This is a genomic window from Sphingomonas dokdonensis (genome assembly GCF_002197685.1).
Lineage (GTDB): Bacteria > Pseudomonadota > Alphaproteobacteria > Sphingomonadales > Sphingomonadaceae > Sphingomonas > Sphingomonas dokdonensis.
This window is the reverse complement of record NZ_NBBI01000005.1, coordinates 114,534-204,567: the sequence shown is the minus strand read 5'-3', so window position 1 is coordinate 204,567 and position 90,034 is coordinate 114,534. Positions and strand designations below refer to the sequence as shown.

Annotated in this window: 94 protein-coding genes, 1 tRNA gene and 1 pseudogene (1 of these 96 running past the window's edge); 61 read left to right on the top strand and 35 right to left on the bottom strand. The window is 67.0% G+C overall.

The annotated features are described in order from the left end of the window. The coding region (locus SPDO_RS13650; RefSeq protein ID WP_088368046.1) for an N-acyl-D-amino-acid deacylase family protein at positions 1–1,832 on the bottom strand (1,832 nt) is incomplete at its 3' end. A gap of 92 nt (positions 1,833–1,924) precedes the next feature. Between SPDO_RS13650 and SPDO_RS13645 the strand changes: the two genes are divergently transcribed. The 11 genes from SPDO_RS13645 (at position 1,925) to SPDO_RS13600 (ending at position 11,919) form a co-directional block, all read left to right on the top strand. Then, on the top strand, positions 1,925–2,626 hold the full coding sequence (locus SPDO_RS13645) for a nitroreductase family protein (protein WP_211280088.1): 702 nt from the start codon (positions 1,925–1,927) through the stop codon (positions 2,624–2,626). A 437-nt stretch (positions 2,627–3,063) separates the two neighbouring features. Next, positions 3,064–3,963 (top strand): heme o synthase, encoded by a 900-nt coding sequence (locus SPDO_RS13640; RefSeq protein ID WP_088368044.1) that lies wholly within the window; start codon positions 3,064–3,066, stop codon positions 3,961–3,963. Further along, positions 3,960–4,100 carry a hypothetical protein gene (locus tag SPDO_RS16975; RefSeq protein WP_169716267.1) on the top strand — a complete coding sequence of 47 codons (141 nt, stop codon included), beginning with the start codon at positions 3,960–3,962 and terminating at the stop codon, positions 4,098–4,100. Before SPDO_RS13640 ends, SPDO_RS16975 begins: the two co-directional genes overlap by 4 nt. Then, positions 4,097–4,642 carry a cytochrome c oxidase assembly protein gene (locus tag SPDO_RS13635; protein WP_088368043.1) on the top strand — a complete coding sequence of 182 codons (546 nt, stop codon included), beginning with the start codon at positions 4,097–4,099 and terminating at the stop codon, positions 4,640–4,642. The genes SPDO_RS16975 and SPDO_RS13635 overlap by 4 nt, the downstream gene beginning before the upstream one ends. Before the next feature lie 37 nt (positions 4,643–4,679). After that, entirely contained in the window at positions 4,680–5,603 is a 924-nt protein-coding gene (locus SPDO_RS13630) for a cytochrome c oxidase subunit 3 (protein WP_088368042.1), read from the top strand. A gap of 7 nt (positions 5,604–5,610) precedes the next feature. Further along, positions 5,611–6,000: a DUF983 domain-containing protein gene (locus SPDO_RS13625; RefSeq protein ID WP_088368041.1), complete on the top strand. Its 390-nt coding sequence runs from the start codon at positions 5,611–5,613 to the stop codon at positions 5,998–6,000. Continuing rightward, positions 5,997–6,599, top strand: a complete 603-nt coding sequence (locus tag SPDO_RS13620) for an SURF1 family cytochrome oxidase biogenesis protein (protein WP_088368040.1) — start codon at positions 5,997–5,999, stop codon at positions 6,597–6,599. The genes SPDO_RS13625 and SPDO_RS13620 overlap by 4 nt, the downstream gene beginning before the upstream one ends. Positions 6,600–7,277: 678 nt before the next feature. After that, a complete protein-coding gene (thrC, locus tag SPDO_RS13615; RefSeq protein ID WP_088368039.1) occupies positions 7,278–8,675 on the top strand; it encodes a threonine synthase in 1,398 nt (465 codons plus the stop codon). Positions 8,676–8,799: 124 nt separating this feature from the next. Continuing rightward, positions 8,800–10,326 carry a peptide chain release factor 3 gene (locus tag SPDO_RS13610; RefSeq protein WP_088368038.1) on the top strand — a complete coding sequence of 509 codons (1,527 nt, stop codon included), beginning with the start codon at positions 8,800–8,802 and terminating at the stop codon, positions 10,324–10,326. Between the two features lie 235 nt (positions 10,327–10,561). Further along, on the top strand, positions 10,562–10,741 hold the full coding sequence (locus SPDO_RS13605; protein ID WP_088368037.1) for a hypothetical protein: 180 nt from the start codon (positions 10,562–10,564) through the stop codon (positions 10,739–10,741). 8 nt (positions 10,742–10,749) lie between these two features. Beyond that, entirely contained in the window at positions 10,750–11,919 is a 1,170-nt protein-coding gene (locus SPDO_RS13600; protein WP_088368036.1) for a BaiN/RdsA family NAD(P)/FAD-dependent oxidoreductase, read from the top strand. Positions 11,920–12,002: 83 nt separating this feature from the next. On the opposite strand, the gene SPDO_RS13595 is transcribed toward SPDO_RS13600, so the two are convergent. Both SPDO_RS13595 and SPDO_RS13590 read right to left on the bottom strand, forming a co-directional pair. Then, complete coding sequence (locus SPDO_RS13595) at positions 12,003–12,299, bottom strand: hypothetical protein (RefSeq protein WP_088368035.1); 297 nt, start codon at positions 12,297–12,299, stop codon at positions 12,003–12,005. 374 nt (positions 12,300–12,673) lie between these two features. Beyond that, entirely contained in the window at positions 12,674–14,125 is a 1,452-nt protein-coding gene (locus tag SPDO_RS13590) for a M23 family metallopeptidase (RefSeq protein WP_342746681.1), read from the bottom strand. Positions 14,126–14,343: 218 nt separating this feature from the next. Here SPDO_RS13590 and SPDO_RS13585 point away from each other — a divergent pair, with 218 nt between their 5' ends. The 7 genes from SPDO_RS13585 (at position 14,344) to SPDO_RS13555 (ending at position 20,751) form a co-directional block, all read left to right on the top strand. After that, positions 14,344–16,818, top strand: a complete 2,475-nt coding sequence (locus SPDO_RS13585) for a helicase-related protein (RefSeq protein WP_088368072.1) — start codon at positions 14,344–14,346, stop codon at positions 16,816–16,818. 7 nt (positions 16,819–16,825) lie between these two features. Continuing rightward, positions 16,826–17,119, top strand: a complete 294-nt coding sequence (locus SPDO_RS13580; protein WP_088368033.1) for an RNA-binding S4 domain-containing protein — start codon at positions 16,826–16,828, stop codon at positions 17,117–17,119. Between the two features lie 63 nt (positions 17,120–17,182). After that, the gene (fdxA, locus tag SPDO_RS13575) at positions 17,183–17,524 is read left to right on the top strand and encodes a ferredoxin FdxA (protein WP_088368032.1); all 342 of its coding nucleotides are present in this window, start codon (positions 17,183–17,185) and stop codon (positions 17,522–17,524) included. Positions 17,525–17,805: 281 nt separating this feature from the next. Beyond that, on the top strand, positions 17,806–18,339 hold the full coding sequence (locus tag SPDO_RS13570) for a CarD family transcriptional regulator (protein ID WP_088368071.1): 534 nt from the start codon (positions 17,806–17,808) through the stop codon (positions 18,337–18,339). A 156-nt stretch (positions 18,340–18,495) separates the two neighbouring features. After that, complete coding sequence (locus tag SPDO_RS13565; RefSeq protein ID WP_088368031.1) at positions 18,496–19,227, top strand: head GIN domain-containing protein; 732 nt, start codon at positions 18,496–18,498, stop codon at positions 19,225–19,227. Between the two features lie 62 nt (positions 19,228–19,289). Next, positions 19,290–20,009, top strand: coding sequence for a GIN domain-containing protein (locus tag SPDO_RS13560; RefSeq protein ID WP_088368070.1), 720 nt, complete (start codon positions 19,290–19,292; stop codon positions 20,007–20,009). A gap of 40 nt (positions 20,010–20,049) precedes the next feature. Further along, complete coding sequence (locus SPDO_RS13555; protein ID WP_088368030.1) at positions 20,050–20,751, top strand: GIN domain-containing protein; 702 nt, start codon at positions 20,050–20,052, stop codon at positions 20,749–20,751. A 135-nt stretch (positions 20,752–20,886) separates the two neighbouring features. Here SPDO_RS13555 and rpmG read toward each other — a convergent pair whose 3' ends face one another. Next, positions 20,887–21,054 carry a 50S ribosomal protein L33 gene (rpmG, locus tag SPDO_RS13550; RefSeq protein ID WP_017977469.1) on the bottom strand — a complete coding sequence of 56 codons (168 nt, stop codon included), beginning with the start codon at positions 21,052–21,054 and terminating at the stop codon, positions 20,887–20,889. Between the two features lie 175 nt (positions 21,055–21,229). Between rpmG and SPDO_RS13545 the strand changes: the two genes are divergently transcribed. Next, positions 21,230–21,796 (top strand): TMEM165/GDT1 family protein, encoded by a 567-nt coding sequence (locus SPDO_RS13545; RefSeq protein WP_088368029.1) that lies wholly within the window; start codon positions 21,230–21,232, stop codon positions 21,794–21,796. A 104-nt stretch (positions 21,797–21,900) separates the two neighbouring features. Beyond that, a complete protein-coding gene (locus tag SPDO_RS13540) occupies positions 21,901–22,398 on the top strand; it encodes a Dps family protein (protein WP_088368028.1) in 498 nt (165 codons plus the stop codon). Between the two features lie 16 nt (positions 22,399–22,414). Here the strand turns inward: SPDO_RS13540 and SPDO_RS13535 are convergent, their stop codons facing one another. Beyond that, positions 22,415–23,281, bottom strand: coding sequence for a metallophosphoesterase (locus SPDO_RS13535; protein WP_211280087.1), 867 nt, complete (start codon positions 23,279–23,281; stop codon positions 22,415–22,417). A 50-nt stretch (positions 23,282–23,331) separates the two neighbouring features. Here SPDO_RS13535 and SPDO_RS13530 point away from each other — a divergent pair, with 50 nt between their 5' ends. Continuing rightward, positions 23,332–24,924 (top strand): cisplatin damage response ATP-dependent DNA ligase, encoded by a 1,593-nt coding sequence (locus tag SPDO_RS13530; protein WP_088368027.1) that lies wholly within the window; start codon positions 23,332–23,334, stop codon positions 24,922–24,924. Positions 24,925–24,928: 4 nt separating this feature from the next. On the opposite strand, the gene SPDO_RS13525 is transcribed toward SPDO_RS13530, so the two are convergent. The 3 genes from SPDO_RS13525 to recQ all read right to left on the bottom strand — a co-directional run bounded on the left by SPDO_RS13525 (position 24,929) and on the right by recQ (position 27,712). After that, the gene (locus tag SPDO_RS13525; protein ID WP_088368026.1) at positions 24,929–25,345 is read right to left on the bottom strand and encodes a hypothetical protein; all 417 of its coding nucleotides are present in this window, start codon (positions 25,343–25,345) and stop codon (positions 24,929–24,931) included. Further along, positions 25,342–25,776, bottom strand: a complete 435-nt coding sequence (locus SPDO_RS13520) for a protein tyrosine phosphatase family protein (RefSeq protein WP_088368025.1) — start codon at positions 25,774–25,776, stop codon at positions 25,342–25,344. Before SPDO_RS13520 ends, SPDO_RS13525 begins: the two co-directional genes overlap by 4 nt. 172 nt (positions 25,777–25,948) lie before the next feature. Next, positions 25,949–27,712 carry a DNA helicase RecQ gene (gene recQ, locus SPDO_RS13515; protein WP_088368024.1) on the bottom strand — a complete coding sequence of 588 codons (1,764 nt, stop codon included), beginning with the start codon at positions 27,710–27,712 and terminating at the stop codon, positions 25,949–25,951. 86 nt (positions 27,713–27,798) lie between these two features. Between recQ and SPDO_RS13510 the strand changes: the two genes are divergently transcribed. Beyond that, entirely contained in the window at positions 27,799–28,071 is a 273-nt protein-coding gene (locus tag SPDO_RS13510) for a GNAT family N-acetyltransferase (protein WP_088368023.1), read from the top strand. A gap of 22 nt (positions 28,072–28,093) precedes the next feature. Here the strand turns inward: SPDO_RS13510 and SPDO_RS13505 are convergent, their stop codons facing one another. After that, entirely contained in the window at positions 28,094–29,911 is a 1,818-nt protein-coding gene (locus SPDO_RS13505; protein ID WP_088368022.1) for an ABCB family ABC transporter ATP-binding protein/permease, read from the bottom strand. Between the two features lie 110 nt (positions 29,912–30,021). After that, a complete protein-coding gene (locus SPDO_RS13500) occupies positions 30,022–32,058 on the bottom strand; it encodes a S9 family peptidase (protein WP_088368021.1) in 2,037 nt (678 codons plus the stop codon). 116 nt (positions 32,059–32,174) lie between these two features. Here SPDO_RS13500 and SPDO_RS13495 point away from each other — a divergent pair, with 116 nt between their 5' ends. Continuing rightward, positions 32,175–32,405, top strand: a complete 231-nt coding sequence (locus tag SPDO_RS13495) for a hypothetical protein (protein ID WP_088368020.1) — start codon at positions 32,175–32,177, stop codon at positions 32,403–32,405. Between the two features lie 361 nt (positions 32,406–32,766). On the opposite strand, the gene clpA is transcribed toward SPDO_RS13495, so the two are convergent. Together clpA and SPDO_RS13485 are read right to left on the bottom strand one after the other, a co-directional pair. Beyond that, entirely contained in the window at positions 32,767–35,088 is a 2,322-nt protein-coding gene (clpA, locus tag SPDO_RS13490; protein ID WP_088368019.1) for an ATP-dependent Clp protease ATP-binding subunit ClpA, read from the bottom strand. A 161-nt stretch (positions 35,089–35,249) separates the two neighbouring features. Further along, complete coding sequence (locus tag SPDO_RS13485) at positions 35,250–35,447, bottom strand: DUF1192 domain-containing protein (protein WP_088368018.1); 198 nt, start codon at positions 35,445–35,447, stop codon at positions 35,250–35,252. An 84-nt stretch (positions 35,448–35,531) separates the two neighbouring features. Between SPDO_RS13485 and SPDO_RS13480 the strand changes: the two genes are divergently transcribed. After that, complete coding sequence (locus SPDO_RS13480; RefSeq protein ID WP_211280086.1) at positions 35,532–36,533, top strand: NAD(P)H-quinone oxidoreductase; 1,002 nt, start codon at positions 35,532–35,534, stop codon at positions 36,531–36,533. A 99-nt stretch (positions 36,534–36,632) separates the two neighbouring features. On the opposite strand, the gene SPDO_RS13475 is transcribed toward SPDO_RS13480, so the two are convergent. Then, positions 36,633–38,144: an ABC transporter permease/substrate-binding protein gene (locus tag SPDO_RS13475; protein ID WP_088368017.1), complete on the bottom strand. Its 1,512-nt coding sequence runs from the start codon at positions 38,142–38,144 to the stop codon at positions 36,633–36,635. Next, a complete protein-coding gene (locus SPDO_RS13470) occupies positions 38,141–38,917 on the bottom strand; it encodes an ATP-binding cassette domain-containing protein (protein WP_088368016.1) in 777 nt (258 codons plus the stop codon). Before SPDO_RS13470 ends, SPDO_RS13475 begins: the two co-directional genes overlap by 4 nt. Before the next feature lie 51 nt (positions 38,918–38,968). Here SPDO_RS13470 and SPDO_RS13465 point away from each other — a divergent pair, with 51 nt between their 5' ends. Next, entirely contained in the window at positions 38,969–39,748 is a 780-nt protein-coding gene (locus SPDO_RS13465; protein WP_088368015.1) for an SDR family oxidoreductase, read from the top strand. A gap of 37 nt (positions 39,749–39,785) precedes the next feature. On the opposite strand, the gene SPDO_RS13460 is transcribed toward SPDO_RS13465, so the two are convergent. From SPDO_RS13460 to SPDO_RS13450, 3 genes are all read right to left on the bottom strand, one after another. Next, positions 39,786–39,992, bottom strand: a complete 207-nt coding sequence (locus SPDO_RS13460) for a hypothetical protein (protein WP_088368014.1) — start codon at positions 39,990–39,992, stop codon at positions 39,786–39,788. 60 nt (positions 39,993–40,052) lie between these two features. Continuing rightward, complete coding sequence (locus SPDO_RS13455; protein WP_088368013.1) at positions 40,053–40,265, bottom strand: cold-shock protein; 213 nt, start codon at positions 40,263–40,265, stop codon at positions 40,053–40,055. 300 nt (positions 40,266–40,565) lie between these two features. After that, a complete protein-coding gene (locus SPDO_RS13450) occupies positions 40,566–41,903 on the bottom strand; it encodes a NupC/NupG family nucleoside CNT transporter (protein ID WP_245829503.1) in 1,338 nt (445 codons plus the stop codon). 175 nt (positions 41,904–42,078) lie between these two features. Between SPDO_RS13450 and SPDO_RS13445 the strand changes: the two genes are divergently transcribed. The 9 genes from SPDO_RS13445 (at position 42,079) to SPDO_RS13405 (ending at position 48,902) form a co-directional block, all read left to right on the top strand. Then, on the top strand, positions 42,079–42,717 hold the full coding sequence (locus tag SPDO_RS13445) for a queuosine precursor transporter (RefSeq protein ID WP_088368067.1): 639 nt from the start codon (positions 42,079–42,081) through the stop codon (positions 42,715–42,717). Positions 42,718–42,764: 47 nt separating this feature from the next. Then, positions 42,765–43,667 (top strand): acetylglutamate kinase, encoded by a 903-nt coding sequence (argB, locus tag SPDO_RS13440; RefSeq protein ID WP_088368011.1) that lies wholly within the window; start codon positions 42,765–42,767, stop codon positions 43,665–43,667. Between the two features lie 88 nt (positions 43,668–43,755). Further along, positions 43,756–44,055, top strand: coding sequence for a YggT family protein (locus SPDO_RS13435; protein WP_211280092.1), 300 nt, complete (start codon positions 43,756–43,758; stop codon positions 44,053–44,055). After that, positions 44,052–44,354: a DUF167 domain-containing protein gene (locus tag SPDO_RS13430; RefSeq protein ID WP_088368066.1), complete on the top strand. Its 303-nt coding sequence runs from the start codon at positions 44,052–44,054 to the stop codon at positions 44,352–44,354. Before SPDO_RS13435 ends, SPDO_RS13430 begins: the two co-directional genes overlap by 4 nt. Beyond that, positions 44,351–45,220, top strand: a complete 870-nt coding sequence (gene folD / locus SPDO_RS13425) for a bifunctional methylenetetrahydrofolate dehydrogenase/methenyltetrahydrofolate cyclohydrolase FolD (protein WP_088368009.1) — start codon at positions 44,351–44,353, stop codon at positions 45,218–45,220. Before SPDO_RS13430 ends, folD begins: the two co-directional genes overlap by 4 nt. A 2-nt stretch (positions 45,221–45,222) precedes the next feature. After that, the gene (locus tag SPDO_RS13420; protein ID WP_088368008.1) at positions 45,223–45,819 is read left to right on the top strand and encodes a hypothetical protein; all 597 of its coding nucleotides are present in this window, start codon (positions 45,223–45,225) and stop codon (positions 45,817–45,819) included. Next, positions 45,816–46,433 carry a MarC family protein gene (locus tag SPDO_RS13415; protein ID WP_088368007.1) on the top strand — a complete coding sequence of 206 codons (618 nt, stop codon included), beginning with the start codon at positions 45,816–45,818 and terminating at the stop codon, positions 46,431–46,433. The genes SPDO_RS13420 and SPDO_RS13415 overlap by 4 nt, the downstream gene beginning before the upstream one ends. 75 nt (positions 46,434–46,508) lie before the next feature. Beyond that, positions 46,509–48,446, top strand: a complete 1,938-nt coding sequence (gene acs / locus SPDO_RS13410) for an acetate--CoA ligase (protein ID WP_088368006.1) — start codon at positions 46,509–46,511, stop codon at positions 48,444–48,446. Between the two features lie 234 nt (positions 48,447–48,680). Continuing rightward, complete coding sequence (locus SPDO_RS13405; RefSeq protein ID WP_088368005.1) at positions 48,681–48,902, top strand: hypothetical protein; 222 nt, start codon at positions 48,681–48,683, stop codon at positions 48,900–48,902. 380 nt (positions 48,903–49,282) lie between these two features. Here the strand turns inward: SPDO_RS13405 and SPDO_RS13400 are convergent, their stop codons facing one another. After that, on the bottom strand, positions 49,283–51,016 hold the full coding sequence (locus SPDO_RS13400; protein ID WP_088368004.1) for a fatty acyl-AMP ligase: 1,734 nt from the start codon (positions 51,014–51,016) through the stop codon (positions 49,283–49,285). Positions 51,017–51,151: 135 nt separating this feature from the next. Here SPDO_RS13400 and SPDO_RS13395 point away from each other — a divergent pair, with 135 nt between their 5' ends. From SPDO_RS13395 to SPDO_RS13385, 3 genes are all read left to right on the top strand, one after another. Further along, a complete protein-coding gene (locus SPDO_RS13395; protein WP_088368003.1) occupies positions 51,152–51,676 on the top strand; it encodes a regulatory protein RecX in 525 nt (174 codons plus the stop codon). A 74-nt stretch (positions 51,677–51,750) separates the two neighbouring features. Beyond that, entirely contained in the window at positions 51,751–52,308 is a 558-nt protein-coding gene (locus tag SPDO_RS13390) for a cold shock domain-containing protein (RefSeq protein WP_245829501.1), read from the top strand. Position 52,309: 1 nt separating this feature from the next. Further along, complete coding sequence (locus tag SPDO_RS13385) at positions 52,310–52,795, top strand: DUF192 domain-containing protein (protein ID WP_088368002.1); 486 nt, start codon at positions 52,310–52,312, stop codon at positions 52,793–52,795. Here the strand turns inward: SPDO_RS13385 and SPDO_RS13380 are convergent. Then, positions 52,779–54,092, bottom strand: coding sequence for an APC family permease (locus tag SPDO_RS13380; protein ID WP_158212198.1), 1,314 nt, complete (start codon positions 54,090–54,092; stop codon positions 52,779–52,781). The genes SPDO_RS13385 and SPDO_RS13380 overlap by 17 nt on opposite strands. Positions 54,093–54,243: 151 nt before the next feature. Between SPDO_RS13380 and SPDO_RS13375 the strand changes: the two genes are divergently transcribed. Both SPDO_RS13375 and SPDO_RS17325 read left to right on the top strand, forming a co-directional pair. Then, positions 54,244–54,636 (top strand): NADH:ubiquinone oxidoreductase subunit NDUFA12, encoded by a 393-nt coding sequence (locus tag SPDO_RS13375; RefSeq protein ID WP_088368000.1) that lies wholly within the window; start codon positions 54,244–54,246, stop codon positions 54,634–54,636. Between the two features lie 206 nt (positions 54,637–54,842). After that, positions 54,843–55,076: pseudogene (locus SPDO_RS17325) on the top strand (DUF2155 domain-containing protein); the annotation flags it as partial. A 35-nt stretch (positions 55,077–55,111) separates the two neighbouring features. On the opposite strand, the gene aat reads toward SPDO_RS17325, so the two are convergent. Both aat and SPDO_RS13360 read right to left on the bottom strand, forming a co-directional pair. After that, entirely contained in the window at positions 55,112–55,849 is a 738-nt protein-coding gene (gene aat, locus SPDO_RS13365; protein ID WP_088367999.1) for a leucyl/phenylalanyl-tRNA--protein transferase, read from the bottom strand. Positions 55,850–55,910: 61 nt separating this feature from the next. Then, positions 55,911–56,291 (bottom strand): hypothetical protein, encoded by a 381-nt coding sequence (locus SPDO_RS13360; protein ID WP_088367998.1) that lies wholly within the window; start codon positions 56,289–56,291, stop codon positions 55,911–55,913. Between the two features lie 285 nt (positions 56,292–56,576). On the opposite strand from SPDO_RS13360, the gene radA reads away from it, so the two are divergent. The 5 genes from radA to SPDO_RS13335 all read left to right on the top strand — a co-directional run bounded on the left by radA (position 56,577) and on the right by SPDO_RS13335 (position 61,114). Further along, a complete protein-coding gene (gene radA / locus SPDO_RS13355; protein WP_088367997.1) occupies positions 56,577–57,950 on the top strand; it encodes a DNA repair protein RadA in 1,374 nt (457 codons plus the stop codon). 101 nt (positions 57,951–58,051) lie between these two features. After that, complete coding sequence (locus SPDO_RS13350; RefSeq protein WP_088367996.1) at positions 58,052–58,597, top strand: CvpA family protein; 546 nt, start codon at positions 58,052–58,054, stop codon at positions 58,595–58,597. Beyond that, positions 58,594–59,031 (top strand): iron-sulfur cluster assembly scaffold protein, encoded by a 438-nt coding sequence (locus SPDO_RS13345; RefSeq protein WP_088367995.1) that lies wholly within the window; start codon positions 58,594–58,596, stop codon positions 59,029–59,031. The genes SPDO_RS13350 and SPDO_RS13345 overlap by 4 nt, the downstream gene beginning before the upstream one ends. Then, entirely contained in the window at positions 59,031–60,785 is a 1,755-nt protein-coding gene (locus SPDO_RS13340) for a cation:proton antiporter domain-containing protein (RefSeq protein ID WP_088367994.1), read from the top strand. The genes SPDO_RS13345 and SPDO_RS13340 overlap by 1 nt, the downstream gene beginning before the upstream one ends. Beyond that, on the top strand, positions 60,782–61,114 hold the full coding sequence (locus SPDO_RS13335) for a DUF423 domain-containing protein (RefSeq protein ID WP_169716266.1): 333 nt from the start codon (positions 60,782–60,784) through the stop codon (positions 61,112–61,114). The genes SPDO_RS13340 and SPDO_RS13335 overlap by 4 nt, the downstream gene beginning before the upstream one ends. A 2-nt stretch (positions 61,115–61,116) precedes the next feature. On the opposite strand, the gene SPDO_RS13330 is transcribed toward SPDO_RS13335, so the two are convergent. The 3 genes from SPDO_RS13330 to SPDO_RS13320 are packed head-to-tail and all read right to left on the bottom strand — an operon-like array spanning position 61,117 to position 62,917. After that, the gene (locus SPDO_RS13330; protein WP_088367993.1) at positions 61,117–61,257 is read right to left on the bottom strand and encodes a DUF2256 domain-containing protein; all 141 of its coding nucleotides are present in this window, start codon (positions 61,255–61,257) and stop codon (positions 61,117–61,119) included. After that, complete coding sequence (gene aroB, locus SPDO_RS13325) at positions 61,257–62,357, bottom strand: 3-dehydroquinate synthase (RefSeq protein WP_088367992.1); 1,101 nt, start codon at positions 62,355–62,357, stop codon at positions 61,257–61,259. The genes SPDO_RS13330 and aroB overlap by 1 nt, the downstream gene beginning before the upstream one ends. Further along, positions 62,354–62,917 (bottom strand): shikimate kinase, encoded by a 564-nt coding sequence (locus tag SPDO_RS13320; protein ID WP_088367991.1) that lies wholly within the window; start codon positions 62,915–62,917, stop codon positions 62,354–62,356. Before SPDO_RS13320 ends, aroB begins: the two co-directional genes overlap by 4 nt. 100 nt (positions 62,918–63,017) lie before the next feature. Here SPDO_RS13320 and SPDO_RS16970 point away from each other — a divergent pair, with 100 nt between their 5' ends. From SPDO_RS16970 to SPDO_RS13305, 4 genes are read left to right on the top strand one after another with little or no spacing between them, the layout of a single operon-like run. Then, positions 63,018–63,155: a hypothetical protein gene (locus SPDO_RS16970; RefSeq protein ID WP_169716265.1), complete on the top strand. Its 138-nt coding sequence runs from the start codon at positions 63,018–63,020 to the stop codon at positions 63,153–63,155. Further along, positions 63,136–64,899: a hypothetical protein gene (locus SPDO_RS13315; protein ID WP_088367990.1), complete on the top strand. Its 1,764-nt coding sequence runs from the start codon at positions 63,136–63,138 to the stop codon at positions 64,897–64,899. Before SPDO_RS16970 ends, SPDO_RS13315 begins: the two co-directional genes overlap by 20 nt. A 2-nt stretch (positions 64,900–64,901) precedes the next feature. Further along, complete coding sequence (locus tag SPDO_RS13310) at positions 64,902–65,801, top strand: tyrosine-type recombinase/integrase (protein WP_088367989.1); 900 nt, start codon at positions 64,902–64,904, stop codon at positions 65,799–65,801. Positions 65,802–65,810: 9 nt separating this feature from the next. Beyond that, on the top strand, positions 65,811–66,764 hold the full coding sequence (locus SPDO_RS13305) for an acetyl-CoA carboxylase carboxyltransferase subunit alpha (RefSeq protein ID WP_088367988.1): 954 nt from the start codon (positions 65,811–65,813) through the stop codon (positions 66,762–66,764). A 76-nt stretch (positions 66,765–66,840) separates the two neighbouring features. On the opposite strand, the gene SPDO_RS13300 is transcribed toward SPDO_RS13305, so the two are convergent. Both SPDO_RS13300 and SPDO_RS13295 read right to left on the bottom strand, forming a co-directional pair. Then, positions 66,841–67,014 (bottom strand): Flp family type IVb pilin, encoded by a 174-nt coding sequence (locus SPDO_RS13300; RefSeq protein WP_088367987.1) that lies wholly within the window; start codon positions 67,012–67,014, stop codon positions 66,841–66,843. A gap of 118 nt (positions 67,015–67,132) precedes the next feature. Then, a complete protein-coding gene (locus SPDO_RS13295) occupies positions 67,133–67,336 on the bottom strand; it encodes a Flp family type IVb pilin (RefSeq protein ID WP_088367986.1) in 204 nt (67 codons plus the stop codon). A gap of 40 nt (positions 67,337–67,376) precedes the next feature. Here SPDO_RS13295 and SPDO_RS13290 point away from each other — a divergent pair, with 40 nt between their 5' ends. Next, positions 67,377–67,817, top strand: coding sequence for a (deoxy)nucleoside triphosphate pyrophosphohydrolase (locus SPDO_RS13290; RefSeq protein ID WP_088367985.1), 441 nt, complete (start codon positions 67,377–67,379; stop codon positions 67,815–67,817). A 59-nt stretch (positions 67,818–67,876) separates the two neighbouring features. On the opposite strand, the gene SPDO_RS13285 is transcribed toward SPDO_RS13290, so the two are convergent. Next, a tRNA-Cys gene (locus SPDO_RS13285) sits at positions 67,877–67,950 on the bottom strand. A 144-nt stretch (positions 67,951–68,094) separates the two neighbouring features. On the opposite strand from SPDO_RS13285, the gene SPDO_RS13280 reads away from it, so the two are divergent. From SPDO_RS13280 to SPDO_RS13265, 4 genes are all read left to right on the top strand, one after another. After that, the gene (locus SPDO_RS13280; RefSeq protein ID WP_088367984.1) at positions 68,095–68,763 is read left to right on the top strand and encodes a protein-L-isoaspartate O-methyltransferase family protein; all 669 of its coding nucleotides are present in this window, start codon (positions 68,095–68,097) and stop codon (positions 68,761–68,763) included. A gap of 14 nt (positions 68,764–68,777) precedes the next feature. After that, positions 68,778–70,286: a TolC family outer membrane protein gene (locus SPDO_RS13275; RefSeq protein WP_211280085.1), complete on the top strand. Its 1,509-nt coding sequence runs from the start codon at positions 68,778–68,780 to the stop codon at positions 70,284–70,286. 63 nt (positions 70,287–70,349) lie between these two features. Then, positions 70,350–70,856 carry a DUF2497 domain-containing protein gene (locus SPDO_RS13270; protein WP_088368062.1) on the top strand — a complete coding sequence of 169 codons (507 nt, stop codon included), beginning with the start codon at positions 70,350–70,352 and terminating at the stop codon, positions 70,854–70,856. Positions 70,857–70,963: 107 nt separating this feature from the next. Then, complete coding sequence (locus tag SPDO_RS13265; protein ID WP_088367983.1) at positions 70,964–72,991, top strand: S9 family peptidase; 2,028 nt, start codon at positions 70,964–70,966, stop codon at positions 72,989–72,991. Between the two features lie 28 nt (positions 72,992–73,019). On the opposite strand, the gene SPDO_RS13260 is transcribed toward SPDO_RS13265, so the two are convergent. Together SPDO_RS13260 and SPDO_RS13255 are read right to left on the bottom strand one after the other, a co-directional pair. After that, a complete protein-coding gene (locus tag SPDO_RS13260; RefSeq protein ID WP_088367982.1) occupies positions 73,020–73,964 on the bottom strand; it encodes an MliC family protein in 945 nt (314 codons plus the stop codon). Next, positions 73,942–74,286, bottom strand: a complete 345-nt coding sequence (locus SPDO_RS13255; protein ID WP_088367981.1) for a DNA primase — start codon at positions 74,284–74,286, stop codon at positions 73,942–73,944. Before SPDO_RS13255 ends, SPDO_RS13260 begins: the two co-directional genes overlap by 23 nt. A gap of 150 nt (positions 74,287–74,436) precedes the next feature. Between SPDO_RS13255 and SPDO_RS13250 the strand changes: the two genes are divergently transcribed. Next, positions 74,437–75,393 (top strand): isopenicillin N synthase family dioxygenase, encoded by a 957-nt coding sequence (locus tag SPDO_RS13250; protein ID WP_088367980.1) that lies wholly within the window; start codon positions 74,437–74,439, stop codon positions 75,391–75,393. Between the two features lie 65 nt (positions 75,394–75,458). On the opposite strand, the gene SPDO_RS13245 is transcribed toward SPDO_RS13250, so the two are convergent. Further along, complete coding sequence (locus SPDO_RS13245; RefSeq protein WP_425441958.1) at positions 75,459–76,091, bottom strand: L,D-transpeptidase family protein; 633 nt, start codon at positions 76,089–76,091, stop codon at positions 75,459–75,461. 208 nt (positions 76,092–76,299) lie between these two features. Between SPDO_RS13245 and SPDO_RS13240 the strand changes: the two genes are divergently transcribed. Beyond that, positions 76,300–77,004: a murein L,D-transpeptidase catalytic domain family protein gene (locus SPDO_RS13240; protein WP_088367979.1), complete on the top strand. Its 705-nt coding sequence runs from the start codon at positions 76,300–76,302 to the stop codon at positions 77,002–77,004. Here SPDO_RS13240 and SPDO_RS13235 read toward each other — a convergent pair. The 3 genes from SPDO_RS13235 to SPDO_RS13225 all read right to left on the bottom strand — a co-directional run bounded on the left by SPDO_RS13235 (position 76,986) and on the right by SPDO_RS13225 (position 80,872). Further along, a complete protein-coding gene (locus SPDO_RS13235) occupies positions 76,986–78,050 on the bottom strand; it encodes a glycosyltransferase family 2 protein (RefSeq protein ID WP_245829500.1) in 1,065 nt (354 codons plus the stop codon). The genes SPDO_RS13240 and SPDO_RS13235 overlap by 19 nt on opposite strands. Continuing rightward, on the bottom strand, positions 78,047–80,470 hold the full coding sequence (locus SPDO_RS13230) for a DegT/DnrJ/EryC1/StrS family aminotransferase (RefSeq protein ID WP_342746679.1): 2,424 nt from the start codon (positions 80,468–80,470) through the stop codon (positions 78,047–78,049). Before SPDO_RS13230 ends, SPDO_RS13235 begins: the two co-directional genes overlap by 4 nt. 90 nt (positions 80,471–80,560) lie before the next feature. Further along, positions 80,561–80,872, bottom strand: a complete 312-nt coding sequence (locus tag SPDO_RS13225; RefSeq protein ID WP_088367977.1) for a chorismate mutase — start codon at positions 80,870–80,872, stop codon at positions 80,561–80,563. 176 nt (positions 80,873–81,048) lie between these two features. Between SPDO_RS13225 and rpsD the strand changes: the two genes are divergently transcribed. Beyond that, the gene (gene rpsD / locus SPDO_RS13220) at positions 81,049–81,663 is read left to right on the top strand and encodes a 30S ribosomal protein S4 (RefSeq protein WP_088367976.1); all 615 of its coding nucleotides are present in this window, start codon (positions 81,049–81,051) and stop codon (positions 81,661–81,663) included. An 87-nt stretch (positions 81,664–81,750) separates the two neighbouring features. Here rpsD and SPDO_RS13215 read toward each other — a convergent pair whose 3' ends face one another. Beyond that, entirely contained in the window at positions 81,751–83,718 is a 1,968-nt protein-coding gene (locus tag SPDO_RS13215) for an alpha/beta hydrolase family protein (protein WP_245829498.1), read from the bottom strand. Between the two features lie 147 nt (positions 83,719–83,865). Here SPDO_RS13215 and SPDO_RS13210 point away from each other — a divergent pair, with 147 nt between their 5' ends. After that, positions 83,866–85,509 carry a M28 family metallopeptidase gene (locus SPDO_RS13210; RefSeq protein ID WP_088367974.1) on the top strand — a complete coding sequence of 548 codons (1,644 nt, stop codon included), beginning with the start codon at positions 83,866–83,868 and terminating at the stop codon, positions 85,507–85,509. Next, entirely contained in the window at positions 85,506–86,471 is a 966-nt protein-coding gene (locus SPDO_RS13205) for an agmatine deiminase family protein (RefSeq protein WP_088367973.1), read from the top strand. The genes SPDO_RS13210 and SPDO_RS13205 overlap by 4 nt, the downstream gene beginning before the upstream one ends. 74 nt (positions 86,472–86,545) lie before the next feature. On the opposite strand, the gene purB is transcribed toward SPDO_RS13205, so the two are convergent. After that, entirely contained in the window at positions 86,546–87,856 is a 1,311-nt protein-coding gene (gene purB / locus SPDO_RS13200; protein ID WP_088367972.1) for an adenylosuccinate lyase, read from the bottom strand. Positions 87,857–88,072: 216 nt separating this feature from the next. Here purB and SPDO_RS13195 point away from each other — a divergent pair, with 216 nt between their 5' ends. The 3 genes from SPDO_RS13195 to SPDO_RS13185 all read left to right on the top strand — a co-directional run. Then, the gene (locus SPDO_RS13195; RefSeq protein WP_143559658.1) at positions 88,073–88,498 is read left to right on the top strand and encodes an EF-hand domain-containing protein; all 426 of its coding nucleotides are present in this window, start codon (positions 88,073–88,075) and stop codon (positions 88,496–88,498) included. A 102-nt stretch (positions 88,499–88,600) separates the two neighbouring features. Further along, a complete protein-coding gene (locus SPDO_RS13190; RefSeq protein ID WP_088367970.1) occupies positions 88,601–89,551 on the top strand; it encodes a polysaccharide deacetylase family protein in 951 nt (316 codons plus the stop codon). Further along, positions 89,548–90,034, top strand: the 5' portion of a protein-coding gene (locus SPDO_RS13185; protein WP_245829496.1) for a GNAT family N-acetyltransferase. It continues 404 nt past the right edge of the window; only the first 487 of its 891 coding nucleotides appear in the window; it begins with the start codon at positions 89,548–89,550; its stop codon lies off the right edge, out of view. Before SPDO_RS13190 ends, SPDO_RS13185 begins: the two co-directional genes overlap by 4 nt.

Here is a 90,034-nt window from a genome sequence, read left to right as displayed (position 1 = left end):
GAGCCAGGCGATGTCGCGATAGGTGGTGGCGTAGAGGATTGAGGCGCTGGGGAGGCCATCGGGGCCGTGCGTGCCGAGGTTGACCGAGCCGGGATCGAACGCGCCCATGCGGACGCCGGCGCGGGCGCGGGTTGGCGGCCGCGGATGAGTTTGCCGGGGAGGGCGTTGGTGGGTTCGCCTCCCTGGTAGATCACCTGGCCCGACTTGATCGTGGCGACATAGCCCTTGGCCTTTTGCATCAGGCGGCGGGCGCCGGTGGGGAGGTCGTAGATCATGTAGGGCTTGCCGAGTTCGAGCTGGTCGAAATCGATGACGTTGACGTCGGCGAGGTAACCGGGGGCGAGCAGGCCGCGGTCCGCGAGCCCGACGGCGAGCGCGGTGTCGCGGGTCTGCTGCTTCACCGTGTCGGCGAGATCGAGCAGGGGGCCACGGGTGCGGTCGCGGCACCAGTGGGTGAGCATGAAGGTCGGCAGGCTGACGTCGCAGATCGCGCCGACATGTGCGCCGCCATCCGACAGGCCGGATAGCGTGTTCGGGTTGGTGATCATCGCATGGACGTTGTCGAGATTGCCCTCGACGTAATTGTGCATCGGGAAGAACAGAAAGGCGCGACCCTCGTCCTCGAGCAGCGCGTCATAGACAAGTTCGTCGGGGTGGATGCCCTGGCGTTCGGCCTCGGCGGCGAGGCTGGTCGAAGGATCGGGCTCGTAATCGACGCGGTCGGTGATGCGGAACATCTTGTGCTGCGCGCCGGCGACCGAGTTGACGAAGGGGTGATCCTTTTCCGGCATTTCGGCGATCAGGCGGGCGCGGAATGCGGGATCGCGCATCCGGGCGACCTTCTGGTCGAGCGGCAGGTCGGCGATCTCGCGATAGCTGGGCCGGCTGATGAAAGGGTGGACCGAGCCTTGCAGTCCGAGCATCAGCCCGACCGGGCGGCCGGCGATCTGCGCCTTCAGTGGATAGCCCTCGGCGACCGAGGCATCGAGCCGATCGGTGAGCTGGCGCCATTGATTGGGCACGACATCGGCCTGGACCATCGAGAAGCTCAGCGGCTGGCCCGAGATCCTGGTCAGGTCGCGCACAAGGCTGAACTCCTCGTCCATGTCCTGGAAATCGGACACCCATTGCAGCACGCCGGTGCCGGCATCGGCGATGCCGCGGGCGATCGCCTCCATCTCCTCGCGCGCGGCGCGCACGGTGGGGGTGAGATCGCCATCGGCGGTGCGGTGGACCATCGTGCGGGTGGTCGAGAAGCCGAGCGCGCCGTCGCGCAGCGCCTCTGCGGTGAGGCGGCGCATTTCCTCATTCTCTTCCGGCGTGGCGGGATCGCGATCGGCGCCGCGCTGTCCCATCACATAGACGCGCAGCGCGCCGTGCGGCACCTGGACGGCGACGTCGATGTCGTGCGGCAGCTTGTCGATCGCGTCCATATATTCGCCGAAGCTTTCCCATTGCCACGACAGCCCTTCGTGCAGCGCGGCGCCGGGGATGTCCTCGACCCCCTCCATCAGGCGAATCAGCGTGTCGTGATCCTGCGGGCGGACGGGCGCGAAGCCGACGCCGCAATTGCCGACGACGACGGTGGTGGCGCCCAGCGTGGAGGACGGGTCCATCCGGGAGGCCCAGGTGATCTGGCCGTCATAATGGGTGTGGATATCGACCCAGCCGGGGGTGACGAGCTTGCCGGTCGCGTCGATTTCGCGTTTGCCGGTGCCGCTGACCGTGCCGATCGCGGCGATCCGATCGCCGTTGATCGCGACATCGCCGCGAAAGGGCGCACCGCCCGAGCCATCGACGATCGTGCCGCCCCTGATCACCAGGTCGTACATCGTGCCTCTCCATTTTTCGTCTTTGGCCGCAATGGTGACTTCCGCGCGGGGCTGAGGCAAGGAGATTCGAACAAGTGACTTAGGAGCGAGCGATGGCGACGGCAGCGGCAGCGGGGGCAGTTGAGCAAGTGAACGAGAGCGACGTGCTGGAGGACCTGCTGCGCGAGCGGCGCTCGGTGCGCGGGTTCAAGAAGGACCCGGTGCCTGCCGACCTGCTAGAGCGCGTGATGGAGATGGCGCAGCTCGCGCCCTCCAACTGCAACGTGCAGCCGTGGACCGCGCATGTCGTGTCGGGCGATTCGGCCGAGCGCATGCGCACGGTGCTGCACGAGGCGGCGAAGAGCGGGACGAAGATGACGCCCGACTTTCCGCTGACCGGCGCCTATCCTGGCCATTATCGCGGGCGGCAGATCGATGCGGCGAAGTCGCTGTTCGCGGCGACCAACGTGGCGCGCGAAGACGTGGCGGCGCGAACCGAATCGTTCCTGCGCAATTTCCGCTTCTTCGACGCGCCGCATGCCATGTTCCTGTTCATCCCGGCCTGGGCGGGGATGCGCGAGGCGGCGGATTGCGGCATGTATGCGCAGTCGTTCATGCTGGCGCTGACGGCGAATGGCCTGGCGTCGTGCGCGCAAGGGGCGCTGAGCCACCATGCCGAGATCGTGCATCGCGAACTGGGCGTGGGGGACGATCACAAGCTGCTGTTCGGCATCGCCTTTGGCTATGAGGATGCGGCGCATCCGGCGAACAGCGCGCGGACGGTGCGTGACCGGGACCATGTGATGCATGGGTGAGGGGTGCAGGGCAGGCTCTAGCCGCTGAGCCCGGCTTTCCTCGTGAGACCTGCGCGTGTTGATCCCCGCCTGAGCAGGGGATGACGTGCGAAGGGGAGGAGTAGGTAGCGAGTCGCGACCGTCATGCCGGCCTTGTGCCGACATCCAGCCCTCCGCGAACGCCGCTGGTGTTGAATGTGCGGGTGATGTTGGATGTGCGGGACGGTGGATGCCGGGACATGCCCGGCATGACGTGTTGGGGTGGCGTTGGGTGGTCCGACCGCATCATCCCGGACTTGATCCGGAATCCATTTTTCCGAGGGCGGTGTCGTCTGCCCCTCTGGCACCATCGCTTGCGGCGCCTTGGATCCCGGCGCTTCGGCCGAGATGACGTGGGCACACGCCGATGGTTCCCCTTTCCCCCGCTATCGCAAGCGACTATGGCCCCCTGTTAACCGATGACACCTGCAACGCCCCTTTTGCCGCCGGCCGACTGGCGGGACTTTCTTGCGCTCACCAAGCCGCGCGTGCTGTCGCTGGTGGTGTTCACGGGGCTGTGCGGGATGCTGGCGGCGCCGGTGGCGATCCATCCGGTGCTGGGGTTCACCGCGATCCTGTGCATCGCGATGGGTGCGGGCGCGGCGGGGACGCTCAACCAATGGTATGAGGCCGATCTCGACGCGATGATGAAGCGCACCGCCGGGCGGCCGCTTCCCGCGGGGCGAATGGAGCGGCAATCCGCGCTGCATTTCGGCGTGGGGCTGGGCGCGTTCTCGGTCATCCTGATGGGGCTGGCGCTGAACCTTGCCGCCGCGGCGATCCTGCTCGTCTCCATCCTGTTCTACGTCCTGATCTATACCGTCTGGCTGAAGCGCCGCACGCCGCAGAACATCGTGATCGGCGGCGCGGCGGGCGCGTTTCCGCCGCTGATCGGCTGGGCCGCGGCGACGGGGCAGGTGGCGCTGCTGCCGCTGCTCATGTTCATGCTCGTCTTCCTGTGGACGCCGCCGCATTTCTGGGCGCTCGCGCTGTTCGTGAAGACCGATTACGCCAATGCCGGCGTGCCGATGCTGCCGGTGGTGGCGGGCGAAAAGGTGACGCGGCGGCAGATCGGGCTTTACACGATCCCGATGGCGTTCGCCGCGGTGCTGCCGTGGCCGCTGGAGCTGACGGGCGCGATCTACGGCCTGTCCTCGCTCGCGCTGACGGGCTGGTTCGCGCTGCTGGCGCTGAAGGTGGCGGCGCGCACGACGGGTGCGGATGATGCGATGCTGCCCGAAAAGGCACTGTTCAAATATTCGATCCTGTATCTTTTCGTGATTTTTGCGGCCCTGGTGGTCGATCGGTGGATGGCATGAGACAGGACGACGAGGATCTGGTGCGCGCACGGCAGAAGAGCCGCTCGATCGTGATGGCGGTGCTGCTGGGCCTGTTCGTGATCCTGGTGTTCGCGATCTCGCTGGTGAAGATCCAGCAGGGGATCGACGCGCGATGATCCGGGTATTTTCCAGCAAGGGGCGCACCGCCGCCTTCGCGGTGTTCAGCATCTGCTTCATGACCGGCCTCGCCTTCGCCAGCGTGCCGCTTTACCGCCTGTTCTGCCAGGTGACGGGCTATGCCGGCACCACGCAGCGCGGCAACGAAGCGCCGGGCGCGACGTCGGCGCAGATGAAGATCGATTTCGACGCCAACACCAACACCCGCCTGCCCTGGCGCTTCACGGCCGAGCAATCGAGCCAGACGGTGGCGGTGGGCGCGCGCAACATGGCGTTCTTCAACGCGACGAATCGCGCCGCGACCGAGGTGACCGGCACCGCGACGTTCAACGTCACGCCGGAGCAGGCGGGCAAATATTTCACCAAGATCGAATGTTTCTGCTTCACCCAGCAGACGCTGAAGGCGGGCGAGAGCATGCGCATGCCGGTGATCTATTTCGTTGATCCGAAAATCCTTGAGGATCCCGACACGCGCGATATCGAGACCATCACGCTCAGCTACACGTTTTACCCGGTAGATTCGGACAAGGCGTCGAGCTAAGCGGTCGAAAATTCGAGTATCTAAGGGGAAGAGCCCGATGGCCGGCGCCAAGAACCACCAATACCATATTCTGCCTCCCGATCCCTGGCCGATGATCAGCTCGTTCTCCGCGCTGGCGATGGCGGCCGGCGGCATCATGTGGATGCACGGTGGGCACGTCGGCAAGCCGAACGGCGGGGGGCTGTTGTTCTTCGCGGGCCTGGCCGCGGTGCTGTTTTCCATGTTCTCCTGGTGGCGCAACGTCATCAAGGAAGCGCATGCGGGCGATCACACGCCGGTGGTGCAGCTGCATTTCCGCTACGGCATGATCCTGTTCATCGCCTCCGAGGTGATGTTCTTCGTGGGCTGGTTCTGGGCCTATTTCGATTTCGCGCTGTTCCCCGACGCGATCGGCTTCATCGACGGCGCGGTGGAGCGGTCGAGCGAGGCGCTGGCGATCGCCGCGCAATGGCCGCCCAAGGGGCTGGAGGTCATCAACGCGTTCGAGCTGCCGCTGCTCAACACGATCATTCTGCTGCTGTCGGGCACCACGGTGACCTGGGCGCACCATGCGCTGATCCACAACCAGCGCGGCGGCGAGAAGACCGGCGTGTGGGGCATGATCGGCGTCGGCGAGAACGACGGCGTGCTCAAGGGCCTGTGGCTGACGATCGTGCTGGGCCTGATCTTCAGCAGCATCCAGGCGTATGAGTACATCCACGCGCCGTTCCCGTTCAAGGGGATCAACTATGGCGCGGCCTTCTACATGGCGACCGGTTTCCACGGTTTCCACGTGATCGTCGGCACGATCTTCCTGATCGTCTGCCTGATCCGCGCGTACAAGGGCGACTTCACGCCCAAGCAGCATTTCGGCTTCGAGGCGGCGGCCTGGTACTGGCACTTCGTCGACGTGGTGTGGCTGTTCCTGTTCGTCTCGATCTACATCTGGGGTGGCTGGGGCGCGCCGGTCCACGGCGGCTGATCCTCCGATGACGGACGACAAGGGCGCGGCTCCCCACGGTGGTGAGCCGCGCCCTTTCGATTGTGGGGTAAAGGGGCTGTGCCCGCGTTGCGGCGCCCCCGACCTGTTCGCCGGATGGATCCGGTTTGCCGATCGCTGCCGTGCCTGCGGACTCGACATTTCGGCGTTCAACGTCGGCGACGGGCCGGCGGCTTTCCTGACACTCATCCTGGGCACGCTGGTGACGGTGGGCGCGATCGCGCTGGAGCTGAGCGTCTCCCCGCCCTGGTGGGTGCATGTGCTGATCTGGATACCGGTGACGCTGGCGGGCGTGCTGGGCAGCCTGCGCATCGCCAAGGGCTGGCTGCTCGCGCTGGAATATCGCAACCGCGCGGCCGAAGGGCGGGTGCGGCGATGAAGCGCATCCCGATCGTGCCGACGATCCTGGTGGTCGTGGCGGTCGCAATCATGATCACTTTGGGCTTGTGGCAGGGACTGGTGCGCCTGCCCGAGAAAGAGGCGCAACTGGCGCAGCTGGCCGACAATCCGTCGCGCCCACCGGTCGCCTTTCCGCATGGACCCGACGACAGCCTGCTGTTTCGCCGCACCGCCGCCGATTGCCGGGAGGTGCTCGGCATCACGCGCGCGGGGGCAGGGAGCGCGGGCTATCGTCTGATCGCCGAATGCCGGACGGCGGCGGGCGTGCCGTCGATCAAGGTGCAGCTGGGCACCACGCGCGAGCCGTTCCGCGAGGTGACCTGGGGTGGCGGGCTGGTGCGCGGCTGGATCAGTCATGCGCCCGATGCCACGCCGATGATCGCGCGGCTGTTCAACCACGTGCCGCAGGAGATGCTGCTGGTGGCCGACACGCCGGCGGCGGGGCTGAACGCGAATACGCGGCCCGACGTGGGGATCGTGCCGAACAATCACCTCGCCTATGCGGGGCAGTGGCTGTTCTTTGCGGCGTTGGCGGCGGTGATCTACGTGCTGGCGCTCAGGCGGCGGATGCGGCGCTGAGGGCGGTTTCACGCCGCTCATGTATCGCCGTGATTCCAAGAGGGGTGAGCCGCGCAAACGCTTTTCGCGTCCGCGCCTGGATCAGCCCAGCGCAAACAGCCCTGCGCAGCGCAAACGCTTTTCTTTCGCCGACGTTCGCGGCCAAGGCGCGACACGTTGCCGCACTCACGACGTCATGCCGGGGCTGTCGCAGCATCCGGGGTGCCGCAGATATTCGGCTGTCACGTTTGCGGATGGGTGGACCCCGGCATCCGGCCGGGGTGACGAGTGGGGGATCGTTCTGGCTGCCGTGATCGGTGGGGGCGGTGTTGGGGCGCGTAGGGGCGCGGTGCCAGGCGCTTCGGTGCGGCGCTTGATGGGACCGAACGGCAGGGTTTTCGATCGAAAGCACGAGTGACAGTGCGTGCGGAGGGTTGGACCCCGGCGCAGGGCCGGGGTGACGCGCTGGATATGGCGCGCGCCCGGAATGTCGGATGAGGCGCGGATGGGCGCTGGCTGGCGTGGCGGACGGCGCTGTTGTTTCCCAATTGAGCCCCGGCGTTCGGCGAGGAGGGGGCTTGGTGCGGGCGGAGTTCGGGCTTTGGTTGCGGATGGTGACGACGCGGGCAAGGCGGGCTTTGCGGGGTGATAGCTCGGCGTAGTTGTCTCGCGCCGCCGGCACGGCTAACCGGCACGTCCATGCGCTACATCAGCACCCGTGGAGCCGCCCCGACCCTCGACTTTCGCGGCGCGACGCTCGCCGGGCTTGCCTCGGACGGCGGGCTTTATGTGCCGGAGGCGTGGCCGACGCTGTCGCGGGACGAGATCGCGGGGCTGGCGAACCTCTCCTATGTCGATACCGCGGTGGCGGTGATGGCGCCGTTCGTCGGCGACACGCTGACCCGCGACGAGCTGCGCGGGCTGTGCGAGCAAGCCTATGGCCGCTTCGCGCATGCGGCCGTCACGCCGCTGAAGCAGCTGGATCATGACCAATGGCTGTTGGAGCTGTTCCATGGGCCAACGCTGGCGTTCAAGGACGTGGCGTTGCAGCTGCTTGGCCTTCTGTTCGAACGGTTCCTGACCGGCGACAATGAGGGATCGCTGACGATCGTCGGGGCGACCAGCGGCGACACCGGATCGGCGGCGATCGACGCGGTGGCGGGACGCGCGGGTATCGACATCTTCATGCTGCATCCGGCGGGCCGCGTCAGCGAGGTGCAGCGGCGGCAGATGACGACGGTGCGCGCGCCCAACGTGCATAACATCGCGATCCGCGGCGATTTCGACACGGCGCAGGCGCTGGTGAAGGCGATGTTCAACGACGCCGGCTTCTCGCGTCGCTTCCGGCTGAGCGCGGTGAATTCGATCAACTGGGCGCGGCTGATGGCGCAGGTGGTCTATTATTTCTACGCCGCCGTGCGGCTGGGTGCGCCCGAGCGTGAGGTTGCGTTCAGCGTGCCGACGGGCAATTTCGGCGACGTGTTCGCCGGCTATGTCGCGGCCAAGATGGGGCTGCCGGTGGCGCGGCTGGTGGTGGCGACCAACGTCAACGACATCCTGCACCGCGCGCTGTCGGCCGGGGATTATTCCTCGGCCACGGTGGTGCCGACCGCGACCCCGTCGATGGACATTCAGGTGTCCTCCAATTTCGAGCGGCTGTTGTTTGACCTCGGCGGACGCGACGGCGTGGCGCTGGCGGGGCAGATGGGCGGCTTCGAGGCGTCAAGGGCAATGCGGCTGACCAATGCGCAGCATGAGGGCGCGGCGACGCACCTGACCAGCGCGAGCGTCGATGCCGACGGCATGGCGATGGCGATGCGCTGGGCGCAGGAACATGCCAATGAGGTGATCGACCCGCATACCGCGATCGCGCTGGCGGCGGCACGGCGGCAGACGCTGAACGTGCCGACCGTGACGCTGGCGACGGCGCACCCGGCCAAGTTCCCCGAGGCGGTGGAGCGGGCGACGGGGATGAGCGCCCGATTGCCCAAGCGCGTCGGCGACCTGTTCGAGCGCGAGGAAGCGTTCGACACATTGGACGCTACCTTTGCCGCGGTAAGTGACTATATCGCGGCGCGCGCAACCCCGCGTTCTTAACGTCCGTTCGCCCTGAGCTTGTCGAAGGGCGTGTCACATGTGGCACCTTTCGGGGCACGTGCTTCGACAAGCTCAGCACGAACGAGCTGAGGTCGGCGCGCGCCTCTGATTCCAGGATTCTGCAATGCCTTCTCCCCGCCGTACCTTCGCGATCATCTCGCACCCCGACGCCGGCAAGACCACGCTGACCGAAAAGCTGCTGTATGTCGGCGGCGCAATCCATCTCGCCGGCGAGGTGAAGGCACGGGGCCAGAATCGGCGCGCGCGATCGGACTGGATGAAGATCGAGCAGCAGCGCGGCATCTCGGTGACGTCGAGCGTCATGACGTTCGAGAAGGATGGCGTGTTCTTCAACCTGCTCGATACGCCGGGGCACGAGGATTTCAGCGAGGACACCTATCGCACGCTGACCGCGGTCGATTCGGCGGTGATGGTGATCGACGCGGCGCGCGGCATCGAGGCGCAGACGCGCAAGCTGTTCGAGGTGTGCCGCCTCCGGAACGTGCCGATCATCACCTTCGTCAACAAGGTGGATCGCGAGGGGCGGCCGGTGTTCGAGCTGCTTGACGAGATCGCCGACGTGCTGGCGCTGGACGTGTGCCCGATGAGCTGGCCGGTCGGCATGGGCGGCACGTTCGAGGGCGTGCTGGACCTCAAGACCAATCGCATCAGCCGGCCCGATGGCGACAGCCGCAATTTCCAGGGGCGCGTTGAGGAGGCGCCCGAACTGCCCGTCGACGTGGCCGAGGAGATCGAGCTGGCGCAGGCCGGCTATGCCGCGTTCGATGCCGAGGCCTATCGCGCGGGCGACCTGACGCCGGTGTATTTCGGATCGGCGCTGAAGGATTTCGGCCCGGCCGAGCTGATCGCCGCGCTCGCCGATTTCGCGCCGCCGCCGCGCCCGCAGCCGGCCGAGCCCGCGCCGGTGCAGCCCGACGAGAAGGACGTCACCGGCTTCGTCTTCAAGGTGCAGGCCAACATGGACCCGCAGCACCGCGACCGGATCGCGTTCATGCGGCTGTGCTCGGGCACGTTCAAGCGCGGCATGAAGCTGACGCCGACGGGGCACGGCAAGCCGATCGCGGTGCATTCGCCGATCCTGTTCTTCGCGCAGGATCGCGAGATCGCGGACGAGGCGTTTCCGGGCGACATCATCGGTATTCCCAACCACGGCACGCTGCGGGTGGGCGATACGCTGAGCGAAAAGCCGGGAGTGCGGATCACTGGGCTGCCGAACTTCGCGCCGGAGATCCTGCGCCGTGTGGCGCTGAAGGACCCGACCAAGACCAAGCAGTTGCGCAAGGCTTTGGACGATCTGTCCGAAGAGGGCGTGATCCAGGTGTTCTATCCCGAGATCGGATCGAACTGGATCATCGGCGTCGTCGGGCAGCTGCAGCTCGACGTGCTGCTGTCGCGGCTGGAGGCGGAGTATAAGGTCGGGGCGAACCTCGAGGCGTCGCCTTACGATACCGCGCGGTGGATCACGGCGGCGGATCCGACGGCGCTGAAGGACTTCATGGATCTGAACCGCGGCGCGCTGGCGAAGGATCGTGATGGCAATCCGGTGTTCCTGGCGAAGAGCGCGTGGGAAGTGGGCTATATCGCCGATCGGTATTCGAAGGTGACGTTCGCGGCGACGCGGGAGCGCTAGCTCACCCTAGCCGAGTCACAAGCGCGCATCCTGAAAGCGCCGTCATCCCGGCCTTGCGCCGGGATCCAACTATCGGCGCGCGCTGTGCTTCACTATGTCACGCAGCGCTCGTTGCGCCATGGATCCCGGCTCAAGGCCGGGATGACGAGGGTGATAAGGCGATAACGGCGCTAGCCTACCTTCGCGTCAGCCAATTTTCCTTTCAGCCGGTCCGCGGCATCACTACATCACCTCCATGGCCGAACGCTTCGAACGACACCGCCAGCCGTGGCGCCCCGACGAGATCCAGAAGCTGCATACACTCGCCAAGAAGGGCATGGCGGTGAAGGCGATCGCCAAGGCGCTGACCCGCAGCGAGGAATCGGTGAAGGATCAGGCGAAGAAGGACGGCCTGTCGATCGCCAAGCTTCACTGACGCGAACCATGACCGAGTATGACGCGATCGTGCTGGGGGCCGGCGCGGCGGGGCTGATGTGCGCCGCCATCGCGGGGCAGCGCGGACGGCGCGTGCTGGTGATCGATCATGCGAAGAAGGCGGGGAAGAAGATCCTGATCTCGGGCGGTGGGCGGTGCAATTTCACCAACATCGGCACCGCGCCCGATCGCTTCCTGTCGGCCAACCCGCATTTCGCGCGATCGGCGCTGGCGCGGTACACGCCGTTGGACTTTCTGGCGCTGGTCGAGCGCTATGGCATCGCGTGGCATGAGAAGACGCTGGGGCAGCTGTTTTGCGACGGATCGGCGCGGCAGATCGTGGCGATGCTGCTCGACGAATGCGACAAGGGGCGGGTCGATATCGCGCTGGGGCAGGCGATCGGCAGCGTCGACCATGGTGATGCGCGCTACCGCGTGCGCTACGGCAGCCGCGAAGCGAGCGCGCCGGCGCTGGTGATCGCGACCGGCGGGCCGTCGATCCCCAAGATGGGCGCGACCGGCCTTGCCTATGATCTGGCGCGGCAATTCGGGCTGAAGGTGGTGGAGCCGCGGCCGGCGCTGGTGCCGCTGACGCTGGGCGGCGAGGATCCCTTCCGCGCGCTGGCGGGGGTCGCGACCGAGGTGGTGGCGCGCAGCGGCAAGGCGGCGTTCCGCGAAGCGATGCTGTTCACGCATCGCGGGCTGTCGGGGCCGGCGGTGCTGCAGGTGTCGTCCTATTGGCGGCACGGCGCGCCGATCACGGTGGATTTGCTGCCGGGGCATGACGAGGGATGGCTACGCGCGGCCAAGCGCGAAACGCCGCGCGCCGGCGTGGCGAAGCTGCTGGCGGCTGCGATGCCGCAGCGGCTCGCCGACGCGCTGGCGCAGCAGCTGGGCATCGCGGGCGAGCTGGCGAACCTCCCCGATGCGAAGCTCGCCGCGGCCGAGCAGCGGCTGGCGGCGTGGCAATTCGATCCCAACGGCAGCGAGGGCTTTGCCAAGGCGGAGGTGACGGTGGGGGGCGTGTCGACGGCGGACCTTTCGTCGCAGACGATGGAGGCGCGGCGCGTGCCGGGGCTGCACGTGATCGGCGAGGCGGTGGACGTGACCGGCTGGCTGGGCGGGTATAATTTCCAATGGGCCTGGGCGAGCGGCTGGGCGGCCGGGCAGGCGGTGTAGGTTTGCTTTCCGGGAGCGAATGCTGATCGCGGAATACCGCAACTGGGAGGTTAGCTGCCGTTTTCGTATGAGCCGAGCGCGCTTCATCGTCCTTTAAGGCCGATGTAATCCGCATAGATATTCAGCGCCGCAAAGCTAAACACTCCGACCCAGAACAAAATTGGCACCGGCATTTGCGTGGCTAAGCTCGCGCCTACCATAGCGGATGCTAAAACAAGCGCCACCATCCGCCAATGAGGCAGGTGATGGTATCTCACCTCGTCCTTGTCACCATACGGGCCGAAGGTGATCTTAACACGCTCGAAAACTGCCCAGTCCAACGCTGCCCCGACCCGGATTGCTCCGACGATGTGCAGAATTGAAGAGTATGGCACCGTCATCCACGGATCATATCGCGAAGACCGACGTCCGAAAGTGGGCGGAAGCAGACCGGCTCCTATTTGGTGCTTACCTTCCGAACGCTTGGCCAATTTCGCATGAGCAGTAGTTGTGCAGCGGCGTTGGCGAGTAGCACCATCCAGCCGTATCGCCGCACAGCCTCCCACCCGGCCCGCATGCCGATTGTAAAGAGGAGCAGGATCACAACGGTCGCGCCGCATGTAAGCCTCTCCGCCCGACTTGGAGAGCGTTGGTGCCAACGGTAGCGTGTTGTCATTCGTCGAGCATAACCAAACACACAACGTCCGCAAATGGGCGAGGTTGGACGCTTCCGTTCAGGGCGGCGCGGCGCGGGCCAGCCGACCGCGCGCCCCGATCAGTTCGCCGCCTGTACCGCCAGCAGGTTTGCCACCCTTGCCTTGAACGCGCGCAGCTTTTCGCCCGAGAGGGTGGCGACGCTGGATAGCGAGATGGAGCGAGGGTTCACATTCTTGCCGTTCTTCCACACTTCCCAATGGAGGTGGGGGCCGGTGGACAGGCCGGTGGAGCCGACATAGCCGATCACCTGGCCGCGCGAAATGCGCTGGCCGGACGAGACGGCGAAGCGGCTCATGTGGCCATAGCCGCTGGAAATGCCGCTGCCGTGATCGAGCTTGATGAAATTGCCGTAGCCGCGATTGCGGCCGGCCATGACAACGCGGCCGTCGATGGGAGCGTAGATCGGCGTGCCCGACGGGGCGGCGAGATCGAGCCCCTTGTGCATGCGCAGGAAGCCGAGCAGCGGGTGGCGGCGCATGCCGAAGGTGGATGATACGCGGCCGGTGACCGGCATGCCCATGAAGCCGCGGCGTTCGGACTGGCCGTTCGCATCCCAGAACTGGCCGCCCTTGCCGTCGCCATCCTCCCAACGGACGAGACGCAGCTTCTTGCGGCCCTGATCGAGCCCGGCATATTGCAGCTGGCCGACCTGCACCTCGCCGGTTGCGGCGCGCGCGTGATCGGCGATGATGTCGAACCGGTCGTCGGCACCGATCGCGCCGATCGAGGTGCGGCTGGCGATGGTGCGGATATACGCCTCGACCAGCTTGGCCGGCGCGCCTGCGGCGCGGGCCGAGCGATAGAGGCTGGAGCCGACCAGGCCCTGGATACGCAGCGGCGTGTTGTCGATCGCGATCGGGCGGCGTTCGAGCGTCAGCCCGTCGCCTTGGCGATGCACGGCGAGGTTCAGATCGAAGCGGGCGCGAAAGGCGATCTTTTGCAGCGGGCGCGCGGTGCGGCGATCGTGGCGGCGGCCGAGCGTGAGATCGAGCACGGTGCCGGGCTTCAGATCATTGAGCGCAACCTCGCCCGCGACCAGATCGGCGACGCGCGCGGCATCGGCGCGCCCGACGCCAGCGCGTTGCAGCGCGGCGCCGAACGTATCGCCGCTGCCCAATGTGGCGCTGAGTTCGATGATCGGGCGCTCGGGCGTTTCGGCGAGCGGGCGAACGAGATCGTTGGCAGCCATGCGGCGGCCGGTCGAGGCGCCAAGGCCGAGCGGCGCGATCGAGAGCGTGCGCGCTTCCTCGCGCTCGGCCGATGTCAGCCCGGTGGTGATGAAGCCGGGGATCGGCTGGACGCCCGGCGCGGTCAGGACGGCGGCGGCGATCAGCCCGGTGCAGGTGGCAAGCCCGCGCCACCAGGTGCCGCTGCCGATGCGCGAGCCGAGGTCGGGGACCCATTCGGTGTCGTGCAGCCGCGCGCGCAGGTGATCGCGCCACGTGAGCTGCGGGACGGGCACCACCGCACGGCCGAAGCCGCGCGCACCGGCGCCGCCGGCCAATTCCAACCCAGGCTGCTCGCGCAAGAACACAGCGAGTAAGAGCGCCCCCAAACGCTAGACATCGCCGATCCACCCCCGGCGCAGGCAGGAGCGTTGTGGGGGCGAGTTCCTAAAGTCAAATTAACCCGGCGGCTTAGCGGGCTCCGTTGCGCCGAACCGTTCGGCTGGTGCGCCGGAAGGGAATGGTTGATTCGTGCGCCCAGTCGCCCGATGTTGGCGGCACCATGGCTCGCCACGACAATGCCCGCGTCACAGCGGTTCTGGGGCCGACCAACACCGGCAAGACCCACCTCGCCGTTGAGCGGATGGTGGCGCATTCGTCGGGCATGATCGGCTTTCCCCTCCGGCTGCTGGCGCGCGAGGTGTATGACCGCGTGGTCGCGATGAAGGGGCGGGAGCGTGTCGCGCTGATCACCGGCGAGGAACGCATCGTTCCCAAGGACGCGCGCTGGTTTCTGTGTACCGCGGAATCGATGCCGGTGGACCGCGATGTCGCCTTTGTCGGGATCGACGAGGCGCAGCTGGGGGCGGATGCCGAGCGCGGGCATGTGTTCACCGACCGGCTGCTCCATGCGCGTGGGCGCGAGGAGACGATGATCCTGGGCTCCGCCGCGCTGAAGCCGGTGGTGCGCGCTTTGGTGCCGGGGGTGGAGATCGTCGAGCGGCCGCGCTTTTCCGACCTGAGCTATGCGGGCGCGAAGAAGATCAGCCGCCTGCCGCGCCGCTCCGCGATCGTCGCGTTCAGCGCGGAGGAAGTCTACGCAGTTGCCGAGATGCTGCGCCGGCTGAGGGGCGGGGCGGCGGTGGTGATGGGGGCGCTATCCCCGCGCACGCGCAACGCGCAGGTCGCGATGTTTCAGGCGGGCGAGGTGGATTATCTGGTCGCCACCGACGCGATCGGCATGGGGCTGAACATGGATGTGGCGCATGTCGCGTTCGCGGGGCTGCACAAGTTCGACGGCAAGCGCCGGCGGCGGCTGACCACGGCGGAAATGGCGCAGATCGCCGGGCGCGCCGGGCGGCACCAGCGCGACGGGACGTTCGGCGGGGTTTCCGAAGAGGGGCCGGATGCGTTCCTGCCCGAGGAAGTGCTGGCGATCGAGGCCCACCGCTTTCCGACGCTCGACTGGCTGTTCTGGCGCGAGGGCCGCCCCGATCTGTCGAGCGTCGACGCGCTGCTCGCGTCGCTCAGCGCGCCGCCGCAGCATGACGCGCTGCGCGCCGCGCCCGAGTCGGTCGATCTTGCCGTGTTGCGGCGACTGGCGGAGGATCCGGCGATCCGGGCGCGGGCACGCGGGCGGGTGGAGCGGCTGTGGGCGGTGTGCGGAATTCCCGATTTCCAGAAATCGGGGGTGGAGCCGCATGCGCGCTTCGTCACGCGGGTCTTCGGCTATCTGTGCGAAGGCTATCTGCCGCACCAATGGTTTGCCGACGAGGTCGCGCGGCTCGACCGGGTGGATGGCGATGTCGAGACGATCGCGGGGCGCGTCGCGGCGATCCGCACCTGGGCGTATATCGCGCAGCGCAAGGACTGGCTGGCGGACCCGGCACATTGGGCGGCGCGCACCGCAGCCGTGGAGGAGCGGCTGTCCGACGCGCTCCATACCAGCCTGACGCAGCGCTTCGTCGACAAGCGGACCAGCGTGCTGATGAAGCAGATCGGCGCGGGGGCCGGCGCGCTGCCAGTGGAGATCGGCGCGGAAGGCGAGGTGACGATCGACACGCATGCAATCGGGCGACTGCAGGGCTTCCGTTTCGAAGTGGCGCCCGATGCGCGCGCGGCGGACAAGCGCCTGCTGCTGGCGACGGCAGAAAAGCAGCTCGGCAAGGAGCGGGCGGCGCGCGGGCAGGCGCTGAGCGAGGCGGCGAACGACGCCTTTGCGCTGACGCCGGGCGGCGTGGTGACGTGGCAGGGCCACCCTGTCGCGCGGCTGGTGCGCGGGCGGTCGCTGGGGCGACCGGGGGTGGAGCTCGACGCGACGCTCGATTGCCTCGACCCGGCGCTGCGCCGCGCGGTGGCGACGCGGGTGCAGGCATGGGTGGACGATGCAATGCGCGCGCAGCTGCCAGTGCTGGCGAAGCTGGCCGAGATGGCGCGCGATCCGGCGGCGACTCCCGCGCTGCGCAGCGTGGCGGCGGCGATCGAGGCGGGCGGCGGGCTGGCGCAGCGGCTCCCGGTGCGTGCGGCGGTGGAGGCGCTGACCCCGCCCGATCGCCAGCGGCTGCGCAAGGCAGGGGTCACGATCGGCGCGATGGACCTGTTCGATGCGCGGCTGCTGAAGGGGCGGGCGCGGCCGTGGCGCGAGGCGGTGCTGGCGGCGTCGGGCGCGCCGGTGCCGGTGGCGCCGCGCGAGGGCGCCACAGTGCTGCCGCGCGGCGCACCGGGCGCGACGCTGGCGGCGGGGTTTCGCCCGATCGGCGCGCAGGCGGTGCGGGTGGATCTGGTGGAGCGGATCGCGCGCGCCGCGCATGATGCGCGGCCGAAAGGTGGTGGGGCGCGCGCGCCGTTCCTGCCCGATCCCGCGCTTGCCACGTCGATCGGGCTGGAGCCCGGCACGATCACGCGGCTGATGGTGGAGCTGGGCTTCCGCCCCGCCGCCGAGGGGCGCTGGGCGTGGCGCGGGCGACCGCCGGCGAAAGCGGCGCGGCCGCGATCGGACAACGCCTTTGCCGCGCTGGCGGGGCTGGCCTTTGACTGAGGCGAGCATGCGGCTGGATCGCTTCTTGTGGTTCACGCGGCTCGCCAAGACACGCGACGTGGCGCAGGCGATGGCGGCGGACGGGCATCTGCGGATCAACGGAAGGCGCGTCGACCGCGCACACACGCCGGTGCGAATCGGCAATGTTCTTACCTTCTTCAAAGCGGGCGCGGTGCATGTCGTGCGGGTGGAGGCGCTGCCGACGCGGCGCGGCCCGGCCCCCGAAGCGCGGCTATGCTATCGCGATCTGGAGGCCGGCGATCCGGCCACAAATGGAACAGACACGAGCGACGGCGATTGACGATGGCGGAAGGCGCGCATAGCAGCGGCGCCCAGTCTGCCGTTCGAAGGAGTTTTGCCGGCCATGACCTATGTCGTCACCGACGCGTGCATCCGTTGCAAGTACATGGATTGCGTCGAGGTGTGCCCGGTTGACTGCTTCTATGAGGGCGAGAACATGCTCGTCATCAATCCAAGCGAGTGCATCGACTGCGGCGTGTGCGAGCCGGAATGCCCGGCCGAAGCGATCCTGCCCGACACGGAAAACGGCCTGGAGCGCTGGCTGGAGCTGAACGCCACCTTCTCGGGCCAGTGGCCCAATGTGACGCGCAAGCTGGACCAGACCCCGCCCGACGCCGACGAGCACAAGGGCGAAGAGGGCAAGTACGACAAGTATTTCTCGCCCGAGCCCGGCACCGGCGACTGAACCGGTCGCGGCGGGCGAACATCGACCCGCCTGTCTGCCTCGCGTTGATCGCCGCCTGACCCGCAGTGGTACGGCGGCTTGTCGCACTTGTGCCAGCAATGCTGACTGATCGGCGCTGGTAATAATCTTGCAATGCTGCTATATAAGCCCGTGACGGACGCATTGCTCTTGCGCGTCCGCTGGAGACGCTAACCTTTCACGCCGCCATGGACAATCGCTCGCGGACCAATGGTTCGCAAGATGTTGCCGGTGACGTGTTCAACCCAGAGGATCGGGTTCCTATGGCTGCCAAGGCGCTGCATTTCGACGTCGGTGATTATGTTGTTTACCCGAAGCACGGCGTAGGCCGTGTGATCGAGCTGCAGAAACAGGAAATCGCCGGCATGCAGCTCGAGCTTTACGTGCTGCGCTTCGAAAAGGAAAAGATGACGCTGCGCGTGCCGACCAACAAGGCCGAGAGCGTGGGCATGCGCAAGCTGTCGTCGGACAAGACGATGCGCGAAGCGATGGAAACGCTGAAGGGCAAGCCCAAGGTGAAGCGCACCATGTGGTCGCGCCGCGCGCAGGAATATGAAGCAAAGATCAACTCGGGCGACCTGGTGTCGATCGCCGAGGTGGTCCGCGACCTGTTCCGTGCCGACGACCAGCCCGAGCAGAGCTATTCCGAGCGGCAGATCTTCGAAGGCGCGACCAGCCGCCTGGCGCGCGAGCTTGCCGCGATGGAGCAGATCGACGAGCCGGCGGCGCAGGAGAAGATCCTGGAGATCCTTCGCGCAGCGGCAGCGATTTACAACAAGGACAAGGTGCCGGCCTGAGGCCGGGGAGGGGCGATCGTGCCCCGCGCTGAACACCTGTAGATGAAGAGGGGCGGCGCCAGCGGGCGACCGCCCCTTTTCTTTGTGCGGCAACAAGGGTGTTTACAGCTGTAATTCCTAGGCGTATTGCTGAAGTAACACACCTGGGAGACGGCCATGCGACAGATCGCTTTTGTATCCGCCATTGCACTTGCCATCGCGCTGCCCGGTGCGGCCGTGGCGGAGGGGCAGGAGGTCGCGGCGCAGCGCGACGGCGAGGCGCTCGTCTATCGCACCGGAGACTTCAGCAGCGTGGCGCTCGGCACGCCGGCGACGGTCGAGGTGCACGTCGGCGACGCGTGGTCGGTACGCGCGACGGGGCCGGCGGCGGCGCTGGCGCGTATCCGGGTCGAGCGTGACGGCAGCGCGCTGCGGATCCGCTCGCGCGAGCGGTGGAATGTGGGTCGCAAGGACGGCGACCAGCAGGTTCGCGTGAGCATCACCATGCCGCGCCTCGAAGGCGCGAGCATCGGTGGATCGGGGCGGATGATCGTTGATCGCGTGAGCGGGGACAGCCTGCGTGCGAGCATCGGCGGATCGGGCAGCCTGACGTTCAGGAGCGTGGCGGTGACCGATCTGTCGCTCTCGATCGGCGGTTCGGGCAGCATCTCGGTGGCGGGTAGCACCGATCGGCTGACGGTGCGTAGCAGCGGGTCGGGCGGGGTGATCGCGCCCGGGCTGCGCGCCGCCTCCGCCAAGGTCTCCACCGCAGGTTCGGGCCGCGTCCGCGCGATGGTGAATGGCCCGGCGACCGTTTCGATGGCCGGCAGCGGCTCGGTCGACCTGGGCGATGGCGCACGTTGTACGGTGAGCCGCGCCGGTAGCGGACGCGCGATCTGCGGCGGGTGACGCTTGCTGCCGACGCATATGTGTATTAGTGTAGCAATACACAGGAGGACATCATGCGCTACATGGCTTTGGCTCTCTTGATCCCGCTGGCGGCATGCGGCGGCTGGTCGAGCGATGACGACGTGCCCGGCGTTGCGGGATCGGGCAGCGGCAACGAACGGCGCTACGCGGTGGCGGACTTCACCGGCGTGGATCAGCGCGGGCCCGACGACGTCGACATTCGGGTGGGCAGCGGCTTTTCGGTGCGCGCGGAGGGGGATGAGAAGGTGCTGGGGCGCCTGAAGATCGCCAAGGATGGCGATCGCCTGCTGATCACGCGCGAAGGCAGCATGATGCGCTGGGGCTCGACCTCGGGTGCGGCGAAGATTTTCGTCACCATGCCGCGCGTCGAGCGGGTGCGGTCGGCGGGATCGGGCGATGTAGCGATCGACCGGATCGAAGGCGCTGGGTTCGACGGCAGCATCGCGGGATCGGGCTCAATGGCGCTGGGCCGCGTCGCGCTCGACAAGCTTGAGCTGTCGATCGCCGGCTCGGGCAGCGTGACCGCCGCGGGCGAGGCGCAGGCGCTGAACGTGAACATCGCCGGATCGGGCGATGTGGACGCCGCCGCGCTGCGGGCCGCGCGCGCCGATGTGAACATCGCGGGCGCCGGCGATATCCGCGCCACGGTGAACGGTCCGGCAAAGGTGGCGATCATGGGCGCGGGGAACGTCGACCTCGGGCCGCAGGCGACATGCGACGTGACCAAGATGGGCGCGGGAAGCGTGCGCTGCGGCGGCTGACCCCTTGCGCGCGGCACGGCGGAGGTGCGACGGCAAGGCCATGACCAAATGGCTTGCTCCGCTCCTTGCCGTGATCGCGGCGTCTCCGGCCTGGGCGGCCGAGCGCACGGTTACGCTGGGCAGTTTCGAAAAGGTGCGCGTCGACGGACCGTTCGAGGTGCGGATCGTGACGGGCGCGTCGCCGGGCGTGAAGCTGTCAGGTGATCGCGAGCTGATCGAGCGGGTGGCGGTGCAGGCCAATGGCGCGTCGCTGACGATTCGTCTGGGGAATGGCGGCTGGGGCGAACGCTTCGCCAGCGCCGACAATGCACCGCCGGTGATCACGATATCGACGCCGCGGCTGACCAATCTGGCGATTGCCGCGGGCGCGCGGGCGACGGCGAATCGCCTGAAGGGGCAGCAAGTGGTGGTGTCGGTGCATGGTGCCGGCAGCCTGGTGATCGACCGGGTCGAGGCGGATCAGTTCAGCGCGTCGCTGCTCGGCGCCGGGGCGTTGACCGTCAGTGGCGAGGCGAACCGCGCGCGACTGGTGAGCGACGGAACGCCGACGATCGACGCGAGCAAGCTGATCGTGAAGGATCTGGACGTGCAGCTAAGCGGGCTGGGCGAAACCAGCGCCTTTGCGCGCCAGACGGCCAGCGTGACCAGCAATGGGCTAGGCAAGGTCACGGTGCGCGGCCCAGCGACCTGCACGGTCCGTGCGGCCGCTGGCGGCCCGGTGGTCTGCGGATCGGGTAAATAGCCGGCCGCGCGTACGCGGCGCCGTTAGCCGTCTCGCCACGCACGACGAAAAGCCCGGCAGCGCCGAAGCCCTGTCGCGCGTCATCGTATCAGGTGTGGCGAACCGCGCAGTCGCGCGTCCGCCGACCACACCGGATTACTTGATCTTGGCTTCCTTGAACTCGACATGCTTGCGCACGACGGGATCGTACTTGCTGAAGCTCAGCTTCTCCGTCTTCGTACGGGGGTTCTTCTTGGTGACGTAGAAGAAGCCGGTATCAGCCGTGCTGACGAGCTTGATCTTGACGGTGGTCGGCTTTGCCATGACCCGCGAATCCTGTTCTTGAAGCGAAACAAAAAAGAGCGGCGAGCGTGAGCGCGCCGCTTTCAATGGTGGGCGCATGAAGGATCGGGGTGGCAAAGTCAAGCGAGACGCGGCTTAACGGCCCCTTCATGCCGCGCCGTCAGAGCGGGGTGACGGACGGGAGGTAACGGCTGACATGGACGCATTGATGGCCGCATTGGTGCTCGGTGCGATCTGCCAGGCGGGCGACAAGACGCCGTGGCTGGCCGCGATCCTTGCTGATCGCTTTCGCGCGCCGCTGGTGGTGATCCTTGCCACCGCAATCGGGCTGGCAGCCAATTACGCGCTGGGCGTGGTGGGCGGGATCATCCTTGCGCCCATGCTGTCCACCGAGGCGCGGCAGTTGTTGTTTGCGCTGGCGCTGGTGCTTGCAGCGCTGAGCACGACGCTTCGATCGCGATCGCCCGACCGGCTGGAGGGGTGGCGGCTGGGCGCGCCGGCGACGAGCACGCTGGGACTGGCGATCATGATCTTCGGCGACCGGATGCAATTCGTGGTGCTGGCGCTGGCCGCGCGAAGCGAGCTGCCGTGGCTGGCGGCGGTGGGCGGCACGATCGGCGCGCTGGCGGTCACCATTCCGGCGACGCTCATGGGGGAGCGGCAATGGCTGGCGCTGCCGCAGCGCGCGATTCGCGGCGGCTCGGCCGCGCTGCTGGCGATCACGGGGCTGTTCATCGGCTTGTCCGCTGTGCGGCTGATCTGAGCTTTTGTTCGGCCCGCGCCCGATCGGCGGGAGCGAATCTTTGGTCGATCCGTTTACGCAACGAACCCCGTTTCGCGGGAAACTCGTATCTGGAGCGACAAACCGTGGCTGACATTGCCCCCGACCTGAAGACCCCGACCGACCTGCCGCGCAACGATACGCGCTCGGTTGCCGATGCGCTGAATTCGGCACTGGCAGACTGCTATGCGCTGTACCTCAAGACCAAGAACTTCCACTGGCACGTGTCGGGCCCGCACTTTCGCGATTACCACCTGCTGCTCGACGATCAGGCCGCGCAGATCCTGGGCGTGACCGATGCGATTGCCGAGCGGGTGCGCAAGACCGGCAACGTCACGTTGCGCTCGATCGGCGACATCTCGCGCCGCCAGACGATCAAGGACAATGATCGCGAGTTCGTCGCCGCAGAGGACATGCTAAGCGAGCTGCGCGACGACAATCTGAAGCTGGTCGAAAGCTTCCGCGTGGTGAAGGACGCGGCCGATGCGGCAAAGGACAATGCCACCAGCGGCATCGTCGACGAATGGACCGATCAGGCGGAGGAGCGCGCCTGGTTCCTTTTCGAGGCGAGCCGCAAGGGCTGATCCGCGCAAGACGGAGTCAGCGGCCGGCGTTCGTCGCCGGCCGCGATGCGCCGCGTAGCGTCAGCAGCCAGATGTCGGGCGGCGCGCCGAGGCGTAGTGGCAGGAGGCTGGTGCCCAGGCCTGCGCCGACGACGATGGTGTGGGTGCCTTCCTTTATGACCCCGCAGCGGTAGCGATCGCCGTAGCGCGACGGGATCCACAAAGCGCCGAGCAGCGGCAGCACGATCTGCCCGCAATGCGTGTGGCCGGCGAGGAGCAATGGTGTGTCGCGCGGCAACGCCGGCGCGATGTCGGGCGCGTGGGTGACGAGCAGCCGCGCGCCAGGCTGTCGGCGCAGCTGCCGCAGCGTGTCGCCGAGCCGATCGTGGCGGCTATAGGCGTCGGCCACGCCGCCGATCGCCAGTGGACCGGCCCGCATTGCCGCATTCTCCAGCACCACCGCACCGGCGTCACGCAGCGCGGCGGCAACGCGCGAGGGGTCGCTATCCTGATCGTGGTTGCCGAGCACCGCGACCGTGCCGAGCGGCGGGCGCAGACGGCGCAGGGCGCGGGTGAGCAGCGGCGCGGCGGCGCGGGCAGTGCTGGCCTCGTGACCATCGATGAAGTCGCCGGCAAAAATCACGAGGTCGGGGCGTTCGGTCGCGATCTGATCGACCAGCCGCGTCAGCCGTGCGGGCGACATGGCACCGCCGCCGACATGCACGTCGCTGGCGAGCGCGAGGGTGATCGGCGGTGCGCCTGCCGGCCAGTCCGCCAGCGTGATAGCGGCACGTCGCACCACCGCGTCGGCATGCGCCTGTCGCCAGGCGAGCGCGACCAACGCGGCGGCGCAAACCGCCAATGCGGCGAGGATCAGGATCATTGTGCGGCGCGCCGGGATCATCGAACTGCGGTAGCCGGAGCGCAACGGCCACGCCAAGCGTTGTGGCGCGCATGCACGCCTTTGCGCAGCTTCTCGACTCGCTCATCTACACGCGCTCGCGCAACGCGAAGCTGAAGCTCATCGGGGATTATCTCCGCACCACACCCGATCCCGACCGCGGCTGGGCAATGGCGGCGCTGACCGGGGATCTCGACATTGCGGGGGTGAAGCCGGCGGTGATCCGCGGGCTGATCGAGGAGCGCGTCGATCCGGTGCTTTATCGCATGAGCCGGGACTTCGTGGGCGATTCGGCGGAAACGGTGGCATTGCTCTGGCCCGCGCCCGAACTGCCGGAGGCGCCCGAGCCGCTGTCGGTCGCCACGGTGATCGACCGGCTGATGCACCTGTCGCGCAGCGAGGCGCCCGCCGCGCTGGCGCAGATGCTCGACGTGCTGGACGCCGAGGAGCGCTTTGCGCTGCTGAAGATGGCGACGGGCGCGCTACGCGTCGGCGTGTCGGCGCGGCTTGCCAAGCAGGCGCTGGCGGACGCGTTCGGGATCGACGTGGATGCGGTGGAGGAGGTGTGGCACGGGATCGAGCCGCCCTACGCCAGCCTGTTCGCCTGGGCGGAGGGGCGCGGCGCGCAGCCGACGGCGGAGAATGTGCCGGTGTTCCGCCCCTTCATGTTGGCGCACCCGCTGGAGGACCTGCGCGTCGATCTGGCCGATTACGCGGCCGAGTGGAAGTGGGACGGCATCCGCGTCCAGATCGTCCACATTGCCGGCGAGACCCGCCTCTACAGCCGCACCGGCGATGATGTGACGCGCGCCTTCCCCGATGTCGCCGTCGCCTTTGCCGAACATGGCGCGGTGGATGGCGAGCTGCTGGTGCGCGGCGAGGCGCAGGGCGGCACATTGGAGGAGGGCGGCGGGGCGGCGAGCTTCAACGCGCTGCAACAGCGGCTGGGGCGCAAGGTGGTGTCGGCCAAGATGCTGGAAGAGGCGCCCGCCTTTGTCCGGCTGTATGACATACTTTTCGACGGCGCGGAGGACCTGCGCGCGCTGCCGTGGCATGAACGGCGCGCGCGGCTGGAGCGCTTTGCCGAGCGGCTCGACCCCGATCGCTTCGATGTCAGCGCCCTAATCGAGGCGGCGGACTTTACCGAGCTGGAGGGTATCCGCGCCGGCGCGCGCGATGCCGCGATCGAGGGCGTGATGCTGAAACGGCGCGATGCGCCCTATGTGCCTGGGCGCCGCGCGGGGCTGTGGTACAAATGGAAGCGCGATCCGCTGACCGCCGATTGCGTGATGATGTATGCGCAGCGCGGCAGCGGTCGGCGATCATCCTATTACAGCGATTACACCTTCGGCTGCTGGACCGAGCAGGGCGAGCTGCTGCCGGTGGGCAAAGCCTATTCGGGCATCACCGACGAGGAGCTGCGCCAGCTCGACAAGTTCGTGCGGACGCATACGCTCAACCGCTTCGGCCCGGTGCGCGAGGTGGAAAAGACGCTGGTGCTGGAAGTGGCGTTCGACTCGATCCATGCGTCGAAGCGGCACAAGTCGGGCGTGGCGATGCGCTTTCCGCGGATCGCGCGTATCCGCACCGACAAGCCGGCGGCGGAGGCGGACACGCTGGCGGCGTTGCAGCGGCTGGTGACGTAAGTGTCTAGGCGGCGCGCGGCTTGTCGATGCCGCGGGTCAGTTGCGGTGCGAGGCGGCGCACGTCGAGATTGTCGAGCCCCGCGATCAGCACCGTGCCCAGCCGCCAGTCGCGCGTCGCGACCAGCAGCCCCTCGCGCGTGGCGCGCGTGTCGCTCCAGGTGATGTCGCGCGCGGCGGCCTGACGCGGGCGTGCCTTGACTAGTGCCACCCGCAGGCCCTCGCCGAAGACGAGCGCGGCCTTTCCGTCGAAGCCGATCGCCGCGGACAGCGCGACAAAGCCGGCCAGCGCCTGTTCGGCCGCGAGCATCGCGTCTTCCGGGCTGTCGAGGCGGCTCCCGCCGCTGCGCCGGACCAGCCAAAAGGCTGCGGCGGCGAGCGCGATCACCGTGGCGAGCGCGGCGCCCGCCAGGAGCCAGATCATTGTTGCGGCGCCACCGCATCCATTAGCGGGCGTAGCCCGGAAATGTCGTAGCCGGCGCCGCCTGCCTGCGTCGTCAGCGCGTCGGGATCGGCGCCGAGCCCGGCCTGCGACAGCGCCCACAGGTTGCACGAGCGCGTGCCCGAACGGCAATAGGCCAGCACCGGGCCGCCCGCCGCACCGAGCGCGTCGATCATCGCGGTCACCTGCGGCATGGAGAAGCCGGCGTGCGTCACGGGAATGGCGGTGTAGGCCAGGCCATGGTCCTCCGCCGCGGCGCGGATCGCGTCGCCGCTCGGCTGGCCGTCTTCCTCACCGTCAGGGCGATTGTTGACGATGGCGACGAAGCCCGCCGCCTTGATCGCGGGCAGGTCCGCCGGGTCGATCTGCGGGGCGACGGCGATGCGATCATCAATGCGGCGAATGTCGAGCATGCATTGGCCCTAGCGCAGCTTGAGGCCGGGGAAAACGGGGTGTTGCGCAACTTTGCTTTGCGTGGCGGGCAGGGTGTGGTGACGGGAGCGCGGACCGACGTCGTTCGGCGCTCGCGGCACCTTGGATCCCGGATCAAGTCCGGGATGACGGTGGGGAGCTTGGTGCGCGTGGCTAGTTCTCTCGGATCACCTTGAGAAACGGCTCGCCATAGGCATCGAGCTTGCGCTGGCCCACGCCGGTGAGGCGGCCGAGTGCGTGGAGCGACGTGGGGCGGGTGGCCGCCATCTCGCGCAGCACCGAATCGTGGAAGATCACGTAGGGCGGCACGCCGGCCTCCTGCGCCAGTTCGCGGCGGCGGGTGCGCAGCGCCTCGAACAAGGGATCGTTGACCGGATTGGCGACCTGATCGCCGCGGCGGCGGCGCGCGCGCTTGGGCGGCATGACCAGTTTCAGATTGTCCTCGCCCTTGATGAGCCCGCGCGCCGCCGGGCCGAATTCCAGCCCGCCGTGATGGTTGGTGCGCAGCGCATCGCGCAACAGCAGCGCGCGGCCGACCGGCTTCAGCATCGCCGTCTCGTCGCCAGCCACGATGTTCCAGACAGACAGCGCCTCATGCCCGTTCATTAGGCTGCGCTCGCTCGACTTGCCGGTGAGCACTTCCTCGACATAGGTCGCGCCATAGCTCTGGCCGGTACGGAACACGGCGGACAGATATTTGCGCGCCGTTTCGGTCGCGTCGATCGCGTCGGGGGGCGAGAGGCAATTGTCGCAATTGCCGCACGATTGCGGGGGGTGCTCGCCGAAATGGGCGAGCAGGATGCGGCGGCGGCAGCCGGCGGTCTCGGCCAGCGCGCCGAGCGCGTTCAGCCGCTGGCGCTCGCCGGGCTGGCGGGCGGGCTCGACCTCGCCGATGCGCTGGCGCGCGCGGGCGAAATCCTCCGCGCCCCAGAACAGATGCGCGACCGCCGGATCGCCGTCGCGCCCGGCGCGGCCGGTTTCCTGGTAATAGGCCTCGATCGATTTCGGCAGGCCGGCATGCGCGACGAAGCGCACGTCGGGCTTGTCGATGCCCATGCCGAACGCGACGGTGGCGCAGATCACCATGTCCTCGCTGGCGACGAAATCGGCTTGGTTGCGGCGGCGCACCTCCGGATCGAGCCCGGCATGGTAGGCGCGGACGGGGCGGCCGGTGGCGGTGCGCAAGCTGTCCGCCATCCGCTCCGTGCCGGCGCGCGACTGGACGTAGACGATACCGGCGCCGGGCGTGTCGCGGATCAGGTCGGCGATCTGGCGCGTCGTATTGTCCTTGGGGCTGATCGCATAGCGGATGTTGGGGCGATCGAACCCGGCGACGATCATGCCGTCCTCGGGAATGCCGAGCTGGTCGAGGATGTCGGCGCGGGTGTGCGCATCGGCGGTGGCGGTCAGCGCGAGGCGCGGCACGTCCGGATAGCGATCGAGCAGCGGGCGCAGCAGGCGGTAATCGGGGCGGAAATCATGCCCCCACTCGCTGACGCAATGCGCCTCGTCGATCGCGAAAAGCGCGACGCGGCCGCGCTCCAGCAGGTCGCGGAAATCGGCGGTGGAGGCGCGTTCGGGCGCGATGTAGAGGAGGTCCAGCTCGCCATCGAGGAACCGGCCGCGCGTCTCGGCCTTGTTCTCATCGACGCTGGTGAGTGTGGCGGCGCGGATGCCGACCGCCTCGGCCGCGCGCAGCTGATCGTGCATCAGCGCGATCAGCGGCGACACGACGATCGCGGTGCCGTCCAGCATGGTGGCGGGCAGCTGATAGGTGAGCGACTTGCCCGCGCCCGTCGGCATCACCGCGAGCGTCGACTGTCCGGCAAGGACGCGGTCGACCACCTGGCGCTGCACACCGCGGAAATCGGGAAAGCCCCACAGCTTCTGGAGGACGGAAACGGGATCGGCGGCCATTCGCGCTGGCTCTACGCGTGCTGGGCGGGGGCGGCAACCGGGGCGGGTCCGGTGCATTGTACGGCAGGATCAGATAGGGCGACGCGATGAACAAGGTCCACGACAATCGCGCCGAGCAGGAATTCGAGCTTGATCTGGATGGCCACCGCGCCGTTGCCGCCTATCAGCGCGAGGGCGACCGGATCGTCTTCACGCACACATTGGTGCCGCCCGAGATCGAAGGACGCGGCGTCGGATCGAAGCTGATCCGCGCGGCGCTGGACAGCGCGCGCGACCAGGGGCTGAAGGTGATCGCGCAATGCCGCTTCGTCGCGGCCTATATCGACAAGCACCCGGAATATCGCGACTTGCTGGCGTGAACCGCCGGCAGGCGGCGCGGGCCTAGTCGATCGCTTCCGCCTCCTGCTGCTCGCTCGCCTGCCGCGCCCACAGCTCGGCATAGGTGCCGCCGGCGCGCAGCAGCTCGTCGTGCGTGCCCTGTTCGGCGATCCGGCCGCCCTCCAGCACCACGATCTTGTCCGCATGGACGATGGTGGACAGGCGGTGCGCGATGACGATGGTGGTGCGGCCGCGCTCGATCGCCTCAAGCGTGGCCATGATGTCCGCCTCCGTCCGGCTGTCGAGCGCCGACGTGGCTTCGTCGAGGATCAGGATCGGCGGGTTCTTGAGCAGGGTGCGCGCGATGGCGACGCGCTGCTTCTCGCCGCCCGACAGCTTCAGGCCGCGTTCGCCGACGCGCGTGTCGTAGCCGTCGGTCTGCGCCTCGATGAAGCCGGCGATGGCGGCGCCGCGGGCGGCGGCGCGCACCTCTTCGTCGTCTGCGCCCTCGCGGCCATAGGCGATGTTGTAGCCAATGGTGTCGTTGAACAGCACCGTGTCCTGCGGGACGATGCCGATCGCGCGGCGCAGGCTTGCCTGGGTCACCGCCGCGATATCCTGCCCGTCGATCGTCACGCGGCCGCCGGTCAGGTCGTAGAAACGGTATAGCAGGCGCGCGAGGGTGGATTTGCCCGCGCCAGACGGGCCGACCACCGCCACCGTGCTGCCGGCGGGAATGTCGAGCGTGACGCCCTTCAGGATATCGCGACCGGCGTCATAGCCGAAGCGCACATCGTCGAAGCGGAGGTGCCCCGGGCCGACCTGAAGCGGCGGGGCGCCCACCGGATCGACCACCTCGGACGGCGTGTCGACCAGGTCGAACATCGCGCCCATGTCGATGACGCCCTGGCGGATCGTGCGATACACCATGCCGAGCAGGTCGAGCGGGCGGAACAGCTGCGACAGGAGCGTCGAGACGAGCACCACGTCGCCGGCCGAGAAGCGGCCCTGCGACCAGCCCCAGACGACGAACGCCATGCCGCCGCCGAGCATCAGATTGGTGATCGCGGCCTGGCCGATGTTGAGCCAGGCGAGGCTGTTTTCCGAGCGCACCGCGGCGCCGGCATAGGCCTGCATTGCGGCATCGTAGCGGCGTGCCTCGCGGTCCTCTGCGCCGAAATATTTCACCGTCTCGAAATTGAGCAGCGAATCCACCGCATGCGCGACGGCGCCGGTATCGAGATCGTTCATCCGCTCGCGCAGCGACGCGCGCCAGTCGGTCACCATTCGCGTGAACCAGATGTAGACGACGACCATCGCGACCGTTGCGGCAACCAGCGGCCAGCCGAACTTCACCCAGAAGATGCCGAGCACGAGGGTGAGCTCGAGCACGGTCGGCGCGATGTTGAACAGGAGGAAGTAGAGCATCGTGTCGATGCTTTTGGTGCCGCGCTCCACCACCTTGGTGACCGCGCCGGTGCGCCGCTCGAGATGAAAGCGCAGCGACAGATCGTGCAGGTGGCGGAACACCTGCGATGCAAGGCGACGGGTCGCCTCCTGCCCGACGCTTTCGAACACCGTGTTGCGCAGATTGTCGAACAGGGTGCTGCCGAAGCGCGCGGCGGCATAGCCGACGACCAGCAGGATCACGAGCGTGGCGGGGGAGCGCGGCAGCGACGCCATGCCGTCCACTGCGCCCTGCAGCGCAAACGGCGCGCCATAGACCTGAACGAGCTTCGACAGCACCACCAACGTCATGGCGCCCGCGACGCGCAGCTTCATGCCGGGGGCGTCGGCGGGCCAGAGATAGGGGAGGAAGCGGCGCAGCGTGGGCCCGAGCGGGCGCTCGACGCTACGCCCGGTCGTATCGGACGGTGGCATTGCGTGCTTATGTCGGGGCGATGCGGCGCCGGCGCAATGGGGGCAGCGACGATCGAGGCCGCCGCCGCCCTCCCGATCGGGGATGGCGGCGGCCTACAGCGCGGCGACGCTTACCGCGTGGCGGGTGGTACGGAGAGGCCCTGAACGTTTCCGGCGCCCTCGCGCACGTCGGCGGTGGATGCCGCCAGTGCGTCGCCGATCGGCTCCGCGCGGCCGCCGAGGCAGGGGGCGAGGAAGTTCTCAGTGACCGCGTTGAACGCGATGTTGTTGACCGGGCGGGCGAAGCCATGGCCCTCGTCGGGGAAGACGACATAGGTGACGGGGATGTTCTTCGCCTTCATCGCGTCGACGATCTGATCGCTTTCGCGCACGTTGACGCGCGGATCGCTGGCGCCCTGGCCGATCAGCAGCGGCTTCTTGATCCTGTCCGCGGCGAACAGCGGCGAGCGTTCCTTCAGGATCGCCTGACCCTCCGGCGTGGTGGGATTGCCCATGCGGCGGTACATTTGCTGCTTGCCCGCTTCCCAATAGGCCGGGATGGAGCCGAGCAACGTGTTGAGGTTCGACGGGCCGACGATGTCGACGCCGCAGGCGAAGGTATCGGGCGTGAAGGCAAGGCCGGCGAGCGTCGCATAGCCGCCGTAGGAGCCGCCCATGATCGCGACCTTGTCCCGGGTCGTCACACCCTGCGCCACGGCCCAGTCGACCGCGTCGAGCAGGTCGTCGTGCATCTTGCGGCCCCATTCCATGTTGCCGGCGGTGAGGAACTTCTTGCCGAAGCCGGTGGAGGCGCGGAAGTTAACCGACAGCACGGCATAGCCGCGGTTCGCCATCCACTGGTGATAGCTGTTGTAGCCATACACGTCGCGGCCCCACGGCCCGCCATGGACGAACAGGACCATCGGCACGGGCCTGTCCGCCTTGCCATCGCCGTTCGCATCGGCCTCGCGCGGCAGCGACAGATAGGACACGAGGTCCAGCCCGTCGCGCGACTTGATGACCGCGGGGTGCATCGGCACCAACGGCGCGCCGACCAGCGCCGGGCGCGACACGTAGAGCTGTTTCAGCGCCTTGGCCTTGCGATCATAGACCCAGGTGGAGGCGGGGGCGGACACGGCGTCAAAGGCGACCAGCCATTTGTCGTCGGCATCGGTGCGGCTGGTGACGGTGAACTCGCCCTTGTTCTGCGCCTTCAGAAAGGCGAGGTCGGCGGTGACCGCATCGCCGACGGGGACGTATTCGCCCTTCAGATATTCCTGACGATACGCCTCGATCACGCCGGTCTTCGGATTGAACAGCCCTTCCTCCAGATCGACACGCGGGTCCTGCGCGATTAGCGTCATCTTGCCCGCGGCGTCCTGCGCCTTGATCGCCGAGGTGTCGCCGTCGCGCGAATCCACCCAGTAGAGCGTGGCGCCATCGCTGGTGAAGCCGAGCGGATAGGTGTTCGCCGCATCGTCCAGCCCGTAGGAGACGAACGGCGTCTGCTCGACCGCGCCGTTCGTCACGCGGAACCAGTCCTCGCCGCCATCGGCGCGCGGGCGCGAGGCGAGGCGCAGGTTTAGCTGCTCGTCGGCGAGGAAGCGGCCGTAACCGTCGTTCTGCATGACCAGCGTCAGCTTGCCGGTCTTGAGGTCCAGGCTGTGGACGTCGTGCCAGCGCGGGTCGCGATTGTTCAGGCCGATGAGGATGCGATCCTTGATGATCGCGCTCTGGCCGATCGGCATGACGCGGACCTTGTCGAACGGCGTGTAATCGCGCGCGTCGCCGCCGCTGACGGGAACGCCGTACAGCCGGAAGTTCTCGTCGCCGCCCTTGTCGTTGACGAACAGGATCTGGCTCGAATCGGGTGCCCAGAAGATCTGACGGATCGGGCGCTGTTTCTCCGCCGTGAGCGGGCGGGCGGCGGCGGGATCGGCGGCGGGCGCGACCCAGACGTTCAGCACGCCGTCACGCGGGGCGATGTAGCTGATCCACCGCCCATCGGGTGACAGCTTGCCGCCGGTTTTCTCGGGGTTGCCGAACAGCTTGGCCCGCTCGATCAGCGGCACGCGGTCGCCCCGTGCCGGGGCGGCCGCGACAAGCGCCGGCAGCGCGGCAAGCATCATTCCGGTCGCGGCAAGCACCGCCTTCGTCACCGACAGCATCACTCGATCCTCCCCTTGAGAGCATCGAGTGTGTCATCTCGCTAACACACTGGCAAGAGAGTTTTTCGGAACATTCGGGCGCCGCGAACGGTTGGTGATGCAGAGTGGAGGCGAGTATGCAACCGGTTTTTTTCGTTCTGGCGATCATGGGCTGCGGCGACGACAGCTCCGGCTGCGCCGAGGCGCGGATTGAGCCGGCGCGCTATACCACGGTGCAGCAATGCCAGGCAGCGGCGCCCGCTGCGCTTGCCCGCGCTACCGACCTCATGTTCCCGATGATCAGCGCCGCCTGCAAGGCGAGCGGCCCGCAGTGGGTGGCCAAGGGCGAGGGCTCGCCGAGGGGCTGAGCTTTGGCGCTGAGTTAAGGTACGACGATTCGAGCGCCACCAGATACGGGCGATATATTCGTCATTACGTTCACGCTGGGCGCGCCCCGGCATCTACCCGTTCGCTCGTCCAACAATCGTGAGAGATGCACAGCCCTGGATGCCGGGAAGAGTCTGGCATGAAGGGTTGGGCTGACTGGACTGCATAGTCGCGTTATCCTGAACTTAATCCGGGGCCATAGCGGCGCCGGCATTGTCGGTTATCATGTCACGCAGCGTTCGCTGACGGATGGATCCCGGCTCAAGGCCGGGATGACGGGTGGTCTGGGACCAAGCGCACTGGCTGAAAGGGCGCCGATCTCGCGATCGGCGCCCTTGATCATTATTCCGCCTCGACCTTCGGCTTGCCGCCCTTCTTGCGCGGCTTCTTGGGCGCTGCGCCGACGATCTCGAACGTCAGCGCATTGTCCTTCAGCTTCACCACGACCTCACCGCCATGGACGAGCTTGCCGAAGAGCAGCTCCTCGGCGAGCGGCTGCTTAATCTTCTCCTGGATCAGGCGGCCCATCGGGCGCGCGCCATAGAGCTTGTCATAGCCCTTGGTGGTGAGCCACTGGCGCGCCTCGTCGTCGAGCTTGATGTGGACGTCGCGGTCCGCCAACTGGAGCTCCAGCTGAAGGATGAACTTGTCCACCACCCGCGCGACGACTTCGGTCGGCAGGTAGCTGAACGGCACGATCGCATCGAGACGATTGCGGAATTCCGGCGTGAACAGCTTCTGTACCGCCTGCTCGTCCTCGCCCTCGCGGGAAAGATTGCCGAAGCCCAATGTCTCGCGCGCCATGTCGGATGCGCCCGCATTGGTCGTCATGATCAGGATGACGTTGCGGAAGTCGACCGTCTTGCCGTGCTGGTCGGTCAGGCGCCCGTTGTCCATCACCTGCAGCAGGATGTTGAACAGGTCCGGATGCGCCTTCTCGATCTCGTCGAGCAGCAGCACGCAATGCGGGTTCTGGTCGACCGCGTCGGTCAGCAGCCCGCCCTGGTCGAAGCCGACATAGCCCGGCGGGGCACCGATCAGCCGGCTGACCGAGTGACGCTCCATATATTCGGACATGTCGAACCGCTGGAGCGGAATGCCCATGATGACGCTGAGCTGCTTGGCGACTTCCGTCTTGCCGACGCCCGTGGGGCCGGTGAAGAGGTAATTGCCGATCGGCTTCTCGGGATCGCGAAGGCCCGCGCGTGACAGCTTGATCGCCGACGCGAGGTTCTCGATCGCCTTGTTCTGGCCGAACACGACACGCTTCAGGTCGGTCTCGAGCGTCTCGAGCACCTTCTTGTCGTCGGTCGACACGCTCTTCGGCGGGATGCGCGCCATGGTCGCGATGACCTGCTCGATCTCCTTGGGCGTGATCGTCTTCTTGCGCTTCGACGGCGCCACCAGCATCTGCATCGCGCCGACCTCGTCGATCACGTCGATCGCCTTGTCGGGCAGCTTGCGGTCGTTGATGTAGCGCGCGGAGAGCTCCACGGCCGACTTGATCGCGTCGGGCGTGTACTTCACGTCATGGTGCGTCTCGAACGCCGAGCGCAGGCCGGCGAGGATCTTGATCGTATCCTCGATCGTCGGCTCGTTCACGTCGATCTTCTGGAACCGGCGCAGCAGCGCGCGATCCTTCTCGAAGTGGTTGCGGAACTCCTTGTAGGTGGTCGACCCGATACAACGGATCGTGCCGCCCGACAGCGCCGGCTTCAGCAGGTTCGACGCGTCCATCGCGCCGCCGCTGGTCGCGCCGGCACCGATCACCGTGTGGATCTCGTCGATGAACAGCACCGCGTGCGGCAGCTTTTCCAGTTCGTTGACGACCTGCTTCAGCCGCTCCTCGAAATCGCCGCGGTAGCGCGTGCCGGCAAGCAACGCGCCCATGTCGAGCGAATAGATCACCGCGGGCTTCAGCACGTCGGGCACGTCGCCCTCGACGATCTTGCGCGCGAGGCCTTCCGCAATCGCGGTCTTGCCGACGCCCGGATCGCCCACATAGAGCGGGTTGTTCTTCGACCGGCGGCACAGGATCTGCACCGTGCGATCGACCTCCGGCCCGCGGCCGATCAGCGGATCGACCTTGCCGTTCTTGGCCTTTTCATTGAGGTCGACGGTGAACTGCTTGAGCGCGCTTTCGCCCTTGGCGCCCTTTTCCGCCGGCTTCTTCTCTTCCTTGTCCTCGGCGCCCTTGGGGCCGGACGAGGCTTCGGGTGCGGCCGCGCCCTTGCCGACGCCGTGGCTGATGAAGCTAACGGCATCGAGGCGGCTCATGTCCTGCTGCTGCAGGAAATAGACGGCATAGCTTTCGCGTTCGGAGAACAGGGCGACCAGCACGTTGGCGCCGGTCACTTCGTCGCGGCCCGACGACTGGACGTGCAGGATCGCGCGCTGGACGACGCGCTGGAAGCCGCTGGTGGGCGAGGGATCGGTCTGCTGATCGACCTTGAGCGCGCCAAGCTCGGTATCGAGATAATGCGCAACGGTGGTTTTCAGCTCGCCGAGATCGACGCCGCACGCGGTCATCACCTGGCTGGCGTGTTCGTCGTCGACGAGCGCGAAGAGGAGGTGTTCAAGCGTTGCATATTCGTGGCGCCGCGCGGACGCAGCCTCGAGCGCCTTGTGCAGCGTGGTCTCGAGAGCGCTGGCAAAGGATGGCATTCAGGGTACTCCTAGGGGGCCATGGAGTGACGCCTCGGGGGAAGGCGCCTGGCCCTTTGCTACAATGTCGTGATTGCGACGCCCGGCATCAAGCGGCAGGCCGAATGGCATCGTGGCCCCGCACCGGCAGATGGCGTCGCGGCCAGCCGATGCGCCCCGGGTCATCGCTTGAACAGGGCGTCCGCGCTCGCGCGGTGGTTCACCGCATGATCGATCTTGCGGCGGGATCGGGCGATTTCGCCCTCCAGCGCGGCGATCCGCGCCTCCAGCTCCGCCACCGAGAGGCGATCGAGATCCTCGCGCAGCAGCGCGCTCAAGGGATCGTCGGGCCGGGACCCAAGGATATCATCCAGATCCATGACGCGCATCGTTGACCGCTGCGGGTGCGAAGTCAATAAGGCGCGCCCATGCATTCACGGATGTATGGTTAAGGGGGAACGGCGATGAACGATATTCCGGCGATGATGCAGGCGATCGATCCCGAGGTTCATGGCGGCCCCGAGGTGCTGACGCTGACGGAGCGGCCGGTGCCGGCGCTGCAACCGGGCGAGGTGCTGATCCGCGTTGCCGCTGCGGGCGTGAACCGGCCGGACGTGATGCAGCGCAAGGGTGCCTATCCCCCGCCGCCGGGCGCGCCGACCATCTATGGCCTGGAGGTGTCCGGCGAGGTGGTGGCGATGGCGCCCGATGTCGCGTCGCTGATGATCGGCCAGCCGGTCTGTGCCCTGGTGGCCGGTGGCGGCTATGCCGAATATGTCGCGGCGCCCGCCGGGCAATGTTTGCCGGTGCCCGAGCTCCTGTCGATGGAAGAAGCGGCGGCGATGCCGGAAACGCTCTTCACCGTGTGGACCAACCTGTTCGAGCGCGCTTATGCGACCGAGGGCGATACGGTGCTGGTGCATGGCGGCACCAGCGGCATCGGCACCATGGCGATCGCGCTATGCAACATCTTTGGCGTGACGATCATCGTGACCGCCGGATCGGACGAGAAGGTCGCGGCGGCCAGGGCGCTCGGCGCGGACCACGCGATCAACTACAAGACCGAGGATTTCGTCGAGCGGGTGAAGGAGATCACCGGCGGCAAGGGCGTTGCGGCGGTGCTCGACATGGTGGGCGGCGATTACATCCCGCGCAACCTGAAGTGCCTGGCGGAGGACGGCCGGCACGTCTCGATCGCGGTGCAGGGCGGGGCCAAGGCGACCATCCCGATCTTCGAGGTGATGATGCGCCGCCTGACGCTGACCGGATCGACGCTGCGCGCGCGCGATTTAGGGTTCAAGGCGATGGTGGCGGACGAACTGGCGCGCACCGTGTGGCCGCATGTCGAGGCGGGCAGGCTGAAGCCGGTGATGGATAAGGTGTTTCCGTTCGCCGAGGCGGCGGAGGCGCACCGCCGGATGGAGGCGGGCGACCATGTGGGTAAGATTGTGCTGACGATGGGGTGATTATTTCCACCGTGCGCCCTGAGCTTGTCGAATTGCGTGCCAAGCGGTGTTTGCTTTGGGACATGTGCTTCGACAGGCTCAGCACAAACGGGCCAGTGTTTACCGCCCGATCCGCTGCGCCAGCCAGTCCGCCGCGGCCTCGGGTGTCGCCTTGTCGCTGTCGCGATCGACCATGTAGTTCGCCTCGCGCATGTTCTCGACCGAGATCGCGCCGAGCAGCGGGCGCAACGCACCGGTGAAGCGAGCGTCGTCGGCGCGCTTGGGCGCGACCAGCAGGATGGCATCATAGCCGGGGATCGCCTGCTTCGGATCGGCAAGCACGCGCAGCTTGTCCGCCGCGATGCGCCCGTCGGAGGAAAAGGCGCTGATCACGTCCGCCCGTCCGCTCGCCAGTGCGCGGTACATGAAGGTCGGGCTATAGGGCGTCGCCTCGGCAAAGCGCATCGGATAGGCGCGGCGTACCGCGGCCCATTCGGGTCGCTCCAGAAATTCGAGGTCGGACCCGAGCCTTAGCTGCGGCGAGCGGGCGGCGAGATCGTCCAGGGTGGCGATGCCGAGCCGGTTCGCCTCGCCCTCGCGCATCGCAAAGGCATAGGCGTTTTCGAAGCCGAGGGTGCCGAGCAGCGACACGTCGTGCGTCCGCTTCGTCCAGTCGGCGATCGCGCGCACCTGCGCGGGGCGGGCGGGGACGTCGGTGCGCTCCATCTGGTTGGTCCAGATCGTGCCGGCATAATCGACGTACACGTCGATCGCGCCGCTCGCGACCGCGCCGAACGCGACCGCCGAGCCGAGCCCGTCGCGATACTCGACCTCGTACCCCGCTGCGCGCAGCCGGTCGCCGATCAGCCGGGCGAGGATATATTGCTCCGAAAAGTTCTTGGCGCCGACCACCACTCGGTCGCTGCCCCCGCTGCGCCACAACGGGGCGGAGGCGGCGAACGTGGCGGCCGCGATGATGCCCAGCGCCACCCAGGCCAGCCAGCGGCGGCGGGTGCGCAGGCCATGTTCGGCGAGCCCGAGCAGCGCGTCAACGGCCAGCGCCAGCGCGGCGGCGGCGATGCAGCCGGCGAGCACCAGTGGCCAGGATTGCGTCTGAAGCCCCGCGAAGATCAGATCGCCGAGGCTCGGCTGGCCCACGGTGGTGGACAGCGTCGCCGCGCCGATCGTCCAGACCGCAGCGGTGCGGATGCCGGCCATCACCACCGGCAGCACCAGCGGCGCCTCGACCAGCCGGCGTTTCTGCCAGCGGGTCATGCCGATCCCGTCCGCCGCCTCGATCACTGCGGGGTTGAGCCCCTGCAGCCCGGTGACGACGTTGCGCAGGATCGGCAGCAGCGCATAGAGCGTCAGCGCAAGGAGCGAGGGCAGGAAGCCGAGCGCGGGCACTCCGCCGATCCACAGCAGTACCGGATAGAAGAGTGCGAGCAGCGCGAGGCTGGGGATCGTCTGCACCAGGCTGGCGAACCCGAGCGCCACGCGCGCCGCCGCCGGGCGATGTGCGGACCAGAAGCCGAGCGGAACGGCGATGGCGATGCCGAGTGCGAGCGCGGCCATGGCGAGCAGCAGATGCTGCGCGGCGAGCTCGGGGACGCGGGCGAAGGCGCCGGTCATCGGGCTGCCTTCACTTGGGCCAGCCGCTCGGCCTGCCCGCGGGGAATTGCGACAAGTGCCTGTGCGGCGTCGCCGCCGGCCCCCGCCAGCAGCGCGTCGGGTGTTTCGTCGGCGACGATGCGGCCGGCGCGCATCACCAGCACGCGATCCGCGAGTAGCAGCGCCTCCGCCATGTCGTGCGTCACCATGATTGTGGTGAGACCGAGCCGGGCGTGCAGCGCATGCACCGCGCCGCCCAGCGAATCGCGCGTGACGGGATCGAGCGCGCCGAAGGGTTCGTCCATCAGCATCAGCCGCGGATTGGCGACCAAAGCGCGCGCGACGCCGATCCGCTGGCGCTGCCCGCCGGACAGTGCGGCGGGCAGCCGGCCGGCGATGTCGCGCGGCAATTCGACCAGATCGAGCATCGCGCCGACGCGGTCACCAACGGCGTCGCCGGCGATGCGGAGCGGCAGCGCGATATTCTCTGCGATGGTCAGGTGCGGGAACAAGCCGACGTTCTGGAAGACATAGCCGATGCCGCGGCGAAGCTGGGGCAGCGGGCGAGCGGTCACGTCTTCGCCGTCGATGGAAACATGGCCCGCGGTCGGCTGCACCAGCCGGTTGATCGTCTTGAGCAGCGTGGACTTGCCCGATCCGGACGTGCCGACCAGCGCGACGAAGCAGCCCCCGGCGATCTCAAGCGACACGTCGGCGACGGCGGGCGGCCCCTCGCGGAAGCGTTTGGTAATGCCGTGGAAGGCGACCGAGGGTCCGGGTGTTTCCGCTGGCATCGGGCGCGAGGATGCGGGATGCGTGCGGCAAGGTCAAACGAGAGGCACAAGATGAAGGCAATCCTGATCACCGGCGGCGGTTCGGGCATCGGGCGCGCGACGGCGCAATTGTTTGCGGATCGCGGCTGGCGCGTCGGGCTGGCCGATCGCGACGCGGCGGCGCTGGCGGAGACCGCGGCGCGGCTGCCGGCGGAGCGCACCAGCCGCCACGTCATGGACGTGCGCTCGCCCGAGGATTGGGAGGAGGTGCTGGCCGAATTCACGCAGGCGAGCGGCGGCCGGCTGGACGTGTTGTTCAACAACGCCGGCGTCGCGGTGGGCGGGCCGTTTGGTGCGGCGTCGCTGGACGAGCTCGACCGCGCGGTGGACGTGAACTTCAAGGGCGTGCTGTACGGCGCGCGGCTGGCGTACCCGTATCTCGCCGCGACGCCGGGCGCGTGCCTGCTCAACACCGCGTCGGCATCGGGAATTTACGGCACGGCCGGGGCGGCGGTCTATTCGTCAACCAAGTTCGCGGTGCGTGGGCTGACCGAGGCGCTGGACGGCGAATGGGCGGCGGACGGCATTCGCGTGCGCAGCCTGATGCCCGGCTTCATTGATACGCCCCTGCTGACCGCCGCGGTCGGCGGATCAAACCGCAGCGTGCGCGAGACGGTGGTCGAGGCGGGACTGGAGTTCACGCCGGTTGAGACAGTGGCGGAGGCCGCTTGGGCGGCGGTGCATGGCGACCGGCTGCACACGCTCGTCGGCAAGACGGCACGCCGGCTGGCGTTCGCGTCGCGCTGGATGCCGGGCACGCTGCGCAAGCGAATGCGGCTTGGGCGGGGGTGAAGAAAAACCCGTCCGGGCGCGCTGTGGGATGTTGAGGCTAGGTTGGGCTGCCGGCCGTACGCTGCGCCGTCTGCGCTTCACGTTCGATACGCTGTGATGTCACCCGCTCGGCACGATCGGCCATGACATCCCAGGCGAGGGCCGCGCGTTCGCAGCGATCACGCACGTTGGCCAACTGCGTGGCTGCGGCATTTGCCCGCTCGTTGTTGGCCCGGGCACGATAGGTGGATACGTCATCCGCCATGGACTTCTCCCTTCAAGCATGAAGCGGGCCGGCGACATGCCGGCCCGTGACGTCGGTCTTTTATTCGGCCGCTTCCAGCGAAACGGCGCTCGTGCGCCCGCGCCGGTCGTTCTCCAGCTCATAGCTGACACGCTGATTCTGTTGCAGCGTGACGAAGCCGGCGCGCTCGACCGCCGAGATATGAACAAACGCGTCCGCGCCGCCATTGTCGGGCGCGATAAAGCCGAAGCCTTTGTCGGCGTTGAAGAATTTGACGGTGCCGATCTGGGCCATGATGGTTCCTTCTATTAGGGCCAGGCGAGCCGACAACCGGAACGCCCGGTGCCGCGGCGGCAGGGAAAGAAGGAACGAAGCGTGAAAGCGCCGAAAAACCATCAATGTGCGACTGTAGCGGCGCCAGTATAGCTTGCTTGCGCCAAATAGCGAATCCGCAGCATTACAGCCGAAAATCGGATCAAGCTGGCCTTGGATTTATCTTCACGGCTGCATTGCTTTTTCGGCGCCGCCACGAAAATCAGCGAACAACTTTTCCGAAACAGAACGACTTTTTGACGGCGGCCCCCATACGGCGCCTCAGCCGATCAGCAGTCCCGCGAGCGCCGCGGACATGAGGTTGGCGAGGCTGCCCGCCAGCAGCGCACGGATGCCGAGCTTGGCGATCATCGGGCGCTGGTTCGGGGCAAGGTTGCCCGTCACCGCCATCTGGATCGCGATGGAGGAGAAATTGGCGAAGCCGCACAAGGCAAAGGTGACGATCGCCACCGTGCGCGCGGACAGGCCGGCGGCGGCCTGCTTGCCGAGATCGATATAGGCGACGAATTCGTTCAGCACGATCTTCTCGCCGAACAGCCCGCCGGCGCGCAGCGCCTCGTCCCAGGGCACGTTGATGAGGAACATCACCGGCGCAAAGACATAGCCGAGCAGCATCTGGAAGCTGAGGTCCGGCCGGCCGAACAGCCCGCCGAACGCGCCGAGCAGCCCGTTGGCGAGCGCCACCAGCGCGACGAATGCCAGCACCATCGCGCCCACCGCGACGGCGAGGCGCACGCCGGTCTGTGCGCCCTGCGCCGCGGCCATGATGAGGTTTGCGGGTTTTTCCTCGTCATGCGTCGCCTGCGGCATCGGCTCGCCGGGGGTCGTCTCGCTCGGCAAAGCGGCGATGCTTGCACCGGCAACTCGCCCTTCCGACACCAGGATCTCGCGATCGGGATCGGGCAGGTCGCCGAGCGGCAGCTCGCCCTCCGGCGGGACCGTGCGGTCGGGCATGATGATCTTCGCCATCAGGATGCCGCCGGGCGCGGCCATGAAGCTGGCGGCGAGCAGATAGTCGATGCGGATGCCCATGGAGGCATAGGCTGCGAGGATCGTGCCCGCGACGCCGGCCATGCCGCTGGTCATCACGGTGAACAGCTGCGGCGGGGTGAGGCCGGCGAGATAGGGGCGGATCACCAGCGGCGATTCGCTCTGCCCGACGAAGACGTTGGCGGCGGCGCACAGGCTTTCCACCTTCGATACGCCGATCACCTTCTCGATCGCGCCGCCCAGCCAGCGGACGATCAGTTGCATGACGCCGAGATAGTAAAGGATCGACACGAGGCTGGCGAAGAAGATGATCACTGGCAGCGCGGCGATCGCGAAGCTGTTGCCGCCGATCTCGGGGGAGGCGAGCGGGCCGAACAGGAAGTCGACGCCCGCCTTGGCATAGCCGAGCAGGCTGGAAACCCCCGCCGACATGCCCGACAGGATGCGCTTGCCCCAGGGCGCGTAGAGCACCAGCACGGCGATGCCGACCTGGAGCGCAAAGGCGCTGGCGACGATGCGGGGGCGAATGGCGCGGCGATCGGTGGACAGGGCCACGGCAAGCCCGAGAATCACGACGATACCGGCGATGCCGATCAGAAAACGGCTCAACTGCGACACTTCCCCGCTGCGGGCGGAGCTGCGCCGCCGGATGCTTTTGTCGTGTGCCTTCATAGGGAAGGGGGGCGGGGTTCGACAAGCATCCAACCACTTGCCTGTGCCGGAAGCGACATGGATGGCGAAGTCCGTGATGACGATGCGTCATCGCGATGCTACCGGCGTGCGGATGGAATCACGCGCCCCAGCGCCCATCGCGCGCTCGCTCTTCGCTTTCTCGATCTTCTACGGCGGCATGGTGTGCATAGCCGGGGTGCTCGGCAACAAGCAGATCGCATTGGGACCACTAGCGGTGGAGGCGGGCATATTCGCCTTTCTGCTGCTGGTCGCGACATCCAGCGCGATTGCGGAGCTGCACGGGCGGCATGTCGCCAACCGGCTGGTGCAGATCGGCTTTATCCCGTTGATCGTCTCGCTGCTGCTGACGTTGGTGGTGCTGGCGGTGCCGGCGTCGCCCGCGATGGAGCCCGAGCGTCTGGCCGCGTTCGACATGATGATGACCGGCACGCCGCGCATCTGGCTGGGTGGGATCGTCGCTTATGGCACCTCGCAGACGCTGAACGTCACCATCTTCGCGGCGCTGAAGGGAGGCGAGGGCAGTCGGCTGCTGTGGCTCCGCTCGGCCGTCGCCAGTGTGCTGTCGCAGATCGTCGATACCCTGCTGTTCGTCACCATCGCCTTTTATGGCGTGTTCCCGATCGGCGAGCTGCTCGTGGGGCAGATGATCGCCAAGGTCACGCTGTCGATCGTGTTGGTGCCGCCGCTGATCTACGGCTTCGTCGCGCTTGGGCGGCGGCTGGATCGCTGACGGCATGGGCGCTTTCGTCGGCGCACGCATCTGGTAAAGGCCCGCGCATGACCGATCATACTCCCGCGCCGGCATTGCTTGCCAAGGCCGAGACACTAGTCGAGGCGCTGCCGTATCTCCAGCGCTACGCCGGTGCGACATTCGTCGTGAAGTACGGCGGGCATGCGATGGGCGATCCGGAGGCGCAGCGCGACTTCGCCGAGGATGTGGTGCTGCTCAAGGCGGTGGGGATCAACCCGGTCGTGGTGCACGGCGGCGGCCCGCAGATCGGATCCATGCTGAAGCGGCTGGGCGTCGAATCGCGCTTCGTCGATGGCCTGCGCGTCACCGACGAGGAAACCGCACACATCGCCGAAATGGTGCTGGCCGGATCGATCAACAAGCAGATCGTCTCCTGGATCGCGGCCGCGGGCGGGCGCGCGGTGGGTATTTCGGGCAAGGACGCAGGGCTGGTGCAGGCCGAAAAGGTCGGCCGGCTGGAGCCCGACCAGTTGCAGGGCATCGAGCGCAAGGTCGACCTGGGCTTTGTCGGCGAGCCGGTGGCGGTGGACCGCCGCATCATCGACACGCTGAGCCGCGACGGGATCATCCCCGTGATCGCGCCGATCGGCATCGGGGCGGACGGCCACACCTATAACATCAACGCCGATACCATGGCGGGCGCGATCGCCGCGGCGCTGGACGCCAAGCGTTTCTTCCTGCTGACCGACGTGGCGGGCGTGCTGGACAAGCAGGGAGACCTGGTGACCGACCTGACGCCGGGGGACGTCGCGGCGCTGCGCGCGGATGGCACGATTTCGGGCGGCATGATCCCCAAGCTGGAGACGTGCGTGGCCGCAGTGCAGGCCGGGGTCGACGCTGCGGTGGTGCTGGACGGGCGGGTGCCGCACGGCATGTTGCTGGAAATCTTCACCCGGCGCGGCGCGGGCACGCTGATCCGGCAAGCGTAATCGCGGGTCGGCAAGGCTTGATCGATCGGTTGGGAAAGCCCAACTGTGCTAATGACATGACACACCCGAACGGAGATTGCTCTTGTTGATGCTCACCATCGTCCAGATCCTTCAGGTCCTGCTGAACGTGGTCTGGTGGGTCATCGTCATCCAGTTCGTGCTGTCGCTTCTGGTGGCGTTCAACGTCGTCAACATGCAGTCGAATTTCGTGCGCTCGCTGTACCAGGGTCTCGATCGGCTGACCGAGCCGCTGTACCGCCCGATCCGCCGCATCCTGCCCAATACCGGCGGCATCGATTTCGCGCCGGCAGTGGTGCTGATCGGCATCGCCATCCTCACCATCATCCTGAACAATGTGCAGGCCAGCGTCGTGATGGGCTCGATCTGAGCGCCTGGCGGCCGGCCGCGGACGGGCTGGCCATCGCGGTTCGGCTGACGCCGCGTGGCGGGCGCAACGCGCTCACCGCCGGCACGCCGGATCACTTCGCCGCGCGGGTCAGCGCGCCGCCCGTCGATGGGGCGGCGAATGCAGCGTTGATCGCTCTGGTTGCCAAGACCTTTGGTGTGTCACGCGGCGCGGTGCGCCTGATCGCGGGCGACACCGCGCGGCTGAAACGATTGTTCGTCACCGGCGATCCCACTGCGCTGGCGCGCATCGCTGCGACCCTCTATGGCCAGCCAGCATGACGGCACGGAACATCGACGGAAAAGCATTTGCCGCCGGCCTGCGCGCGCGGGTGGCGGCGGGCGCAGCTGAAGTGACGGCACAGGCGGGGCGCAAGCCGGGCCTCGCCGTGGTGCTGGTGGGCGAGGATCCCGCCTCTGCGGTCTATGTCCGTTCCAAGGGCAAGGCGACCGTTGCGGCCGGCATGGAAAGCTTCGAGCATCGCCTGCCCGCCGATACGACGCAGGAAACGCTGGAGGCGCTGGTCGATCAGCTGAACGCTGATCCCGCCGTCGATGGCATTCTTGTCCAATTACCGCTGCCCAAGCATCTCGACGAAAGCGCGATCATCACGCGCATCGATCCCGACAAGGACGTGGACGGTTTCCACCCGGTCAACGCCGGCCGGCTGGCGACGGGGCTGGAGGGCTTCGTGCCGTGTACGCCGCTCGGCTGCCTGATGCTGCTGCGCGATGTGCATGGCGATCTTACGGGCCTCGATGTGGTGGTGATCGGCCGCTCCAACATCGTCGGCAAGCCGATGGCGCAGCTGCTGATCGGTGACAGTTGCACCGTGACGGTGGCGCATTCGCGCACCCGCGATCTGCCGGAGGTGGTGAAGCGCGCAGATATCGTCGTTGCCGCGGTGGGCCGCGCCGCGATGGTGAAGCCCGAATGGATCAAGCCGGGGGCAACGCTGGTCGACGTCGGCATCAACCGCACCGAGGGCGGGCTGGTCGGCGACGTCGATCCCGCTTGTGCCGAGGTGGCGGGGGCGATGACGCCGGTGCCTGGCGGCGTCGGCCCGATGACGATTGCGGTGCTGCTGCGCAATACTTTGGTCTCCGCCGCTCGCCGGCAGGGTGTCACCTTATCGCAGGCGATCTGAGCGTGCTCGTCGCCCTGCTGCTGGCGGCTGCCGCGCCGCAGAGCGCGGTGGAGGCGGAGCATGCGTTCGCTGCCGACGCGCAGAAGCTGGGGCAATGGACCGCCTTTCGCAAATGGGCGGCGAAGGACGCGATCTTCCTGCCGCCGCAGCCGGTCTCGGTGGCGCTGAAGGACGCGCCCGATCCGCCCCAGTCCGTGAATTGGTGGCCGACTGCGAGCTTCGTCTCGTGCGACGGCGTGACCGCGGCGAATACCGGCGGCGCGTTCTGGCCGGGCGGGCGGCACAGTTTCTTTTCGACCATCTGGCGGCGGCAGCCGGACGGGGAGTGGCGCTGGCTGCTCGATGGAGGCGGCGATGTGGCGGCGCCACGCCCGCGCGTGGCAAAGCCGCGCCTTCGCCGCGCCGCGTGCAAGGGCACGCCGACGCACAACAAAGAGGCGGAAAACAGCGGCGGCGCATCGCGCGACGCCACGCTGCGCTGGCATTGGCAGGTTGCGCCCGACGGCGGCCACCGCTTTACCGTGCAGATGTGGACCGGCGCAGCCTATGAAACCGTGATCGACGATCGCGTCCCTGCCCCCAAGCCGAGGCGATCATGATCGAACTCTACATCTCCGCGCTCATCACATTTTTCGTGGTGATCGATCCGCCGGGCTGCGCGCCGATCTACGCGGGCCTGACGAACGGCGCGAGCGCGGCGCAGCGGCGCTCCATGGCGATCCGCGCGGTGGGCGTTGCCTCGGCGATCCTGCTGGTGTTCGCGCTGTTTGGCGAAAAGCTGCTGCACGGGCTTGGCATCGAGCTTGCCTCATTCCGTATTGCGGGCGGCATCATGCTGTTCCTCATCGCGCTGGAGATGGTGTTCGAAAAGCGCACGCAGCGGCGCGAGGATCGTGCGGCCAACATTACGCCCGAAGAGGCCGAGGACGTCTCGATCTTTCCCATGGCGATGCCGATGATCGCCGGTCCTGGCTCGATCGCGAGCGTCATGCTGCTGATGGCGCGCAACGACGGGCTGGAGCGATCGTTGATCGTGCTCGCCGCCCTAGCCACCATTTTGCTGCTGACCCTTGTGGCGCTGCTTGCGGCCGGGCCGCTGATGCGACTGCTGGGGCACAAGATCGAGGCGGTGATCACCCGGTTGCTGGGCGTGCTGCTAGCGGCGCTGGCGGTGCAGTTCGTCATCAACGGTATCCTGGAACAGCTGCGCTGATCTGAGCGCCGCGCAAGCAAGACGGTTGCCAAGCCTCCATGCCAGCGGGCAACACGCAGGCAAAGGAGACGATGCATGGCCGACCAGCAGCTTTACCCGGTACCCGCGGACTGGGCCGCCGAGGCAAAGGTGGATCGCGCCGGCTATGAGGCGATGTATGCCGCCGCCGCGCGTGATCCAGATGCCTTCTGGCTGGAGCAGGCGGCGCGGCTCGATTGGGTGAAGGCGCCGACGGTTGCGGGCGACTGGTCGTTCGACGAGGCGGATTTCGGCATCAGCTGGTTCAAGGACGGCGTGCTCAACGTGTCCGCCAACTGCTTGGATCGGCATCTGGCGGAACGCGGCGACACCGTCGCGATCATCTGGGAACCCGACGAGCCGGGCGAGGAGGCGAAGCGCTTCACCTATGCCGAGCTGCATGCCGAGGTCTGCCGCTTCGCCAACGTGCTGAAGGCGCAGGGGGTAGCGAAGGGCGACCGCGTGACGATCTACCTGCCGATGATCCCCGAGGCGGCGTTTGCGCTGCTCGCCTGCGCGCGAATCGGTGCGATCCATTCGGTGGTGTTCGGCGGCTTTTCGCCCGAGGCGCTCGCCGGCCGGATCGAGGATTGCGACTCCAAGCTGGTCGTCACCGCCGACTGCGGGCGGCGCGGCGGCAAGCGCATTCCGCTGAAGGCCAATGTCGACGCCGCCGCGGCGCATGCGCCCAGCCTGGAACGGGTGATCGTCGTCAAGGCGACCGGTGACGATGTGCCGATGCACGATCGTGACGTTTGGTACCACGAGGCCGCTGCCGATGTGGCGGCCGACTGCGCGCCCGAGCCGATGGAGGCGGAGGACCCGCTGTTCATCCTCTACACCTCCGGGTCGACGGGGAAGCCCAAGGGCGTGCTGCATACCACCGGCGGCTATCTGCTGTGGGCCAGCTTCACCCACGATCTCGTGTTCGACTATCGTCCCGGCAACGTCTTCTGGTGTGCCGCCGATATCGGCTGGGTGACCGGGCATACCTATGTGATCTATGGCCCGCTGGCGAACGGCGCGACGACGCTGATGTACGAGGGGTTGCCCAACTGGCCGGACGCCAGCCGCATCTGGCAGGTGGTCGACCGGCACCAGGTGCACACGCTGTTCACCGCACCGACCGCGCTGCGCGCGCTGATGAAGGAGGGCGACGCGCCGGTGAAGGCGACCAACCGGGCGAGCCTGAAGCTGCTCGGTACAGTGGGCGAGCCGATCAATCCGGAGGCGTGGCGCTGGTACCATGATGTGGTGGGCGAGGGGCGTTCGCCAATCGTTGACACCTGGTGGCAGACCGAGACGGGCGGCGCACTGATCGCGCCGCTGCCCGGCGCGACCGACCTGAAGCCGGGCTCCGCCACCCGCCCGCTGCCCGGCGTGCAGCCGCAACTGGTCGACGAGAATGGTTCGGTGCTGGACGGCGAGACGAGCGGCAATCTGTGCATTACGGCGAGTTGGCCGGGGCAGATGCGCACCGTGTGGGGCGATCACGAACGGTTCTTCCAGACCTATTTCACCACCTATCGCGGCAAGTACTTCACCGGCGACGGATGCCGCCGCGACGAGGACGGTTATTACTGGATCACCGGCCGCGTGGACGATGTGCTGAACGTCTCCGGCCACCGCATGGGAACGGCCGAGGTGGAAAGCGCGCTGGTGCTGCATCCCAAGGTGGCGGAGGCCGCGGTGGTCGGCATGCCGCACGACGTGAAGGGACAAGGCATCTACGCCTACGTCACGCTGAATTCGGGCGTGGAGGGGTCGGACGATCTGGCGGGTGAGCTCAGGCAATGGGTGCGCAAGGAGATCGGGCCGATCGCCAGCCCCGATGCGATCCAGTTCGCCCCTGGGCTGCCCAAAACACGGTCGGGGAAGATCATGCGGCGAATCCTGCGCAAGATTGCGGAAGGCGACGTGGGGGGCCTGGGCGATACATCAACACTGGCCGATCCGGCGGTGGTGGACGACCTGGTCGCGCATCGCGTCGGCTAACCGCTTGGCAGGGCGGCGCGCCGGCGACTCGGATAGCGCCGCTACCCTGCGACCCGCGCGCATTTGCGGCTTGCGGCGGCGTTTTCAGCACGTCGGCTCGAGCAGCCAACGGTTCAGCGTCGATTCCGCCCGCTCAGTCACCTTCGGCCGACGAATCGGTTGACCCGGCCAAAGAGAATCTATCCTCCTGCAGGCACACGATAACGCTGCCGTTCAAACCCGTGGGGGGTCGCATTGGGTCAGCAAGACGATGGCGCTTGGCTCACCGCCGAGCTGCTCGAACACATTCTTGGTTCCGCGCGGGCTGCCGGCCCGCATCTGATGATTTCGCGTGGCGACTGCCCGATGACGCTCGACGCGCTGACCCGGCAAGGCTGGGTGCAGGAGAAACGCGGGCACATCGTGCTGACCGCCAAGGCGCGGGCGCGGCGGATGCAGGACATGCGCGCGGCTTGAGGACGAGGGCGGCTTTGGTCGCCCTGGTTACGATCTGTCCGTCGCCCAGGACTTTAGCTGTGATGGAACGTGTCGTCCAAGCAAATGGCGGCAGCGTTCGCTGGGGCTTGGATCCCGGATCAAGTCCGGGATGACGTCCGTTCTAGAAATGCTGGCGATCCAATAACGTCATGCCGGCCCTGCGCCGGCATCCACTTATCCGCGAGTCCCACAGCCGTTGAATGAGCGGCACGGTGGATGCCGGGACAAGCCCGGCATGACGACGTGGGTAGGTCACCGTCGGGTTGGCGCTACGCCGTCAGACGGGACCGGCTGCGCCGGCCCGCTGCCCGTCGCGGCGACTCCCTGGATTGCCTGGGCAATCCAGGGGCGCCCGCATCTTACGCGGCGACCGCGTACGGCTTGATCTCACCCGACAGATACAGGTTGCGCGCCTTGGCGCGGCTTAGCTTGCCCGAACTGGTGCGCGGCAGCGTGCGGGGCGGAATCAGTTCGATGACGCAGTTCATGCCGGTCACCGCGCGGACGCGGTCGCGGATCTCGTCGCGCAGGCGGCTGCGCTCGTCATCGTCGGAGGTGCGGCACTGGACCAGCACCGCGGGGGTTTCCTCACCGCCCGGCGTGGTGATCGCAAAGGCGGCAATGTCGCCCTGCTTGAAGCCGGGGAGTTGCTCGACCGCCCACTCGATGTCCTGCGGCCAATGGTTGCGGCCGTTGACGATGATCATGTCCTTGGCGCGGCCGACGATGTAGATGTAGCCGTCCGACAGATAGCCCATGTCGCCCGTGTCGAGCCAGCCATCGGTGAGGCAGGCCTCGGTCGCGGCGTCGTCGCGGAAATAGCCGACCATCAGGGACGGGCCGCTGCACCACACCTTGCCGATCGCACGCTCGGGCAGCGGAGTGCCGTCCTCCTCGCGGATCTCCACGGTCATGTCGCGCACCGGCTTGCCGCAATTCACGATCGCGCGGTAGCGCTGCGGCCGGTCCTGCCCGGCAGGGACGCCCGACAGCTGCGTTTCCTCGACCAGCTCGACGCGAATGCCCTCGCCCGGCGGCATGATTGATACCGCGAGCGTCGCCTCGGCAAGGCCGTAGGAGGGGAGAAAGGCAGTCGCCTCGAACCCGGCATCGGCAAAGGCGTCGACGAAACCCTGCATCACGTCGGGCCGGATCATGTCCGCGCCATTACCGGCCAGGCGCCAGCGCGATAGGTCGAAGCGGTCGGCGGCCTTCGTCTGGCTCGACATGCGGCGTGAGCAGATGTCGTAGCCGAAAGTCGGCGAATAGCTGATCGAGGTACCGGGATTGCGGCTGATGAGATCGAGCCAGGCCAGCGGGCGGCGCGCGAAATCTTCGGTCTTCAGGTAATCCACCGACACCTGATTGGCGACGGGCGACAGGAAGCAGCCGACCAGCCCCATGTCGTGATACCACGGCAGCCAGGAGATGCAGCGGTCGCTTTCGATCAGCTCCATGCCGTGGGAATGCGCAGCAAGGTTGTTGAGCAACGCGTGGTGGGTGATCGCGACGCCGTGCGGGAAGCGCGTCGAGCCGCTGGAATATTGCAGATAGGCGATGTCCTCGCCGTCGGCGTGCGGCAGGTCCACCGCCGGCGCATCGCGGCCGAGCAGGTCCGCCCAGTCGACTCCCTGCGTATCGACGGCCGCTGCCGCAGCGCCTGCCATCTCCGCCAGTTCGGGCGGATAGATCAGCATCACGGGATCGCAGCTGGTCAGCTGAACGCGCAATTGATCGATGTACGATTCCTTGCCGCCGAACGAGGTCGGCAGCGGCAGCGGCACGGGCCACGCGCCGGCGTAAACGGTGCCAAAGAATAAGGCGGCGAATTCGGCGCTCGTTTCGGCCACCAGCGCCACGCGTTCACCCGGCGCCACACCCGCGGCGATCAGCCGGTAAGCGGCGGCGATCGCATCGCCGCGCAGCTCGCGGAACGGATACGGGCGTACCAATGTACCGCGCGCATCGTGGAAGTTCAGCCCGCGCGTCCCCTGCGCGGCATAGTCCAGCGCGTCGCCCAATGTCGCGAAATCGGCGAATCGGCGCGGCTGTGCATCGCTGCTGGGGGTGGGAGTAAGGGTCGCGCTGGTCATAAATGCTTTGCTCAAAAATCTCGCTCGGGGTGCCGCAAGGGCGCCGACGCATATCAGGATGGCCACAAGCCGAGCCGGCCATCTGATAGAGCGCCACGTTCAAATTCCAACTCCAGTGTGGCAACAAGAAGGCGGATGCCCGATACCAGACGCCAACCACCGCCGCTGGACGCCGCCAAGCTGGAGGCGCTGGCGCTGCGCTATGTCGAGCGCTTCGCCACGACGCGCGGCAAATTGGCCGCCTATCTCGCGCGCAAGGTGCGTGAGCGGGGCTGGTCCGGCGCGATCGTCGACCCCGCCGACCTAGCGGAGCGGATGGCCGCGCTCGGCTATGTCAACGATGGCGTCTTTGCGGAGGCACGCGCCCGATCGCTCACGCGGCGCGGCTATGGCGTGCGCCGCGTGTCGCAGGCGCTGCGCGCGGCGCATGTCGACGAGGACGATGCCGCCCCGGCGCTGGAACAAAGCGCGGAGGATGCCTTTGCCAGCGCGCTGGCGCTCGCCCGGCGGCGCCGCTTCGGCCCCTATGCGCGAACGCCGGCCGACGATCGCACCCGCGAACGGCAGATCGCCGCCATGCTGCGTGCGGGGCACGGCTTTGCTCTGGCGCGACGGATCGTGTCGGCACCGCCAGGCGCCGATCTGACGCCCGATCAATGATGATCGTTTCTGCTCTGTGATGTTGTGCAGCGCGTCAACCATGCTAGCGTCTTTCTCCGGGGGATTGGATTAATATGCGCAGCGACCCGCCTGAGGACCTGAAAGTCGAGGGCACATTGGCGAGCGAAGAGGACGGTGTGCCCGTGGTGGGCATGCTGAAGTGGTTCGATGTCACGCGCGGGTTCGGCTTTCTGGTGCCCGACGAAGGCCAGATCGGCGATGTGCTGATCCATTTTTCGGTGTTGCAGCCGCTTGGCCGTCGCAGCTTGCCCGAGGGCACGCGCATCAACGCCATTGCGGTACGGGGCGAGCGCGGCTTTCAGGCCCGCGAGATCCTGTCGATCGACACGTCCACCGCCGTCGAGCCAGCGTCGCGCCCGGCGAGCCGGGTCGATCCGGCCACTTTGATCGACGAGGCGGGGGATTGGGAGCCGGTCTCGGTAAAGTGGTTCAATCGCCTGAAAGGCTACGGATTTCTGGTGCGCGACGACGTGCCCGGCGATATCTTCGTGCACATGGAAACGCTGCGCCGCGGCGACATTGCCGACGTGCTTCCCGAACAACGCCTGCGCGCGCGCGTTGTGGACGGGAACAAGGGGCCGATGGCGGTCAGCGTCGTACGGGAGAAATAGAATGAAGGTTCACGGGCTTGCGGCGCTGGCGCTGCTGATCGGTGCGTCCGCCTGCACCGGGCGCGATGCTGCCGCGACAGCCGGGAACGAGGCGGCGCGGGCTCCGCTTACCGAACTGACGATCGCCAGCACCAACGGTCGGCACGTCTTTCGCGTGGAGGTGGCTGATACGGTCGAGAAGCAGCAGCGCGGCCTGATGTATCGCACCGACATTCCCAAGGATGGCGGCATGCTGTTCGCGCCCTATCCGCCCGAAGGTGGTGGGCCGCGCGAGGCGAGCTTCTGGATGAAGAACACGCCCTCGCCGCTCGACATCATCTTTATTCGCGCGGACGGCACCATCGCGCGCATCGCGGAGAACACCGTGCCTTTCTCCGAGGCGCAGGTGCCATCGGGTGAGCCGGTTTCGGCAGTGCTGGAGCTGAATGGCGGGCGCGCGGCGGAGCTTGGGATCGCGGAAGGCGACAAGGTCAGCTGGGCGAAGTGAGCGGGTCGGCAGGTGCGGCGGCGACGGGATCGCCGCGCGGCCGCAACCAGTAGAGCGGCAGCGCGGTTAGCATCAGCGCCAGCCCCCAGGCGATCGCATCCCAGCCGGCGCCCCACAGGGTCCACAAGGTGAAGGCGAGGCCGATCGTTGCCAGGAGCCGGCCGATACCGGCGACCAGCGCGGCGATGCAGCCGCCCAGAAAGATCCACAAGGTCGCCGCCGCGGTTAGCCGCAGCATGAAATCGAGCAGCCCGGCGCCGCCGCGCGTCGCGTTGCTGAGGATCAGGATGCTGGCGAGCACGCTGGATACGAGCAGCGCACGCACCGGCACGTCGCGGCGCGACACGCGCGCGAACCAGCGCGGCAACAGCCCGGCGCGTGCCATGCCGAGCGGCAGTTCACCCTGCATCAGCACCCAGCCGTTGAGGCTGCCTACCGCCGCGATCACCGCGAAGGCCGCCACGGTCAGCCCGGCGGTGCGGCCCCAGAAGGTCTCCACGAACAATGCGACGGGGGCGGGCGAGGCGGCAATGGTCGCCTGCGGCATGGCGTAGATCACGCCGGTGCAGATCAGCAGATAGAACAGGCTGGTGACGACGAGGCCGGTCATGGTGGCGCGGCCGACGTTGCGCGCGGGATCGCGCACGCGCTCGGCGGCGACGCTGGCGGTCTCGAACCCGATCAGCGCAAAGAAGACGAGCGCCAGCGCGGGCGCAACCTGACCGATGGCAAAGGGCGCATGCGGATGCGCGCGGAACTGGGCGCCGCCCTGCGCGGCGAGACCGGCGAGGATCAGCACGACGGCGAGCAGCGGCAGCAGCTTCAGCACGGTGGTCACCAGCTGGAACCGCCCGGCGGCGCGCGCCCCGCCCAGGTTGTTCAGCGTCAGCAACCACAACAGCCCCGTCGCGGACAGTGCGCCGGCAAGCGGCGTGGCGGTCAAGGCGGGCAGGAACGTGCCGAGGTAGTTGACGGCGGTGATCGCGATGATCGCATTGGTGGCCCAGACGCCGACCCAATAGCTCCAGCCGAGCAAGACGCCGGCAAGCGGGCCAAGCACGCTGCCGCTGATCGCCACTACGCCGCTCGCATCGGGAAAGGCCGCCGCCAGGCGGGTGAGCACGCCGCCGAGCACCAGCGCGCCGGCGACGGCGATCAGCCAGGCCGCCGCGCCGCTGGCGCCGAACGGGGCGAGCTGCGCCGGCAGCACGAAGATGCCCGATCCGATCATCGAGCCGACCACCAGCGCCGTCGCCATCCAGAACCCGAACGGCCGCGCCGCTGTTTGATCGGTCATTGCACCTGCATTCCTGTTCAAGCGCGGCGCCTGAAGCACGGACGCCGGCGATTGCATAGGGGGCGATCCTGTTCAAACGGCATGCCGGGGCGAGATGACGCGACGCGCGCCATTGAAGCCCCGCGCGGCAGCGGCTAAGCGCGGAGGCGATATGGGCATCAACCTCAATCCCTTCACGTGGTGGAACGGCGCCACCATCGGCACCTGGTTCGGGCTGCGCGGCATGTCGCGCATCGGCGAGGACGGGCTCGGCAACGTCTATTACCAGGGCGGCAAGGATGGCGCGGGCAATCCGCGGCGCTGGGTGATCTACAACGGATCGAACGATGCGAGCCGCGTGCCCCCCGAATGGTTCAGCTGGCTGCACCATCAGGTCGACGCCGCACCCGCCAACGCGCTGCCGGCGCCGCGGCCGTGGCAGAAGCCCGCCAAGCCCAACATGACCGGCACCGCCGAGGCGTATCGCCCGTCGGGCGCGATGGAGATGGGCGGCCGGCGCCAGGCGGCGACCGGAGATTACGAGGCGTGGAGCCCCGACGCGTGAAGCCAGCGGTCGCGGCGGCCGCGATCGGCGGCGCCGCCCTGCTCGCCGTGGGCGTGTGGCAGGGCGCGCGGCTGATCGGCGACGACGCGCGCGAAACGGCGCCCGCGACCAGCCAGCAGGTGCCCGACGCGGCCGAGGAAAAGGCGCCCTCAGACGTCGTGACGGTGGAGGGCGATGCCGGGCCGGTGGATGCCGGCAGCACGCCCATGGCGCAGCGCAGCGCAGAGATCGGTGTGCTCAACAAGCGCAATGGCGTCAGCCGCAATCTTACCATGAAGCCGGGGCAGGCGCTGCGCGTGGGCGACACGATCGTTCGGCTGCGCGCGTGCGAGCGGACCGCGCCGTGGGAGCAGGAGCAGCTGACCGGCGCCTTTCTGCAGGTGGACGTGCGCGGCAGCGACGACAAATGGCGGCGCACCTTTTCCGGCTGGCTCTACAAGGAGCGGCCCGCGCTCAATGTCGTGCAGCACCCGATCTACGACGTCTGGCCCAAGAGCTGCACGATGTCCTTTCCCGACAAGGGGCCGGATACCGACGTGCTTGGCGGCCCATCTACCGCGCGGAAATCGGCGCCGGTCGCGCGCCAGGCAGCGGGCCCGTCCGACGAGACGCCCAGCACGTCCGACAGCGCATCGCCCAGCAACGCCATGTAATCCTGCCGATCGATCTCCACCGCGCCGAGCGAGGCGAGGTGATCGGTCATGAACTGGCAGTCGAGCAAGGAATAGCCGCCGCCGCGCAGCCGGGCGACCAGCGCCGCCAGCGCGGCCTTGGAGGCATCGCGCGTCCGGCTCACCATGCTTTCGCCAAAGAAGGCGCGTCCGATCGACAGGCCATATAGCCCGCCCACTAGCCGCGAGCCCTCCCAGCATTCGATCGAATGGGCAAAGCCGGCCGCGTGCAATTCCAGAAAGACGCGTTCGATTGAGGGGTTGATCCAGGTTTCGGGTCGATCGCTTGCCGCTTCGGCGCACATCGCGATTACCGTGCCGAACGCCGTGTCGGCGGTCAGCCGGAAGCGTTCGGCGCGCAGCGTCTTGCGCAAGGAGCGGGAGAGGTGAAAGCCGTCGAGGGGCATGATCGCGCGGCGGCGCGGCTCGACCCAATAGACGCCGGGCGCGTCGCGCGCATCGGCCATGGGAAATACGCCGACGGCATAGGCGCCCAGCACGGAGGCGGGATCTAGCAGGTCAAAGGCGGGGCGGCGCGTCATCGGCGCCTAGCATAAGAACCCGCCGTCGCTCCTGCCAAGGCGCGACGGCGGGTTTGAACCGTTATTCGTGGCAGGAAAGCGTGCCCTTGCCGGGCACCTCGATCTTCACGTTGGCGGTGTCGCCGGTCATCGACCAACCACCCTCGGCGGTCAGCGGCTCGCCGGCGGTGGCGGCGGTCAGCGTGGTGGGCGTGCCGCCCTGCTCGGTACGCACGACGGCCTGCTTGTCGCCTTCGAAGAAGGTGACGTACACCAGGCTGTTGTCGGCGCAGCGCATCGTCTTGTCCGCCTTGATCGCAGGCGGCATTTCGATCGAGCCGGCGTTGGCGAGCTCGGCCGCCATCGGATCGGGATTGGAGTCGAGAACCTCGGGCTCCGACTTGGAGTTACAGGCAGCAAGCGCGAAAAGCGCCGCGGCGGCAATGGGGAAGGGGCTCTTCATAGCGGATCGCGACTTCGCCGATGCAGCATGGAGCGTCAAGCCGCCCGACGGCCCGGAGAGACACTTTGTTGCAAGATCGCTGACCTATTTTCCGTTTTCCTCGCTTCGCCGGGCCGAATTGCGTTTGCAACGGGCTGCATGGACGTTGGTTGGTAGCTGCATTGCGCCCGCAGCGCCTATCGGGCCGTCGGAAGAAAAGGGTGGGATTGTTCCCTACATGTTCTTACGTTGGGTCATGGCGGTGGCGCAGCCGTCGGCAAGGCTGGCAATAAACAGGGTTTAACGATGGCGAAGCCGCAGAAACGTTTTGTCTGCCAATCCTGCGGCTCGGTTTCGTCGCGCTGGCAGGGGCAATGCGTCGACTGCTCCGAATGGAACACCATTTTGGAGGAAGCGCCGGCGATCGTGACGCCGTTCCAGGCCAAGCACAATCTCCAGGGCGGTGGCCGCGCGCTGGCCATGATGGCGCTCGATGCCGAAGTGCCGCTGCCCGCCCGCATGCCCAGCGGCATCGCCGAGCTCGACCGGGCGCTTGGCGGCGGCTTCGTGGAGGCCAGCGCCACGCTGATCGGGGGTGACCCGGGGATCGGCAAGTCCACCCTGCTGCTGCAGGCCGCGGCGCGCATGGCGCTGGCCGAGGCGGATGTGGCCTATGTCTCGGGCGAGGAGGCCGCGGACCAGGTGCGGCTGCGTGCCCGGCGGCTCGGCCTGGGCGACGCGCCGGTGCGGCTCGCTTCCGCCACGTCGGTGCGCGACATCCTGACCACGCTTGGTGCGGGCAAGCCGCCGACGTTGCTCGTGATCGATTCGATCCAGACCATGCATTCGGATTTGATCGAAGGCGCGCCGGGCACGGTGAGCCAGGTGCGCGCCTCGGCACAGGAGCTGATCCGCTTCGCCAAGGAACGCGGCACCGCGCTGGTGCTCGTCGGCCACGTCACGAAGGACGGAACGATCGCCGGCCCGCGCGTGCTGGAGCACATGGTCGATACCGTGCTGAGCTTCGAGGGCGAGCGCAGCCATCAATATCGCATCCTGCGCGCGATCAAGAACCGCTTCGGCGGCACGGACGAGATCGGCGTCTTCGCGATGCAGCAGGAGGGGCTCACCGAAGTGGCCAACCCCTCGTCGCTGTTTCTCACCCAGCGCGACGAGAGCGTCACGGGCACGGTGGTCTTCCCGGCGCTGGAAGGCACGCGGCCGGTACTGGTCGAGATCCAGGCGCTGGTCGTGCGGCTCGCCAGTGGCGCCACACCGCGGCGGGCAGTGGTGGGATGGGACAATGGTCGGCTGGCGATGATCCTTGCCGTGCTGGAGGCGCGCTGCGGGCTGAGCTTCTCCTCGGCAGAGGTTTATCTCAACGTTGCCGGCGGCTATCGCGTGCAGGATCCGGCCGCCGACCTTGCCGTGGCAGCGGCGCTGGTGTCGGCACTGTCGGAGCGCCCGGTGCCGACCGATGCGATCGCCTTTGGCGAGATCGCGTTGTCGGGCGAGGTGCGCAGCGTCGCGCATGGCAGCTTGCGGCTGAAGGAAGCGGCGAAGCTGGGGTTCGGCCAGGCGCTGGTTCCCTCCGCCATGACCGGCGAAAAGGGCGCGCTGCGGCTTTCCGGTTTTTCGACACTCGGCAGGCTGGTGGATCATCTGCTTGGGCGCGGCTAACCCGGTGCGGTAACGTTGATCGGGCACAGATCGTCGCCATGTAGCGATGCGCCACGCGCGCCCTGTTCTCATCATCACCGTCATGGCCTAGATCGGCGACAATGAACCTCAACGGACTTGATATCGCGGTACTCACCGTCGTCGGCGGCAGCGCGTTGCTTGGCCTCAAGCGCGGCTTTGTGACGGAGGTGCTGGCGCTCTTCGCCTGGGTCGCGATGATCTTCGCCGTGAAGCTGTTTCACCTGCCGCTCTCGAAAGCGTTGACGGGCACGATCGGCACGGCATCGGGCGCGGCGACGCTCGCCTTCGTGCTGCTGTGCGGCGTCACCTATATCGTCGGGCGCATGGTGGCGCGCGCCATGGGAGAGCGGGTCCGCAAATCGGTGCTTGGCCCGGTGGATCGCGCGTTGGGCTTTGGCTTTGGCGCGCTCAAGGGCCTGATCATCGCCAGTCTTGCCTTTTTGCTGGTGGTGCTGGTGCTCGACACGATCGGCGGCGGGCCGGCCAATCGCCCGGCCTGGATCAAGGAGGCGCGGACGTACCCGCTGCTGAACGTCACCACCAATGCGATCGCGGACTTTATCGATCGCCGGCGCCGCGGTGAGCCCGTATTCGGGCCGGCACCAAAGGGAAAGCAGCCGGCATGAGCGACACGCTGTACAATGACGCGATCTTGCGGCTCGCGACCGACAATCCAATCGACGAGCGGCTCGCCGATCCGCAGGGCAGCAGCGAGCGGCGCTCGCCGATCTGCGGCAGCCGCGTGACCGTGGATGTGAACCTCGGATCGGACGGCCGGGTCAGCGAGGCGGGGATGCTGGTACGCGCCTGTGCGCTCGGCCAGGCTTCGTCGTCGCTGCTCGCCGCCAACGTGATCGGCCGTACGCCGACCGAATTGGCCGATGCGCGCGATGCGCTGTCGGCCTGGCTGGCACGTGAGGGTGGTCTGCCGGACTGGCCGGGGCTCGACGTGCTGACGCCGGCGCTCGATTATCACGCCCGCCATGCCTCCATTCGTCTCGCCTTCGAGGCCGCGGCTGAGGCAGCCGAACAGGCGCAGCGCGGCGCAGGGGAACACTGATGGAGCATGCCACAGGATCGCTGCTTCGAGACGGCGTGATCCTGCTCGGCGCCGGCCTTGGCTTCGTGCTGTTGTTCCGCCGGCTGGGCCTCGGTGCCACGCTGGGGTTCCTGGTGGCGGGTGCGGTCGTCGGCCCGCAGGTGCTGGGGCTGATCGGCGATGCCGAAGCGAAGCTTGGCGTCGCCGAACTCGGCATAACCTTGCTGCTCTTTATCGTTGGGCTCGAGCTGAACCCCGGGCGATTGTGGCGGCTGAAGGAGGATATCTTCGGGCTCGGGCTGCTGCAGGTCGTGGCCTGCGGCATCGCGGTGACCGCGATCATCGCGATCTTTGCGCATTTCTCCATCCCCGCCGCACTGGCGCTCGGACTGCCGCTCGCGCTGTCGTCGACGGCCCAGGTGCTGCCGATGCTGCAATCCTCGGGTCGCCTGCGCACCCCCTTCGGAGAACGCGCCTTCTCGATCCTGTTGTTCCAGGATCTGTCGATCATCCCGCTGATCACCATCATCGCCGCGATGAGCCGCAATCCTGCCGACGCCGCCGGCCCGCCGGGATGGGTGCTGGTGTTGTACACGCTGGCGGCGGTGGTCGGCCTGATCGCGGCTGGCCGCTTCGTGTTGCGGCCGCTGTTCCGCGGCATCGGCAACATGGGCGAGCGCGAAATGTTCGTCTTTGCCGCGTTGTTCACCGTGATCGCCAGCGCGGCGCTGATGGAGGCGCTTGGGCTTTCGACCGCGTTGGGTGCGTTCATTGCCGGCGTGATGCTGGCCGACAGCCCCTATCGGCACGAACTGGAGGCCGATGTGGATCCGTTCCGCTCGATCCTGCTCGGTTTGTTCTTTCTCACCATCGGCATGATGCTGAACCTGACGGCGATCGCCGAACGGCCGCTGTTCGTGCTTTCCATGGCGCTGGCGTTGATCGCGACCAAGACGCTGGTGATCTTCCTGATCGGCCTTGCCTTTCGCATGTCGTGGCGCGCGGCGCTCGCGCTGGGCGTACTGCTGAGCCAGGGCGGCGAGTTCGGCTTCGTGCTGTTCGCCCAGGCGACCAACGCTTATCTGATCGCGCCAGAGGCCGCGTCCTTGTTCGGCGCCATTATCACGCTGTCGATGGCGACCACGCCGTTTCTCATGACGCTCACCCGTCGGTTCCGTGAAACGCCGATCGTGCCGGGAGAGCGCGAAGGCCCGAAGGCGGATGGCGCCAATGCGTTGATCGTTGGCTATGGTCGCTTCGGCCAGACCGTGGGGCAGATGCTGCTCGCGCAGGACATCCCCGTGACGCTGATCGACACCGATATCGAGATGATTGATGTCGCCGGAGAGTTTGGCGCCAAGGTTTATTATGGCGACGGCACGCGATTGGACCTGCTGCGTCAGGCGGGCGCGGCGGAGGCCGAAATGATCCTGTTCTGCACCGACGGCGAGCAGGTGACGGCCGATGTGGTCGAGGCGGTGCACGAGGCGTTTCCCCGCGCGGCCATTTACGTCCGGGCGTTTGATCGCCGCGGGCTGATCAAACTGAAGAACGGGCCTGCGCGGCTGGTGGTGCGCGAAGTGCTTGAATCGGCGGTCAAGATGGCGCGTGCCGCGATGGAGGGCCTGGGTATCGACCGTGCCGAGATCGACCGTGCGGAGGACATGTATCGCGCGCGCGACAAGGAGCGGCTGCGCATCCAGCTGGAAGCCAACGATATTCGCGCCGCCCGCGCGATCGTGGCGGCGCAGCAGCCATGGGGGAACGACCGATGAACTGGCTGATGATGCTGGGCGCCTTGTCGGGCGCGCTTGCGGTCGGCGCCGGCGCTTTTGGCGCGCATGGCGCAAGCGGGCAGGCCGCGGAATGGCTGCGCACCGGGGGGCAGTATCAGCTGATCCACGCCGTTGCGGTGCTGGTCGCGCTCCGGCTGGAGGCGCGCGGACCGGCGTGGCTGTTTCTGGCGGGCGGCGCGCTGTTTGCTGGTACCTTGTACCTGATGGCGCTGGGCGCGCCACGCTGGTTTGGCGCAATCACCCCGATCGGCGGCACGCTGCTGATCGGTGGCTGGCTATGGCTCGCCTGGCTGGCCGCCCGCGGCTGACCCTAGCGTTTGCGACGGCAAGCGTCGGAGCAGTAGATCACCTGATCCCAGTCGCGCGCCCATTTCTTGCGCCAGGTGAACGGCCGCTGGCAGGCCGGGCAGACCTTTGTCGGCAGATTTCCTTTGGCGACGCCGCTGGGCATCAGTTCGGCTGGATCGCCAGGAAGCGCTGAACGTCGTCAAGCGACACCTGCTTGTCGAGATACGTTTGGCCGATGCCATGCGCGAGCAGGAACGGAATCTGGCCGCCGCTCGCCTTTTTGTCATGCCGCATATGGTCGACGAGCCGCTCGGCCGGGGCGGAGATGCCGGCCGCCGACAAGCCGTTGGGCAGCCCCGCCGCCTGCCAGTGCGCCGCGACGCGAATCGCGTCTTCCATCGGGCACAGGCCGTGCGCCACCGAATAGCCGAACGCCAGCGCACAGCCGGCGGCGACTGCCTCGCCGTGGAGCAGCCGGTCCGAAAATCCGGCCTCGGCCTCCAGCGCATGGCCGAAGGTGTGCCCGAGGTTCAGCAATGCCCGGCGCCCCGTGGTCTCGAACTCGTCCTCGCCGACGATCCGGGCCTTGGCGCGTACCGAATGCGCGATGGCATATTCGCGTGCCGCCGCGTCGCCCGCGAGCAGCGCCGGGCCATGTTCCTCGCACCAGGCGAAAAAGGTGGCGTCATCGATCAGCCCGTATTTCACCACCTCGGCATAGCCGGCGCGCAGCTGGCGGAGCGGCAGCGTGTCGAGCACGCGGGGATCGATCAAAACGATCTTGGGCTGATGAAAGGCGCCGATCAGGTTCTTGCCGGCGCGCGCGTTGATGCCCGTCTTGCCGCCCACCGAGGAATCGACCTGCGCCAGCAAGGTCGTGGGCACCTGGACGAAGCCGCAGCCCCGCTTCAGAATGGCGGTGGCGAAACCGACCAGATCGCCGATCACCCCGCCCCCGAGCGCGATGACATGGTCACCGCGCTCGACGCCGAGCGCAAGCAGCCGATCGGTCAGCTGCTCAAGCGTCGCCCAGCTTTTCGAGTTCTCACCAGCGGGAATAATGATCGTCTCGGTGGACACGCCGGCCGCATTGAGCGAGCCGCGCAGTGTCTCCAGATGCGGCGCGACATTGGCGTCGGCCACGATCGGCATCGGCCGCCCGCGCGATAGCGGCGCCAGGATATCGCCTGCCGTGGCAAGAAGGCCCGCTTCGATCACCACGTCATAGCTGCGCGCACCAAGCGCCACCGGAACAATCGTCATGAGGCCCCGTACCCGATCGCGTTGAGGATGGCACGAACCGTTGCCTCGTGCGGCGCATTGTTGCTGGGCACGCGGATATGCGCCTGGGCGTAGAGCGGATTACGGACTGCGGCGAGCTCGCGCAGCACCGTCGCGGGATCCTTGCCGCGCAGCAGCGGACGGGTGTCGCGCCGACGGACGCGCTCCACCAGCACCTCGATATCGGCGTCGAGCCAGATCGCTAGCGCGTCGGACAGGATAAGGGCGCGCGTCGCATCGTTGACGAAGGCACCGCCGCCGGTCGCGATCACTTTAGGGCGGCCATCGATCAGCCGCTGGATGACACGCCGCTCGCCGTCCCGGAAATAAGGCTCGCCAAATTGCGCAAAGATGTCCGCGATCGACATGCCAGCGGCTTCTTCGATCTCGTTGTCGGCATCAACAAAGGGTAGCCCGAGCCGGTGTGCGAGCCGCTTGCCGACCGTTGATTTGCCGACGCCCATCAGGCCGACGAGCACGATCGGCTCGCGCTGCCAGCGGCTCTTGCTATCGCGCGTAGAAGTGGTGGGGCTTTGCAACATGAGTTCGAGGGCTATACAGCGCGTCGGCGCCCCGGGCACAAGGCTCGGTAGTTTGTGTTTAGAAGCGCGGGTTTGCTCCCGCGCCGTGCAGGGTTGAAACATGTCGCGTTTGATCGTCACGCTGGTTGTGCTGTTGGTGGTCGTGGTGGGCGCGCTGTTCTTCCTAGCGGGAAGTGCAACGGAGCAGCCTACCACGCAGGTCGAAAAGGCGGTCGAGCTTGGCAACCTCGCGAGCTAGGTTGATCGCGGCGCTCGCCGCCGCCGCTTCCCTGGCCGCTGCTGCGGTCGCCCAAAACGCCCAGGCACCCGAATCGCTGTTGCCACCCGGCTTCGGTGAGCCCGTTGCGCCGCCGCCCGCTGCACGGCCCAGCGGTGCGGTGGTGCAGCCCCTGCCAAGCGCACCACTCGATCTGCCGGCGGTGGAGCCGTCGCCCAGTCCGACGCCAACGCCGACGCCGCCGAGCGACGAAGAGCTGGCGCAATATGAGATGCCGCTGTTCGCGCGGCGATCGCTGGCGCGCGTGGGGCCGATCGGCCTTGGCGAGGGTGGTGTGCCGGCCAATGCCTTCGGCTCGGCCGACGGCGGCTATCTCGAAGGCCTAATGCGCCGGCTTTCCGCGCCGTTGCCGTCGCGCTGGTTATCGATCGCGCTGCGCCGCGCGCTTCTTTCGCGCGTGGACACGCCCGCCGGGCTGGATGGCGCCGACTTTGCGGCAGAGCGCGGCTGGCTGCTGCTGCGCATGGGCGAATCGGTGGCAGCGCGCAGCGTCCTTCAGAGCGTCGACACCGCGGACGCCACGCCCAAGTACCGGCAGGTTGCCATGCAGGCGATGCTGGCGACGGGCGACCCGGCCGGCCTGTGCCCCCTGACGGACGGTGCTGGCGACAGCGAGCGCGCCTGGATCCTGGCGCGTGCGATGTGCGCGGCATTGGTCAACGCCGAGGGAGGCGCCAAGCCGCTGATCGACGCTGCCCGCCGCAAGCGGATCGCCAGCGGCATCGATCTGGCGCTGGCGCAAAAGGTGATCGGTGCGGGGCTGAACAGCCGCCAGGCGGTAACCATTGAGTGGGATCCGGTGGTGCAGCTGACGACGTGGCGGTTCGGCCTCGCGACCGCCACTGGCGTTGCTATTCCCGACGAATTGTATCGCACGGTGGGCCCACAGGTCACCGGATGGCGGGCGCTGGCACCGGCAATCCCGATCGGCGATCGCGCGAATGCGGCGGAGACCGCCGCCGCGATGGGCGTAGTCTCCAATGCCGCCTTGGTGGACCTTTATGCCGCGCTGGATGCAGCGGAGGACACGCCATCCACGCTTGGTGCCATCGCCTCGGATCTGCGCGCTGCTTATGTGGGTGCCGATGTCGCGACGCGGCTGCGCGCGCTGACGCAGCTGTGGGACGGCGTGGAGACGTCACAGGCGCGCTATGCGCGGCTGATCCTGACGGCGCGCGCCGCCGCACGCGTGCGGCCGACCGACGGCAAGCCGCAGGCCGACCGGATCGTGGCGGCGATGCTGTCCGCCGGGCTGGACCGCACGGCGCAGCGCTGGCGCGGTCAGGTTGAGGAAGGCAGCGATGCCTGGGCGTTGCTGGAACTATCCGATCCCGATGCGACGACCCGCGTATCGTACAATGCCGTGGCCTCCTATGCCGGTGCGGGTGAAACGGACGCGAAGCGCAAGCTGCTGTTTGCCGGGCTAGCGGGGCTGGGCCGGCTTTCACCGCAAGAGATCGAAAGCGGCGCAGAGGCGCTCTCAGTCCCGATCGGCGCGGCGAACAGCTGGACCCGGGCGCTCGATCGCGCGGTGAACGAGCGGCAGCCCGCAACGGTGCTTCTGCTCGCCGGCATCGGCATGCAGGCGCCAAGCTGGCGACAGGTGCCACCGGCGACATTGTATCGGATCGTGGCCGCGTTGCGCGCGGTGGGGCTCGGCGGAGAAGCACGTATGATCGCCGCCGAGGCGCTGTCGCGCATCTGATCATGACGGGCGATGCGGCCCTTATCGATCGCTTTCTCGAGATGATGGCGGCGCAGGCCGGCGCCGCGCGCAACACGATCGCGGCGTACCGCAGCGACCTTCTGCTCGCCTCCGCGGCTTTAGAGGGAGGGCTTGCCGAGGCAGATACAGCGGCGATTGCGCGTTTGGGTGACGAATGGGCCGGGCTGGCGCGCGCGACCGTTGCGCGAAAGTCGGCGGCGGTTCGGCGCTTCTTGGTTTTTCTTCACGAAGAAGGGCTGCGTTCCGACGATCCGGGCCAGGCGCTGCCCAAGCCGGGGACGCACCGGCCGCTGCCCAAGACGCTGAGCCATGACGATGTCGGGCGCTTGTTCGCAGTCGTGGCGTCACGATTGGACCGAGCGCAGGTGTTGCCGGCCGATCTACGCAACGCGGCGCTGCTGGAGTTGCTGTACGGATCCGGGCTGCGCGCTACCGAGCTGGTGTCGCTGCCCCGCAATGCCATTCACCCCGATCGCCCTTTTCTGATCCTGAAAGGAAAGGGCGGAAAGGAGCGGCTGGTGCCGCTGTCCGATCGTGCGCGGGCGGCAACTGCCGTGTGGCGCGGGCATGTGCCGTCCGAATCGCCGTGGCTGTTTCCGTCCGGCAAGGCGCATATGTCGCGGGTTCGCCTGTTCCAGATCATTCGCGCGCTGGGAGCGGAAGCCGACATTCCGCCCGACCGGATCAGCCCGCACGTCCTGCGGCATGCCTTTGCCACGCATCTGCTGGAGGGCGGGGCGGATCTGCGCGCATTGCAGGCGATGCTGGGCCATGCGGATATCGCCACCACCGAAATCTACACTCATGTGGATCGCGCCCGACTGGTGACACTGGTGAACGAGCGCCACCCCCTCGTTGACGTGGCCAAGCCGCGCGCCTAGCTGCGCACGATGCCGACATTTCTCGATTTTGAAAAGCCGATTGCGGAACTCAAGGCGCGGATCGACGAACTGCGCGACACCGGCGCCGAAGGCGGGGTGGATATTGCAGCTGAGGTGGCGAAGCTGCAAGCAAAGTCCGATCGCATGTTGCGCGATACCTTTGCCAAGCTGACGCCCTGGCAGAAGACGCAGGTCGCGCGGCATCCCGAGCGGCCGCATTTCAAGCATTATGTCGCGGGCTTGTTCGACGAGTTCGTGCCGTTGGCAGGGGATCGCGCCTTTGGTGACGACCAGGCGATCATCGGCGGCTTTGCCACCTTCCGCGGGCGCCGCGTGCTGGTGATGGGCCACGAAAAGGGCGACGATACCGCCAGCCGTCTCAAGCACAATTTCGGCATGGGCAAGCCCGAGGGCTATCGCAAGGCGGTCCGCTTGATGTCACTGGCGGATCGGTTCGGCCTGCCGATGGTGACGCTGGTGGACACCTCCGGCGCGTTCCCCGGCTTGCAGGCCGAGGAGCGGGGGCAGGCCGAAGCGATTGCTCGTTCGACCGAAGCCTGCCTTGCCGCCGGTGTGCCGCTGGTATCGGCGGTCGTTGGCGAAGGCGGGTCGGGCGGCGCGATCGCGCTGGCCAGCGGCAATCGCGTACTGATGTTCGAGCATGCGGTGTATTCGGTGATCTCGCCGGAGGGTTGCGCCTCCATCTTGTGGCGCACCGCGGACAAGGCGGCGGAAGCGGCCGAGGCGATGAAGGTGACGGCGCAGGATCTGAAGGCGCTGGGGGTGATCGACACGATCGTTCCCGAGCCGCTGGGCGGTGCGCACCGCAGCCCGTCGGCAGCGATCGGCGCACTAGGCGATGCGATCGAAGGTGCGCTGGGCGAGCTTTCATCGATGGATGCCGATGCGCTGCGGCGGCAGCGGCGGGAGAAGTTCCTCGCGATGGGGCGAGCGCTCAGCTGACAAAAGAAAAGGCGGCGAACCGAAGCGCGCCGCCTTGTTCTGGCGGAGCCGGCACGATGTGCCGGCTCACCGACGATTAACGAACGTTGGTGTTCATCTTCGTCGAAACGGTGTTGAACGTGGTCGACAGCTGGTTGCCCAGCGTGCCCATCGCCGTGATGGCTGCCACGGCGATCAGCGCGGCGATCAGGCCGTACTCGATGGCGGTGGCGCCCTTGGAATCCTTGATAAATGCGCGCATCTTCTGCATGTTCGATCTCCGATAATAAAACGCTTCAGTCACCCGACCGGCTTGGGTGATCCCCGCTCCGGTGTTTTCGTCAATCGCAGAGACGGGTTGAAAAACATTTAAGGTCGATCGCTCGCGCTCAGCGCGCGTGGACAACGCGCTCGCTGACATTGTTCCACATAGCGATCGTGATGTCGGCGACGTTGCTGATGCTGGCCATGGTCGCGATCACGATCAGCGCGACGATCAAGCCATATTCGACCGCCGTTGCGCCGCGATCGTCGCGCACAAGCGCGTGCCAAGTGGCAATCACCGATTTGATCGCGGCATAAGCTCGGTCCATGCGCCCGTTGATCGCACAGCAGGCTTAACGAAAGGTCGACATGAGCATCGCGGGGAAACCCGAAACGCTGATTATTCTGGTGGTTGCGGCAGCGTTGGTCGACCGGGACGGACAGGTCCTCGTGCAGCAGCGCCCGGCAGGCAAGCAGCATGGCGGCTTGTGGGAGTTTCCGGGTGGAAAGGTGGAGCGCGGCGAAACACCCGAAGCGGCGCTGGTACGCGAATTGCGTGAAGAACTGCAGATCGGCGTTTCGCCTGTGGCAGTCCGGCCGCTGTCGTTCACGACCGAAGAAGCCGCAGGGCGCCACCTGACCTTGCTGCTGTACATCGTGGAGGCGTGGACGGGAGAACTGAGCCCGACGGCCGCCGATGCGATACGCTGGGTCAGCAGCGAATCGCTTCGCGACCTGCCCATGCCGCCAGCCGACCTGCCCCTTGTGGACGTGCTTGCCCGGGCGCTGCTCGATCAGCAGAGCGGATAATAGGGCATCCGATCGGGCCACCAGCCACAAGCGGGCACCGCCATCGCCGTCACTCAAGGTGGAGGCCCGACCGGGAATCGAACCCGGGTGCAAGGATTTGCAGTCCTCTGCGTCACCACTCCGCCATCGGGCCTCGATGCGAGCGAGGCGGGCAGATGCGGCGACAGAGCGGGCGTGTCAAGTTTCTACGTTGGCGGTGATGGCTCGGCGCGATAAAGCGCCACTCTGGACCACAAGTGTATTGCCACAATAAAACAGTCGTGCGACAGGTGACGAGATGACGATGACGATGGAACGCCAACCCGACTTTGCCGCCATGCGGACCGCCATGGTGGCGAGCCAGCTTCGCACCAATGCCGTGTCGGATGCGCGGGTGGTCGGCGCGATGGCCACGGTGCCGCGCGAGGCGTTCGTGGACGCGGCAAAGGCGCCGTTCGCTTATCGTGACGATCTGGTGGCGCTGGGTGGCGGGCGATCGCTGAACCTGCCGATCGCGACCGGGCGGCTGCTGACCGAGGCTCGGCTGCGATTGAGCGACCGCGTGCTCCTGATCGGTGCGGCCACGGGTTACACGGCTGCGGTGCTGGCCGAACTGGTCGCGTCGGTGGTGGCGGTGGAGGTTGACCCGGCGCTTGTGGCGCAGGCACGAACCATCCTCGGCCGGAACGAGCGGATCGCCATTGTCGAAGCACCGCTCGAACGCGGTCATGCCGAGGGCGGCCCGTATGACGTCATGATCATCGACGGTGCGGTCGAGCATCTGCCCAACGCGCTGGTGGCGCAGGTGCGACCGAACGGGCGCATCGTCGGCGGCATCAACGACAAGGGCGTCACGCGGCTGGCAAGCGGGCGGCGCAGCGACGGCGGCTTCGCCATGATCGATTTCGCCGACATCAATTGCTGTCTGCTGCCAGGCTTCGCCCAGCCGGCTCGCTTCACGTTCTAACAAAAAGAGTCGCAATGAAACGCGTCGCTGCCCTTTCCCTGATCGTCGCCTTGAGTGCATCGCCTGCGCAGGCCGACACACTGCGAGAGGCACTGGCGCGGGCTTATCGCGAGAACCCGACCATCACGGCGAGCCGCGCGCAGCTGCGGGCGGTCGACGAGAATGTGCCGCTCGCCAAGGCGGCGGGGCGGCCGACGCTCAGCACCAACGGCGGCGTAACCGAAAACTACCTGCGCAGCGGCAATTCCTTCACCACGCCGGAGAAGCTCGCGCAGGCGCAGCTCGCGCTCAACGTGCCGTTCTTTTCCGGCGGCGCGGTGCGCAATTCGGTGCGTGCAGCCGAAACGCGGGTCGAGGCGGGCCAGTACAACCTTCGCGGCACGGAAGCTTCGCTCTTTTCCGAAGTGGTGGCCGCGTACAATGACGTGATCCGGGACGAGGCGATCGTCGGGCTGAACCAGCAGAATGTTCGCGTGCTGGAAACGAACCTGCAGGCAAGCCGCGACCGTTTCGAGGTCGGCGATTTGACGCGAACCGACGTTGCGCAGTCCGAGGCGCGGCTAAGCCTTGCGCGGGCGCAGTTGCAACGCGTGCAGGCGACGCTGATCGGCAGTCGTGAAAATTACGTCCGGTTGGTCGGTGACGCGCCGGGCGATCTGGCCACGCCGCCGCCGCTGCCCAATCTGCCGCAAAGCGCGGACGGGGCGGTCGGCGTGGCGCTGCGCGACAATCCGACGCTGCTTGCCGCGCTGAAGCAGCGCGATGCGACTGCATTCGACGTGCGGGTGGCGCAGGCGAGCCGGCTGCCTCGGCTGGGTGTCGGCGCGACCGGCAATTACGTGAATTATCTCGGCTCGCTAGGGAGCGGCACGGGGCTGGGTGTAGGGCAGTCGGGTACCTCCGCGGGCATCGGGCTGAACGTCAGCCTACCGTTGTTCCAGGGGGGGCGACCCGCCGCGCTGGTGCGGCAGACGCGGGCGACGCGCGAGCAGTCGATCGAGAATGCCACGGCGGCCGAGCGTCAGGTGATTGCATCCGCCCGATCGGCATTCGCCATCTATCGTTCCTCGTTGCAGGTGATCGCTTCGTCCGAGCAGGCGGTTGCGGCCAATCGCCTCAGCCTCGAAGGCGTGCGCGCCGAGAACAGCGTCGGCAATCGCACGATCCTCGATATCCTCAATGCCGAGCAGGAGCTGTTGAACAGCCAGGTGACGTTGGTGACCGCGCGCCGCGATGCCTATGTCGCCGGCTTCGCGCTGCTCGCGGCGATGGGGCAGGCGGAGGCCGAAGATCTGGGGCTGGACGGTGGGCCGCTCTACAACGCCGCCGAGAATTACCGCGCGGTGCGCAACCGCTTCTCCGACTTCGGCGATGGCGCCGCTCCTGTGGCGATTGCGCCCTCGACGAGCGCGGTAGCGCCTCAGAATGCCACGGTCGACCGTCCGCTCGACCCGGCGCTCGACAGCAGCAAGGTTGACAGAAGCCCGGCGTTGACCACAGGTGAGAATGCACCAAACCGCTGATCGTCGGCGGCTTTCTGGATAGGGTGAACTGCGCGCATGGGGGATGTCAGCGCCGAGCCGTCGATGGAGGACATTCTTTCCTCCATCAAACGGATCATCGCCGAAGAGGGTGATGATCGACCGACGCGCCCGCGCCGTAGCGCGACGGGGCGCGCCGTTCTCGAATCCGCGCCGGAACAGGAGCGTCGCGTAGACGCCGACGAGCCGGACGAGGTTCTCGAATTGAGCCATCCCATGCCGCCGAGCGCCGGCCGTTCTGCCGCTAACGGCGCAAGCGCCCCGTCCGCGGCGCCTGCGCCCACGCCACCACGTTTCCGGGACGAAGACGAGGACGCCGATGCTGCGGCGGCCTTGCTTTCCGAGCAGACCGCGCAGGCGACCCGTGGCGCGATCGATGCATTGTCCAAGCTGCTGGTGAAACCCGAGCCCAAGAGTGACGGCACGCTTGAAGGTCTGGTCCGCGAAATGCTGCGCCCGATGCTGCGCGAGTGGCTGGACGCGAACCTGCCCAGCATGGTGGAAACGATCGTGGCGCGCGAAATCGCGAAGCTGACCCGCGGGATGTCCTGATCGCTTCATAGCCGTGCATCGGCCGCGGCGTGCCGCATGCCACTGTTGCGGTGACATGGTAACATGCTGATTGTTGCATCGGTGACGATCTGCGTTACCATTGCCGCATGAGGATGCTTCTTTCCGCCAGCCTGATGACCCTGGCCCTTGTCTCGGCACCGGCCTCGGCGCGACCGCTCACCATTGAAGACCTGACGACGCTCAGTCGTGTCGGTTCGCCAACGGTTTCCGCAGATGGGCGCTGGCTGGTCTGGGCGCAGCGTGAGGCAGACATCGATGCAAACCGTGGGCGGTTCGATATATGGCGGCTCGATCTGGCGCGCACCGGAGCGGCGCCGCAGAAGTTGCTCGCCGATCCGCAGATGGATGAAAATGATCCGCAGATCGTCGGCACCACCGTCTACTTCAGTGCTGACGACGCGATCTGGTCCGTGCCGGTGACGGGGGGTACGCCGCGCAAGCTCACCAACTTCGCTGGCGGCTTCAACGGGTTCAAGGTGGCGCCGACGGCCGACAAGCTGGTCGTCTGGGCGGATCGTCGGCCCGGCGCGCCCAGCCTTGAGCCGGCAATGGTGAAGAAGCGGGCAGATGCAGGCTCCGGCCGCACCTACGACCAGTTGTTCGTTCGCCACTGGGATACGTGGGCGGACGGCACACGATCGCAGCTGTTCGTGCTGCCGCTGACGAGTGCCGGTGCGCGGGGTAACGGGCAGGCGATCGTCGGCAGCCTGGTCGGCGACACACCATCAAAGCCGTTCGGCGGTGCGGAGGAGGTGTCGTGGAGTCCGGACGGTAAGACGATCTACTTCGCGATGCGCGAGGCTGGGCGGATCGAGCCGACCTCGACCAATCTCGACATCTTTGCGGTGGCGGCCGACGGCAGTAGCGCGCCGGTCAACCTAACCGCCGAGAACAAGGCGACCGACAATCAGCCGGTCGTGTCACCCGACGGCCGCACGCTGGCCTGGTTTGCGATGCGCCGGCCGGGGTATGAGGCGGACCGCCAGGTGCTGATGCTGCGCGATCTGGCGAGCGGGCGCACGGTGTCGCTGACTGAGCGGTGGGATCGGTCGGTTGGCTCGATCGCCTGGGCGCGCGACTCCAAGTCGCTGTACGTCACCGCGGACGATACGCAGGAGACGCCGTTGTTTCGTGTGGATGCCGGCACCGGTCAGGTGACGCGGCTGACGCAGCAGGGGCACGTCAGCGCGGTGGCGGTGACACCCAATGGCGCGATTGTTGCGCTTGATTCGCTCACCGCCCCGGCGGACTATTATCGCGTGACGCAATCGGGCGTGCGCCAGCGACTGACCGATGTGAACGCCGCCAAGCTCGCCGGGATCGACATGCCGACGGTGGAGCGTTTCAGCTTCACCGGCGCGAACAACGACACCGTCTGGGGCTATGCCGTGAAGCCGGCGAACAGCACCGACAAGGTGCCGGTTGCCTATATGGTGCATGGCGGGCCGCAGGGGTCGAGCAACAACAGCTGGTCGTATCGCTGGAATCCGGCGGTGTTCGCCGGCGCAGGCTATGGCCTGGTGGCAGTCGATTTCCATGGATCGACCGGATACGGCCAAGCCTTTACCGATAGCATCCGCAACAATTGGGGCGGCTGGCCGCTCGAGGACCTGAAGAAGGGACTCGCCGCCGCGACCGGCAAATTCACCTGGCTCGATGGCGACAATGCCTGTGCGCTCGGCGCATCCTACGGCGGGTATATGATGAACTGGTTCGAGGGCCAATGGCCCGATCGCTTCAAGTGCATCGTGCAGCATGACGGCGTCTTCGACGCACGTGCGATGGCGTATGAGACGGAGGAGCTCTGGTTCGACGAATGGGAGCATGGCGGCAAGGCCTATTTCGAGGATCCGCAAGCCTTCGAGAAGTGGAACCCGGTGAACTACGTCGCCAAATGGAAGACGCCGCAACTGGTGATTACCGGTGAGAAGGATTTCCGCATTCCCTACACGCAGGGGCTGGCTGCCTTCACCGCGCTGCAGCGGCGTAACATTCCCTCGCGACTGCTCGTGTTTCCCGACGAGAACCATTGGGTGCTGAAGCCAAAGAATTCGCGGCAATGGTACCGCGAGGTGATCGGCTGGATGAACAAGTGGACGGGGCAGGCGCGCTGAGGCGGCTAGCACAGCCGCCATCGGGCGCTCACTTGGCCTCGCGGCATTGCACGTCGGCCGTCCCGCGGCGTGTCAAGGTGACCGTACGGCCCTTGCCGCGCAGGTCGTAACCGGCACCGGCATAGTGCATGCCCGATGCGACGGGTTGGCCGGCGAGGCGTACGCGCCCGTTAGGTAAGTCGAGAACCACGTCGTTGGCGCGATTGTCGAAGCGCGCACGAAAGGTCGTGTTGTCATCGCAGGCGAAGCGCGTGGTGATCTGATCTGCTGCGCTGCCGGGCGACAGCTTGGGCTGCAGGTCAGATTGGTAAATGCGCCAGCTGCGTTGCTCGGCCGTAGCGCCGTCGATCGGACCGGCGCGGTGCAGCACCATCGAACCGGTTAGTCCAAAGGGATCGCCGCCGCGCAACGTGCCCGTGACCGTTACCGGGATGGTGACATAGCGTTGGCCGGCACCAGCCTCGATCCGCCCCGGCTGGCCTACTGAGGCGGTATAGGTACGGTATTTAGCGAAGCTGGCTGCAAAAGAGTTGCGCGACATGCCCGACGCCTGACCCGATCGATCCCACAGCGCCCAGGCATCGTCGAACCTGCGTTGTGCGATCAGGCGATGATAGGTGCGCAGCACCTGCGCGGCAGCTTCAGCACCTTCGCTCTCTTTAGCTGCCGGCTCGCCAGCCCCGTTTTCGGTTGTAGGCGGCGAACCGGTTGGCGCAATCGGCGTCGAGTCGGCTGAGGGCACGGCCGGCGCAGGCGCTTCTTTCATGGTGGCGGGAAACTGCTCGCCAGTCGCCGCAGCGTTGTCGGCCCCGCTCTGCTCATAATTCCCGATGGTGTCGCGCGCCGTTCGGGCCGCATCGGCGATATTCACTTCGTCTGCCGGTTTGCGCGGCGCACAAGCGGGGCAAAGCAACCCCGCGAGCGCGCCGAGACCCAGCAGCACGTGGCGATCAGCTGCTGATCGCAACGTCATCGGGATCGTTCAGGTCTTCGTCATCGTCGATCGACCCGTCGTCGAGCTCCGCCTGGACGACGTCTTCCTCGATATCATCCTCGTCCTGGACGGCATCGTCGTCCTGCTCGGCGACCTCATCGTCGCGCATGACGAGTTCGTCTTCCTCCACGTCGTCGATGTCGTCGAGATCGATGTCGGGCTCCAGATCGGTGATGATCGTGCCGTCGCCGGGCCCGTCGCGCGTCGCTTCCAAGATCTCGGCACGCTGGCTTTCGTCGTAGCCGTCCTCGTCATAGCCGTGGTCGTCCGCGCCGTGGCTGGTTACCTGATGGCCACCCATGTTTGTTCCTCCTAAGCGTGCAGGGTCGAACGGATGCACCGGGCTGGCGGTTCCGGTTTAGTGCCGTCTGGCCGCATCGCAGGCTACTGGCGATGCGAGCGGCCGTGGCGTATGCAGCGACGATCCCGTTGTTCCACGAAGGCGTTAGTGATGCTTGATACCCCGTTGGCGAAGGTGCCGACGCTGAGCCTGGCCGATCAGGCGGTCGATCCCGATCGATTCGCGGCGGATCTGGGCGGGTCCTTCCGCCGCTTCGGCTTTGCCATCGTCGCCGATCACGGCATTCCTGACGATCTGATCGCGCGTGCCTGGGCGCAGACAGAAGCGTTATTCGCGCAGCCTGACGCGGACAAGCGCGGCTATTACGTCGAGGGCGCCGGTGGCGCGCGCGGCTATACGCCGTTCAAGACGGAGATCGCCAAGGACGCCAAGCACGTCGACCTGAAAGAGTTCTGGCACGTTGGGCGCGAACTGCCGACTGGCCACCGGTATGCGGGCGAGATGGCGCCCAACATCTGGCCAGCTCAGCCGGACGGGTTCAAGGAAACGTTCGTCGAGCTGTTCCGGGCATTTGACACGGCCGGCGACAAGCTGTTGTCCGCCATCGCCCGTGATCTTGGGCTCGCACCCGATTGGTTCGACCTAGCCGTGAAGGATGGCAATTCGGTGCTGCGCCTGTTGCACTATCCGCCGATCCCAATGGACGCCGAAGGCGTGCGCGCGGGCGCGCACGAGGACATCAACCTCATCACGCTGCTGCTCGGCGCTGAAGAGGCGGGCCTTGAACTGCTGGATCGTGACTCCGGCAACTGGCTTGCCATCAAGCCGCCGGAAGGCGCGATGGTGGTGAATGTCGGCGACATGCTGCAGCGTCTGACCAATCATGTGCTGCCATCCACAACGCATCGAGTGGTCAATCCGCCACCCGAGCGGCGTGCGCATTCACGCTATTCGATGCCGTTCTTCCTGCATCCGGCGCCGGATTTCCTGATCAAGACGCTGCCGCAGACGGTCACGTCCAGTAATCCGAATCGGTATCCGACGCCGATCACCGCGCACGATTACCTGCATGAGCGTTTGGTCGAGATCGGCTTGATCAAGAAGTAAGCGGCCGTGGCGGAGCGCGATCGCTCCGCCCTCCCGTTCTTCAACGTGCCGCCACCATCACGCGATCAACGGCTCGCGAGAAACGTATTCAGATCCTTGCGCGTCGTGGCTGCGTTGTTCGCCGCGGCCGTCATTTGCGCGTCGCTGCGCGGCGCGATCATGTCGCCCGAGTAGGAGGCGTCGGTTACCTCCACCGTGGCGCCCAGCTCCGTCGCGGCGAACAGTTTCTTGGCGAAGCTGGTCGGTACGCGAATGCAGCCATGCGATGCAGGAAAGCCGGGGTTCTTGCCCGCGTGGATAGCGATCCCGTCCCAGGTGAGCCGTTGCATGAATGGCATAGGCGCGTCGTTGTAGAGATTAGAGTGGTGCATCTGCTTTTTCTGCAGAATGGGGAAAACGCCGGTGGGCGTGTCCTTGCCTTCCTTGCCGGTCGAAACGGTGGACACCGCGACAAGCGAATCGCCGCGGTAGACGTAGGCTTTCTGATCGGGGATGCTGATCAGAACGCTGACCGGACCGGCAGCAACGTCCTGCTCCCACAGATATTCACCCGGCGTAAGGCTGGCAGCGGCTGTTACCAGCGCGACGCCGCTCGCGTTCTCAACGCCAATCGGCATTGACGTTTCCGCCAAAGCCGGCATGGATGTGATGGCTGCCAGTCCGAGGGCAGCGTGCAGCGTGGCGCGAATCATGCGCATTGTGCGACCCCTTTTCAATGTGGGGGCTCGAAATTATCGAGCCGTCAAGTCCTAAACGCTCTTTTTATCATTTGGTGCCATGCGATGAATCGCATTGTGCGTGCGGTGGACGGGTAGCGGCGCCTCGATCAGCTCGGAAATAGCAGAGATTGTTCACCTTTTTTCTGGTATACGGTTTCTCGTGCCGGGAACGGGGATACTGAAATCGATGGGAAAATTCGCTGAAACGGCGCCGACGCGCCGGGGCTTGTTGAAGACTGCTGGCGCGCTGGCCGGCGCGATGGTGCTGCCGGACGCGGTGTCTGCCGCGATGCGCGCCTCTGAGTCGCAGGCGCAGAAGCTGGCGCCCTCTGCTCTGGCGCCTGTGCGCCCGGCGCCGCGCGTCGTGCCCACTTCACCACGTGTCGTGCGCCCCGAACTGATGCGCCAGGCGCTGGCCGCGATGGAGCGGCATGGCAATGCGATCAAGCTGCGCGACCGGATCGTGATCGCCGATTTTGCGGCATCGTCTTCCGAGCGCCGTTTCCACTTCATCGACCTGGTGAGCGGGGACAGCGTGTCCAAGCTGGTGTCGCACGGCAGCGGGTCGGATCCGGGGCATACCGGGTTTTTGCAGCGCTTCTCGAATCTGAATGGCTCGAATGCGTCGTGCGAGGGGGCGTTTCTGGCCGACAATTATTATGTCGGAAAGCACGGCAAGTCGCAGCGGCTGATCGGGCTGGATCCGACCAACAACAATGCGCTGTCGCGCGCGATCGTCGTGCATGGCGCATGGTATGCCAATGCCGACATGGTGCGCAGCCGTGGACGTCTGGGGCGGAGCCAAGGCTGCTTCGCGGTCGGCGAGAGCGAGCTCGCCGAGGTGTTCGAGCGCCTTGGTCAGGGCCGAATGATCTACGCGGCGAAGGTGTAACGCCGCCGGACGTTGCGGGCGCGGCCGATCAGTCGCGCCCACATCAATTCCTCCAGCCCGTTGTGGCCCAGGCCAAGGTGCGGCGGGCGCACGTGCAGGGCGTCGGCGAGGGTAAGCGTGCCGGCGCGCAGCGCGCAGCGTGACACGTCGGCCCAGCGCCGCGCCGTGACCCAGCGGACCAGCCGGACGTCCGCGGCGCTCCACGTCCGCTCGGTGAGGAAGGCTTGCTGTAGCGTGGTCAGATAGGCACCCAGCGTGGCCAGCGCTGCGCGGTCCGGCACTGGCTGGCGATGCATGAGGTGCTCCACCACGAGCGCGGCGGCGGGTTCCGCTTGCTCGCCCAGCAGCGGCGCATAGGCCGATTCCAGCACCTGGCGTGCGCTCGCCAGCATCTTCTCCTCATAGCGCTGCGAGGCGCCGCCGGCGTGGCGACGATAGGCGAGCAGCGGCGTGTCGATCCGCGCGATCTCGCCCAACGAAGCCATCCGGTGATAAAGATCAAAATCTTCGGCGTAGAGAATGTCGGGACGGGTGAACGGCTCGAGACGCCGCGCCGCATCGGCGCGCAGCATCACGGACGACCAGACGATCGGGTTTTCGATCCTGAGCAGCCAGCGGAGCAGCGCGGGCGTGCTGTGGGCGACGTGCGGGGAGGGAAGGAGGCGTGCGCCCTCCAGGACTTCGGTCGCGCTGGCGACGAGAACTGTATCAGGGTGACCGTTGAGGTAGCTGACCTGCCGCGCGAACCGATCGGGGAGGCACAGATCGTCCTGATCCAGCGCCGCAAGGTAACGACCGCGTGCCTGCGCGACGGCGTGGTTGCGGGCGCGGACGGGACCGCCATTCTGCTCAAGCGCGATCATGCGCACGCGCGGGTCGGGCCACGCTTGCAAGACGGCGCGCGTATCGTCCGTGGAGCAATCGTCGACGACGATTACTTCGAAATCGCTGAACGTCTGCTTCTCCAGCGTGGCAAGGGTCGCCGGCAGCAGGGCGGCGCCATTATAGGCTGCCATGATGACGCTGACGGCGGGCGCCGGGTTCACGCCGCCGCCTTTGCCCGCCCGGCGAGCAGCTGATCGACGATCATCATGCCGACGTCATTCTGCCACAGCCACAGCCCGTTCGCCTGCCCGACGAAGCTCGCCTCCCCGCCCAGCCTGCCTGAAGGAACGAAGCCGGCGGCAAGGCCGATGCCGTAGACGCCCGGCAGCGGCTCGCCCGCGGCATCGCGAACGCGGCAGGCATCGTCCACCATCGGTGCGCCGCCATGCGCCGCGAGTGGCAGCGGCTGTCCGTCCGCATCCTCCAACGCCAAGGCGCGAGGACGGTAGCCGAGCGCGGCCACGACAAGGTCGGCTTGTTCCAGGATGGCGCGTGCCGTCATGTCGTGATCGCAGTCGACCCGATGAAGCGTGAGGCGTGGATCGGGCGCGCGCCCGTCCACGCCAAGCATCCGCAGCACCAACTCGCGCGCCTCCAGCCGAAAGCCGGCGAGACGATAGACAAAGCCGGAGATCGGACAGATGTCATTAGGGCCGAAATCGGTGAACCCTTCGGCATGGGCGGCCTCGACCGAATGGTAGAAGGGACGTAGCGGCCGACGATGCAATAGCGTAATACCGCCAGCGCCGAACGGCAGCGCCGGGCGCTCGCGCAATAGAAGCGCGACGGTGGTGAGCGCACTGGTCGAGCCGCCGATCACCGCGATCCGCGGGGCGCGCTTTCCCGCCAGCAGATCGGCGACCATCTCGAACCCGCCACGGGCAAGCACCGAATCGGATTGCAGCAGCCGGTCGGCCGCGATCTCGACCAGCGATGCGCCGGCGACCCGCTGCGTCACGAGGCGGTCGAGCGGCTGGTGTCCACCGGTGGCAATGACAAGATTGTCCGTGACATAGTCGGCATCGCGATGGGTGGCAGTGTCGCGCAGGCGGACGTGCCAGCGCCCGTCCTTGCGCCGTGCGCCAAGCGCTTCGGTGCCGGTCTTCACCGTGCCGCCACAGGCCGTGATGCTGGCATGAAGGCGATCGCCGATGGCGCGCAACAGCGGGCCGACCTCTGCCAATGGAACGCCGAGCGACGCGCGATGACGCGCAACGGCGAGCGCTGCGGGGTGATCGGCAAGCGCCGCGATCGCGGGGTCGGCGTTGCCCTCAATCGCGCTCAGAAAGGTTTGCGCCGTCGAATCAGACGTGATGGCATAGCGGCCGAGCTGGCCGCCGCCGATCGCACCGTCACGCTCGACGATCATGAGGCCGCGCGACAGCTCGGGCAGCAGGCCGTGGCGGCTCGCGGCGGTGAGCATCGCCGTGCCTGCCGGCCCGCCGCCGATGATCATGGTTTCGACATGTGCCGGAGCGGCCAGCTGGGCAGCGCGCGGCTTGACCGCCACGATCCGGTCCAGCGTGTCCACCGCGCGGGCCACATCATCGGTCGTCATCGTATCGGAAAGCGGCAGCGACAGGAGGCGCGCGCCGACCATGTCGGCGACCGGCGTCGATTCGATGTGCGCGATGCTGCGCACCCACGGCTGCTCGCCGAGGTGCGGGCTGAAATATTTGCCCGCGCCTATTCCTTCCTGATCCAGCCGTGCGATGATTGTATCACGCTCGTGGGTTCGCTCGGAGGGGAGCAGCAAGGGAAAGAAGCCCAGCGCCTGGCGCCCAGCGCGGCGCGGCTGCGCAGTGTAGCGTCCGATGATCGCGTCACGATAGGCGTTGGCCAGCGTGTCACGGTGGCGGGAAACCTTCGCGAAATCGTCAAGGCGCGCTTGGGCGACCAGCGCCATGACCTCGGGCATTTTCGCATTGAGGCCGGGGAGGGTCGACGTGCGCGGCGCGGTGAAGCCAAAGTTCGCCATGGCACGCAGCCGTTCGATGCGGTCAGGGTCGGCGCAATGGATGAGGCCGCCCTCCTGCGTGGCGAACGGCTTTGTCGCGTGCATCGAAAAAACGACGGGGAACGGCGCTCCGGCGCCGAAGCCGATGTTTGACGCGTCAGTGGTGCCGAGCGAGGCGGCCGCATCGACGACGACGGCTACCCCGAACCGTTTCGACAGCCAGCGATAGCGATCAAGGTCGATACCTAAGCCGAAGGTGGCATAGGGCACGATCGCTGCGATCTGCGCACCGTGGCGCTCAAGGAGCCGCTCCTCCTCGTCCGCTGCCATGCTCCAGTCGTCGGCATCGACATCGCAGATGAGCGGCGTCAGACCCGCCCACCACGCCGCCTGAGCGGTGGCGGCAAAGGTGAGCGCCGGCATGAGAGCGAAGCGGCCTGTCGGGCCATCGCTGACGGCATCACGAAGCGCGATCATCAGGCCCAAGGTGGCGTTGGCGACGGCGAGGCAGGCGCCCTGGCCACCAAACAAGCGGCGAGTTGCGTCCGCCTCGAACGCGCGGAGCACCGGTCCATTGTTGCTGTAGATCCCCGAATCCTCGATCGTCCTCAGCCTCTCGGTCAAGGTGCTAAGTCGTGGTGGATGCGGCGTGATCAGCGGCAAGCGGTTCATGAACGGTGTGCCCTCCCGCTCATGCTTCTGGCTGAAGTCGGCCTAAGACTTGGTTACCCGGCGATCATATTCCTCAAGTTCATAGGCGATCGAGGCTTCCACAAGATCATTCCACAACTGCCGGATCGCTCCCTCCGGCAATCCTGAAGCTGCGGCGAGCCTGCACGCGTTCTCTATCACCTGCGCCTTGCGCGCTTCATCGCGCACATGGCCTCTTTCAGGTTTGATGCGGGCGGCCGCATCCATATAATCGAAGCGGCGGCGCAGCAGCGCGATCAACTCGCGATCGACCTGATCGACGCCGGCGCGTACTTCGGCCATGGTGCTGCATTCTGGTCCGGGAAGGATCGTCATGTGCGCGCCTTGAAGGGGCAGCGCGCGGCTGTCCAGCTTGACTTGCGCCGGCCATCCGTCTAGGCGCGCCGCTTCGCGATCGCCCCTGCATCCCGGTGAAGCAGGCGGCCTGCCCGTGCTCAGCACGGACGGTGCGATACCGGGACCAACGTTGTTAGCAAATCGAAGGAAAGACGATGTCGAAGCGCCATAGCGCCAAGCACAAGCTCGACCGCCGTTTGGGCGAGAACATTTGGGGTCGCCCGAAGAGCCCGGTCAACAAGCGTGAGTATGGCCCCGGCCAGCACGGCCAGCGCCGCAAGGGCAAGGTGTCGGACTTCGGCATCCAGCTGCGCGCCAAGCAGAAGCTGAAGGGCTATTACGGCGACGTGACCGAGAAGCAGTTCCGTCACTGCTATGACGAAGCCGCCCGGATGAAGGGCGATACCTCGCAGAACCTGATCGGCCTGCTGGAGCGTCGTCTCGACATGATCGTGTATCGCGCCAAGTTCGCGCCGACGATCTTCGCCGCGCGCCAGCTCGTCAGCCACGGCCACGTTTATGTGAACGGCGTGAAGTGCAACATCGCGTCGCGCCGCTGCGCGGTGAACGACGAGATCACCATCGGCAAGAAGGCGCAGGAAATGGCGCTGGTGCTCGAGGCGCAGAACCTCGCCGAGCGCGACGTGCCCGACTATGTCGTGCAGGACGGCACCACCAAGGTGACCTTCATCCGCGTGCCGACGCTGGACGAAGTGCCGTATCCGGTGAAGATGGAGCCGAACCTGGTGGTCGAGTTCTACAGCCGCTGATCGGATGCTCCGGCGCTGCCCGGAGCATCACCAATCGGTGGGTGGAAGAAAAAGGGCGGTCCTGCGGGGCCGCCCTTTCTTTTTGGTCTACAGCCCCAGCGACTTGCGCAGGAACACATCGGACCGCTCGAGCATGTCGGCGCGGGCGGCGCTGTCGTCCAGCGAATGGGCAAGGCCCTTGTATTCGACAAGCTCCACGCTTTTGCCCGCGCTGCGCAGGGCACGGTCCATCAGCCGGGATTCTTCGATCTCCACGTTGAGATCGAGATCGCCGTGGAACATCAGCACCGGCGCGCGAATGGCGGCGGCGTTCTGCGCGGGCGAGCCTTCGCGGACGTGCGGGCCGTCGCCGACCATCTGCAATACCTGCGGATAATTGGAGCGTTCGAAGAACTCCTGCTTCCAAGCGGCGAGATCGGTGACTGGTGCGACCGCGATCACCGCCTTGTAGAGGTCGGGATCGACCACGCCCGATTGCAGCGCCGCATAGCCACCATAGGACCAGCCGACGATCGCGAGCTTGCCCTGCCGGGCGATGCCGGAGGATTGCAGCCAGCGACCGGCGTCGTTCACATCGCCGATCGCCGTTTTCCAGGACCGGAAGCCATTATCGGCAAACCAGTCCGACCCATAGCCGGCCGAACCCCGGAAATTGGGTTGCAGCACAGCAAAGCCGCGCGCCGCGAAGAACTGCGCCCACCAGTCGAAGCCCCACTCGTCACGCGCGGAAGGGCCGCCGTGCGGCATGACGATCGCCGGCAGGTTCTTGCCATCGCTGTTCACGGGAAGCGTCAAATAGCCGGGGATCTTCGTGCCGTCCGCCGCGGGGAAGGTGATCGCCTTCATCGTCGCAAGCGGCACGTCGGCAAGCTCGGCGCGGACCGGCAGGACCTCGGCCAGCTTTCGGCTCGGCTTGTCAAACAGGTAGAAGGCGCCGGGATGCGTGTCGCCGCCGGCAAACATCAGCAGCTTGCTTTCATCGGTGCTGGCATCGACGAAGCTGACCAGCGGCTGCTTGGGCAGCGCCTTCCCCAGCGCCTTCGAAAGCGCTGACAATTCCGTGTCAAAGAATTCGGGCCGGCGGAAATCGGTGGCGATGCTCGCCCCGACGACGCGCTGATGGCGCCCGATCCGGATCAGATCGTCAACGTCCACCTGATTGCTGGCGAGCACCATGTCGCGCTTCATGGTTCCGTCCAGCGCGACCTTCCACAGCGCCTGGCGGCCGTTATAGTCGTCAAAGCCGAAGACGACGTTCAGCTTCGGGTCGACCGCATAGGGGTTGAAGCCTTTATATCGGCCACCCAGGATTTCCAGCTTGGACAGCGGCTCCCACGTTTTTGAGTCAAGCTTGCGATAGAAATAGTTGATCTCGCTTGCCGAATAGCCGGTTCCGGCAGTCGGCCGAATGCCCATGATCCGCACCGTGCCGACGCCGTCGGTAATATATTCGACGGCGTCGCGCTTCGCCCGTTCGACCGGCCGGCGCTGGACCGATTTCAGATCGACGCGCTCGACACCAAGACCCTCGTCGTTTCTTTGGATTACCCGGTCGATCGAGCTTTCGGGCACATATTGCCGGGCGATGAGGACGTTGCCCTTGCCGTCGCCGGTCAGGTCCAGAATGCGGCCGCCGTCGCCGTGGAAGTACAAGGAGTGATCGTTAACGCGGGCAGTAATCAGCTTGAAATTGCCGCCGTCCGCATCGATCGCGAACAGGCGGGTGTAGGCTTCGATCAGGTTTGAATTGCGCGCCGTAACATAGGCGCGGCAGACGAGCCGGTCGGTGGTCGCCCATTGGCAGCTTATAAGTCGCTCGGGATTGCCGCTGGTCTGCATGACCGACACGGGCATGCCGCCCTTCGCCGGATCGGCGATCATGAGCGCATTGCCGCGGGTGCCGATTGGCACGATCATGGCGACGCGGCTGCCGTCAGGCGACAGGCTGACCTGGCTGATCCCCTCACGCGCGCCGAACGCGCGGGCCAGCGGCGCTGCACTTTGCTGCGCACTCACGACGGCGGGCAGCGCGCTTGCCAACAGCGCGGCGAGCAACGCACGCGACTTTACATTCTTTATTATGATCTTGCTTCCCCCTGTTTGACAACTTTGCCGAGCCTTGCCCGATTTGCAAGCGCGCGCAGCACGTTGCGGGCAAGACGGCAGGCTGTATGAATCAGTTATCTTTCATGAGGTTTTGCGATGCGTCTGATGTTGTGTTCCCTTGCTGCGCTGATCGTGGCCACGCCGGCTCTGGCGCATACCGCGCCGAAGATTTCGGTCGAAACGCTGAAGTCCGTGACGCAGGAACTGTCGTCGGACGCCTATGAGGGGCGGGCGCCGACGACCGGGGGCGAGAAGAAGACGATCGATTATCTGGTGAAGCGCTTTGCCGCGGCGGGGCTTGAGCCGGGCAACAAGGGCAAGTGGACGCAGGACGTGCCGATGGTGGAGATCACCGCCACCAACGTATCGCCGTTCACCGCGACGGGCGGCAAGGCGCCGGTGACGTTCAACTATCGCACGGATATCGTCGCCGGTACCTATCGTGTCGTGCCGCAGGTGGCGTTGAAGAACAGCGAGTTGGTCTTCGTCGGCTATGGCATCAACGCGCCCGAAAAGGGCTGGAACGATTACGCCGGGCTCGACGTGAAGGGGAAGACGGTCGTCATCCTGGTCAACGATCCCGATTGGGAGACCAAGGACGCAGGACCGCAGGCCGGCCCGTTCGAGGGGCGCGCGATGACCTATTACGGTCGCTGGACCTACAAGTTCGAGGAAGCGGCGCGGCAGGGCGCAGCGGGGGCGATCATCGTCCACGACACCAAGCCGGCGGCCTATGGCTGGTCGGTGGTGCAATCCTCCTGGACCGGCGCGCAGTACGAGCTCGCGGCGCCCAACGACCATATGGACCAGAGCGAGGTGATCGGCTGGATCCAGCTGCCGAAGGCCAAGGAGCTGTTCGCGGCTGCCGGCAAGGACTTCGATCAGCTGTCCGCGGCGGCGAAGCAGAAGGGCTTTCGCGCCGTGCCGCTGGGCATGACGCTGTCGGGCAGCTTCTCCAACGAGATCAAGCGCAGCATGTCGAAGAACGTGATCGGCGTGCTGCCGGGGACGACCGCGCCGGACGAGGTGGTGCTGTATTCCGCGCATTGGGATCACCTGGGCCGCTGTGACGCGGTGGATGGCGACGACATCTGCAATGGCGCGCTGGACAATGCGACCGGCACCGCGGCGCTCGTCGCGCTTGCGGAGGCGTATCGCGCCGCGGGGCCGACGCGCCGTTCGGTCGCGTTCCTGGCGGTGACCGCCGAGGAAAGCGGGCTGCTCGGATCCAAATATTATGCGGAAAATCCGTTGTTTCCGCTCGGCAAGACGGTGGGCGGCGTCAACATGGACGTGCTGAACGTGCTGGGTCCGGTCAAGAATTTCGAGATCACCGGCGCGGGCAAATCGGAGCTGGAAGACATGGTGAAGCCGCTGCTAGCCGCGCAGGGGCGCCGCGTGTCCGAGGAAGCGACGCCGGAGAGCGGCGGCTATTTTCGGTCGGACCATTTCTCCTTCGCAAAGCTGGGCGTGCCGATGCTGTCGGGCGGCAGCGGCGAGGATCTGGTCGATGGCGGCGCGGCGGCGGGCCGCGCGGCGGCGGAGGATTATGTCCGCAACCGCTATCACGGGCCCAAGGACGAATATGATCCCAATTGGAACTGGGCAGGCGCAGTGCAGGATCTGACGATCTATTATCAGCTCGGCCGGCAGCTGGCGGATAGCGATGCGTGGCCGAACTGGTATCCCACCGCCGAGTTCAAGGCGATCCGCGACAAGTCCCGGCAGGAGGCAAAGTGAGCCGCGCGCCGAAGCCCGAATGGGCGCATCACAAGGCGGTATGGATCGGTTTTCCCAGCCATCCTGAGCTTTGGCAGGACGATCTGGAGCAAGCACGCACCGAAGTCGCGGCGTTTGCCGCTGCCGTTCATGCCGATGGCAAGGGCGAGAAGGTGCTGCTGGTCGCCGCCGACGAGGAAGCGGCGGACGAGGCGCGGCGGCTGGCGCCGTTTGCGGAAATTGTCGTCGAGTCATTCGGGGACATCTGGCTGCGCGACACCGCGCCGATCATCGGCGGTGATGGGGCGGCGCATGACTTCCGGTTCAATGGTTGGGGCGGGAAATACGACCTGCCGGGTGACGATGATATCGGTGAGCGGCTCGCAGCATCGCGCGGCAAGCGGTTGAAAAGTCACGACTGGGTGCTGGAAGGCGGCGCGATCGATGGCGATGGCAGCGGGCTGGTGGTGACGACGGAGCAGTGCCTGCTCAATCCAAACCGCAATCCGAGCCTGTCGCGCGAACAGATCGAGGCGCGGCTGCGCGAGGACCTGGGGTTCGAGCGCGTGCTGTGGCTGGGTGACGGGTTGCTCAACGACCATACCGATGGGCATGTCGACAATCTCGCGCGCTTCGTGGGCGAGGGGCGGCTGGCGCTGCCGATGGGGGAGGAGAACGATCCGAACTGGCAGGTCTATCGCCAAGCCAGTGATCGCGCGGTATCTTTTGGCGTCGAGGTGGTGACGGTGCCGTCGCCGGGGCGGGTGCTGCGCGACGAGGAGATCGTGCCGGCGAGCTATATGAACTTCTACATCGGCAATGCCGCGGTGGTGGTGCCGATCTATGGCTCGGCGCAGGATGAAGCGGCGGTGGCGGCCATTCAGGCGATCTTTCCGGACCGGAAGGCGGTGGGGCTGCGCGCCGACGCCATTCTGACGGGCGGCGGCAGCTTCCACTGTATTTCGCAGCAGATTCCCGGCTAAGTTTGGCCACCCGCGGATCACCCCCGGCCTGTCTGTGGGTGATCCGCGGCCTCAAACGCGTGGCGCGTGGCCAGTTAGCCGAAGACGCGCGCGAAGATCGTGTCGACGTGCTTGTAATGGTAGCCAAGGTCGAATTCGGCATCGATCGCTTCGGGTGACAGCGCCGCGGTGACGTCCGCGTCGGCCTTCAGCAGTTCGTTCAACGACAGCGCGCCGTCCGACTCCCACACCTTCATCGCGTTGCGCTGCACGAGGCGATAGGAATCCTCGCGGCTGACGCCGGCCTGGGTCAGCGCCAGCAACACGCGCTGCGAGTGGATCAGGCCGCCCATGCGATCCATGTTCTTCTGCATCCGCTCGGGATAGACGAGCAGCTTGTCGATCACGCCGGTGAGCCGGGCGAGCGCGAAGTCGAGGGTGATGGTGGCGTCGGGCGCGATGTAGCGCTCGACCGACGAGTGGCTGATGTCGCGCTCATGCCACAGCGCCACATTCTCCAGCGCCGGGGTGACATAGCCGCGCACCATGCGGGCCAAGCCGGTGAGGTTTTCGGTCAGCACCGGATTGCGCTTGTGCGGCATGGCCGACGAGCCCTTCTGCCCGGGCGAGAAATATTCCTCGGCTTCGAGCACCTCGGTACGCTGGAGGTGGCGGACCTCGACGGCGAGCCGCTCGATCGAACTCGCGACGACGCCGAGCGTGGCGAAGAACATCGCGTGGCGATCGCGCGGGATGACCTGCGTCGAGACGGGCTCGACCGCTAGGCCGAGCTTGGCGGCGACATGCGCCTCGACGCGGGGGTCGACGTTGGCAAAGGTGCCGACCGCGCCCGAGATGGCGCAGGTGGCGACTTCGGCGCGCGCGGCGACCAGGCGGGTGCGGCAGCGGCTGAACTCGGCATACGCCTCGGCCAGCTTGAGACCGAAGGTGACGGGCTCGGCATGGATGCCGTGGCTGCGGCCGATTGTCGGCGTGAGCTTATGCTCCTCGGCGCGACGGCGCAGCACCGCGAGCAACGCGTCGATGTCGGCTATGAGGATGTCGGAGGCGCGCGCGAGCTGCACCGCGAGGCAGGTGTCGAGCACGTCCGAGCTGGTCATCCCCTGGTGCATGAAGCGCGCCTGATCGCCGACCTGCTCGGCGACCCAGGTGAGGAAGGCGATCACGTCATGCTTGGTGACGGCCTCGATCGCGTCGATCGCATCGACGTCGATCGCGGGGTTGGTGCGCCACCAGGCCCAGAGCGCGTCGGCGGCTTCCTTTGGCACGACGCCGAGATCGGCCAGCGCTTCGGTGGCGTGCGCCTCGATCTCGAACCAGATCTTGAAGCGCGCCTCGGGCGTCCAGATCGCGGTCATGTCGGGTCGGGAATAGCGCGGAACCATGTGAGCATCCTTGGTCGTGCGGGGGCGACGCCTGTCGGTGAGTCGCCAAGGAAAGGTGTGGCGCGCGCGTAGCAGCCATGCGGCTGAGCGCCAAATGTGCACGCCGGAACCCAAGCCGATAGACAAAGGTTGAGGTGCGTAAGACTATCGGACCGAGCAGATAGAATGCAGAGGTGCTGTTCATCTGAGGTAAAGAAAAGAGCAAGGAGAGCAATCATGTTAAAGCACGTGCTGGCGGTGAGTAGTCTCGCCATTGCTGCGCCTGTGTTTGCGCAGAGTGCCGAAACGTCGACACCGACTGCTGCCGCGCCGACGCCTGGAGCCTCCGCGGCCCCGAAACAGGGCGCGGCGACGCCAGCGACCGAGCCGACGCCCGCTGCGCAGACGCCCGATCAGGTCTCGGCGATCGTTGCGGCGGAGTTTGCGGCCTATGACAAAGACCGCAATAACATGCTCGACAAGACCGAGTTCGCCGCGTGGATGGATGCGCTGAAGGCGAAGGCGCCGCCGGGCGGCGACAAGCCGGGCGACGTGGCGTGGAACGAAGCGGCCTTTGCGCAAGCCGACAAGGACAAGTCGCAATGGCTGACCCAGGCGGAACTGACCGCTTTTCTGGGGTCTTCGCTGAAGGCCAGCGGCTGACGGTACGACCGTCGCGCACGTGAAGGCCGCTGGCATCTGCCGGCGGCCTTTTCATTGGCGGCCTTTCGGGGTTTGTTTACGCGGCAACTTTACGGTGCCGCTATGACCCCGGTGTTCCTGACGATCGATACCGAGATTGCCTGGCGGCATCACCGCGCGGGGCTCGACCCCGCCATTGTCGAGGCGCGGTCGATCGAGCCGGCGGGTGTGGGCCTGGGCTGGCAGCTCGGCGTGCTGGCGCAGCATCGGCTGAAAGCGACGTTCTTCGTCGATCCGATGCCGGCGCGGGTCTATGGCCTCGACCTGTTTCGCCGCATCGTCGACGCGATCCTGGCGGCGGGGCAGGAGGTGCAGCTTCACCTCCATCCAAACTGGACCGAGGCTTCGCTGACGAACCGCGAGGCGCACGGCTCGTTCGAGATCATCGACCTTTCGGCCGACGCGCAGCGCGACCTGCTGGGCGAGGCGGCGAGCCTGCTGATGGCGGCGGGGGCGCCGCGGCCGGTGGCGTTTCGCGCCGGCAGCTATTCGGCGAACGACGACACGCTGGCCGGACTGGCCGCGCTGGGCATCACCTATGACAGCAGCCACAATGGCGCGCATCATCCCTGGCCGAGCGCGATCGGCCTACCGCCGACGCAGATCGCGCCGCTGATGCACCGCGGCGTGACCGAAGTGCCGGTCACGACGATCGAGGACAAGCCGGGCAAGTGGCGCAATTTCCAGATTTGCGCGCTGTCGACGCAGGAGATGGCGGCGGCGATCGACCACGCCATCGCCGCACGGCACGCCGCGGTGACGATCGTGGGGCATAGTTTCGAGCTGGCAGACCGATCGGGGACAAAGGCGAACAAGGTGCATGTGCAGCGCTTCGAAAGCCTGTGCCGCATCCTGGCCGAGCGGCGGGCGGCGGCGCCGACGACGCATTTCGCGGACCTGCCGCAGCTGACGCTGGACGCCCACGACAAGCCGTTGCCGGCGAGCCGCTGGCGGCGTGGGCGGCGGCAGGCGGAACAGCTCTGGTCCAACCTGGTGAGCGAGCGCGGCGCGTGAGCGGTGCCGGGCTGCGGCTGCAGATCGGCGCGCGGACGATTGCCACCATCCCGCGACGGATCGTGCGCGTCGGCCTGTCGCTCGACGCGGCGCTGGCGAACGCGCGGCCGGCGCTGCCGGCGCTTGGAACCGGCGACGACGGTTATCTGGTGACGTCCGTACCGGACGCGCTGGCGCTCGACTGGCGCGGCGTGGTGTTCGAGCGGCAACGCTACACGCGTTATTATGTCGATCTGGCGGCTGGCGAGGCGGCGTGGCGCGGTGCGCTGTCGGGCCAGACCCGTTCGACGCTGAAGCGCAAGGCGAAGAAGCTGGCGGCGGCGAGTGGCGGCCGGTTGGACGTGCGGCGGTTTCGGACGGCTGCGAACCTGGCGGACTTTCACCCGATCGCCCGCGCGCTGGCGGAAAAGACCTATCAGGAGCGGCTGATGGGGGCGGGGCTGCCGGGCGATGCGGCGGCGGTGGCGACGATGATCGAGCGCG

What these genes read in the sequence shown, in the direction of transcription:
- SPDO_RS13645 (WP_211280088.1), top strand. Translation starts at nt 1,925, where the DNA reads ATGGCGACGGCAGCGGCAGCGGGGGCAGTTGAGCAAGTGAACGAGAGC.
- SPDO_RS13640 (WP_088368044.1), top strand. Translation starts at nt 3,064, where the DNA reads ATGACACCTGCAACGCCCCTTTTGCCGCCGGCCGACTGGCGGGACTTT.
- SPDO_RS16975 (WP_169716267.1), top strand. Translation starts at nt 3,960, where the DNA reads ATGAGACAGGACGACGAGGATCTGGTGCGCGCACGGCAGAAGAGCCGC.
- SPDO_RS13635 (WP_088368043.1), top strand. Translation starts at nt 4,097, where the DNA reads ATGATCCGGGTATTTTCCAGCAAGGGGCGCACCGCCGCCTTCGCGGTG.
- SPDO_RS13630 (WP_088368042.1), top strand. Translation starts at nt 4,680, where the DNA reads ATGGCCGGCGCCAAGAACCACCAATACCATATTCTGCCTCCCGATCCC.
- SPDO_RS13625 (WP_088368041.1), top strand. Translation starts at nt 5,611, where the DNA reads ATGACGGACGACAAGGGCGCGGCTCCCCACGGTGGTGAGCCGCGCCCT.
- SPDO_RS13620 (WP_088368040.1), top strand. Translation starts at nt 5,997, where the DNA reads ATGAAGCGCATCCCGATCGTGCCGACGATCCTGGTGGTCGTGGCGGTC.
- thrC (WP_088368039.1), top strand. Translation starts at nt 7,278, where the DNA reads ATGCGCTACATCAGCACCCGTGGAGCCGCCCCGACCCTCGACTTTCGC.
- SPDO_RS13610 (WP_088368038.1), top strand. Translation starts at nt 8,800, where the DNA reads ATGCCTTCTCCCCGCCGTACCTTCGCGATCATCTCGCACCCCGACGCC.
- SPDO_RS13605 (WP_088368037.1), top strand. Translation starts at nt 10,562, where the DNA reads ATGGCCGAACGCTTCGAACGACACCGCCAGCCGTGGCGCCCCGACGAG.
- SPDO_RS13600 (WP_088368036.1), top strand. Translation starts at nt 10,750, where the DNA reads ATGACCGAGTATGACGCGATCGTGCTGGGGGCCGGCGCGGCGGGGCTG.
- SPDO_RS13595 (WP_088368035.1), bottom strand. Translation starts at nt 12,299, where the DNA reads ATGACGGTGCCATACTCTTCAATTCTGCACATCGTCGGAGCAATCCGG.
- SPDO_RS13585 (WP_088368072.1), top strand. Translation starts at nt 14,344, where the DNA reads ATGGCTCGCCACGACAATGCCCGCGTCACAGCGGTTCTGGGGCCGACC.
- SPDO_RS13580 (WP_088368033.1), top strand. Translation starts at nt 16,826, where the DNA reads ATGCGGCTGGATCGCTTCTTGTGGTTCACGCGGCTCGCCAAGACACGC.
- fdxA (WP_088368032.1), top strand. Translation starts at nt 17,183, where the DNA reads ATGACCTATGTCGTCACCGACGCGTGCATCCGTTGCAAGTACATGGAT.
- SPDO_RS13570 (WP_088368071.1), top strand. Translation starts at nt 17,806, where the DNA reads ATGGCTGCCAAGGCGCTGCATTTCGACGTCGGTGATTATGTTGTTTAC.
- SPDO_RS13565 (WP_088368031.1), top strand. Translation starts at nt 18,496, where the DNA reads ATGCGACAGATCGCTTTTGTATCCGCCATTGCACTTGCCATCGCGCTG.
- SPDO_RS13560 (WP_088368070.1), top strand. Translation starts at nt 19,290, where the DNA reads ATGGCTTTGGCTCTCTTGATCCCGCTGGCGGCATGCGGCGGCTGGTCG.
- SPDO_RS13555 (WP_088368030.1), top strand. Translation starts at nt 20,050, where the DNA reads ATGACCAAATGGCTTGCTCCGCTCCTTGCCGTGATCGCGGCGTCTCCG.
- rpmG (WP_017977469.1), bottom strand. Translation starts at nt 21,054, where the DNA reads ATGGCAAAGCCGACCACCGTCAAGATCAAGCTCGTCAGCACGGCTGAT.
- SPDO_RS13545 (WP_088368029.1), top strand. Translation starts at nt 21,230, where the DNA reads ATGGACGCATTGATGGCCGCATTGGTGCTCGGTGCGATCTGCCAGGCG.
- SPDO_RS13535 (WP_211280087.1), bottom strand. Translation starts at nt 23,281, where the DNA reads ATGATCCCGGCGCGCCGCACAATGATCCTGATCCTCGCCGCATTGGCG.
- SPDO_RS13530 (WP_088368027.1), top strand. Translation starts at nt 23,332, where the DNA reads ATGCACGCCTTTGCGCAGCTTCTCGACTCGCTCATCTACACGCGCTCG.
- SPDO_RS13525 (WP_088368026.1), bottom strand. Translation starts at nt 25,345, where the DNA reads ATGATCTGGCTCCTGGCGGGCGCCGCGCTCGCCACGGTGATCGCGCTC.
- SPDO_RS13520 (WP_088368025.1), bottom strand. Translation starts at nt 25,776, where the DNA reads ATGCTCGACATTCGCCGCATTGATGATCGCATCGCCGTCGCCCCGCAG.
- recQ (WP_088368024.1), bottom strand. Translation starts at nt 27,712, where the DNA reads ATGGCCGCCGATCCCGTTTCCGTCCTCCAGAAGCTGTGGGGCTTTCCC.
- SPDO_RS13510 (WP_088368023.1), top strand. Translation starts at nt 27,799, where the DNA reads ATGAACAAGGTCCACGACAATCGCGCCGAGCAGGAATTCGAGCTTGAT.
- SPDO_RS13505 (WP_088368022.1), bottom strand. Translation starts at nt 29,911, where the DNA reads ATGCCACCGTCCGATACGACCGGGCGTAGCGTCGAGCGCCCGCTCGGG.
- SPDO_RS13500 (WP_088368021.1), bottom strand. Translation starts at nt 32,058, where the DNA reads ATGCTGTCGGTGACGAAGGCGGTGCTTGCCGCGACCGGAATGATGCTT.
- SPDO_RS13495 (WP_088368020.1), top strand. Translation starts at nt 32,175, where the DNA reads ATGCAACCGGTTTTTTTCGTTCTGGCGATCATGGGCTGCGGCGACGAC.
- clpA (WP_088368019.1), bottom strand. Translation starts at nt 35,088, where the DNA reads ATGCCATCCTTTGCCAGCGCTCTCGAGACCACGCTGCACAAGGCGCTC.
- SPDO_RS13485 (WP_088368018.1), bottom strand. Translation starts at nt 35,447, where the DNA reads ATGGATCTGGATGATATCCTTGGGTCCCGGCCCGACGATCCCTTGAGC.
- SPDO_RS13480 (WP_211280086.1), top strand. Translation starts at nt 35,532, where the DNA reads ATGAACGATATTCCGGCGATGATGCAGGCGATCGATCCCGAGGTTCAT.
- SPDO_RS13475 (WP_088368017.1), bottom strand. Translation starts at nt 38,144, where the DNA reads ATGACCGGCGCCTTCGCCCGCGTCCCCGAGCTCGCCGCGCAGCATCTG.
- SPDO_RS13470 (WP_088368016.1), bottom strand. Translation starts at nt 38,917, where the DNA reads ATGCCAGCGGAAACACCCGGACCCTCGGTCGCCTTCCACGGCATTACC.
- SPDO_RS13465 (WP_088368015.1), top strand. Translation starts at nt 38,969, where the DNA reads ATGAAGGCAATCCTGATCACCGGCGGCGGTTCGGGCATCGGGCGCGCG.
- SPDO_RS13460 (WP_088368014.1), bottom strand. Translation starts at nt 39,992, where the DNA reads ATGGCGGATGACGTATCCACCTATCGTGCCCGGGCCAACAACGAGCGG.
- SPDO_RS13455 (WP_088368013.1), bottom strand. Translation starts at nt 40,265, where the DNA reads ATGGCCCAGATCGGCACCGTCAAATTCTTCAACGCCGACAAAGGCTTC.
- SPDO_RS13445 (WP_088368067.1), top strand. Translation starts at nt 42,079, where the DNA reads ATGGAATCACGCGCCCCAGCGCCCATCGCGCGCTCGCTCTTCGCTTTC.
- argB (WP_088368011.1), top strand. Translation starts at nt 42,765, where the DNA reads ATGACCGATCATACTCCCGCGCCGGCATTGCTTGCCAAGGCCGAGACA.
- SPDO_RS13435 (WP_211280092.1), top strand. Translation starts at nt 43,756, where the DNA reads ATGCTCACCATCGTCCAGATCCTTCAGGTCCTGCTGAACGTGGTCTGG.
- folD (WP_088368009.1), top strand. Translation starts at nt 44,351, where the DNA reads ATGACGGCACGGAACATCGACGGAAAAGCATTTGCCGCCGGCCTGCGC.
- SPDO_RS13415 (WP_088368007.1), top strand. Translation starts at nt 45,816, where the DNA reads ATGATCGAACTCTACATCTCCGCGCTCATCACATTTTTCGTGGTGATC.
- acs (WP_088368006.1), top strand. Translation starts at nt 46,509, where the DNA reads ATGGCCGACCAGCAGCTTTACCCGGTACCCGCGGACTGGGCCGCCGAG.
- SPDO_RS13400 (WP_088368004.1), bottom strand. Translation starts at nt 51,016, where the DNA reads ATGACCAGCGCGACCCTTACTCCCACCCCCAGCAGCGATGCACAGCCG.
- SPDO_RS13395 (WP_088368003.1), top strand. Translation starts at nt 51,152, where the DNA reads ATGCCCGATACCAGACGCCAACCACCGCCGCTGGACGCCGCCAAGCTG.
- SPDO_RS13390 (WP_245829501.1), top strand. Translation starts at nt 51,751, where the DNA reads ATGCGCAGCGACCCGCCTGAGGACCTGAAAGTCGAGGGCACATTGGCG.
- SPDO_RS13385 (WP_088368002.1), top strand. Translation starts at nt 52,310, where the DNA reads ATGAAGGTTCACGGGCTTGCGGCGCTGGCGCTGCTGATCGGTGCGTCC.
- SPDO_RS13380 (WP_158212198.1), bottom strand. Translation starts at nt 54,092, where the DNA reads ATGACCGATCAAACAGCGGCGCGGCCGTTCGGGTTCTGGATGGCGACG.
- SPDO_RS13375 (WP_088368000.1), top strand. Translation starts at nt 54,244, where the DNA reads ATGGGCATCAACCTCAATCCCTTCACGTGGTGGAACGGCGCCACCATC.
- aat (WP_088367999.1), bottom strand. Translation starts at nt 55,849, where the DNA reads ATGACGCGCCGCCCCGCCTTTGACCTGCTAGATCCCGCCTCCGTGCTG.
- SPDO_RS13360 (WP_088367998.1), bottom strand. Translation starts at nt 56,291, where the DNA reads ATGAAGAGCCCCTTCCCCATTGCCGCCGCGGCGCTTTTCGCGCTTGCT.
- radA (WP_088367997.1), top strand. Translation starts at nt 56,577, where the DNA reads ATGGCGAAGCCGCAGAAACGTTTTGTCTGCCAATCCTGCGGCTCGGTT.
- SPDO_RS13350 (WP_088367996.1), top strand. Translation starts at nt 58,052, where the DNA reads ATGAACCTCAACGGACTTGATATCGCGGTACTCACCGTCGTCGGCGGC.
- SPDO_RS13345 (WP_088367995.1), top strand. Translation starts at nt 58,594, where the DNA reads ATGAGCGACACGCTGTACAATGACGCGATCTTGCGGCTCGCGACCGAC.
- SPDO_RS13340 (WP_088367994.1), top strand. Translation starts at nt 59,031, where the DNA reads ATGGAGCATGCCACAGGATCGCTGCTTCGAGACGGCGTGATCCTGCTC.
- SPDO_RS13335 (WP_169716266.1), top strand. Translation starts at nt 60,782, where the DNA reads ATGAACTGGCTGATGATGCTGGGCGCCTTGTCGGGCGCGCTTGCGGTC.
- SPDO_RS13330 (WP_088367993.1), bottom strand. Translation starts at nt 61,257, where the DNA reads ATGCCCAGCGGCGTCGCCAAAGGAAATCTGCCGACAAAGGTCTGCCCG.
- aroB (WP_088367992.1), bottom strand. Translation starts at nt 62,357, where the DNA reads ATGACGATTGTTCCGGTGGCGCTTGGTGCGCGCAGCTATGACGTGGTG.
- SPDO_RS13320 (WP_088367991.1), bottom strand. Translation starts at nt 62,917, where the DNA reads ATGTTGCAAAGCCCCACCACTTCTACGCGCGATAGCAAGAGCCGCTGG.
- SPDO_RS16970 (WP_169716265.1), top strand. Translation starts at nt 63,018, where the DNA reads ATGTCGCGTTTGATCGTCACGCTGGTTGTGCTGTTGGTGGTCGTGGTG.
- SPDO_RS13310 (WP_088367989.1), top strand. Translation starts at nt 64,902, where the DNA reads ATGACGGGCGATGCGGCCCTTATCGATCGCTTTCTCGAGATGATGGCG.
- SPDO_RS13305 (WP_088367988.1), top strand. Translation starts at nt 65,811, where the DNA reads ATGCCGACATTTCTCGATTTTGAAAAGCCGATTGCGGAACTCAAGGCG.
- SPDO_RS13300 (WP_088367987.1), bottom strand. Translation starts at nt 67,014, where the DNA reads ATGCAGAAGATGCGCGCATTTATCAAGGATTCCAAGGGCGCCACCGCC.
- SPDO_RS13295 (WP_088367986.1), bottom strand. Translation starts at nt 67,336, where the DNA reads ATGGACCGAGCTTATGCCGCGATCAAATCGGTGATTGCCACTTGGCAC.
- SPDO_RS13290 (WP_088367985.1), top strand. Translation starts at nt 67,377, where the DNA reads ATGAGCATCGCGGGGAAACCCGAAACGCTGATTATTCTGGTGGTTGCG.
- SPDO_RS13280 (WP_088367984.1), top strand. Translation starts at nt 68,095, where the DNA reads ATGACGATGACGATGGAACGCCAACCCGACTTTGCCGCCATGCGGACC.
- SPDO_RS13275 (WP_211280085.1), top strand. Translation starts at nt 68,778, where the DNA reads ATGAAACGCGTCGCTGCCCTTTCCCTGATCGTCGCCTTGAGTGCATCG.
- SPDO_RS13270 (WP_088368062.1), top strand. Translation starts at nt 70,350, where the DNA reads ATGGAGGACATTCTTTCCTCCATCAAACGGATCATCGCCGAAGAGGGT.
- SPDO_RS13265 (WP_088367983.1), top strand. Translation starts at nt 70,964, where the DNA reads ATGAGGATGCTTCTTTCCGCCAGCCTGATGACCCTGGCCCTTGTCTCG.
- SPDO_RS13260 (WP_088367982.1), bottom strand. Translation starts at nt 73,964, where the DNA reads ATGACGTTGCGATCAGCAGCTGATCGCCACGTGCTGCTGGGTCTCGGC.
- SPDO_RS13255 (WP_088367981.1), bottom strand. Translation starts at nt 74,286, where the DNA reads ATGGGTGGCCATCAGGTAACCAGCCACGGCGCGGACGACCACGGCTAT.
- SPDO_RS13250 (WP_088367980.1), top strand. Translation starts at nt 74,437, where the DNA reads ATGCTTGATACCCCGTTGGCGAAGGTGCCGACGCTGAGCCTGGCCGAT.
- SPDO_RS13245 (WP_425441958.1), bottom strand. Translation starts at nt 76,091, where the DNA reads ATGCGCATGATTCGCGCCACGCTGCACGCTGCCCTCGGACTGGCAGCC.
- SPDO_RS13240 (WP_088367979.1), top strand. Translation starts at nt 76,300, where the DNA reads ATGGGAAAATTCGCTGAAACGGCGCCGACGCGCCGGGGCTTGTTGAAG.
- SPDO_RS13225 (WP_088367977.1), bottom strand. Translation starts at nt 80,872, where the DNA reads ATGACGATCCTTCCCGGACCAGAATGCAGCACCATGGCCGAAGTACGC.
- rpsD (WP_088367976.1), top strand. Translation starts at nt 81,049, where the DNA reads ATGTCGAAGCGCCATAGCGCCAAGCACAAGCTCGACCGCCGTTTGGGC.
- SPDO_RS13210 (WP_088367974.1), top strand. Translation starts at nt 83,866, where the DNA reads ATGCGTCTGATGTTGTGTTCCCTTGCTGCGCTGATCGTGGCCACGCCG.
- purB (WP_088367972.1), bottom strand. Translation starts at nt 87,856, where the DNA reads ATGGTTCCGCGCTATTCCCGACCCGACATGACCGCGATCTGGACGCCC.
- SPDO_RS13195 (WP_143559658.1), top strand. Translation starts at nt 88,073, where the DNA reads ATGTTAAAGCACGTGCTGGCGGTGAGTAGTCTCGCCATTGCTGCGCCT.
- SPDO_RS13190 (WP_088367970.1), top strand. Translation starts at nt 88,601, where the DNA reads ATGACCCCGGTGTTCCTGACGATCGATACCGAGATTGCCTGGCGGCAT.